The organism is Candidatus Eisenbacteria bacterium (assembly GCA_018831195.1).
Lineage (GTDB): Bacteria > Eisenbacteria > RBG-16-71-46 > CAIMUX01 > JAHJDP01 > JAHJDP01.
In genome coordinates this window covers 1-86,781 of record JAHJDP010000019.1, presented here as the reverse complement: position 1 = coordinate 86,781, position 86,781 = coordinate 1, and the positions used below count along the sequence as shown (strand labels likewise).

At 55.2% G+C, this 86,781-nt stretch carries 65 protein-coding genes and 1 tRNA gene; 35 read left to right on the top strand and 31 right to left on the bottom strand.

Annotated features, from left to right (window positions below; translation table 11 throughout):
• The 6 genes from KJ970_03250 to KJ970_03225 form a co-directional block, all read right to left on the bottom strand.
• On the bottom strand, window positions 1-1,854 hold a 1,854-nt coding region (locus tag KJ970_03250; GenBank protein MBU2689918.1), incomplete at its 3' end, for a M6 family metalloprotease domain-containing protein.
• Window positions 1,855-2,125: 271 nt separating this feature from the next.
• The gene (locus tag KJ970_03245) at window positions 2,126-2,818 is read right to left on the bottom strand and encodes a porin family protein (protein ID MBU2689917.1); all 693 of its coding nucleotides are present in this window, start codon (window positions 2,816-2,818) and stop codon (window positions 2,126-2,128) included.
• Window positions 2,805-4,259 carry a sigma-54 dependent transcriptional regulator gene (locus KJ970_03240; GenBank protein ID MBU2689916.1) on the bottom strand — a complete coding sequence of 485 codons (1,455 nt, stop codon included), beginning with the start codon at window positions 4,257-4,259 and terminating at the stop codon, window positions 2,805-2,807. The genes KJ970_03245 and KJ970_03240 overlap by 14 nt, the downstream gene beginning before the upstream one ends.
• Window positions 4,249-5,784, bottom strand: a complete 1,536-nt coding sequence (locus tag KJ970_03235) for a HAMP domain-containing protein (protein MBU2689915.1) — start codon at window positions 5,782-5,784, stop codon at window positions 4,249-4,251. Before KJ970_03235 ends, KJ970_03240 begins: the two co-directional genes overlap by 11 nt.
• A complete protein-coding gene (locus tag KJ970_03230) occupies window positions 5,781-6,410 on the bottom strand; it encodes a hypothetical protein (GenBank protein ID MBU2689914.1) in 630 nt (209 codons plus the stop codon). The genes KJ970_03235 and KJ970_03230 overlap by 4 nt, the downstream gene beginning before the upstream one ends.
• An 83-nt stretch (window positions 6,411-6,493) precedes the next feature.
• A complete protein-coding gene (locus KJ970_03225) occupies window positions 6,494-7,843 on the bottom strand; it encodes a BamA/TamA family outer membrane protein (protein MBU2689913.1) in 1,350 nt (449 codons plus the stop codon).
• Between the two features lie 349 nt (window positions 7,844-8,192).
• Here KJ970_03225 and KJ970_03220 point away from each other — a divergent pair, with 349 nt between their 5' ends.
• The 3 genes from KJ970_03220 to KJ970_03210 all read left to right on the top strand — a co-directional run bounded on the left by KJ970_03220 (window position 8,193) and on the right by KJ970_03210 (window position 11,848).
• The gene (locus KJ970_03220) at window positions 8,193-8,774 is read left to right on the top strand and encodes a hypothetical protein (GenBank protein MBU2689912.1); all 582 of its coding nucleotides are present in this window, start codon (window positions 8,193-8,195) and stop codon (window positions 8,772-8,774) included.
• 8 nt (window positions 8,775-8,782) lie between these two features.
• Window positions 8,783-9,244 (top strand): hypothetical protein, encoded by a 462-nt coding sequence (locus KJ970_03215; protein MBU2689911.1) that lies wholly within the window; start codon window positions 8,783-8,785, stop codon window positions 9,242-9,244.
• A 147-nt stretch (window positions 9,245-9,391) separates the two neighbouring features.
• Window positions 9,392-11,848 carry a PDZ domain-containing protein gene (locus tag KJ970_03210; protein ID MBU2689910.1) on the top strand — a complete coding sequence of 819 codons (2,457 nt, stop codon included), beginning with the start codon at window positions 9,392-9,394 and terminating at the stop codon, window positions 11,846-11,848.
• 19 nt (window positions 11,849-11,867) lie between these two features.
• Here KJ970_03210 and KJ970_03205 read toward each other — a convergent pair whose 3' ends face one another.
• Together KJ970_03205 and KJ970_03200 are read right to left on the bottom strand one after the other, a co-directional pair.
• Window positions 11,868-13,472 carry a lamin tail domain-containing protein gene (locus KJ970_03205; protein ID MBU2689909.1) on the bottom strand — a complete coding sequence of 535 codons (1,605 nt, stop codon included), beginning with the start codon at window positions 13,470-13,472 and terminating at the stop codon, window positions 11,868-11,870.
• Window positions 13,473-13,717: 245 nt separating this feature from the next.
• Window positions 13,718-14,779, bottom strand: a complete 1,062-nt coding sequence (locus KJ970_03200; protein ID MBU2689908.1) for a hypothetical protein — start codon at window positions 14,777-14,779, stop codon at window positions 13,718-13,720.
• A gap of 473 nt (window positions 14,780-15,252) precedes the next feature.
• On the opposite strand from KJ970_03200, the gene KJ970_03195 reads away from it, so the two are divergent.
• Together KJ970_03195 and KJ970_03190 are read left to right on the top strand one after the other, a co-directional pair.
• Window positions 15,253-15,816, top strand: coding sequence for a hypothetical protein (locus tag KJ970_03195; protein MBU2689907.1), 564 nt, complete (start codon window positions 15,253-15,255; stop codon window positions 15,814-15,816).
• Between the two features lie 17 nt (window positions 15,817-15,833).
• Complete coding sequence (locus tag KJ970_03190) at window positions 15,834-17,663, top strand: matrixin family metalloprotease (protein ID MBU2689906.1); 1,830 nt, start codon at window positions 15,834-15,836, stop codon at window positions 17,661-17,663.
• Window positions 17,664-17,990: 327 nt separating this feature from the next.
• On the opposite strand, the gene aroC is transcribed toward KJ970_03190, so the two are convergent.
• Window positions 17,991-19,073 carry a chorismate synthase gene (aroC, locus tag KJ970_03185; GenBank protein ID MBU2689905.1) on the bottom strand — a complete coding sequence of 361 codons (1,083 nt, stop codon included), beginning with the start codon at window positions 19,071-19,073 and terminating at the stop codon, window positions 17,991-17,993.
• Between the two features lie 272 nt (window positions 19,074-19,345).
• On the opposite strand from aroC, the gene KJ970_03180 reads away from it, so the two are divergent.
• Window positions 19,346-20,296 carry a hypothetical protein gene (locus KJ970_03180; protein MBU2689904.1) on the top strand — a complete coding sequence of 317 codons (951 nt, stop codon included), beginning with the start codon at window positions 19,346-19,348 and terminating at the stop codon, window positions 20,294-20,296.
• A 21-nt stretch (window positions 20,297-20,317) separates the two neighbouring features.
• Window positions 20,318-21,094, top strand: a complete 777-nt coding sequence (locus KJ970_03175) for a hypothetical protein (protein MBU2689903.1) — start codon at window positions 20,318-20,320, stop codon at window positions 21,092-21,094.
• An 11-nt stretch (window positions 21,095-21,105) separates the two neighbouring features.
• Here KJ970_03175 and KJ970_03170 read toward each other — a convergent pair whose 3' ends face one another.
• The 4 genes from KJ970_03170 to KJ970_03155 form a co-directional block, all read right to left on the bottom strand.
• A complete protein-coding gene (locus KJ970_03170; GenBank protein ID MBU2689902.1) occupies window positions 21,106-22,071 on the bottom strand; it encodes a flippase-like domain-containing protein in 966 nt (321 codons plus the stop codon).
• Window positions 22,049-23,770 carry a hypothetical protein gene (locus tag KJ970_03165; GenBank protein ID MBU2689901.1) on the bottom strand — a complete coding sequence of 574 codons (1,722 nt, stop codon included), beginning with the start codon at window positions 23,768-23,770 and terminating at the stop codon, window positions 22,049-22,051. The genes KJ970_03170 and KJ970_03165 overlap by 23 nt, the downstream gene beginning before the upstream one ends.
• 72 nt (window positions 23,771-23,842) lie before the next feature.
• Window positions 23,843-24,595 (bottom strand): prolipoprotein diacylglyceryl transferase, encoded by a 753-nt coding sequence (locus KJ970_03160; protein ID MBU2689900.1) that lies wholly within the window; start codon window positions 24,593-24,595, stop codon window positions 23,843-23,845.
• Between the two features lie 9 nt (window positions 24,596-24,604).
• Window positions 24,605-25,192 carry an HNH endonuclease gene (locus KJ970_03155; GenBank protein ID MBU2689899.1) on the bottom strand — a complete coding sequence of 196 codons (588 nt, stop codon included), beginning with the start codon at window positions 25,190-25,192 and terminating at the stop codon, window positions 24,605-24,607.
• A gap of 654 nt (window positions 25,193-25,846) precedes the next feature.
• On the opposite strand from KJ970_03155, the gene KJ970_03150 reads away from it, so the two are divergent.
• From KJ970_03150 to KJ970_03140, 3 genes are all read left to right on the top strand, one after another.
• Window positions 25,847-26,515 carry a PorT family protein gene (locus KJ970_03150; GenBank protein ID MBU2689898.1) on the top strand — a complete coding sequence of 223 codons (669 nt, stop codon included), beginning with the start codon at window positions 25,847-25,849 and terminating at the stop codon, window positions 26,513-26,515.
• Window positions 26,516-26,738: 223 nt separating this feature from the next.
• Window positions 26,739-29,063, top strand: coding sequence for a transketolase (locus tag KJ970_03145; protein ID MBU2689897.1), 2,325 nt, complete (start codon window positions 26,739-26,741; stop codon window positions 29,061-29,063).
• A 132-nt stretch (window positions 29,064-29,195) separates the two neighbouring features.
• Entirely contained in the window at window positions 29,196-30,023 is an 828-nt protein-coding gene (locus KJ970_03140) for a hypothetical protein (protein ID MBU2689896.1), read from the top strand.
• A gap of 8 nt (window positions 30,024-30,031) precedes the next feature.
• Here the strand turns inward: KJ970_03140 and KJ970_03135 are convergent, their stop codons facing one another.
• Window positions 30,032-31,876 (bottom strand): M20/M25/M40 family metallo-hydrolase, encoded by a 1,845-nt coding sequence (locus tag KJ970_03135; protein MBU2689895.1) that lies wholly within the window; start codon window positions 31,874-31,876, stop codon window positions 30,032-30,034.
• 168 nt (window positions 31,877-32,044) lie between these two features.
• On the opposite strand from KJ970_03135, the gene KJ970_03130 reads away from it, so the two are divergent.
• From KJ970_03130 to pepT, 4 genes are all read left to right on the top strand, one after another.
• Window positions 32,045-32,677, top strand: a complete 633-nt coding sequence (locus KJ970_03130) for an energy transducer TonB (protein MBU2689894.1) — start codon at window positions 32,045-32,047, stop codon at window positions 32,675-32,677.
• 155 nt (window positions 32,678-32,832) lie between these two features.
• Window positions 32,833-34,164: an NCS2 family permease gene (locus KJ970_03125; protein ID MBU2689893.1), complete on the top strand. Its 1,332-nt coding sequence runs from the start codon at window positions 32,833-32,835 to the stop codon at window positions 34,162-34,164.
• Window positions 34,165-34,351: 187 nt separating this feature from the next.
• Window positions 34,352-37,645, top strand: coding sequence for a PAS domain S-box protein (locus KJ970_03120; GenBank protein MBU2689892.1), 3,294 nt, complete (start codon window positions 34,352-34,354; stop codon window positions 37,643-37,645).
• A gap of 143 nt (window positions 37,646-37,788) precedes the next feature.
• On the top strand, window positions 37,789-39,051 hold the full coding sequence (gene pepT / locus KJ970_03115; GenBank protein ID MBU2689891.1) for a peptidase T: 1,263 nt from the start codon (window positions 37,789-37,791) through the stop codon (window positions 39,049-39,051).
• 19 nt (window positions 39,052-39,070) lie between these two features.
• Here pepT and KJ970_03110 read toward each other — a convergent pair whose 3' ends face one another.
• Complete coding sequence (locus KJ970_03110) at window positions 39,071-41,728, bottom strand: insulinase family protein (GenBank protein ID MBU2689890.1); 2,658 nt, start codon at window positions 41,726-41,728, stop codon at window positions 39,071-39,073.
• Window positions 41,725-41,991: a hypothetical protein gene (locus KJ970_03105; GenBank protein ID MBU2689889.1), complete on the bottom strand. Its 267-nt coding sequence runs from the start codon at window positions 41,989-41,991 to the stop codon at window positions 41,725-41,727. The genes KJ970_03110 and KJ970_03105 overlap by 4 nt, the downstream gene beginning before the upstream one ends.
• On the opposite strand from KJ970_03105, the gene KJ970_03100 reads away from it, so the two are divergent.
• From KJ970_03100 to KJ970_03075, 6 genes are all read left to right on the top strand, one after another.
• The gene (locus KJ970_03100) at window positions 41,990-44,122 is read left to right on the top strand and encodes a HEAT repeat domain-containing protein (GenBank protein ID MBU2689888.1); all 2,133 of its coding nucleotides are present in this window, start codon (window positions 41,990-41,992) and stop codon (window positions 44,120-44,122) included. The genes KJ970_03105 and KJ970_03100 overlap by 2 nt on opposite strands.
• A 150-nt stretch (window positions 44,123-44,272) precedes the next feature.
• Complete coding sequence (locus KJ970_03095) at window positions 44,273-44,866, top strand: hypothetical protein (GenBank protein ID MBU2689887.1); 594 nt, start codon at window positions 44,273-44,275, stop codon at window positions 44,864-44,866.
• 28 nt (window positions 44,867-44,894) lie between these two features.
• On the top strand, window positions 44,895-46,931 hold the full coding sequence (locus KJ970_03090) for a VCBS repeat-containing protein (protein ID MBU2689886.1): 2,037 nt from the start codon (window positions 44,895-44,897) through the stop codon (window positions 46,929-46,931).
• A gap of 119 nt (window positions 46,932-47,050) precedes the next feature.
• Window positions 47,051-48,490, top strand: coding sequence for a type I glutamate--ammonia ligase (gene glnA, locus KJ970_03085; protein ID MBU2689885.1), 1,440 nt, complete (start codon window positions 47,051-47,053; stop codon window positions 48,488-48,490).
• A gap of 20 nt (window positions 48,491-48,510) precedes the next feature.
• Complete coding sequence (locus tag KJ970_03080; protein MBU2689884.1) at window positions 48,511-49,320, top strand: acyltransferase; 810 nt, start codon at window positions 48,511-48,513, stop codon at window positions 49,318-49,320.
• Between the two features lie 275 nt (window positions 49,321-49,595).
• Complete coding sequence (locus tag KJ970_03075) at window positions 49,596-49,922, top strand: SWIB/MDM2 domain-containing protein (protein ID MBU2689883.1); 327 nt, start codon at window positions 49,596-49,598, stop codon at window positions 49,920-49,922.
• Between the two features lie 165 nt (window positions 49,923-50,087).
• On the opposite strand, the gene KJ970_03070 is transcribed toward KJ970_03075, so the two are convergent.
• Together KJ970_03070 and KJ970_03065 are read right to left on the bottom strand one after the other, a co-directional pair.
• Complete coding sequence (locus KJ970_03070; protein MBU2689882.1) at window positions 50,088-50,741, bottom strand: cyclase family protein; 654 nt, start codon at window positions 50,739-50,741, stop codon at window positions 50,088-50,090.
• Between the two features lie 120 nt (window positions 50,742-50,861).
• On the bottom strand, window positions 50,862-52,037 hold the full coding sequence (locus tag KJ970_03065; protein MBU2689881.1) for a magnesium transporter: 1,176 nt from the start codon (window positions 52,035-52,037) through the stop codon (window positions 50,862-50,864).
• A gap of 333 nt (window positions 52,038-52,370) precedes the next feature.
• On the opposite strand from KJ970_03065, the gene KJ970_03060 reads away from it, so the two are divergent.
• Window positions 52,371-55,535, top strand: coding sequence for a PKD domain-containing protein (locus KJ970_03060; protein MBU2689880.1), 3,165 nt, complete (start codon window positions 52,371-52,373; stop codon window positions 55,533-55,535).
• A 434-nt stretch (window positions 55,536-55,969) separates the two neighbouring features.
• On the top strand, window positions 55,970-57,826 hold the full coding sequence (locus KJ970_03055) for a sodium:solute symporter family protein (GenBank protein ID MBU2689879.1): 1,857 nt from the start codon (window positions 55,970-55,972) through the stop codon (window positions 57,824-57,826).
• A gap of 83 nt (window positions 57,827-57,909) precedes the next feature.
• Here the strand turns inward: KJ970_03055 and alr are convergent, their stop codons facing one another.
• The 7 genes from alr to KJ970_03020 form a co-directional block, all read right to left on the bottom strand.
• The gene (alr, locus tag KJ970_03050) at window positions 57,910-59,076 is read right to left on the bottom strand and encodes an alanine racemase (GenBank protein MBU2689878.1); all 1,167 of its coding nucleotides are present in this window, start codon (window positions 59,074-59,076) and stop codon (window positions 57,910-57,912) included.
• 34 nt (window positions 59,077-59,110) lie between these two features.
• Window positions 59,111-60,244 carry an amidohydrolase gene (locus KJ970_03045; protein MBU2689877.1) on the bottom strand — a complete coding sequence of 378 codons (1,134 nt, stop codon included), beginning with the start codon at window positions 60,242-60,244 and terminating at the stop codon, window positions 59,111-59,113.
• A 76-nt stretch (window positions 60,245-60,320) separates the two neighbouring features.
• Window positions 60,321-61,493 carry an alanine racemase gene (locus KJ970_03040; GenBank protein MBU2689876.1) on the bottom strand — a complete coding sequence of 391 codons (1,173 nt, stop codon included), beginning with the start codon at window positions 61,491-61,493 and terminating at the stop codon, window positions 60,321-60,323.
• Window positions 61,490-61,981, bottom strand: coding sequence for a GNAT family N-acetyltransferase (locus KJ970_03035; protein ID MBU2689875.1), 492 nt, complete (start codon window positions 61,979-61,981; stop codon window positions 61,490-61,492). Before KJ970_03035 ends, KJ970_03040 begins: the two co-directional genes overlap by 4 nt.
• 286 nt (window positions 61,982-62,267) lie before the next feature.
• Entirely contained in the window at window positions 62,268-62,519 is a 252-nt protein-coding gene (locus KJ970_03030; GenBank protein MBU2689874.1) for a hypothetical protein, read from the bottom strand.
• A 461-nt stretch (window positions 62,520-62,980) separates the two neighbouring features.
• A complete protein-coding gene (locus KJ970_03025; protein ID MBU2689873.1) occupies window positions 62,981-63,505 on the bottom strand; it encodes a hypothetical protein in 525 nt (174 codons plus the stop codon).
• Window positions 63,506-63,674: 169 nt separating this feature from the next.
• A complete protein-coding gene (locus KJ970_03020; protein MBU2689872.1) occupies window positions 63,675-64,202 on the bottom strand; it encodes a hypothetical protein in 528 nt (175 codons plus the stop codon).
• Between the two features lie 318 nt (window positions 64,203-64,520).
• Between KJ970_03020 and KJ970_03015 the strand changes: the two genes are divergently transcribed.
• Window positions 64,521-67,853 (top strand): C10 family peptidase, encoded by a 3,333-nt coding sequence (locus tag KJ970_03015; GenBank protein ID MBU2689871.1) that lies wholly within the window; start codon window positions 64,521-64,523, stop codon window positions 67,851-67,853.
• A gap of 160 nt (window positions 67,854-68,013) precedes the next feature.
• A complete protein-coding gene (locus KJ970_03010; protein MBU2689870.1) occupies window positions 68,014-68,601 on the top strand; it encodes a cysteine hydrolase in 588 nt (195 codons plus the stop codon).
• A 34-nt stretch (window positions 68,602-68,635) separates the two neighbouring features.
• Here KJ970_03010 and KJ970_03005 read toward each other — a convergent pair whose 3' ends face one another.
• The 3 genes from KJ970_03005 to KJ970_02995 all read right to left on the bottom strand — a co-directional run bounded on the left by KJ970_03005 (window position 68,636) and on the right by KJ970_02995 (window position 72,333).
• Window positions 68,636-69,727, bottom strand: a complete 1,092-nt coding sequence (locus tag KJ970_03005; protein ID MBU2689869.1) for an acyltransferase family protein — start codon at window positions 69,725-69,727, stop codon at window positions 68,636-68,638.
• Window positions 69,728-69,829: 102 nt separating this feature from the next.
• Window positions 69,830-71,089: a hypothetical protein gene (locus KJ970_03000; GenBank protein MBU2689868.1), complete on the bottom strand. Its 1,260-nt coding sequence runs from the start codon at window positions 71,087-71,089 to the stop codon at window positions 69,830-69,832.
• A complete protein-coding gene (locus tag KJ970_02995; GenBank protein ID MBU2689867.1) occupies window positions 71,086-72,333 on the bottom strand; it encodes a DNRLRE domain-containing protein in 1,248 nt (415 codons plus the stop codon). Before KJ970_02995 ends, KJ970_03000 begins: the two co-directional genes overlap by 4 nt.
• Window positions 72,334-72,533: 200 nt before the next feature.
• Here KJ970_02995 and KJ970_02990 point away from each other — a divergent pair.
• The 3 genes from KJ970_02990 (at window position 72,534) to KJ970_02980 (ending at window position 75,831) form a co-directional block, all read left to right on the top strand.
• Window positions 72,534-72,616, top strand: a tRNA-Ser gene (locus tag KJ970_02990).
• Between the two features lie 358 nt (window positions 72,617-72,974).
• Window positions 72,975-74,126 (top strand): FIST C-terminal domain-containing protein, encoded by a 1,152-nt coding sequence (locus KJ970_02985; protein MBU2689866.1) that lies wholly within the window; start codon window positions 72,975-72,977, stop codon window positions 74,124-74,126.
• A complete protein-coding gene (locus tag KJ970_02980; protein MBU2689865.1) occupies window positions 74,110-75,831 on the top strand; it encodes a response regulator in 1,722 nt (573 codons plus the stop codon). Before KJ970_02985 ends, KJ970_02980 begins: the two co-directional genes overlap by 17 nt.
• A gap of 95 nt (window positions 75,832-75,926) precedes the next feature.
• On the opposite strand, the gene KJ970_02975 is transcribed toward KJ970_02980, so the two are convergent.
• Window positions 75,927-76,559, bottom strand: a complete 633-nt coding sequence (locus KJ970_02975; protein MBU2689864.1) for a hypothetical protein — start codon at window positions 76,557-76,559, stop codon at window positions 75,927-75,929.
• A 12-nt stretch (window positions 76,560-76,571) separates the two neighbouring features.
• Window positions 76,572-77,459 carry a hypothetical protein gene (locus tag KJ970_02970; GenBank protein ID MBU2689863.1) on the bottom strand — a complete coding sequence of 296 codons (888 nt, stop codon included), beginning with the start codon at window positions 77,457-77,459 and terminating at the stop codon, window positions 76,572-76,574.
• A gap of 305 nt (window positions 77,460-77,764) precedes the next feature.
• On the opposite strand from KJ970_02970, the gene KJ970_02965 reads away from it, so the two are divergent.
• The 8 genes from KJ970_02965 (at window position 77,765) to KJ970_02930 (ending at window position 86,396) form a co-directional block, all read left to right on the top strand.
• Window positions 77,765-78,454, top strand: coding sequence for a response regulator transcription factor (locus KJ970_02965; GenBank protein MBU2689862.1), 690 nt, complete (start codon window positions 77,765-77,767; stop codon window positions 78,452-78,454).
• Window positions 78,451-79,935, top strand: coding sequence for a HAMP domain-containing protein (locus KJ970_02960; GenBank protein MBU2689861.1), 1,485 nt, complete (start codon window positions 78,451-78,453; stop codon window positions 79,933-79,935). The genes KJ970_02965 and KJ970_02960 overlap by 4 nt, the downstream gene beginning before the upstream one ends.
• A 205-nt stretch (window positions 79,936-80,140) precedes the next feature.
• Window positions 80,141-81,406, top strand: coding sequence for an efflux RND transporter periplasmic adaptor subunit (locus KJ970_02955; protein MBU2689860.1), 1,266 nt, complete (start codon window positions 80,141-80,143; stop codon window positions 81,404-81,406).
• Between the two features lie 18 nt (window positions 81,407-81,424).
• Complete coding sequence (locus KJ970_02950) at window positions 81,425-82,180, top strand: ABC transporter ATP-binding protein (GenBank protein MBU2689859.1); 756 nt, start codon at window positions 81,425-81,427, stop codon at window positions 82,178-82,180.
• Window positions 82,168-83,385 (top strand): ABC transporter permease, encoded by a 1,218-nt coding sequence (locus KJ970_02945; GenBank protein ID MBU2689858.1) that lies wholly within the window; start codon window positions 82,168-82,170, stop codon window positions 83,383-83,385. The genes KJ970_02950 and KJ970_02945 overlap by 13 nt, the downstream gene beginning before the upstream one ends.
• 241 nt (window positions 83,386-83,626) lie before the next feature.
• On the top strand, window positions 83,627-84,691 hold the full coding sequence (locus tag KJ970_02940; protein MBU2689857.1) for a hypothetical protein: 1,065 nt from the start codon (window positions 83,627-83,629) through the stop codon (window positions 84,689-84,691).
• Window positions 84,688-85,671 (top strand): hypothetical protein, encoded by a 984-nt coding sequence (locus tag KJ970_02935; GenBank protein ID MBU2689856.1) that lies wholly within the window; start codon window positions 84,688-84,690, stop codon window positions 85,669-85,671. The genes KJ970_02940 and KJ970_02935 overlap by 4 nt, the downstream gene beginning before the upstream one ends.
• A 98-nt stretch (window positions 85,672-85,769) precedes the next feature.
• On the top strand, window positions 85,770-86,396 hold the full coding sequence (locus tag KJ970_02930) for an outer membrane beta-barrel protein (protein ID MBU2689855.1): 627 nt from the start codon (window positions 85,770-85,772) through the stop codon (window positions 86,394-86,396).
• 85 nt (window positions 86,397-86,481) lie between these two features.
• Here the strand turns inward: KJ970_02930 and KJ970_02925 are convergent.
• Window positions 86,482-86,781: hypothetical protein (locus KJ970_02925; protein ID MBU2689854.1), on the bottom strand; the 300-nt coding region annotated here is incomplete at its 5' end.

Sequence of the window (86,781 nt, the reverse complement as noted above, 5' to 3'; positions counted from 1 at the left end):
GCTGGGGCCGTTGTTGTTGGTATCTCCTCCGTACTCGTCGTCTGCATACGAGGTAAAGATGATCTGATTGGGTTCCTCTGCACCTTCGGCGATCAACGTCCCATAAACGAGCAATTCGGTATTGACCCCAGAGAATTTCACGATCACCCCAGGCTCGATCTCCAACGTGTCCCCATCCGAAACCGTTAGATCGCCGTCCAGGACATAGGGGGACTGTTCGACAGTCCACAGTGTATACCCCGTCGTCGTCCCATTCACAAAAGTCGGCCCACTCCTGAAATTCACCTCCATCGCATCACCTTCGGCAGTGATCCCCCAGAACACGTGGCCGGTACCCACGTTGCCGTTGGCGTTCGTGTTCGGTATCGAGGTTGGGCTGAAGACATCCTCCCCGTCATCCGCAGAGTAGGCCGCGCCGTCTGGTGAAGCCAGGCCCAGGGGCCTCTCGATCCACGCCCCGTGGTACGAGTTTGATGGTGTGCCATCGTTAAAGCGCCCCGTTCCGTCGGGCATAGCCATATCGATGTGGGTGAAAAGGAGACCCGATTCAGGAACCGAGTTGTCGTAATAACCGGACCGGGAGCGATTCTCCACCAGGTAGTACTCATTACCAGAGAACGGCTGAGCTGAAATGTATACGCTGCCGGTCTGGTTCTGGTCAAGGCGGTCAACTGTGTAGGTGCTGTCGGCGCTCAGAGGGGTCGGGGCCAGCCAACCCGTCTGGCCGTTGCTGAAGTCGGCGTCAATGTCCACTTTCAACAGGCCGCAGAAGTGAGGCGGGCGCTCGCTTTCGAAATTGAATCCCATGTTGCACCAGCGGCCGACCGGGTCGCTATCGGTGTCGTAATCGTAGAGGTCGGGCGCCCCCAGTTCGTGGCCAAACTCGTGAGCAAGAACGCTCATGAGGTCCCACTCTGATATCATGATGTAATTTTCGACCACAACACCATCAACCGGCTCGCCGCCGTCCGGGATCAAACCCCAGTGGGACCAGATATCATCCGCGCTGCCGGAAAACGAGGCCTGGTTATCTCCGGCATGTACAATGATCACGTGGTCTACGACGCCGTCACTGTTTCCGTCGTAGGCCGAGAAGTCAAACCCGGTGGTGTCGGCCATCTGCACGGCATTGCGGGCCAGGTCGTAAATACAGGTATTGCAGTTGTCCGTGGCGGTGGGCACGTCGAAGTCGGCATCGCAGGGCTGGCCAGGATCGCAGTCCCCACCAAAGTAGAGCTCGGCTCTGTCACTACGGTGCCAGATCCCGTTGGCCACAACACCCTGCAAATCCAGCTGTCCATAGGAAACCTCGTCCAGATAATCGGCCAACTTGCCATTATTGGAACCCAGGATCAGGCCATTGGACGGGTCGCTAAAGTAACCAGCATTGTGAGAACCGGCGGATCCCTCCCCAGAACCAGTATCCGAGAATTCCACCAGGATGATAACCGCATCCTGAGTGCCTGTAATGGAGCCGCGGGTGGGAGATTTTGCCTTCGAGCGCAGGGCGCCTCTCATGGCGCTTATCGTCTGGAACCAGGCATCGTCCTGCCTTAGGTGCCGCTCAACCGGGGGACTGCCCTTTCCTACAAGTTGCTCGGAGGGTATCAAGCCACCGTCACCATCGCGTTGCGCATAGGTCCAGTATCCTTTATCATTACACTTAATTGTGTATCCATCCTCTGTCTCGTACCAATGGACCAACTCGTCACCGATTAGCCGCGCCGTGAAGGGAACGCCGTCCGGCTGTTTCAGTTCACGTAGTGTTTCCGGATTTGCTGGAATGGCGAAGACTGAACTGGCTTGGAAAGCACATAGGGCAAGCAGGATAAGCAATGAATTTCTTAGCGACATTCCCATGAATCTACCCCCCCGTTGTGGATGAATTCTCCTGAATGCATTCCGACCTTGAGATCATCACGGGCCAAGCTTGCGCATTCGATTGCCCGCGGCAATACCCTCCGGTCTTTCAAATATTGCAATGGAGTGATGTGGAACCAAAGGTGCGACAAGTTAAATTAACACCCTCATAGTTTCGCGAACCTCTGGACCGACGGGAGAGTAATGCAACCTGGTGTTTTTTGCAACCTATTTTGATATTCAGCCGACAGTTTCCGCAGCGCCGCTAAAATACCCAAGAAAGCCCCATGTGAAATTTCCCCGCCCTACCATCACCATTGACGGGGGCTTTCAGTTCCGTGGTGGTTCCATCGGTATGCTCATATCTGAATTTTTCATGGCTCCAGTTGATGAGATCCAAACGGACACTCATGTCCCAAAGGAGGTGTTTCGTGAAATTGTAAAGGAATCCGGCTCCGATTGTGGTCATCCCCCCGCTGGTTTCGGCTGTAGAGCCGGAAGAATCCATCCGCAGGGCGGTGCCGCCTAACCCACCGATCAGATAGGGCCTGACCCTATTCATGGGAAGAAATCGCCACTGAGCTTCAATAAGGCTGCAGGCATGGTAGGCTTCGACATCCATTTGGGTTGTTTCATGCAGCGCAGAGCCGACCGCCAACCGCAATGTGAAAGCCGGTGTAAAAGTATAATCAAGATTCAGGACAACGCCGCGGCCGATATCATCGATGAAGAGTTGATCTGGATCGGCGTTTACATCTTGATCTTCAACACCGATAAGATTGGTTTCCAACTGCAAGCCGGCCGAGAAACCCCGGACTTGGGCCCAGCCATCCGATGAGGCCGAATAGGCCGGCGCTCCGGCAAGGAAGCCGCCAAGGACCAGCAACACAGCCAAACCGGCGCCACGGCTGTCATGGGAATACGACATCAGCGCGTTTGCTCTTCTAGACCTTTTCATAATTTTCATCCTCGCCTGGAGTTGATTCTCCCGGCCGTTGTGTTTTCTTGTCCAAGCCATATGATTGAATCTTTTTATGCAGATTGCTGCGCTCGATCCCTAGCCATTGCGCCGCCTGAGAGACATTCCCGCCTGTTTTATCCAAGCAAACTTCTATGCAATGTTTTTCATACTCGCGGCGGGCTTGTACCAAGCCGCCCATTTCCCGGATCTCCTCCAGATCAGGTCCGGCCGAGCCGGTTGAGGGGCGCCTCCCCGATGCCCGTGCATGTGCTCCTCCCTCCGGAGCGAGGAGATGGACATCTTCCGCGGTGATCTTTTCTCCCGGGCTCAGAATCGCCAGGCGCTCTATCACATTGCGGAGTTCGCGGATGTTGCCGCGCCACCTCCGTTCCTCGAGCAGCTTCTGCGCCTCCTGTGAAAGTGATTTTGGTGGAAGATCGTTCTCCCCTGCATAGAGCTGCAGGAAATGATTGGATAGGAGGGAAATCTCGCACCGCCTCTCTCGCAACGGTGGAACACTAAGGGGAACGACATTCAATCTATAGTAGAGATCCTCACGAAACCGTTGCGCCGCCACCTCATCCATCAGATCTTTGTTGGTTGCGGCGAGGACGCGAACCTTGACCTTTAGAGTGGCCGAATCACCCACCCTCTCGATTTCCTTCTCTTGCAATGCCCGCAAGACTTTTGCCTGCACCCGCAGCGACATGTCCCCGATTTCATCGAGGAAGATCGTGCCGCCGTCGGCCAGGAGGAATTTGCCGTCGCGGCTGCGATCGGCGCCGGTATAAGCGCCCTTCACGCAGCCGAAAAGTTCCGTCTCGATCAGCTCTTCCGGTATCGCGGCGCAATTGACCTTAACAAAGGGACCGGAGGCCACGGAGCTGAACTCATGCAGCATCCGGGCCACCAATTCCTTGCCGCTGCCGCTCTCGCCGGTGATCAGAACCGTCGCGCCGGTCGGACCGATCCTCTTGACCTGCGCGCGCAGCTTTTCCATGGCGCGGCTTTCCCCGATCATGAGGTGGCGTTGCGATTCCGATTTCTGCAGACGGCCGACCGTCGCGCCAAGGGAGCTAATCTGCAGCGCATTCCGAACGGCGATGAGAACCCGGTCCTTGGAGAGCGGCTTCTCGAGAAAATCAATCGCCCCGAGGCGCGTCGCCTCGACGGCCGCCGCGACTGTCGCCTGCCCTGAAATCATGATGACGCCGGCGTTTCCATGATCGGATCGAAGGACCCTTAACAGCTCCATTCCGGACATGCCGGGAAGTCCGATATCAAGCAGAACAGCGTCGGATGGAGCCTCATCAATCATCGTGAGCGCTTCCTCGCCGGAAGAAGCCTCGCGAGTTGTATAACCCGCACTCTTTAGAATCATGGAGAGGGTCCGGCGGATATTCTTTTCATCATCGACAATGAGAATTCTAGGTTTCATCCATCCCTCCATCCGTCATTCCGTCTGACTCCACATCAGACTCAACAGCGCCCAGGGGAAGAGTTATCGCAAAGATCGATCCGCCGCCCTCCCTCTCCGACACCGCTATCGAGCCGGCATGGGCGTGGATGGTCGCTTCCACAATGGCCAGCCCCAGCCCCATCCCATCCGGCTTTGTTGTAAAATCGGGTTCAAAGATCCGTTGTCTGAGGTTTGCCGGTATGCCGGGTCCGCGATCACAGATACGAAGACCAACCCGGCAGGCCGGAGCCTCCGGTGGGATCACCTCAATCTCGATTGGCTCATCAACACCGAGCGATTCCTGTGCATGCAGGGCATTATTGATCAAATTAATGAGAACGCGGTGCATCTGATCCCGATCGCATTGAATGAAATATTCCGGCGCCTCTTTCTGACGCATTTCATCCTGTCCCGTCAAGGAGACCCGGTCCGGTCCGTAAAGACTCATTATGTCGCTTAGGATGTCTCCGATCGCCACAGGCGACATCAGAGGATCGGGGAGACGGGCGAATTGTGAAAAGGCGCTCACCAGATTTCGCAGACCCGCCACCTCTTCCTCAATGATCGCCACCCCCTCTTTAACAAGAGAGATGTATTCCGGATCATCGCCGGAATAGGCATCCCGCATCTGCTGCGCCGCCAGTTGTATCGGTGTCAATGGATTTTTAATTTCATGAGCCAGGCTGCGGGCCATCTGCCGCCAGGCGCTCAGCTTTTCAAGCCGCAGCAGCTCCGCCTGCTGACCTCTCAAGCGGCCCACCATATTGTTAAAGTTGCTGAGAAGCCCGCGGATCTCTCCTCCGCCGATTTCCGGCACCGTTGTCTCCAACGCGCCCCCGGCGACACTTTTGATACCGTCGCCGAGAACCGCCAAGGGACGCGTATTCCGCGAAGCGAGGACCAACCCCAACACCAGCACGAGGAGCAGGATGCCGCCGTAGACGAGGAGAAAAGTGGCCAGCAGGCTTCGAAGAACAGGGCTCCGCTCCCTTCGAAGCGCCTCCACCCAGCGGATATTGTTGGAAAGAAGCTCCGCCCGTTCAGAGAGGTCCGACGGAATCGGCTGGCTCAACCAAGCGGTTCGGCGATCCGGGAGAACAACCTGTGCCACCAGGAGATCGCGGTCGCCCAAGGTGATCCGCTGGGGAGGAATCCGGATCTGCAGCTCATCTGCGCCATCAGCGGCCCGGCCCGATCGATCAGGCTCCGCCGCCAGGGCTTTGAGAGAGGCTCTCTCCCGCTCGGTCAGCGCTGCAAGGGCGCCCTCGGTCAATGTATCGACTGCGGCGCATTGATGGATTTTTCTTCCAAATCCGCGCATTTCTTCTAATAGAAGATCCCGTGTGGAATCCAGACCGGCGCGGGCCCCTTCCAGGAGATCAGCCTCCAGAACCGGATCCAAGATCTGCGTGAAGAGCGAGTGGGCCGTCCAAACCGCCGGTATGGCCGGCAGGAGCGCCACCAAAACGAGAATGGCGATCAGTTGCAGCCGCAGGTCTTTCATTTTGGGTCTCCATCCATCAAGTCACGACAGGTAAACCACCCCGACGTCGCCGAAGCCACCCATTCCTCATCCCGGTGTCCGCCCAAAAAGAACCGCATCAACGATCCAATCCCAACCGAGACCTCGCGCCGGCTGGGTTCGGATTCTTCCTCATCCCCTCCGAACAGGGCTTTGACGCGGAGGATCTCGGCCGGCGCCAAAGGATAAATAGACAAGCGGGAACGAATCTGCAGCGGCAAGTTTTCGGGAAGATGATTCAAGGGATGCACCGGCAGAGGACCCAGTCGATGAAGCTGTTCAACGACCGCCTCTATCGATTCGGCCTTTTGATCAAGAAACGGCGTTCTAATAAAAATGACGTCCTCCCACAAGTCCGGTTCAATGCGCACTTCAACGCGGGAGCTTTCCAACTCCTGCCCCGATTCGTCCAACAGTGTGAACGAGATCACGAGGGATGAAGGGAGACCGCTCAGGATCGTTTCCCTGGACGGCGCATCCGGCAATCCGCGGGTCACTAAAGTGCAAGTGAGGATGCTGTCCCTCCGTGCCGGTTCCAATGATTCAATCACGACTTCGCCGGCGAGCGAGGCTCCCGGCAGAGTCCCTCCCAGAACTCCGAGGAGCATTATTATTAAGCGCCTTGCGATCCGGCTATTCATAAACCGGCCTCTCATCATCCGCCGCACCCTTTCCGGCTGCCTCCGCATAATTAGAATGTCCATCCGATGCTGGCATTAATGTGAAAGGATTCCTTGACCGGAGAGGGATTCAGAGGATATCCGATATCCAATCCCAGACGGCCGATCCATGGCATCCGCAGCCGGAAACCATATCCGATGCCGGCCGAAATATCCCCCGCATCCGGCCAACGGTCATTCCAACCGGTGCCGAGATCGCAGAAAACCAAGCCGGTCAACAGCGGGTCAACGGCGGCGCCGATCCATGCGGCCCGCAGCTCAAGCGACAAGGTGGCGAAATTCAAATGTCCTTCAGGCGTGGAAAGGGAATGGCTTGGATAACCGCGAACCGTATAGAGCCCGCCAAGATAGTATCGTTTGTAAAAGGGCGCTTTGGAGGAGACGCTTCCCGCCAGGCTCCGGGCCGATAGTTGAAGCCTGGAGCCGATCGGTGTATAAGCCCTCAAATCCCAATGCCAAGCAGGGAAGCCGTCTTTCTCGCTGAAAATGTACTCCCCTAATGTTCGCCCCCACAATCCCCTGGTCCGCAGACCGCCGCCCCGGCGGGTATCGATGCCGAGGGACATTCCAATACTCACCAGGGTCCGCCGCCCGACCTCTGATTGAATTCCGGTTGGCAGATCCTCAAAGGGAACAATGTCTCCCTCCCGGCGGTCCTGCATTTCATTCTTACGGTATACTTCCGCGGAGGAATCGGGCTCAAAAGACTCTACATCAAACCATCCGCCGAGATTCAGATGATCTGCAACGGGTACTTCTCCATGAAAACCTAATCCACTCTGCGAGACGACCTGGCTGATTTCCGTTCCTTCAAGAAAGTACAACCGGTCGACCGACTCACCCTTGAGCTGAAGCTCAAAGAAGCGGCGGGGGTCGGAGAGAGAAATGTTTTGGTAAGTCAGAACGAGGCCGGACAGGCGCCATCCGACGCGTGCGCTTAAATTTAAAATCTCCCCATGGCCCGTCAAATTATCGAGATTGAGCTGTAAGGGGATCAGGTACCATCCGGAGAGATCTTCATACCCCATCCCCAAGCGAAAATGAGGGCGGTTTTCCGAAACGCTGAAGACGACAACAACACGGCCCGGAGCCGTACCGGCGCGAGTATAAACTTCCACTTCACTGAAGTATGACGAGGAACGAAGGCGATGCGCGGCGGAATGAATCGTCTCGGGCGTCGCCGGATCACCGGTCGCTAAACCCGATACCGCGATGATCCGCCCCGCACTTGTCCGGAGATTCCCTTGGACCTCGATCTTTTCAATGATGAGAGCATCGGCGGAAACAGATGCCGTCAATGATGCGAAGAGGAGAATCATCGCTACCAGGATGACTGGAAAGTGCCTGCAGGAGTCCTTCATCTCTACCTCCCGTAAATGTTCTGGGAGCTCTATAGGCAAGGACCGTACCGGCAATGCCCGAAATGCAAAATAAAAAAGAAAGCGTAACTCGTTATATAACTGTCAGTTAATTTGCCGCCGTCACACCGCTGGTGGGCGATCGGCATCCCATGCATCGATAATACTCACTTGTGTGAATTTTTACCACAGTCCCACCTTCATTCTCAAGGGAACCTTCGCTCCCGGGCCTGCGTAAGTCTAAATGAACCCGGGCCGGATGGCGGTTGAACGCTTCCCGGGAAGGAGATCTTTCACAGACGGCGAATCGACCCATCGATCAGGCCGGAGTATGAAAACGGGAGGTGGCATCATGTTGAAGAAGATTTTGCTCCTGGGATTGGCGGTAGCCCTTTGCTTGCCTCTTGGCGCCGGCGCATCTGGAGATTTTTGGATTCATGTTTATGTCAATGAAGCCGGCAGCGACGGAGACCGCGTCAAAATCAATCTGCCGCTCAATCTGGTGGAATCGATTCTACCGATGATCGAGACGGATGAACTTCACGACGGCATTCTGGAACTGGATGAGCTCGACCTTGCCGGCATCGAGTTTGACAAGCTCGGTGAGATTCTCAGAAAATCCGAGGATGGCGAATATGTGACGATTGAGGAAGATGATGAAATCGTGAGAATCAGCAAGGAAGGCGACCGCATATTGATTCATGTCGAATCGAGAAAACACAAGAAGAGCGGGGATGGCCCTCGTGAAAAGGTGGAGATCAATCTCCCCATCCACGTGATTGACGCGTTGACGACCGATGATCCCCACGAACTCAATATCCTTGCGGCTATAGAGGCCTTGACGAAAGAAGGCGAGACGGGTCTCATCACCGTGCATGACGATGATGATATTGTTCGTGTATGGATCGACAAGAAATCCACTCAAGACGATTGAGGTGAACCATGGCGTCCAGAAACCGTTTTCTGTTGAGTTTTGGCGGGACCGTCATCGCTCTTTTCTTCTGCCTTCTCTTTCTCACCGCATCGGTCCACAGGGCCGGGGTGTTGAAAATCCAGTACACGGAATACGGGCCGCACGGCGACCATATCTCGCTATACATTCCGGGTTTCGTGGTTCAAACAGCTCTAGGCTTTGTTCCCAAATCGGCATTGGATTTTGATCTCGATCCGGGGACGGAACCGTGGATTTATTTGGCGATGGAATCCATTTCCGAGCTGGAAAAGATACCGGACGCTGTCTTTGTCGAGGTGGAATCCGGCAATGAGACCGTTCTCATTCGGAAAGAGGGCATCAATCTGACGATCGATGTCGAGAACTCCGATGAAAAAGTCCACCTTTCTATACCAATGAATTCCGTGAAAGCGGTATTGAACAGGATCAACCCTCCGGGGGCTGGAATTTAGTTGCGACGGACCTGACAGATCCTCCCAGATTTTCGCTGCTGACGCCGGATCGGTTTTATTACCGATCCGGCTTTGTATTCCCTCGCCGATCTGCTAAACCAGAAGAGGTGAACTAAAACGACCGCGGGCAAATCAGGAGGAAAGATCATGGGCCGGATGGGTTGGAGCGCCATCATAACCTTCATCGGAATCCTTGCACTTCTTGGATTCCTTTCCGCCTCTGCAGCGGAGGCCGCGGCAAAAGATGATCGCGGCTGGCTTGGGATTTACACCGAACCGGTCTCTCCCCTTCCCGACATTGAAGGCCGTCTCGGCGGGACGCCGTCACTGCACGGAGCGGAATGCGGGCTCAGGGTCACGGCCGTCTTCCCCGATTCGCCGGCCGATCAGGGCGGTCTTCAACTCCATGACATTATCATCGGTCTCTATGGGAAGCCCTTCACATGCCCCGCCGAATCCGTCCGCGCCATCTTCACCGGCGCGCTTGAAGGCAAGCAGGCCGGCGCGCCCTGTCCCCTGCGCGTTATCCGCAATGCCGTGTATAAGACGATGGAGATCAATGGAGAGCCGGTTGCACGCCCCCGGCAAATTGAATTCTGGCGTGATCCGTCCCACACCCTTGAACAGCTCAAGTCCGGCGACAGGCTGGCCGGAACGGCGGAGGTCTCGCAGGAGATCCTCGATTTACCCGTGGTCCTGGGTCTCCGCCCTGAAGCCCGATGGCCCGAACCGCGGGTGAATGCCACCATCTATCCGCCGACCCGCTATCGCAACAGCGCCCTGACACCTCTCTTCTGGTCCCTCACTGAAAAATATGGTTTCCGCGCCGAGACAGAGGATTTGTTAAAGCGATTGAATCGCTGCCACAGCGGCTGCGATCCGTTCAGATTGGAGAGCATGATCTATGTTCACAGGAATCCCTTCCGGCTTGAGGCCGTTTCGCGGCATATCACCGATCTATTCCTGAATGCCCAATGCTCCTTGCAAGTTCTTGAGAATGCCTCACCTCTTCTGGCCGCGGATTTTAACATTAACCGGAGTGCGGTGAAACGACTGATCCCTCTTGCGATTCCTGTCTCAACGCCATCACGCCGAGCCCACAGGCGCCGGCTCATTCAACCCCTCTTGCATCAGATTGAGCGGGTTCTACAGCAGGCGGAACAGGCGCACCGGCGGGCTTTCGCCGCTCTCACCGATGACGAAAAGCGCTTTCTTGAAACAGAAAGATGGAATCTCTCGGATGCTTTCGCCGAGGATATCTATATCCACTTTGATGAAGACACCGGCCGGTTCGAAAAGAACAAGCGCTTGATTGAACTTGCACAAAAGATAGATTATCCGGCCCTTCTGGAGGCGGCCGCGTCACTTGCCACGTTGACCGATCCCCTTTGGGCGGAAGAGGCGGGGCGATTTTTGCGCTCAATCTACAGCGATACGCTGGCGGTTGAAATACTCCTCGATCAGGTGACCCCTGCAGGCCGGATGCTTATCGGCGGCACAGGCGATCACTGGTATCGGGAAACCGACACCGCCTTTATCATTGATCTCGGCGGAAATGATTTTTACTCGGGAAACAGCGGCGGCAATAACGGGTGGGATCTTCCGGTCGCCGTCTGCATCGATCTTTGCGGTGATGACGCCTATGAATCAACGACAAAGGGATCCCAAGGGGCGGGATGCCTGGGAATCGGCGGCCTCCTCGATCTGTCGGGAGATGACAGCTATATCGGAATGCAATGGTGCCAAGGCGTCGGCTACTACGGCATCGGCTGGATCCATGATGCCGGAGGTGATGATATCTACCGGGGCCGCTCCTACTGCCAAGCCGTCGGTCTCTTCGGCCTGGGCTTTATCCTGGATCATTCCGGAAATGATCAATATGAGGGTGATCTTCATGTTCAGGGAATAGGGCTGGCCAAAGGTATTGGAAGCCTCGTGGATCAAGCCGGCGACGACCGCTACTATGCCAAGGGGGTTTATCCGACAGGTTATGGAGATGCAGGGATCTTCGATGCCTGGTCCCAGGGCTGCGGCATGGGTTTCCGCACCATGGCATCAGGCGGATTGGGAATCCTGGTGGATGGCGGTGGTGAAGACCGGCTCGAAGCGGGCAATTTCTCCCAGGGCGGCGGATATTATTACGGTTTCGGTTTGCTGGCCGCCCGCGGAGCTGAAGACGATACCTATATCGGTTCCCGTTATAATCAGGGCTTTGCGGCGCATCAGGCCGTCGGTGTCTTTATTGAAGAGGGCGGTAATGATCAATACTCGACCCGTCAAGGCGTCGCCCAGGGCCTTGCTTGGGATGAATGCGTCACGCTCTTTATCGATGAATCAGGAAACGATTTTTACAACGGCGGGCAATTCTTTTCATTGGGGGCGTCCGCCCACAATAGCATCTGTTTCTTTCACGATCTCGAAGGATCCGATCGTTATATCTACAGCCCGGGACCGGCCCGGGCCGGCGGAAACGACTATCATGGAGGAACGAGCTATTCCCTCTTCATCGATGACGGCGGGGGAGAAGATGCGTACAATGCGGAGACGTATAAAAACAGCGTGCTCCGGCACACTCCGGAGCACGGTATCTTCATCGATCGCTAGCTAGAATGATTCAATGGTATCAGCGGATCAGCAGAATCTTCCCCGAGGCCTGATCCTGGCCGGCATTCAGCTTGTAGAAGTAAACGCCCGCGGGAACACGCCGGCCCGCATCATCCCGCGCATCCCATGTTACGATATGGCCGCCTGTATTTAACATTCCATCGTATAGTCTGGTAACCTCACGGCCGTCGGGTGTGATAACCCGAAGGACCACACGGCGCGCATCGGGAATCTGAAAAGTGATCCGGGTGCCGTCCCGCGCCGGATTGGGGGCATTTCCAAGAAGCCTGAAACGGAGTCCGGACGCCCCTTCATCAGCGACACCGCTGGCCGCATTTGTCGCTCCGGGTGTGGGAACATCAAAGAAAATCCATTCCGGGCCGCCATCTTGAGAACGGCCGAAAGAGATATCGGTCGTCTGAGCCCCGAAGGTGAGGGAATCAATCACGACATTTCCATGGATATCGGAATCGTAAATGCCGACCTGTTCCCCGCCGGCGCTGAGCTTGAATGCCGTGTGCAGCGGGCCTTCATGCGCCTCGCCGTCGCACCAGACCAATAAGAATTCTCCTGAAAGCAGGAGTGTATCGGGAAAGACGAACTTGTTGTGATCATCAAGATTGTCGGTCAGGTACATTCCCTCCAGATTGATGTTCTGGCCGCTTCCATTGAAAATCTCAACCCAATCATCAGGGTCGCCCCATTCATCAGTATTTGTGGTCGCGTTGCTCGCCAGGAATTCATTCACATATAAAACGGGGGAAAGATATCCCACTTCATAGATATAGGCCGCGGCGGGAGCCGTCGGGGGATCGGTCGCGGAGAGGCCCAAATCATCCAGGGCCGAGACATAGTAAGAGACAAAGGTGCCATTCGATTGGGCTGGTATCGAAGCCCCATAGATTTCATCCCCGGCGGCGCCATCGTCGTGATTGCCGTCATCAAACATCGTGACCGTCGCATATCCGGCGCCCGCGTTGTAATGCAAGACGGCCTCCGTGAGAACAAGATCTTCGACGATCGTCGCCGTGACGGCGACCGGGTCCGAGTCGGTCGGATTGAAGGGGAAATGCTTTGTTTCGGTAATGTAGGGCGGCAGATTGTACGGCGCCGAGTTTTCCGACCCCGGCGTGTAATCCCCCATAAATGTGAAATTACCGGTTCCATTGGGATACCGGCCGAGTGATACATTGGGGATCTGCTGCGTAAAACTCAGAGTATCGACCGGTCCGTTTCCATTAAACAGAGTATTAAAGATCCCGATCTGCTCCCCATCCCCATCCAATTTGAAATTCGTATGAAGCGGGCCCTCGTTCATCTCATTATCGCACCAGATAATGATATAACCTCCGGTCGGAATGAGCGTGTCGGGAAGCTCGAATTTTGTGGGAAAGAAAAAGTCGTCGGTGAGAAACATCCCCTCGATATTGACGGATCCGGCGCCGGTGTTATGAATCTCGATCCAATCGTCAAAATCGGCGAACTCGTCTTGCAGAGCGGTCTCATTGGTGGTCATGACTTCATTGACGACCAAACCCGCCATGGCACTCTGGGGCAGCAAGAAAGAGAAAATGATACAGATTGCAGCGACCCCAGAGAATCTCAACCCTTTGATTATCCGCATGGAAGCCTCCCGATGCACACGCACAGCTGTTGAGCAGCGCTCTGTTGCGAGATCCGTTCTGGAGCGCCCATATTCTTCTCTATTATATCATAAATCGTCCCGATGGGGGCGGTCGAAGCACGACTCCCGGACAGGCTGTAAACAAACATTTATCGAGAGGATCAAAAAAAGGGCCCCCGCCGTGAAGCGGGGGATCTGTCTTCATGAGATACGGGGGCCCGTTAAAGATTTCGAAAGGATCGATCCTATCCGTCATTGTCTTCGCATTTGATCCCCCAGCGCCCGTTGAAGAAGCCTCGCCGGGCCGCGGGGACGCTGACCCAATGTCCCGACATACCGCCGAGCTCAACATCATCCGGATCGATCCACAGAGCCCGGAAGCGGCCGGAATTGGGTTCGCGATGCGAATAGCTGCCCCTGATGAATCCCAGAAAATCCCCATCACCGTCAAAATACTTTCCGAAGAGAACGGGTTGGGTCCGGTTCCGCTGGCCGTAATGACCCTTGAGGAAGCCATAGGCCGTTCCGTTATAGCCCAGCCAGACGCCACGGAAGACACCGCGATCCTCCCGGTCGCCTTTCCACTGCCCCATCACAAAGCCTCTCTCGCAAGAGCCGGCCTCGCGGCTGAAGGAAACAATAGAGACCTGGTGATCCACAATCGAGGTGCCGTAGACCTCATTGAGACTATCCAAATCGGCGAGGGTCCAGGTATGTGTAAAGGGTTCCGTCGTTAGGGTCAGGGTTTCCGTGCCATCGCTCTCATCAGATTTGATCGCCAGAAGAATGAGGACGGCATCGAAATGACCAAAGGTCGATGAAACAAACTCCAGGGTATCGGGGGCCGTCCGCGGCCGGACGAAGCGATCATCACGCTCAAACCTTATTTTGCGAAGGGCGAGGAGCGCTCCTTCAGAGCAGGTGAAGGATCCCGACCAGTCGACCTCAGGAGCATCTCCAAGAGAAGCCTCATCGGCGACGGGCAGGACCCCCCACGCCGCCCGGATCACATAGAGATCGTACAGTGAAGAATCGGCCAGGGCCTCGAGGATATCCGGGTCATCCTGCAGGGGGTCGTCTGCATATCCTTCGGAACCAACGAGATCCATCAAGAAGGGATCAGAGACAATCTCCGGCTCGTCGGTCTCAATATATCCGCCATTGGGATCATTCAGCTCCAGATCGGAATAATCATCGCCTGCGGCCCCCGGCTCCGGCTGATTGACATCATCTCCACACCCAGCCACCAGCAAACCGACAAAAAGGATGAATCCCAAATAGAGTAGCGTTCGTTTGCGCGACTTCATGATCAACTCCTATCGTTTGGGCCAGCGGCTCGCTGGATCCCGCTGCTCAATATCGTGTCCGACTCCTCCAGCATTGCACCCGTCTGCTGAAGTTCTTGTGCAGGAGATATGCCAACCCAGAACTCGATGGACGCAGGATGCCAAAATTTGGAAGCCGTCACAAAACTCGTTGTTGGACAATATGATAGTGACCAGATGCGATCATCTCTAAACTGAATCAAAATCAATCTTCGCAACCCGGGTGTCCGGGACGGTGCAATAGAGAAAAGCTCTTATACCATCAGGTCCACCATCCAGCGATTCCACCATCCCCTCGGATTGACATTCACCATTTAACCACGTATAATTCAAAGCACTAAGTGTGTAAGCACTTTCTTGAAAGACTGAGCGCGTCTTGGGATGGAAATCCCCGGTTGTGGCTCGGCCTGTGTTTGCGACGCCTGCATCAAATGGAGATGCGAAAGGAGGCACCCATGCATGGGAAGCATCGCCGAATGGCCTTCATGATGGTCTTAGGCCTTGCCCTTATACCGGCCACCCTCCTCGGCACAAGCGTTGTCCGTTTGGGAACCCAGGATCTGTTGGAGATGAGCCCGACGATCATCATGGGTGAAGTCCTGGAACAGGAGACTCGTTTGGCCGAGGATGGCGGTTATCCAATCACATTAACCACTATCGCTATTGAGGAAAGCTTCAAGGGCGCCCCGCGGCCTATCATCGAGGTTTTCACATTAGGCGGACAAGTGGATGACTTGATCGGTGAGGTTCCGGGTGAAAACAGTTTCACACCCGGCGAAAGGGTTTTCTTGTTTCTCTCCCCCAAGGAAGGCTGGGAGAACACCTATACGGTCTATGGGATGTTCCAAGGAAAGTGGTCGATCCAGTTGGATGAACGGGGTGAAGAGATTCTGCAGAACGATCATATCGACAACCTGCTCATTGAACCGGCCAAAGAGGTGGTTCCTCTAAATCAAGAGGGGCATCTAAACCTTGAGGATTTTGTAAACGCTGTCCGGCATAAGCTGGATCTGAACTAGTGGAAGGAGGACCCGCCATGCGACGTATTCTATGTCTTGGATTCCTCGGCATCCTCCTGGCTTCATTGACCGGGACAGCTTGGGGATATGCCTTATTCGATCCACCGATGAGGGTCGGTGATCCTGATCTTCCTTTCGTCTATACAATTCACTATGATATAGATGAACCCTCCATTCGGGATGATCACGAGTTCGAGCTGATAAAGCAGTGCTTCAGAAATTGGGGATGTACGCCGGGCGCCGATCTTCCTTTCGTTGAGGGCCCACATTCTCCCATCTGCGGTATCGCCAGCAATGGGGTCAAGACCGTTTCGGTTCAAGATTGCAATAACCTCTGCGGCAGCGGCGTTTTGGGGGTCACCTATAGGCTCCGGACGGCGCCGAGTGAGGGATTTTGGACAACGGGCACAGACACGCTCTTTTCAGCCCTCGTTGAGAGTGATTTTGTCTATTGCCGAAATTTCAATTGGGACGATCCGGCAGAGGATTGGCATCCCTGTCCAGGCAATAGGTACGATTTTGAGGGCGTCGGCACTCATGAGATCGGACATATGCTGGGTTTGGATCATTCAGCCTACGCAGCGGCCACAATGTTTTACGCCATCGCCCCTTGCGACAGCACCAAGAGTAGTCTGCACTTCGATGACCAAAGGGCGACCCGCGTTCTCTATAGAGAGGGTCGCATCTATTTGGGAACCGGGGATCATGACAACTTCAACGGGAGCTTGACGGTCACGAACTGTGGAAATTTTGGATTTACCGGATCAGGTGGCTGGAACGGCCAGTCCGGGCAATGGGGAAGCGGTTTTGTCTACCCTTCCGGTGGGGCCAACACGATTTTTGAGGCTTCGATGGCCTTTGGTTCAACAAACGGTCCTGTCTCCGATAATTTCCGTTCCGATGTCAACCCGGAAGATGATGATTTCATCCAGACATTTCCGATTCAGCTTCGTGATCTATCCGGTGGTGAGCAGACCGGTTTCGGTATATGGGATGATTCCAAGAACGATGAAACGCCTTATGGAGTCTCAACGGTTTTCAGGAGTTACTCCTATCCTACGAATCCGGATGATGACTATGTCATTCTCATGTACTGGTTGGTGAACGAGAGCGGCTCGACCATCTCCAATTTCCGGGCCGGGATCTTTGTAGATTTCGATTTGGCCAACTATGCGACCAACAATGTCGACTACGATGCTGATCTGGGATTGGGTTATGTCCATGACCCCTCAACAACCACCGAGGTCGGCTTGGCGGTACTGAATCCGGAAGGCGTTTCAACATTCCGCGCTATCCACGCGACCACCGAAACCTATTCGGATGCGGATAAGACGGCATGGCTGCAATCTGGTCTTACGCAAACCAGCATGGCGTCATCGGATATTGCGGTCTTGATCGCCACCGGCACGTTCACGATTGCCCCGGGAGATTCCGCCCTGGCGGCCTTTGCGCTCGTGGGTGGCGACGGCCATACCGATATCAGAGCCAATGTGGCCGCTGCTCAGGTGAAATACGCGACACTGACGAAGGATCCCCTCATCTCCGATGTTGGGAACACCTCCCCCACGTCCCGTATCGATCTGGCGCAGAACCGGCCGAATCCCTTCGGTCCCAGCACCCAGATCTCCTTCGCCTTGCAGAATCGCGCCGGTGTGTCCCTCATCGTGACCGATCCTTCCGGTCGTTTGGTTCGGACACTCCACTCTGGTGATTTGGATAAGGGGCGTCACACCTTCATGTGGGACGGCCGGGATAATCGCGGCAATCCGGTATCTACAGGAATGTACTTCTACAGCCTGAAGACCCCGGAGGGAGTGCAGAGCCGCAAGATGATGCTGCTGAAATAAGAAATGGGGTGTGAGGTCCAAAGACCTCCGCATCATTCGATCGAAAATCAAAGGTCCACTCGCCGCAAGACGAGTGGACCTTTTCTTTTAATAAATGATTAGCTGGAGACGGCCTTATCTTTCTTTCCTTTGTCCTTTATAATTTCGAGAATTCTCCTCTTGATTCTCTTCTTCCGGCGCTGCCGTCTGCGTTTTATTTCTTTCTCTCTCTCCGAACCCATGAAAACCCTCCGTTAAAAAATCGGTCTTTGCTCACCATACTCTCTCAATGAGATGCCTCAATAACCCTCCCTCAATAATACGCCCTCAAGGACAAGATAAACTAGTTTAGATCCGACTTCCACCCCTATGGATCAGCCATAGATCCGCCAGAACGAGGGCGGCCATCGCTTCAACAAGGGGAACGGCCCTGGGAAGGACACAGGGATCGTGGCGCCCTCCCGGGCTTATTTGCCGGGTACGCCCCTGTCGATCAACAGTCTTCTGCCTTTTCTGTATCGTCGCCGTCGGCTTAAAAGCCACCCGAAGCACGATTTCCTCGCCGTTTGAAATCCCTCCCTGGACCCCACCTGAGTCATTCTTTTCCGTTCGAATCAATCCATCTTTCGCCGTGAAGGGATCATTATGCTCGGATCCCTTTAAAAGGGTCCCAGCGAAACCGGCGCCGATTTCAAATCCCTTCACCGCGGGCAGACTCAGCATCGCCTTGGCCAGCTCCGCCTCCAGTTTCCCGAAAACAGGTTCTCCCAGCCCGGCCGGCGGGTTCGATACTCGGAGTTCGATGATTCCGCCCACTGAATCGCCTTCCATTTTCGCATCATCAATCAGCTTGATCATTTGGCGTGCGGCTGCCCGATCGGGACAACGCACCGGCGTCCGGTCGATCACAGCCCGGGTCAGCCTCGCCGGGATCCTCTCCGCACGTATATTCTGCACGGCCTGAACGTAGGCAAGTATCCGGCATTGCGTCACTTGCCGCAGCAATCTCTCAGCGACGGCTCCGGCGGCGACCCGCCCGGCGGTCTCACGCGCCGAAGCACGCCCCCCGCCCCGCCAATCCCGGATCCCATATTTCAATTCATAGGTGTAATCGGCATGGGATGGGCGGTAGATGTCTTTCAGCTCCTTGTAATCACTTGACCGGTGATCTTCATTTTGTATAAGAAGGCTGATCGGCGAACCGAGTGTTTTTTTGTTAAAGACACCTGATAGTATCTGAACGCGATCCTTTTCCCGCCGTTGTGTCGTGAGACGGCTTTGCCCGGGACGCCTGCGATCCAACGCTGTTTGAATATCCCGCTCGGACAAGGGCAACCCGGCCGGACATCCATCGATGACACACCCCAACGCCGGTCCGTGCGACTCACCCCATGTCATGACCCGGAACATTCGGCCGATTTGGCTTCCCATCCCAAAACCTCCGTGCCGCATTGTGGCGGAGCGCTCCGCGCTGGGGCGTCCAGCGTATCCCCGGCTCTTCTCAACCAGGCTGGATAATCCAATAAAAATAGGACCCTTACAAGGCGGCGGCTTCATGCAAAGAGGGTGAATTTCCCCTCTTTCATCCAGGGTACCCTTCGGCTTTGATCTCTCAATTTCTTGAATAATAAGGAGATACGAGAGAGCCCCTTGCTGGCACAACTCTCGCTTTACAGTCAGTGTCAATCCATAAGGAGGATGTCATGCAGCGTCGAACCCCCTCAGGCCATATTGGAATCTTCACTGCAGTCGTCGGATTGCTGATAGTCCTTTTCTTTGTCGGGTGCGGCAAGGACAACGACTCCACGCCGACCGCCTCGGCCGCTGAGGTTTCGGGCGAATCCGGCCCCCAGTTCATCTTCTCCCCTACCGCGATTCAGACATCCCCACTAGGTGATGAGAGCACTAAAACAAAGTCCATCAAGTCCGATGGCGGCCACCTCGATGTCCGTGGATTCAAGGTCATTTTCCCGAAAGACTGCCTTGATGAAGAGACGGATGTGACCGTCAGCCTGCTCGATGAAGAGCGCTTGATGATCAGGATTGAACCCTCTGATTTGGTTTTAAATTCACCTGTTAGCATCGAGTGGGACAAGCTGGATCGCACTGATAAAAAGGAAAGCGAAGAGAATTCGCTTGTGGTGCTCCGCGCCGACGGGAACGACTGGATTCCTATCCCCACGCAATTGGATAACAAGAAACTCCTGGCGGAATCGGACCGACTCGGCGACTTCGCCCTCGGCAGATCATCCGCAGACACCGGTGACATTGAATTCGTCCGCTATCTCAGCGGACCCGGCTATGTCACAAAACTCATCGACGCCGACAAGGGGGGCGAGGTCAAGTATGACCGCTATAAGGTTAAGTTCCCTAAGTACGCGCTTGATGAGGATACCTATATCACCGTCCGCGACCCCGGCAGCGATTACCTGATCTGTGAGCTGGAGCCCCACGGAATCGTCTTTAACGTTCCCGTTGAGTTGGAGATGGATTTCAAGGACCTCGATTATATCCCATTTACTGATTGGACGATCTGGTGGTTCAACGACGGCGCCGGATGCTGGGAAAACCAGGGCGGCACCTTCGCCGGAGAGAAGCTCAATGTCGATCTCAATCACTTCTCAAAATACGCCGCTGGAAGAGCCGGCTGGTAAGCGAGAGACGAAAGAGATCCGATGATAACCCGTGAAGAAGACAACAAGAGAGACCTGGTCATGAAGCCCCTCGGATATGATATAAGATTGGTGATCTTTGTCACGACGGTGATCTTCATGGCCATTGCCATCCTCCTTTGGAATGGAGCCGGGGTGGAAACGCCCACCCCGTCCGTTCCGTTCAGCACGCTGGCTTTCTGGTTTTTCCTTTCCCTCGCGGCGGAAACCTTCTGGCTCCCCGCCTTCGGCAAAAGGGGCATGGTCAGCATGTCCTTGGCCGCCAACATCGCTGTTCTTTTTGTTCTACCGAGAGTCCAGGCTCTGAGCATCACCTTCAGCAGCGTGTTATTGGCTGATCTCATCCTTCACAGAAGAGGAGCCATCCGGGCGGTCTTTAACGGCGCCCAAAGCTCCTTTTCCCTGGCGCTTGCCGGGATCATTTTTGATTTCTTTATAAAATCCTCCGGCGCCACGGGAAGCCAGCTCCTCCTGCTCTGCCCCCTCGCTGTCCTGATCACTTTCCCGGTCTTCGTCCTGTCGAATTCACTTCTCGTTTCAATCGCCATTGCATTGGAAGCAGGGAAACCTTTGGGGACGACCTGGCGGGAGAACTACGGCAATGCCAATCACCTTGTTTCCTGCGCCGTTCTCTTCCTTTTGGGATTGGGACTAATTCTGGCGGTGGAAACGGTCGGATTTATCAGCGGATTTGCTTCTCTATTGTTTATCTTTGTTATACGCAACGCTTACAAATATCAGATCCGCCGGCGCCAGGCTCTTCCCTCTTCCGCGGCCTGATATTCTGTAGCCTAATCTTCCGCAATCAAATCCTTCTGCTTCATCTCCATTGCGGTTTTCGTGAGGACGGATCGTCCTTCCGGCAGCGCTCTTCTCAAAAACGGCAGCCCGGCGAGGGAGGGAACCCAGTAGGCAAATAATGTATAGAGAAGCCCCACACCCAGGATGACCTCGGCCGGCGCATAGGCGCTCAGCAGAAAAACCAGCGCGCCGTCCCGTGTCCCCATACCGGAAAGCGTAATCGGAAAGAGCCCGACAAAGATGGCCAGAGGCAGAGCGCCCGCTGTCTGCGCCAAGGTCACCGGATGGCGAAGCGCGATGAAACAGAGGTAGGTTTGGAAGATGGAAACAAACCATTTCACAACCGTATAGACAACGACGAGGATGAGCGCGGCGGGATGCGAGGCCAGGACTTTAAAGGCCTGAAGGAGATCGCTGATCTTCGGCCGGAGTTTCGCCGGCAGGGGCCAGCGATCCCCCGTCGTCACGAGAAGGATCAGGCCAAGCGTGCCCGCGCAAAAGAGCCCGCCTGAAATCCAGAGAATTTGACGCCAGCCGAAAAGGGCCGCCCCGGCCACCGAGAAGAGCAGCAGCACCAGGACGTCCACCGCCCGCTCAACCAGCACAGTCCCGATCGTCAGCCCTACCGGCACGCGGTCCTTCAAGTAATAGGCCTTGATCAAATCTCCGGACTTGCTGGGCGTAATCGAACTGACAGGCCAGGCGGCCATGATGAGGTCGAAAGCGGTCCGCAATGAGATACTGTATCCGAGAAGCTGCAGGATAAGGCGCCAGCGAATAGCGGCAAAAAGCGGGAGCAAGACAGTTAGGAGAAGGGCTAAGGTGAGTTGTCCGAGGTCGGCTCCGCGGAGAACCGCCATGACCTTTCCGAACGGAATTTGCCGGAAAAGCACGGCGAAGAGAACCGCCGTCATTAGGATCATCAGGGCCGCTTTAATTCGCGGATGAAGTGTCATCCCGACTCCTGCAATCCATGAGCCCTTCGGAATAGGAAATTGTGCGGGTGATCAATAGACTCCGCCGGTGGTTGAGTCTCTCAAGATCTTCCGCCGTCAGATCATAGCCTTCCACATCGAGTTCCTGAGACTGAAAATACCGGCTCTGGGGAACGTACCGCGGTGAGAATTCATCGCCCAGCGTGCCTTTTAGAACCTCAACACCCGGCTCCAACCGGATGGTGTCAGTCATTAGACAGGAGTCCTTTTCAAAGATGATTTTTCGAGTGAATTGAACCGGTGCGATCCCTGAGCGCAACATCAGCAGTTTTCGAATCCACCCCTTGATATTGTAAGCCATCCCCGTATGCCAACCGAAGGTGAGCATAAAGAGGCGGAACAGGATCATCTTAAGAGGAGTGAAAACTTTATGTACAACCTTGTGAAGATGGCCGGAAATTTCCAGTACATTGTCATTCACTTCGGTTTTATAATCCGGATCCATCCAGCCGGTCGTCACTTCGCCGCCTTTTTTCAACAGCAAGCGGAGACCGCAATCGTTAAAGATGAGCCGGCCGGTATCCGAGCGAAAAAGCTTTAGAACGCCGCCCTTTCCGAGACTTGTCACTGCGTAATAATTGTCGCCCCGCCGCGCCGCCATTATCGCCCCGGGCCAATATTTCTGAAAGGGCGGCCGCTCATAGGGCAGCGGCTCCAAAGATTTTTCAACCGGAGCATAATCCAGATAGGCCTCAAGGAATTCCGGTATACGGTATTTGAAATAACGGTCCTCCTGGATCTCCGGAGGTACCAACTTGCCCTCGCCCAAGGAAGCCAGCATCGCTTCGGCGACGGCGGCGGCCAGCGGATCGCTGCCGGCTCGCATTTCAAAACCATGGGGATAAAAATGAACCGTCTGCCGGCTGCTGACGGTCCCGGCGAAGAATCCATTGGGATAAACGAAGTAGGAGCAGAATTCAACCGCGCGGAGGATAACATCCTCCAGCCGATCATCTTTGTATAAGCGTCCCAATTTTTCCAAGAAGGAAACGGTGGCGGAAAGATAGCCCAGATCCGGCCCATCATACTCCAGGCACCACCCTTCCTCGTTGGTATAACCGAGAAAATCATTGAGACGGTCATGGAACCCTTCAAGCAGCTGCCGCTCACCAAGAATATCGTAGGCTTCATAAATCGGCAGAATCGCCATGGCATGGTGGTTTGCGAGCACTCCCGGTTCATCATAACGGGCCAAAAATCGTCCGGCCTTAGAAAGGCTTTTCAAAAAACGATCCCGCAGGTCGCCCGGCATCAACGGCGCAACCTCGCGATAAGCTCTAGCCATGGCATAGACAAGGAACCCGGTCGGACCGGCCCAACCCCTTTCATTGGGATAAAATTCATCGAATGACCCGTCGTTCTTCTGAATTTTTATCCAGTAATCCATGGCGGCAAGCACGATTTTCAGAATTTTGGGATGGCGGTGGTATGGGTTGTTTGAAAAGGGATGCGCATAAACAAGGGCCAGGGACTGAATTCCGAATTGAGCAATACTCGATGGAAAATCAGTCGAGCGGCATAACCAATATTCGCGGTCCATGCACCCATAGGTAGGCGAAAACTCTTCTCTGTCGGTCACCGACAACAAACGCGGTATTTGACGGATCGCCAAATCGGAATATATGCCGCGTCGTGACGGATCCCGGTATTTCCCCTTCATCGATTAAATATTCCTTATGAGCCGGCAAAGAGGCGGTTTGTTTCTATGAGCCGGAACCGCACAACCGCTCCCTCAGCGGATTTCGGCGCGCCGGCGAACGAGATATGCCAGCACCAGCGAAAGAATCATTCCGGCAATGGAAATCAATTGAACGGTGGACAACCCGAACGCCACGTGCGGATTCTGCCGGGTAAATCCGGCGATCAGTCTCTCTAAGGAGGCCAATCCCAAATAGGCGCAAAAGACAAGACCGGACGGCAGCTCCCGTTTCTCCATCCGTTTTAAAATGATGAAGATCCAGATAGCCATGAGGGATTCATAGATCGGCGTGGGGTGCACCAATTCCGTTGTCGGTACAACCCCCTTGGGAAAGGCCATCGCCCAGGGAACGTTGCTTGGTCGCCCATAGCAGCCATCCCCCGCGAGGAAACACCCGATCCTGCCAAAAGCGTAGGCAAGAATCAAAGCCGGACCGAAAGCGTCGGCGACGGGACCAAGGGGATGCTTTTTTATTTTAAGTACAAGCAGGCCCGCCAAAACACCCCCGGCCAGGCCCCCATACCAGACCAGGCCCGCACCCGATACAATGGTCCTGAACGGGTCTTGAAGGACCTCATCCCAGTGCTCGATGAGATAGTAGACATGCCCGCCAACCAAACCGCCGATAAGCGCCGCCCATGTATAAATTTCACCTTCTTGCGCGGGAATACCTCGGCGATCCAGACCACGCAGGAGCACCCAGCGCCCGGCCAGAAAAGCCAAAGCGGCCATGAGCCCGAATGAATAGAGCGTTAAGGGTCCGATCCGAAAGAGGATGGGTATCAAGGCCGGCCTCTATGCATCCAGTTCAACATTCCAATAATGATCGGAGATAAACGATTGCCAGGAGACCTTGCGCCTGGCCATGGGAACGGTCAAGGTCGGAGACCATGTCGGCTCTTTCGGCGGCCTCATCAAATGCATCCCGGCTTCCTCCAGTGTCCGATTGCCCTTGCGGCGGTTGCAAGGAAGACAGGCCAGCACGCAGTTCAGCCATGTGGAAGTGCCACCATGTGACCGGGAGATGATGTGATCCACCGATAGCTCGGTTGGATCTTTCCTCCGGCCGCAATATTGGCACCGGAACTGATCCCGGCGATAGATATTGCGCCTTGAGAAAGGAATCTTGCGAACAGGGAATTCATCGTACCGCGTCAGGAGAAGGACTTCGGGAATCTTTATGCGGAGACAGACGGTCCGGATGCAGGGCTCTTCCTCATTGACTCTCAGATTCGACCAAGAATCAAAGTCGTGCACCGTGAAGTCATCAGGAAGAATAATACTCGCGGTTTCCCGAAAGACCATAGAGATGGCTTCCCGCACGGTGGTTGTTCCGATGGGAACCCAGCTTCGATTGAGGACCAACGCTCTATCGTCGAGCATTTTCGTCGCTCCTCTGACCTTCCGCCCGAATTTCTGCGATGTCGATCAACCTCACCATGAATATATCATAGGCCATAGTGCCGATCCATTGATTCCATATAATCTTCATAATAATACCGCGTCAAAAACAACGCGTCCCAAAACACCGTCCCCCAAAATGCCATCCCCTAAATAGTATCGACGGAGTTGCAACGGTGTGTAACAGTTGTTCGCCACGGGACACATTGATTGCCCCAGAACGATCACGCATCCCACCTGGATCATCCCGAACCCCGCCTTGAAAAGTCCGCAACTCTCAACAAAACAAAGAGTTGTGAACCTGAGCCCATTCTGGCATGGATGTGGCAATTATCATGATCCGGGACATAGCGTCCGGGTGGACCAGCGTCCACTCTTTTGGGTGCCGTGGGGAAATAACAGTCCGGCCCCGTAAGCCCTGCGGCACCCCTCACTCCCCTTTATGACTTCTGGCAAAACTCCCGGATTTTCACTCATTTCGGTTCCAAGCAGGGCCGAAAACTAAGAAAAGCCCCGCGCTTGGGGCTGATCCGCTCCAAATACGGCATCACAGCTCGAAGCATGTCCGAGAAGTTTAACATTTGCCCGGCGTTCTTTGATGTCCGGGCGAGAAGGACAAATTCAGGAGGTTTGTTCATGACCAAGATCCTTGCCACTGTCATATTGATTGTAGTTTTTTGCGCCGCCCCGGTTCTGGCCGAGCAGACAAAGCCGGTTTCCTTTGCCGTCAAGGGCGGAATCAATCCCGCGTTTCAAGAATTTGAACCGGATCCCGAGAATCGTGACGGGAATCTCATGGGATTCGGGGGCGGCGCGACATTGGGTATCAATCTCGGTCCGTACTTTTCGATCGATACCGACCTGCTCTATGTCCGCAAGGGGGGTAAGTACGAGGACAGGTACAGGAATGGGAATGAGATGGATGGTGAAGACCGCATCTTCAAGAGCGAGATCGCCCTGGATTATGTCGTCGTCAATCCAATGATCCGTATCGCGCCGAAGACCGATGGCGCCAGGCCCTTTCTCATGGCCGGTCCGGAGTTTGGTTTCTTAATGACGGCTGAGTGGTCCTTTGACAACGACATGGGCAAGTCGACACAGGATGCGAAAGATGATTTCAAGGAGACCGATTTCGGTATCAATTTCGGCGCCGGGCTGGAAATTCCCACAAATAGCTCCACGGCATTCTTCGTGGAGGGGCGCTATTCCCTCGGCATGACCGATATCGTTGTTGAAACCGACGTTGAGAACAGCACGACTATCAAGAATCGCAGCATTTTTATCTTCGGTGGGATCCGTTTCTAACCCCATATCCTCCATTCCGGGAAGAGGCCGGTCGTAAAACCTCTTCCCGGATTCGGCGCCCTTCTCTCCTTGACCCTCGCGGGCCCTCTCTGGCACGATCGCAGGGTGTCTCCAAAACGTGGAATCCACTTCAACCAGGACACCGGGACCCGATCTATTGGGTGAGGAATTAAGGGAGGATGGTGCTGTGGCCATGCAATCTCAGAAATCGGTCGGTTCACTTATCGAGAAGCAATCACTTCATTTCGAGCACTGGGAAAAGATCAAGGATCTCATCGATACTTGCATCGACATGATGCTGAACCACAGACAAAGCGGGCATCCCGGTGGAAGCCGCTCCAAGGTTCAGATGATGGTCACGCTCCTGATGGGCGATCTCATGCGCTGGGACATCCGCCGGCCGGAAGCCCGTTTCGGCGACCGCTTCATTCTCGCCGCAGGACACACCGCGCCCCTGCTCTACGCCACATTGGCCGTTTTGGCCGAGTCCTTGAGGGCGAAATTCGAAGAAACGGGTGATTCCCGCTACCGCCTGAACCCGGAGCATATCGTCTTTTGGGAAGATCTTCTGGGATTCCGGAGACACGGCGGGCTCGCCGGACATGCCGAGATGGAAGGGAAAACACTTTTTGTTAAAGCCAACACCGGCCCCTCGGGGCACGGAAGCCCTTTCGCAATGGGTGAGGCCATGGCCCTGAAGAGGGCGGGCGCCGAGGGCGTCAAGGTTTTTGCAATGGAGGGTGAGGGCGGATTGACCCCCGGCGGCGTTCATGAAACGAAAAACAGCGCCTGGGGACTTGGATTGGACAACCTCTATTTCCTCGTCGATTGGAATGACTTCGGCATCGATGATCATCGCGTCAGCGATGTCGTTCCGGGTTCGCCGCAGGAATGGTTTGAATCCCATGGATGGCGGACTTTCGGCGCACAAGACGGCACTGATTGGACCCAGGTGGCCAAAGCCTTGACGAATTTGGTTCATGGGCCCAATCCCGCAAAGGTACCGGGCGCTGCCTGGGCCAGAACCAGGAAAGGCCGGGGTTATCTAAAATACGACAACGCATCGCACGGCGCGCCCCACTCGCCATCCAACTGCCAGCTATATTGGGAAACAAAAAAGCCGTTTATGGAAAAGTACGGCGTCGAGTTCGAGGGATTCGGTGAACCCCGGCCCGGCGACACTGCCGCCTTTAACAAACAGGTCAGGAATAATTACGCAAAAGTTTTTGAGATGATGCGCAAGGATCGGGACCTGATCGATTATATGGCCGACACCCTCCTCCAGATCGGCGATTCGATCCCGGAGACCATCGACGGATATCGTTTCGGCGGCCCCACATCCCCCTGCAACGACGCGGTTATAACGGATTTCGAAAATTACCCTGAATCCATGTGGGCAAAACCCGGTGAGAAGAAACCTAACCGGGCGGCGCTCGCCCGATGGGGATCGTGGGTCAATGCCTATTCAAAGAAAACCCATGGGCGCCCGCTCTTTGTGATTTGCTCGGCCGATCTTGCCGATTCAACGAATATCAGCGGATTCGCCTATGATTTTGACGAACTTCCCGGATTCGGAAAATATGAACGGAATTCAAATCCCGAGGGCGTTCTGCTGCCCCAGGAAATCACCGAGTTCGCGAATGCGGGACTGGTGTGCGGGATGGCCAGCGTCAATCTTTCAAAAAAGCCCTTTGAGGAATTCGATGGGCTTTATGGCGCCTGCTCAACCTATGGATCTTTTGTCTATCTCAAATACGGCCTGATGAGGCTTTACAGCCAAATGTGCCAGGATACGCAATTCAAAACGGGCAAGGTCCTTTGGGTGGCGGGGCACTCGGGCCCTGAAACGGCGGATGATTCCCGGACTCACTTCGGAATTTTCGCGCCCGGTATCACCCAGCTCTTTCCCGAGGGACAGGTGATTGATGTCCATCCTTGGGAATACAATGAGGTGCCTGTCGTCATCGCGAGATCACTCCTTGCGAAAGCGCCGATTATCGCCCTGCACCTGACACGCCCCCCCATTGAGATCCCCGATCGCGCCGCCCTCGGCATCCCCTCTCATTTCGAAGCGGCCAAGGGCGCCTACATTCTGCGCGACTTCAAGCAAGGTCAGCCCAAGATGGGCACCGTATTTGTACAAGGGACCGCGACGACGAGTAATTTGATCAAATGCCTGCCTGATTTGGAGAAGAACGGGTTAAACGTGAAGGTCGTCGCAGCCATCAGCCCTCAGCTCTTCAACCTCCAACCGAAATCGGTCCGTGAAACAATCCTATCTGATGCAGACCGGTTCGATTGCATGGCGGTTACAAACCGGTCCCGCCGGCTCATGAAGGACTGGCTCTCGAATCCTGTCGCCGATGAATATACAATCTCTTCCGACTGGGATGATCGGTGGCGGACAGGCGGCACGCTGGATGAGGTGATCGAGGAAGCTCATTTATCCTGCGATTGGATATTGAAGGGAATCGAGCGGTTCGTTAAAGACCGGGATGAGCGCCTGGCGACTCTTCGCCGCTATTTGGACGCGGCGGAAAAGCGCTAAGAGATGCGCGCCCCAGCGTGGCGGTTTCCGGCCGGAGTCCTTCTGCTTTATGGAATGGCTCTGGCCGTTTCCGGTTGCGCGCACCGCCTTGATTTTGAAAGGCCGGAGTTCCTTGGCCTTCAATCCGGAGGAATGACAATCTCGGCTCAGGCGGTTGCGGCGAAACAATCCAGCTTGAAGTCGCCGCCGCAACCGGCATGGGAGGATGTCCTCTGTCTCTGCCGATCGGCAAAGACCGGCGACGGAACGAATGATCCCGTATCGTTTCTCGCTTCTGGGCGCCCCAAAAAACCCGGCTTGGTTGAGCCGGGTCCCTTCGAAGCCTTACTCCAAACAAGGGCCGGTCTGTGGTTCGGAGGGCTTTCTTTGAATCCCCTGGATCTGGGGTTTGTCCGCCGGGCGCTGGAGTTTCTCGATGTGCGAACCGAAGATTTCTACCTTGCCTGCGGTACGGCGCATGAGTTTCCGGAGATAACCGATGAGAAGAGGAACACGCAGGTTTCTCTCACCCTCGTCGACACAAACAGGTTATACAAAGAGATTAGACCCCTCTACAACCGCCCGCTTGAGATCGATGTCGTCGAGGCGGAGACGGCGCAGCCGGTGGAATTTGCAAAGATAACCATCAAGCGCATCAGCGAGGTGGGTTTTTCCGAACACTTCCGTTGCTGTGAAGCGCTCGATTGGGCGAAAGTCAAATTTCTAGGCCCCAAAATCCGTGAATTGACGACCGACGCCGCCGGTCTCTTTGTAGAAGCACTATCCGATACGGCCTCCTACCTTACGACACCGGCAAAGCATAGTATCCACGTGGAAGCTATTGGATATCATCCGATCAATAAAATCCTCTGGTTTTACAAAAAAAACGATCCTATCCGCCTTCATGTTGAATTGTACCGCGCCGCGTCATTTCAAGATCCGCCTCCTATCGGAACCATTACAAAAATCGAGACGGAGTGAGAACCACTTTATTTCCGCTCCTCGAAAACGGTTTTAACCCTCTGCTCCGTTCCGGAACGCCTGAAGACAAGCTCAACCTCATCCCCCGGCTTGTGGGCTTTCAAAATCGAAACATAATCCCGGAGATTTTTCAGAGGCAGGCCGCCGACCTCGATGAGGAGATCCCCTTCCAGAAGACCGGCCGATGCCGCCGGCGAATCGGGTTTCACTCCTGAGAGGCGGACACCGTCATCCCCTTCATAGGCGAAATCCGGGATCGTCCCCAGGTACACCGTATAGGAACCGCCGGATCGCGGCGCGGCCATGCCGGACGCCGAAGTGCGAAAGGCCGGCCGTGCTGAGGAACGCAGGGAATCAACGAGGGCAAATGTAAAATCCGTCACGCGGCAGAGGCCCTCCGTGTCGATTTTATCCCAGGTATCGGTCGGCTGGTGGTAATCGACATGCGGCGGCGTCATGATATGAAGCACAGGAACCCCCTTCGCATAGAAGGGCGCCTGATCCGACGGGCTGCCGGGATCCTGAACCGATCTAAGAGCAAGACCGGGCGTCGCAACGGTACGAACACTATCAACGATCTCGGCGAGAAGCGTTCCGCTGCCGGTACCCATTACTAGAAGATCCCCATCCCTCAAACGCCCGACCATGTCCACATTAACAACAGTGGCGACATCCCCCAGTGGAACGATGGGGTGATCCGCCAGATACCGTGATCCAGCCAAACCGATCTCCTCGGCGGCAAAGGCCGCGAAGACCAGGCCGCGCTTGGATTTATTGTGTTGTTGTGAAAATCGGCTGGCCAGCTCCAGCAGCAGCGCGATGCCGGAAGCATTATCATCGGCGCCGGGATAATAGACGAATTCACCCGAGGGCGCGTTGTCCCCGCGGCCCAGATGATCGTAGTGCGCCGTCACAAAGACCCACTCACCATTCCCGGGAATGGACCCGATGACATTCCTGGGGGATTTCAGAGTGCGGTCCATCGCAATATTCAGATCGACGCGGATTTGACCCTGTTCAGATCCCGCCAGCGTGGATCCCGCCAGTCTCGATGCCGTCGCCGCATCGGCGCCCATCATTTCCAGCAACTCGCGGACGCGTGAAGGGCTGAAACGTACAACCGGAATCGGAGCGGTGACATATCCGTCGGATGGATTAGGCAGGGAAACTTCTTCGGTCCTGATTGAATTCCAGGGATCGGATGATACAAACAATGCCTTCGCGCCGGCGGCCTCGGCATGAATCGCCTGTTCCACAAGATATCCCCAAGGGTTGAGCTGCCAAGGTGGGATCATCATCATAGATTGGGCGGCGGGAGTTTCCCGCTCCAAGATCAAGATGGCAAAGGGTTCCGGGAGCTTGGATCCAGGATGGCCCGTACCACCGGGGTGGCCGCTCCCATCGGAGGAGCCCAGGCCATCGGGATGGATCCGGACCGCCAGATCCTCGAGCTGAGCGTCCGCGGAGATCCCTTCCGGCGCCCAGATGTGGCCCGGTTCATACCAGATCCCGTCGCCGTTTTCAAGGATCCGGAGCCGGGTTCCTTCCAGGGGTTTAACATTAATTGAGATTTCAAAAGCCTGATAAAAACCATCGTCCCCAGCCGGTTGAAGCTGCAACCGCTCCATCTCTCCGCGGATGAAGCCGGCGGCCTTGTCCAGGCCGGGGGAATTAACACCCCGCCCTTCATACGCCGGTGAGGAGAGTTCCTGCACGCACTTCAGCATCCGATCCCCCGGGTCCCGGGTTGATGAATCCTGCTGGTTTTGAGAACAGGCATTCAGCGCCGCGCCGCAGAGCAGCAGAACACCCCATATCCGCAGATCACAGAGTGATTTGTAACATCGTTTCATGATCCCTCCGGGTTCAAACCCACCCGCCAGGATAACAAGAACGAGCGACACCATCCATTGATTCTGGTATGATCGGGGTGAGGGAAGATGGCACCTCCTCTGCCGGGGCTCGATTCGACGGGTTCCACTCCCATTCCCGCGGAGTGGCCCGCCTGAGGAGGATCATCCATGAATGCCGCCTCTTTCTGTCATGGCCTGCCTTTTCGATATGATCATATCTATCCCCGGCGCATCCTGGTCGGCTTTCTCACCGGCTTGGGTCTTCACGCCATTGCCTGCTTCGTTGCGCCTCCCTATGTCCACCCTGTGATTCCGATCCAAGAACCACCCGCAGGCTTCATCATCCCATCTGAAGTGATCATCCCCCCACCACCGAAACCGATCAGCCGTCCCGTCCCTCCCGGCGCCGGCAACCAGGGGGAACTTGTTCCTGTCCTGGATGACGATCCCATGCCCCCGCTTGAATCGCTTCCCGTGCCCCCCGCGCCCCCCGCGGAAGGAGGGTATTCCCCGGATGGCGTTTTTATCGTCATTTCGAATAGACCGGAACTGCTCCACATCATTCCCCCCGCATATCCCGAGATCGCGCTGGAGATGGGATGGGCGGGAAGAGTGCATGTGGAAATCCTTGTCGGCGAAGAGGGAAAAGTTAAAGCCGTGCGCTTTCCCTACAGAGAAGCGCCCGAAATGATAGAGGAGGCGATTCGATCGGCTGTTTTAAAGTGGATCTTCCGCCCGGCCCTATCGGGAAACCGGCCCGTATCGGTTTGGGTGCCGCAGGTGATTGAATTCGGGTTCTGAGGGCCGCAAGACGGCTGGGGATCGCAGATCTTTGAATTAGAACTTTGATGCGGAAGATACCGCGTGCAGCCCCTGTAAAGTTCGGGTAGGCTTTTTGCGGCCGGGGATTCCTGATTCCGGCGGACAAGAATCGATATCAAATGGGGGGATGCGGCATGTTCCTGGAGAGATTCTTTCATTTGCGGGAAGCCGGAACAACGGTTCGATTGGAAGTTTTGGGCGGAATAACGACTTTTATGACGATGTCCTATATCGTCTTTCTGAATCCCGCCATCCTCGCTCAAACGGGGATGAACTTCGGCGCCGTCATGACCGCCACCTGCCTCAGCGCGGCGGCGGCGACACTCCTTATGGGCTTTCTCGCCAATTATCCCATCGCCCTGGCGCCGGGGATGGGCGAAAACATCTTCTTCTTAACCGCTGTTTTGGGGATGGGCATTACCTGGCAACAGGGATTGGGCGCTGTTTTTGTCGCCGGAATCGTTTTTCTCATTCTTAATCTCTTCAATGTCCGCCAGGTGATCATCGACGCCGTTCCCGAATCCCTAAAACACGCCATCGCCGCCGGGATCGGGCTCTTTATCGTCTTCATGGGATTGGTGAACGCCGGAATCGTTGTCCGGCATCCGATGGAGCAAGCCGTGCCTGTACATTTGGGTGAGTTAAACAATCCGGCCGTTTGGGTTTCATTGCTCGGGCTTGTTCTCACCGGCGCCCTTCTCGTGCGCAAGGTACGGGGCGCCATCCTATGGGGTATTTTGTCAACAGCGGTGTTGGGACTTATCTTTCGCGTGGCGCACTACCAAGGGCTTGTCGCGCCCCCGCCCTCTCTCGCCCCGACATTCCTCAAGATGGACATTGCGGGCCTTTTGACCTGGGGAATGATCCCCATCATTCTCATATTCCTCTATATGGATGTTCTGGATTCGATCGGTACTTTCATTGGTGTCGGAGAACGCATGGGTCTCCTTAAAAACGGCCGTCTTGAACGGGGGACACGGGCATTGACGACAGACGCCGCCGGTACGGTCATCGGCGCCTGTCTTGGCACCTCAACGGTCACAGCCTTTATCGAGAGTTCGGCCGGCGCGGCGGCCGGCGCCAGAACCGGCTTGGCAAATCTTGTCACGGCCTTGCTCTTCCTCGCGGCTCTTTTCTTCAGTCCGGTGGCCCAAATGATCGGGGGGGGATACGCCTGGAAAGAAGGGGTCCTTCTCTACCCGGTCACGGCGCCCGCCCTCATCGTGGTCGGAACCTTCATGGCGGCCAGCCTCCGCAGGATTCCCTGGGATGATTTTGGCGAAGCGATTCCAGCCCTCCTCATCGTGGTCGGGATTCCGTTGACCTACAGCATTGCGGAGGGTCTGGCCCTTGGATTCATCAGCTACCCGGTCATCAAGCTGCTCGGCGGTAAAGGCCGTGAAGTCAATCGGTTATGCTATCTGCTCGGCGCGATCTTCCTGGCCCGTTATCTCTTTCTCGACTGAGAGATCGGGTTTCTCGACCGGTCAAAACGCTCCATCTCCACTTGGATATGGGATTTAGGAAAGCGTCTTCCTCATCCGATAGATTTTGGAGGTGTGGGAACCGGATCCTCAGAGAGGAACGGCACGGGGCGACCCTCATCCGTCTTCAATTCCGGCGATTTGCGGCTGCGGCCGAAGAGGTCCGTTTATGGTGGATCATTCCAAACATTCCGCGCATCCATCCGAGGATCAGCCGCGCCCTGGAATGCCCTCTTCACACCAAGATTCCCTTCCTGATGAAAATCTTGAGAGAGAAACTTCGTCTACCGCCGATTTCAGATTCGAAAGTTTCAAAAACCTATACAAAGCGACTTTTGAGCAAACCGGCACCGGGATGGTCCTGATCGAAGAAGACACGACCATCTCTTTGTCAAACGCCAAGTTCCAGGAAATGGTCGGGCGCAGCCGCAGTGAAATCGACGGGAAAATGAGCTGGACCGAATTTGTCCATCCTGAAAAATTGCCGGAATTGATAAAAATGCATCGGGAACGAAGGCGGCCCGACAGCCAGACACCCGGAATGTACGAGTCCATTTTTCAAACCCGGGAAGGGGATCGCCGGGATGTTCTTGTTAATGTCACTGTCATCCCCGGGACAAAAAAGAGCGCTGCCTCTGTTATTGATATCACAGAACACAAACAGACCTCGGCGCTCATCCGGGCTCAACTGGAACTGGCTCAGAAGATCAGCGGTGAAAACGACTTGCAACGTGCTTTGGAATCTTGCCTTGAAACAATTGTCCATGTTTCCCGCATGGATTTCGGAGCCGTCTACATGAGGAGTGATTCACCGGGCTGGTACACTCTTGCCGCCACACGAGGTCTTCCCTACAAAGCAGCGGAAACCCTCTCTGATGCGGCACCGTGCCCGCTGCTGAAGGAAGCCCTGCAAACAGGAACGGGAGCCTACGCGACTTCTTCCGAGGAAGCGACCGAACGCCGATTCCTCTTCAATGACGGGAAAATCCGTTGTCTCGGTATCATTCCGATTGTTCACGAAGGGCGGATCATCGCCTGTCTGGCGGTGAGCTCGAGAAGCGAGCACCGGATGCACCATTATGCCCAAGTGGGCCTTGAATCATTTGCCGCCCAGATTGGTGAGGTGATCACCCGTATCAATAACGGGCGGCGATTGCGGGAATCGCTGCAAACGGCCGCCGATATCATTCATGGTATTCATACCGGAATCATGATCGGCCGATTCGAGCCCCCCCATTGTCTCACCCTCCTCGACTGCAATCCGAAAGCCGAAGAGATACTCGGCATCCGCGCGGAATCATGCCGGGGACAGGATGTTAAAAAAATCTGGCCCCGGCTCTTCGGCGAAGAAAAGGATCCGCTTCCCGATTGGGTGTTGAAAACCTCAGAGCCCGGCAAAATCAACGAAATTGAATACAACGATGAAAGAGTCTCCGGAATTTTCCGGTTTTCCGTATCCCGACTCGCCGGAAAAAGGATTGTCGTCGCCATTGAAGATATCACCGAGCAAAGGCGATCCGAAATGGAGCTTCGGGCGACAGAGGCCCGATATAATTATATTACCGAGGCTGTCACCGATTATCTTTATACGGTCCGTCTTCAAGATGGCAGGCCGGTTGAAACAAATCACGGCCCTGCCTGTGTTGCGGTCACCGGCTACTCTCCGGAAGAGCTTTCACAAAGACGATTCCTCTGGATAGAAATGGTTCCCGAGGAAGACCGCGAGAGGGTCTTGAATCATGCCCGCCGCATTCTTCAAGACGGCGAGATCCCGCCCCTGGAGCATCGCATTATCCGGAAGGACGGGCAGGTCCGGTGGGTTCGCAATACCGTCATCCGGCATTATGATCATGAGGGCAGGATCAAATCATATGACGGATTGGTTCAAGAGATAACAGAGAAGAAACTCGCCGAAAGAGCCTTAAGGCAATCGGAAGAGAAGCATCGCCTGGTCGTCCAAAATGTAAATGACGGAATCTGCATCGCACAGGACGGAATGTTAAAATTCGCCAATGCCGTTCTGGAGGATCTCACCGGATACACTTCCGAAGAATTAACGACAAAACCATTTATTGAACTAATTCATCCAGAGGACCGGATGCTCGTTGGAAGCCGTCATCAAAAACGGATGCGCGGCGAAGATGTCGAAAGCGTTTATCCCTTCCGGATTTTAACAAAGGACGGCCGCTATCACTGGATCGAGATCAATGCCGTCAGAATCGAGTGGGAAGGCCGGCTCGCCACCCTGAATTTTCTGAGAGATATCCATGAAGAACGGCTGGCGCAGAAAGAAGCCTTTGAAAGCCGGCGGACTCTTTCAACACTCATCAGCAACCTCCCCGGCATGGCTTATCGGTGCAAGTTTGATGAGCATTGGACCATGGAATTTGTGAGTGACGGCTGCTATACCCTTACCGGATTCCAAGCAAAAGACCTTATCGGCAACAAGACAATTGCTTTTGCCGAACTGATTCACGACGAAGACAAAGATGAGGTTCGGGTTAAGGTCGAGCAGGCTGTGGCCAACCGGGAACATTTCCAAGTCATCTACAGGATTACCGACGCCTGGAGAAAGGAACGCTGGGTTCTGGAGAAGGGCAGCGGTGTTTACTCCGATGAGGGCGAGCTCCTGGCATTGGAAGGTTTTATTTCGGATATATCCGACCGCCTGCAGGCGGAGCAGGAAATGCTCAAAGCCAAGGAGGCGGCGGAAGCGGCCAATATTGCCAAGTCTGAATTTCTGGCGGTGATGAGCCATGAGATACGAACCCCCCTCAACGGCATCCTCGGCATGCTGGATCTGCTCATGGAATGTTCGCTCAATGATGAGCAAAAAAACTTCGCGGGGGTGGCTCGGACCTCAGCCAAAGCACTGCTGACCATCGTCAATGACGTTCTCGATTTCTCAAAGATTGAGGCGAAAAAACTGGATCTTGAATTAATTGATTTTGATATTCGCGAGTGTGTCAATGAGATCAAGCAGATCCAGGAAACCCATGCCGCCGAGAAAGGCTTGGAATTTCACATTCTTATGGCGGATGACCTCCCCTCGGAAATCTCCGGGGACCCTCTGCGGCTCAGACAGGTTTTATTGAATCTGACCGGCAACGCCATCAAATTCACCGAATCGGGAACCGTCGCGATCAAGATATCGAGGTCAACATGGACAAAACTCCAGGACGAAGAGATTCTGTTCGAGGTCATCGACACAGGGATCGGTATCCCTGCCGACCGGATCGACAGGCTCTTCAGATCCTTCTCGCAAATCGACCCATCGACATCGAGGCACTACGGCGGGACAGGGCTGGGCCTCGCCATCTCGAAACGCCTGATTGAGCTGATGGGGGGCACAATCGGCATCAACAGCAAACTCGATTTCGGTTCGACCTTTTGGTTCACCCTGCCTATAAGACGATCAGCGCCGGCCATACTGGAAGAGGGTGAGGACCGTCTCGCCTCCTGACCGGCTTTCGACATCTCCATCATACACCTCATCGTCCATAACCTGGCTCCATTAACGGCCGGCTCGCAATCCTCTTTACCTCTTGCTTCCCTCTTCATATCCTCAGGGGAGGCTCAGGAATTCATTCAACAGGAGGAGTGGCAATGATTACCGACGAGATGCGCCGTTTCTATGCGGATGATGTACGCGAGCGTTTTTTGCGTTATGTCCGCGTTCACACAACTTCCGACGAGGCATCCGAAACAACACCCTCGACCCCATGTCAATTCGATCTCGCCCGCATGCTGGAGGGTGAATTAAAAGAGATCGGGCTCCAGGATGTTCTCTGTGACGCGCACAGTTATACATATGGCACTCTTCCCGCGATGAAGGGATGCGCCTCCGCGCCGCCTTTCGGTCTGCTGGCTCATCTCGACACCTCCCCGGATCAACCGGGTGAAAACGTCATCCCCGTCCGGCATGAAGCTTGGGATGGATCCCCGATACGCTTCCCCGACGATCCCGGTCTGCGACTCACGGAAACGGATGCGCCGGAGTTGAGCCGGCATGCGGGTGAGACAATTATCACAGCTTCGGGAAAAACGCTTCTCGGCGCGGATGACAAGGCCGGTATTGCGGAAATAATGGCGGCTCTCGCAACCTTGCAGAAATTCCCCGAGCTGCCGCATGGAGCGATCCGTGTCTGTTTCACACCCGATGAGGAAATAGGCCGGGGAACAGTGAAGCTGAATCTGGAAAAACTCCCCCGGTATTGCTACACAATGGATGGCGGTGCACCCGGCGAATTGGAAGCGGAGTGCTTCGACGCCTGGCGGGCCGACCTTAACTTCAAGGGCGCCGGCGTCCATCCCGGATATGCGAAGAATAAAATGATCAACGCCTCAACCGTGGCAGCGCGTTTTCTAGCGGCTTTGCCGGAGTGGCAAACCCCTGAACATACCGAGGGAGATGAAGGATTCTATCATGTAACATCCATTTCCGGTGATTTTGAAAACGCTGAAGCCGGCATCATCATTCGGGATTTTGAAGAGAGCATTAATCTTGAGAGAATCGATTATCTCAAAAAAACAATTGAACAATTCGAAAAGCGGTATCCGGGTCTGAAAATCGACCTGAAGGTCCGTCATCAATATAGAAATATGCGTGATATTATAAAAGAGCACCCCGGTGTTGTTGAAACGGCCGTTCTTGCAATGGAGAACGCGGGGCTGAAGGTCCATATCAAATCAATCCGCGGCGGCACCGATGGAAGCGCATTGACACAAAAAGGCCATCCGACGCCGAATATTTTTACAGGCGGATTCCTCTTTCATTCCAGAAAGGAATGGATCGCCGAATCAAATCTGAATCGGGCGGTGGAAACAATCCTCCATCTCGCCGCCTGCTGGAGCCGGAAAGGGGATTGACCGGTCCTAAAGAACCGATTCAAGCCGTGGCGCCCGGGACCTTTAACGTTCCCGCTGACGCCAGAACCATTGACTCGGGCTCAAAAAGCCGGACAGCTTGGGTCTCAACATCGGCCTTTTTGATTCTTCTGAGACGGTCTACATACTTTTCAATCACATCGGGTCCATGGCCGTATCGCTCCCCATCGAGCAACATGTCGGCAACCGCCCTATTTGTTTCAAGCCGGACCGGGAAGGAGCCTGTCAGATGCTGAATGGCATCCTCGAACTCATCATCCTTCACACCGGTTTCACAAAGGATCTTCATCTCCCGCAGCACACCCTCACGGGCCTTCTCCATATTAGAGGGATGGACACCGATAGAAATGTACCAGGGGACGATCCCCAACCCGGGTCTCAACCTGGAATAGACTCCATAGGTCAGCCCTTCATTATCGCGCAGCTGCTTGCTGAGCCGAGAGGAGAAATAACCTCCCAGTATAAAATTCGCCACATAGGCTGGGTCATACCCCGCGTCGTCCCGCGCCAGGCCGGGCTTGGCGAATACCATGTCGACCTGGAATTTTTCCGGCAACTCGACATGATCTCTCGGAGAACCGGCGGGGGGTGCAAAACCGGTCCAGCGCCGGGCTTCCTCCCGCGTGGGGAAGGGCCGCCCCGGCACCAAGTCCCCGAGCGTCCGCCGCAGCAGATCGATAGCATCGCCGGCTTCCACATCGCCCACGGCGGCGACCGTGAGACTCGATGCTGCGAGCGCTTTCGAATGCAGGCGCGACAGATCAGCAACGCTGATCCCGGCGAGATCCTCTTCCGATCCCATGGGAAACCGGGCATAGAGATTCTCTGCGCCGCATAACATTTCCATACAGCGATAGTAGGCCCGGTCAAAAGTATCCTGGCGGGATTCGCGGATCGTGTTTAACATTTGAGCGCGGACGATTTCCCATTCCTCATCGGGAAAAGCCGGTTCTTTCAGCATTTCGGCCAGAAGCCCGGTCACGGTCTCCAAGTCCTCACTCAGGCACTTCATATTAAAACCAAAGACCTCAATCGAACCCTGAAAGGAGATCCCCGCGCCCAACCCTTCAAGAATCTCAGCAATTTCAGCCCGTTTGCGCCGCTGCGTCCCACGATCCCACATCTGCGCGAGGGCGTGGGTCATCCCCCGGCCAGCGCCTTCCAACAACATCCCGCCCTCGAACCGGCCGGCGATCTCAATCGTTTGGTTCGATCGGTTGGACCGCACCAGCAGCGTCGCTCCATTATCGAGAACCTCCCGGTGGGTTTTGGGCAGGGCGCCGCTCCCTGTCTTTACCGAGGGGGATTTTACGGGGCGCCCGGCGGTGCCAAGCGCTTGATCCCACTCAATGGTCTCCTCACCCGGCCCCTCGACTTTCTGCGACGGCAACTCGGGGACGGAGGTTATTGTTTCCTCCCCTTCGCGAACTGCGAGATACCGTCCGACCGTGCGGTGATTGGGAATGAGATACTGCCGGGCCACGCGTTGAATATCGCCGATGGTGACCTGCTCCATCTCATCGAGATAAGTGAGCCCGAAACGCCATCCACAGGAGGCTTCCAGCTCACCCAGGAAAAAGGCCTGGCCGCTGACGCGGTCTTTGCGATAGATATAGGCGACGCGATTGCGCTTTTGGGCCCTTTCCAACTCCGCCGCGAGCGCGGGGCTCTCCTGGAGTTCGCGAATCGTTCCATCAATGGCCGCCTCCACGTCATCGGGCTTCACGCCGGGAGAAACTTCGGCATCAAGGAAAAAAAGATAGGGATCCTCCAGCGTGGAAAAATTCATAGCCGACGCCGCCACGGCGAGTTTTTGTTCTACAAGAGATTTGTATAATCTGGATGTCCGCCCCTGGCCGAGGATCTGGCCCAGCAGATCGAGGGCGTAATTATCGGGATGCAGCCGCTGCGGAATGCGGTACGCCAAGCCGAGCAGGTCGTTCTCTCCCGGTTTGCGGATGATCACTCTCCGTTCGCCCTTCTGCGGCGGCTCCACCGTAACCACCGGCGGACGGGCGGGGCCCGGCGGAATCGCTCCCATATACTTTTCAACCATTCGCAGGGCTGCGCGGGTTTCAACCGCCCCGACAATCACGACAAAGGCGTTGTTCGGCTGATAGAATTTATTGTAAAAGTCATGTATCTGATCGGCCCGGATGGCCTCCACATCGCTTCTCCAGCCGATGGTCGGCCAGTGGTATGGGTGCTCCAGAAACGCCGTCGATTGAATCCGTTCAAATAAATTCGTGAAAGGGTCATCCTCATTGCGTTCCAACTCGTTCCTCACAACCGTCATCTCATCATCCAGATCCGATTGGGTGAAGAGAGCGCCGCGCATGCGATCCGCCTCAAGATCGAGAATCAATTCAAGCCGGTCGGTGCTGATCAGTTCGTAGTAATTTGTCCGGTCGAGCCAGGTCGATGCATTGCTGATAGCGCCGTTCCGATGGAAAGTCGCATCAAGCTCTCCCTTGGGAAATCGCCGGGTCCCTTTGAACATCATATGTTCGAGGAGGTGGGCCAGCCCGGTCGCCCCCGATGTTTCATGCTTGCTCCCCGCTCGATACCAAATGGAGCAACAGGCCGTGGCCGTGGCGTGCGATTCAGAGATGATGACTTTCAATCCATTGTCTAATATATGTTCAGAGGTGGGATTCATCGTTCCTCCATAAACCGGGGCCCGGCGCGGATATCGTATCCCGCCGCGGGCAGCGTGACCCGCTGCAAGATAGCCTGAGAATCGGTGACGCAAGGGAAGGATGGTAGCAAAATGAGACATTTTGATGTGAGAAAGACCGCGCGAGCGGCCGACAGGCGTTCCCAGGCGCCGATCCCGGCGCTTCCCCTCTTCCTGATCCCGGGCTTTCTGATGCTGAGTTTCCTGATGCCGATCTTACCCGGCACACCCTCAGGCCCCGCCATGGCTCAAGTCCCCCATCCCGACCCCGGGGCCGCTTTCGTCCCTTCCCCCGGCGAATCGATGACCGGCTGGACTTTGCGGTTTCCCGTTCTGGAGCCATCGCTGGAAGCGGACATCGTTGCGATCGAGGACGGCCGGGAGGACCCCTCCGCCCTGAAACCATTCATCGGGCACACCCATCCCGAGGTCCGGATCCGGGCGGCCTATGCTTTGGGAAGGATCGGTGGTGATGGTGCGCGGGAACTTCTCAAACTTCTGCTGGAAGACCCGATCGCCCGCGTCCGAAGGGCGGCCGCCTTCGGTCTCGGTGAGGCCAACGGAAGCGAGGAGATCGCCCTTCATCTCCGCCGTCATCTTTCCGTCAGCGACGAATTCGATCCCGCGACGCGGGCGCTCTGCGTTGAAGCCCTCGCCAAGCTTGGTCTCGGCGATGAGCCGGATCAGCTGCTGCAAACCCTTCAGGATCCGGATCGCCTTGTCGTGCAGGCCGCCCTGCTGTCACTCTGGCGGCTGGCGCCTCAAGGAATGGCCGAGCGGGCTTTGGAGCTCTGCCATGATCACGATCCCGCCATGCGCTGGAAGGCCGGCTATGCGCTGATGCGTCTCGCGGGAACTCCGGCGTCGGGACGAACGCCGATCCCCGAAGGTGGCGAGCTTTCGAAGGCGATGCATGATGAGATTCTTCTCCGCTTTTTGGAGATGGTCGATGATCCGGCCGCCATCGTCCGGATGCAGGCGATCCGGGGCCTGGGCGGGATGCCGGAAGAAGGTGTCTTGGAAACCGTCATCACCCAGGCGGCCCATCCCGACTCAAGGGTGCGCATTGAGGTTGTCCGGGCGCTGGGCCGGCTGGAAGCCCCCGCGGCGCAGATGGCCCCCTTCCTTCGCGATCCTGTGCCCCCGGTCCGCTTGGAGGCCTTGAGATCGCTCGCCACGGCCGCCGATCCTGAAGAAGCCCTCAGGTTTTCAGAGCCTTTTTTGAAGGCGGATGAATCCTGGGCCCGGGAAGCCGCGGTGGCGGCGCGGGCCGATCTCTTCTGGTCGGTGGAGCAAGCGGATCGTCTCGAAGAGATGTGCCGCGCGATGCTGAAGGATCCCGCATGGAATGTCAGAGCCGAGGTTATACGTTTGGCCGAGCGGGAAGATGAACGGGGAGCCTTCATGCGTCGCCTTCTGGGACCGGAGGCGGAGCGCTGGTTCGCCACCGAAGATCCCCGCGTCCTCAAATTCGCGGCCGGAGTCTGGTTGCGGCAATCTTGGGAGAGAGATCATGCCTTGGCGCCGGGCCGTCCCTTCCGTATCGAGTTGGAGCGCTGGTTGAACCACGAGGATGAGATGGTGCGCGCCATGGGGTACGACGCGCTGATCAACATCGCCGGGGAGATGCGAAGCGAACATCGAATAAATCATGTGGACGTGCCCGATCCAGCCCCTTGGGAACAACATTTCCAGTCGATACTAAACGCCGGATTGGAAGATCCCTCCGCTGACGTGCGGGGCATCGTCGTCGACGGCATCTCATCGCTGGTGCCGATAGGGCCGGCGGAATGGAACCTCCTCTCCAAGGCCTTGAGGGATGAGGAGTATACTGTCCGTGTCCAAGCGGCGGCCATCCTGTCGGAACACGGCGTTCGTGTGCCCTACGGCGTTCCCGGCCGCGCGGCGGGGATGTCCCGAAAACAGCTCGAGGCTGTTTTGTACAAGACACGCCGATGGCACATCGCCGAGATCACCACATCCAAGGGCCTATTAAAGCTGGACCTCTTCTCAGATCAGGCCCCGCTCACCGTGGCCAATTTCGCACGGTTGGCCGAAGAGGGGTACTATAACAATACCGTCTGGCATCGCATCGAGCCCGACTTTGTCGCGCAGGACGGCTGTCCGCGGGGAGACGGATGGGGCGGCCCAGGTTATACCATCCGATGTGAAATCAACACCTGTCGCTACGGGGCCGGCGCGCTCGGGATGGCCTTATCCGGCAAGGATACCGGTGGAAGCCAGTACTTCATCACCCATTCTCCCCAGCCCCACCTCGACGGCGGTTATACCGTCTTCGGCCAGATGCGCGAAGGCTGGGATGTCCTCATGCGCCTGGCGCCCGGGGACCGGATTTTGAAGGTCGTTGTAAAGTAGAATTGATGGACGTTGATCAACATTGATGCACGCCCCAGTTGTGTTAGATTCTCCCAGAACCGGGGCGAAGACAGGCGCGGCCCAGGATCCGGTTCGCGGGACGGTTTAAAGACTCATTCATGCAAGTGAAAATGCGAGGAGGGAACCTCAATGGCTGGCAACGGCCGGGGCATTTGGATCATTACGACAGTCATCTTTTTAATCACCACGATTCTATTCGCATACTTGGCAATGCGTTACAAGGGCCAGGCGGTATCGCCCGCCACCACGGAAGCCGGCATGGCCGAGTCCGAAGCAAAGGAGATGGACGCCGCGAAGCCCGACGATATCCCCATCGCTCAGATGGTGCGAACCCAGTCGGCTTGGGAAACAGAGAACACGGCCGCTCCGATGGCGAACGTTCCTATTTTTGAGCTCGCTCCATCCGGATTGACCGACCCCCTCATCATCGAATTAAAAACCACGGTGCAGTGGTTCGTGTTGATTTACCAAATTCCGGCCGATGAGGATTTGAACAACCCGGAGATTCTCATCATCGGTCCAGGGGATCGCGTTCTCTGGGGTGCGGGCCCCCTTCCATCTATGAGTCCGCAATCGCGCCAATCGATCGCCATTCCTGGAAACTTTCTGCCCCGCGGGGAGCACAAGCTTATTGTTAAAGGTTCCAACGGGGAAAATTTGATATATCCATTCCAATTAACGCGGAAGCGGCATCCCGGCGAAGTCACCATAGGAAATCAATAAGGCCGGCTCCGGGCTGAGGAGAATCGAGATGAAACGGTCTATCCCGCAGATTCCGGGATCCGTTCTCCCGCATCTCCTCAGCCGGTTTCTCAAGATTCAGGTTGTACATTTAATCCGCCGAACGCCGCATCTCCTGATCCCGGCGTTCCTGATCTTTTGCGCGCCGCACCCCGCCGGCGCGCAGGCGCCCCTCGAGATGCCCACTGAAATACCCCCTCTCGTCACCCTGCAATTGGAATCCGGCGTCCGCTACGCGCCGGAAGGGGAATGGGACGGATTGATTATCATTCCGGTCGGAGATGAGGTTTGGGACCGCCTCTACCTCATCCACCAATCCCGCTATCAGGTCGTCGCCATCCTCTCAGGTGGTCTCCCCCAACCGGGGCAGTCTATCCAAGAGATCGACCCCTTTCTCAGTGATCCGGCGGGCCCCCCGCTCATTCGGGATTTCCCCTCGCCGATCGCACCCAAGGAGGGATGGCCGATTCAGCTGGATGAAGGCTGCCGCGGTCCGGTCGCCCCCGTTGATCTGGGCTCCTACGGCGGCCTGGCGGCCTCCACACCAGGCGGATGGGTCCATCTTTTCGACGCCGCCGGACGATCCCAGCCGGGGTGGCCGGTTTATCTGGAGGGAGGTGCGCCCACCGGACCAGCCGTCGGTGATCTGGATGGCGACGGGGACAACGAAATTGTCGTGGGTTGCCGCGATGGCTCGATCCACGCCCTAACCCTTTCCGGACGGGAATTAACCGGCTGGCCGGTGCGCCTTCCGAATGAAGCGCCCGATCCTGCCCTGGCCGCCATCCTCACCGTTGCAGATCTGGACGGCGACGGGCTGCCCGAGGTCATTTCAGCAACCCGGGGTGGAACCCTCGCTGTCTGGACCTGTCATGGGCAGCTCTACTCCCCGCTTTGGCCTCAACAGATTCCTCCAAAGGCCTCGCCGCCGAATGCGCCCTATCTCTTCGCTTCCGCGGCCACGGGGGATCTCGATGGCGATGGCCGCCTCGAGATCATCATCCCCTCAAATACTTGCCAGGTATGGGCTTGGCACGATGATGGCCGTCTCCTGAATGGGTGGCCCGTCTCCATCCCGGGTCCCTCCCGGGCCGGCTACAGCTCCCCTGTCATCGGACTGAGATCGGATACGGGGCGGCCGACGATCTACCTGGGGACGGATCTCGGCTATGACAGCCGTCCCCGAATCCTCGCCCTCTCAGGCACGGGGCGCTTCCTGGATGGCTGGCCGGTGGATAGCCCCGAGAGAATCTATGCCGCTCCCGCCCTCGCCGACCTGACGGGTGATGGACATCCGGAGGTGATTGTCGCCACCATCGGGGGCAACGGGTATCTCCTGGCGCTTGACGGCCTGACCGGAATGGCCCTCCCCGGTTGGCCCGCCATGATCGACGGGGTCTCCTTCAACTCCAGTCCCATCGTTGTCGATGTGACGGGTGACGGGGAGCCGGAAATCCTGGCCGCGGGCCTGGAAGCGGGATTCGACACCCGGGTCCTGATCCCGGCCGTCGACAGAGAAGGGCGGATGGTTTCCGGCTGGCCGATCATCCTCGATTCCGAGGAAATCGTCGACTCCAGTCCCCTGGTTGTGGACCTGGATCGGGATGGGATCCTCGAACTCGCCTTCGGGACATCGGAAAAGGGGCGGATCTATCTTTGGGAGCTTCCAACGGCGGATAATCCGGGAAACGCGCCGTGGCCGATGATGCAGGGAGACGCCGGGCGGACCGGGATGCCCCTTGAACCTACATCCCGCAAACCAAAGGAGCTTCAACCGAGAAAACCGTTCGATGCCAAGGCGACTCCTAATCCCCTCACCACGATTGCCTTCACCCTGACCGCCGACGGCCGGGTGGTCTTGGCCATTCTGAACCTCAAGGGCGAGATGGTCCGGCATCTTCTGGATCACACCCTGCCGCCGGGAATTTATCAGATCATTTGGGACGGGCGGGATGATCGAGGGCGCCTCCAGCAGGCCGGCGCCTATTTCTACAGCCTGCAGACGGGCCCCTCGGCCGCGACCCGCCAGCTCCTCCTGCTCGAATAGGAGACTCAACTCCCGGTATTTCAAAACATTGATCCCGCGCATCGAGCGTCAGCACCTTGCGACCGAGGCCTGTAAACCGCTACCATTAGAGAAGTGCGGAAAATTTGGGGGAGGGATTTATGTCAGCTTCTGTGGACCAAGTGGCCCGCGACCGGGTCTTCGGTTTGATCAGGGCTTCCGGCGCGCAGATGGTCGATATCAAGTTCTGCGGCGTCTTGGGCCGCTGGCGTCATATCACGGTGCCGTCGGATCAATTTACCGATGGGATCTTTCAAAACGGCATCCCCTTTGACGGATCGAGCATCCCGGGGCTGACGCGGGTGGAATCGAGCGATCTTCTGCTGATACCCGACGCCCACACATCCTTTATGGATCCCTTCGCGCAGGTTCCGACGCTGAGTCTCATTGCGGATATCTGCAGCGCCGAAACGCACGAACCCTTCGCGCGCGATCCCCGCACCGTGGCGCACCGCGCCGCCGATTATTTGAGCTCCCTCAGCCTGGCGGATGCGATCCTCATGAGCCCCGAGTTCGAGTTTTACGTTTTTGAATATGTCCGCTATCGCAATCTGCCCTACGCCGCCAGTTATGTTGTCGAATCGGCCGAAGCGGAATGGAACACCTACCGCGAGCCGGCGGAAGGATACCAGCCGACCAATATCAATCCCCGCAAGGGTGGGTATCACGCCCTTCCCCCGAAGGACACGATGGACGGCCTGCGCACCGAGGTCTGCGTTCGTCTCAAGGAAGCCGGATTAGGCATCCGCTATCATCATCATGAGGGCGGCGGCCCCGGCCAATGTGAAATCGAGATCCTTGCGACTCCTTTGTTAAAGGCGGCCGACGCGGTGATGCTGACCAAATATTTTGTTCACATGACGGCGCACGGGCACGGCCGTGTCGCCACCTTCATGCCGAAACCGATTCATGAGGAATCCGGCAACGGGATGCATGTGCACCAGCACCTCGTGAAGGATGGGAAATCCCTCTTCTACGATCCCGAGGGATGGGCCAAGCTTTCCAAGACGGCCCTGCATTATATCGGCGGCCTGCTCGAGCACGGACCCGCCCTCTCCGCTTTCGTCAATCCCAGCACCAATTCGTATAAGCGCCTTGTCCCGGGCTATGAATCCCCGGTGCATCTGACCTTCGGCCCCGGCGACCGCACCGCCGCGGTCCGCATTCCCGCCACATCCAATCCCGAGAAGAGCATGCGCATTGAGTACCGCCCGCCCGACGCCACCTGCAATATCTACTTCGCCCTCTCGGCGATGCTGATGGCGGGGCTGGACGGGATCCGCCGTGAAATCGATCCTCTCAAGGCCGGCTTGGCCCCCGCCGCCAACGGCGGCAACGGCACCTCGTCGGCCAACGGCCTGCCCCCCACGCTGAAAGATGCGCTGCAGGCCCTGCATGACGATCATGATTTCCTGCTGCAGGGGGATGTCTTCAGCCGTGAGTTTATTGAGGATTGGATCGAGCTCAAGACGACGCGCGAGATCAACGAGGTCGCGCGCCGGCCGCATCCGTATGAGTTTTTCCTCTATCTTGATCTGTAGTTTGTAGTGAGGGATGGATCATGAAAGCGGCCTGCCTGCAGTTGCATCCGGTATTCGGCGACCCTTCAGGCAATATGGATCGGGCGGAACCCTATCTCCGCGACGCGGCGCAACAGGGTGTGCAACTCATCGTGCTGCCGGAGCTCTATCCCACCGGTTATACAATGACCTCGCGCGCGGAGGCATATGATCTCGCCGAAACGATCCCCGGCGGCCCCTCGGTTCGACGCCTCGAACAATGGGCACGGGAGACCGGATCGTTCTATGTGATGGGGATGGCCGAACGGGCCGGCGATAAGGTTTACAATGCGTCCGTTCTTGTAGGACCCGCGGGTCACATCTCCACCTATCGCAAGATCCATCTCTTTTACAAAGAAAATGAATGGTTCGATCCCGGCGAGGAGCCGCCGCATGTTGTTGAGATCGCGTGTGGCGCAGAGCGAATCTCCATCGGCATGATGATCTGTTTTGACTGGATCTTCCCCGAGATGGCGCGTTCGCTGGCGCTCCTCGGCGCGCAGGTTGTCTGCCATCCGTCAAACCTGGTGTTGCATTTCTGCCAGGACGCGATGGTGACCCGCAGCATCGAGAATCAGGTCTTCACCATGACCTGCAACCGGATCGGCACCGAGAGCCGCGCCGGCCTCGATCTCACCTTCACCGGCGGCAGCCAAATCACCAGCCCCGACGGCAAGGTGTTGGGCCGCTGCCTGCCCGATGTGGAAGGGCTGATCTCCGCCGAATTCGATCCCGCCCGCGCCTTGAACAAAAACGTCACCGATTATAACCATATCCTGAATCAGCGAAGGTCGGATTTGTACCGGTTATAGGGTTTCTCCTCCTATTTTCAAGCTCTGGCGTGGATTATAGATTTCTGAAATAGTCGCTAACTGTTTCTCACACTTGGGTGTATATCTCCATAGCTTCAATATTCTGGGCGTCACGGAATTCAATGATCTGGCATTCACTCATCTCTGGTATTTGTTCCCCCGGTTCATTATGCTGTAATCAATTGCATTCCGCTGGGGATGTAGAACTCGGCGTCGCCCGGGGTATGTATCCGGTCATCGGATATAAGTTAAACCTAAACATGAAGGAGCTGTAAATGGCAGAAGCAAAAGGATTGAGCAAACCAGTCAGGCTGAAGAGTGATCTGGCCGGGTTACTGAAAGCGAAAGAGCTTCCCAGGACAGAAATCACCAAGAAATTGTGGGACTATATTAAAGCCAATAAACTGCAGACAAAGACTGAAAATGGGAAACCCGCAAACGCAGGAAAGTATATTGTGGCTGATGCTAAATTGCTTCCGATTTTTAGAAACACAATATCCAAAAGCAAATCAGGCAAGGTAACTGACCTTACAAAGCTGAAGGAAGGCCAGACGATCGACATGATGCAGATGGCGGCTGTTATCGGCGCAAACATTGAATAATCTTAAGTATCGGGCCTGCCTATGAAGAAGGCAGGCCCGATGCATTTAAGGAACCCGGTTGTTCCCATGGGATGACGACCTTGAAGCCCGCGTTGGAACTCGAATGAAACATTGCCTCTCAGTAAAGCCCCCCCGGCATCTTCCACCATGCGGCTATGCTTTTTGTTAAATAGGACGAAGGACGACACGCGCCGGCGCTCCGTCCCCGCCAAGAATCTTGAGGGGAAGACAGATGAGTTCGCAAGGCCCCGGCGGCACTCGGGTGAGATCAAGACCCTCGATGATCCAAACGCCCGCGCCCAGCAGGGCGCGATGAACGGCCTCGCCGTTGCGCACCAGGTAAGCGCCCACCGACAGATAGTCAATCCCGACGGTGCGAACACCGCGATCCGCAAGCCACTTTGCGGCGGCGGTCGAAATGTAGACGAAATCTTCAAAGAAGTTTTTGGATTGCCATGCCTGCGGCGAGTTTCGTGTTTTGAGGAGGATCCGCTCACCGGACTGAATTTCATTCATCTCCAACTCATCGACGTGGACGGCTTGGCGGTCGGAGATCGGGATCACGCGCGCACGGCCGATCGTCGCATCGAGCGGCATCCGGTCGATGCCGGCCGCACCCCTGAAGAAGTTGCGGGGCGCGTCCACATGCGTACCCGTATGGACGCCCAAAGAGAGCCTGGAAACATCAGCGTCATCGCCGCGCCGCCGATCGAGCACGTGCTCAACGTACACCGGCGGCCTGTCCGGCCAGTGCGCCATCCCGGTGGTGATTGGGATGGATACGTCGATCCAGCCATCGGATTTAAGATTCTCTTTCATCTGACCTCCACAAGACGCGTCGCCCGCTTGATCCCAGCCGGGTGTCGGCATCGGATTCGAGACGGGGCTCGGGATGGTCAAAGACTCGGTCATCATTATCCATCAAGGTGTGGCGATATTCTACAATGCCAGCCCGCGGAAGATCAAGTTCGCCACGGTGAAATAGATGATGAGCCCGGTCACGTCGACGAGGGTCGCGACGAACGGCGCCGAGCTTGTGGCCGGATCGAGGCGCAACCGCTTGAGCGCGAAGGGCAACATGCTGCCGGCCAGGCTGCCGAAGGTGACCACGCCGATGAGGCTCGCCCACACCGCCATGGCGAGACGCAGGTGATGCGGCCCGTAATCGAAAAAGTGCAACTTCTGCCACAGCAGAATGCGCGCAAAGCCGATCATCCCCAGCCAAACGCCGAGAAAGAGCCCCCCGAGCAGCTCGCGGCTGAAGACCCGCAGCCAGTCGCGGAGCTGCACTTCATGCAGGGCGAGGGACCGCACCATCAGGGTTGCGGCCTGGGAGCCTGAGTTGCCGCCGCTGCTGATAATCAGCGGGACGAAGAGGGCCAGCACGACGACGTGGGCGATCTCCGCCTGAAAATGCCCCATGGCGGTCGCCGTGAGCATCTCACCGAGGAAAAGGGCGGACAGCCATCCGGCGCGCTTTTTAATGAGATGGGATAACGAGGCGGATAGGTAAGGCGCATCGAGACTCTCCATGCCGCCGCTGCGATGGGCGTCGCGGGTCGTCTCGGCGTCGGCGATCTTGAGCGTATCGTCGAGGGTGACGATCCCCAGCAACACCCCGTCATCGTCGACAACCGGCAAGACAATGCGGCGATATTTGCGAAAACTCGCGACGAGCTCGCTGCGCGACGCCGTCGCCGCAATCGTCACAAGAGGCCTGTCGACAACACGGCCCACCGGTGTGCCCGGCGGCAGATTCGCCAGCAATCGCCGCGTGACCTCCGTCGGCAGAACGTCGAGCAGGCGGGTCCGCTCGTCGGGTTTGAGGCCGGTGACCAGCACCGAGGATTCCGCTTCACCGAGTTCGTGCAGCAACCGCTCCTGAATGCGAGGCGTCACGTAAGCGAAGACGCAGGCCGCTTCCGGGCGCGCCAAGAGCCGAAAAACCACCGCCGCATCACCCGGTGAAATATCCCGCAGGATCTCGGCGGTATCGGCCGGATGCAGTCCGGCGAAGACGTCCTTCAACTCATCGAAGTGCCGGTTCTGGATCGCCTCGTCCAGGAGCTTCTGGATGATGGCCTTGCGGGCGTGCGATGAAGGATGTTTGGTCATCGTCAACCTCACTCTCAGCGGGATTTTTGCCGCAGCACGATATCGTGGCCGCCCGGAAGATGCGCTCGGCAACCATCCGTCCCATATGGCGCGCCAGCGTGGCGAGGGTCAGATCCGGCAGGTGCGCATCCTTGCTCCCTGTTGCCTCATTGCGTTCCATCTGCTAAACCCCATCAGGGTAATCCCGCCACCCCGGCGATGCCACTTGTCTGTGGGCATGGATGAGAAAGGACTCCTTGTTTTTTGTCCCCCAATGTGTTAGCTTCCCTGCGAAAGTCCCGGCGGATTTCAACGATACATGCCGTTTCACATCGACTTGGGGAGGGTTCTTCCATGCGGCGCATCATCCTCTTTGCGATCACACTGTCCTGCATCTTATCCGCTTCTATCTGTCTCGCTGAAGACCGGATGGTCACGGTGGATGGTTATTGCTTTCTTGAAGATGAAGCATCGGATCACAGCGGCACGAGAGTGCTCTTCGAGGCCGTGTCGCCTTCGGCGGTGACCGACAGCGCCTTCACGGCGGACACCGGATACATCAGCTTGGGATTATCGGAGGGGTTGTACGTTATTCACTATACCCATGATGGGTACCTGCCGCACGACACCAGCGAGCCGGTTTACATTGCCGCCAACACGACCCTTGCGGATGTCACGCTGCAGCCGGGAACGATTATCGAGGTATCCGGCGACGTTTTCGGCGAGTGGACGCCGGATCATTGGTTCAAGGTCATCGGTGATATCAGGGTTCCACCGGATTCCTCTCTTGTTATTCACCCGGGCACATTGATCTCCTTTATGGATAATTACCAGATGACCGTGAACGGCGCCCTCATCGCGGCGGGAACGGAGACGGACAGTATTCGGTTTGTTTCAGGCCAACTCGGGCCTGCCCCGGGTGATTGGAAAGGGATTGTCTTCACCGATTCGACGACCTGTTCGGGATCTCTGGAGTACTGTGTGATTGAAAATGCGGGGTCCGGCGGAGGAGCCGGCGACGGCTGGGCGCTGAAATTGGAATCTACGGGGAGCACGCCTATACTCATTGAAAATTGTACAATACGTTATTCCGAAAATAATGGCATATTCTGCGGAAGGGCAACCGCTCAGATTATTGGGAACCATATCTACGAATGTGAGGTAGGTATATATTGTTTTTATTCCTCATCTGTAATCTCGAATAATACCCTTGGTCGAGTCCACACAGCAATTGAACTCAGCGATTCCCCTTCACTTATCACCGGCAATACGATTGAAAACGTCGTCTACGGGATATCCTGCCATGGCAGCTCCGCGGTTATCACCGGAAATTATATCGGCAGTTTTATCCAAATGGGAATTTATTGCACTGGAGCCCTTTCGGCGCCGCTCATCATGAATAACATTATTGAATCACTCATGTATTCAAGTGCTACTGGAATTATATGCTCAGCATCCTCACCCAGGATCGTCGGCAATATAGTAAGGTCGAATTCCACAGGGATACTAATAGAATCAGCCACACCCCTTATCGCCGACAATGTCATATCAGAAAACAACCATGGGATCAACGCATATTCCTGTTCTCCAGATTCCATCATGTACAATAATGTCTGGAACAACGGCACCAACTACACTGGTGACGGGCTGCCTTCAAACATCGGGGATATCTGCTGCACGAATTATAACAACGACCCCTGCGACACCTATTACAACATCTCCATGGATCCGCTTTTCGATCCCGAGAATGAATACCATCTTCTCGAGGGATCGCCCTGTATCGACGCCGGTCTTCCCGATCCGGCCACTTACGACGCCGACGGCACGATCGCCGATATCGGCGCCTTCCCTTTCCTTCAATCAAACCCCGATCCGCCCGTAATAGATTTCACCGGTGACCCGACAACGGGCGCTTCACCTCTGGCGGTGGCCTTCACCACCAGCAACACCGGCGGGCCGATCATAAGCTGGCTCTGGGATTTCGGGGACGGCACATCGAGCAGCCGGGCCAATCCGGCCCATAATTACATCGTGACCGAGCCGACCCAGTTTACCGTTTCTCTTCTCGTTATGGGACCGGGTGGCGGCACCGATTCAGCGGTCAAGATCGATTACATCGCCGTGTTGCCTGGGAATGCGCCGCCCGTCGCCCACTTCAACGCCGATCCCCTCATCGGCCACGGCGATGTGCAGTTCAATAATCAATCGCTGGGTGCTATCTCGACTCTCCTTTGGACCTTCGGCGATGAAGAATCTTCGGACGAGTGGAGCCCGCTGCATCATTACGCGATGCCCGACACCTACACCGTCTGTCTGGAGGTCGGCGGCGCCGGCGGCACCGATGAGGAGTGCAAGATCGACTATATAATTATCGTCGATCCGGAGACGGTCGTCGCGGGCTTCACGCCTTCCGACACGTTCGGTGTTGTTCCCGCTCCGATCGCCTTCACCAACACCTCGAGCGGAACGATCGACACCTATCACTGGGACTTCGGCGACGGCGATTCCTCGAGTGTCGCGAATCCTGTCCACACCTATACTGCCGTGGGCGATTTCACCGTGACATTGATCGCCGCGGGGCCGGCCAATAGCGACACTGCAAGCGTTGGGATCAGGATGTTGCCGGCCGAAGCGATCATCACCGCTGTCGACGATGTCCCGGATGACCAGGGGGGTCAGGTTCTCGTTTCCTTCAATCGCAGCGGCCACGATACCAACTCACCACGATCCGAGATCTATGCGGTGGAGGCCTTTTACAATAGCCAATGGGTAACTCTTCTCTCCGGCGGGGCATACGGGCAGGAAGGCTACATCTATCTTGTCCCCACCTTCTGCGATTCAACCGCGGCCGACCCTTGCCTGACCCAGTTCCGGGTGATCGCCCATATGGACGAGGGTATTTTTATCAGCGATCCCATGACGGGATACTCCGTCGACAATATCGCCCCTTCCGTCCCCGAGGGATTTCAGATAACTTTCTCCCCCGGTGCCAGCATCCTCTCCTGGAATCCCTGTCCCGATGACGATTTCCAGTACTTCAACATTTACAGAGGCCCCGATGCCGATTTCGAGCCCTCGCCGGAAAATCTGGCGCATCAAACGATCGCCACGCACTGGGCCGACGAGAGTCCCGGCCACACCCTCTTTTACAAATTGACGGCCGTCGATAACGCCGGCAATGAGAGCGGTCCGGCCCTGGCGAGTGACGCCAGCGGCGCGGCCGGTGAACTCTCCATCAATCGATTCGCCCTGCACCCCTGCCGGCCGAACCCGCTCAATTCACGCACGATGATCATCTACGATGTCCCGCGATCCAATATTGTTGTCACCCTCCGAATCTATGATGAGCAGGGGCGGATCGTGCGGCATCTTGTGGATGGGCCGATCGCCGCGGGACGTCATACGGTCATCTGGGACGGGCGGGATAACCAGAACCGGAAGGTTGCCTCGGGTATCTACTTTTACAAGCTCGAGAGTGACGGCTTCAGCCAGGCGCGGAAATTGAGCTTGCTGCGTTGATCCGGCGTCGGAGATTGGCGGAGCGTCCACCGGCAACCGAGTGGCTGTCAGCGCGTTCGGTCTACTGAATCCCATTACGGTAAACGCGCCAACAAGGCAATACCACGTGTATATGCGCATGAGCGAGAAAGGACTTCTTGTTTTTTGTCCCCCAATGTGTTAGCTTCCCTGCGAAAATCTCGGTGGATTTTAGCGAATTAATAGAATACATCCATTGAAAACCTCGAGCTCACTGCTATTAGATATCATCGCGACAATATGTAAGGCATTGAGAACCGGACCTGCGCCCTCCTTGCGTCTTGAGCCATCCACCGATATCCCTCAGTATGGAAAAGTCGAGATCTGTTGACCGCACTCCGGCTTTTCTGGCCTTTGTCCTGCAATTTATCGGTCAGATTCCGCACCATCCGCATCCGGCTTGAGAGGAGGGCTGCATGACAGACCGTCTGATCCTTTGGGGCATCGTCATTTCTTACATGCTGTTCGTCTTCATCAAAGGCGTCCTCAAAGTCCGCAAGGTCGGCACGACCGACGATTTCCTGGTCGCCGGGCGCAACGTGCCGTGGTTCCTGCTGTTCGCCACGATGGGCGCCACCGTCATCGGCGGAGGCTACTCGATCGGCGCCATCGGCAAGACCTACGAATGGGGCATCCTGATGCTTCTCGTCTCCATGGGCGGGTACCTGCACTTCATCTTCTCCGGACTCGTCGTCGCGCCGCAATTCAGACGGGCGGAGCTCTACACCGTCGCCGGTTATTTCGGACATCGATACGGCGAGGGGCCGCGCTTCCTCGTTCTAATCCTGTCGCTGCTCTTCTCGGTCTTCATCGTCGCCGCCCAAATGGCCGCTTTCGGTTCGGTGCTTGCAGCGATCATGCCGGGCGTCGCCGACATGGCCTATGCCCTGCGCTGGGCGATCTTCATTTCCGGGATCATGGTCGTAACCTACAGCACGGCGGGCGGGCTGCTGGCCGTCATTCACACCGATGTTTATCAATTCATCGTGCTCTTTTTGGGATTTGTAATTACGCTCGGGTTCTGCATTCCCGACATCGCCGACTCGTATAATGCGGAGACCGGCAAATTCGTTCCGTCGCGCTTCAGCGCCGTCGACATCGTGAACCCCGTATCGTTGTCCGCGAAACTTCAGGATGACGGCGATTCCCTGGCTGTTTATTTGCAGGATAAGCTGGCAGCATCCAGTTCAACAGCGGATGAAGTCCGCGCAGCAGAGACAGCGGACAGTGCCGCAACCGGCGAGGCGGCCCCGGCCGGGGAACTTGTCGCCGGCCTCAACGGCCTGCTCGATGACCCGTTGCTCTATTCACCCGAGGCCTTCGCCGGTGTCCGACTGACACCGCAGACCCGCGAGTTGCTCAGCGAGGGAGCGTCCGGGCGCACCTTGCGCCGGCGCAACCTCTCCCTGCTACAGGATGCTTTTCCCACCGAGATCACGCGCAACCGGATGATTCCCGGCGTTTTTTTCAAAGTTGAAGGGGGCAAGGGCTGGCTTTTTCTACTCACGACCTTCCTTGCATTCCTTCTCGGTGAAACCTTCGCGCCGGGATATGCGACCCGCTATTGCGTGGGGCGGAATATCAAGGAAACGCGTTTGGGCATCGCTGGGGTAGGGTTTTTTCTGGCCATAACTTTTCCTGTGATCCTGTTTTTCATCGCCCTGTATGCGCGGATTCATTTCCCCGATATCGACCCGCAGCAGGCGCTCCCCATGGTTGTCGAACAACTGCACAACCCGGTCATTGGCGGATTGATGATCGGCGCCCTTCTGATGGCTGTCATGTCCTCGGCCGATTCGGCGCTTAATTCAGCCACGGCGATTTTTGTAAAAGATCTCTTCGAACATCAACTCGGCTGGAAGGACCAGGGTGATGGGCGGATGCTGCGGCTGGCGAGGATCTGCACGGCGGTTTTAGGTCTGACCGCGATTCTGGTCGCGATTCTCTGGTCGGATATCATTGGACTGCTGCTGTTCACCTACCATGTCTGGGCGCCGGCGATCATTCTGCCGGTCGTCGTCGGAGTGGTTTATAAGAAGCGCTCCCGCCATCTGACGCGCAATATCATGATCACCATGCTTGCGGCGACCGGCTTGACCCTGCTATATCGCGCGGTGCTTTTTCTTCAAAATAAATTCGGATGGTTTCCTATTTCAGACAATGCCATGAATTTCATGGAGAATTTCGATCCCGCCGTTTTCGGCGTCGCCGTTTCCTGTATCGCCTACTTGATTCTATTGGCCGTTTCGCGGATTCGCCGGGAAGATATCTGACTCCGCCCCATGGCCGCATAGCGTGAAGGAGGCGTGTCCAGGACCGTTCCGCCACAGCGCCCATCCGCCAATCGAATCGGCGCTTAATCCACTACAACGCGTGGAATCGTGGCTGGAATTCTCACAAGGATTTCATAGTTAACGTAATTAGAGAGATCGCTGAAGGAGCGCACGGTGATATGATGCCGGTTTTGCCGGCCGATAAGGACCACCTCGTCGTCCTTCTCGACGCCGGGACAATCGGTAACATCGATCATCATCATGTTCATGTTGACATAGCCGATGACCGGCGCAATGCGGCCGCGGACCAGCACATTCCCCAGATTGCTGAGATTGCGGGCAAATCCATGGTAATAGCCGACCGGAATCGCCGCGATCCGGAGATCGCGCATGGCCTGGTAGGCATTTCCGTAACCAACGAAGTCGCCGCGCTTGACATCTTTGAGGCTCATGATGCGGGTACACCAGCGAAGGATACCCCATAAAGGACCGCGCTTCGAAATCCGCCCCTCCCCTTCGGCTAGTATCCTATACTTCATGTGGGTTTCCTGATTGGGCCAGTAGCCGTACTGCGCGATACCGATGCGCGCCAAATCGAGCCGGGTTTCCGGGTAATTCAGAGCGGCGGCCGAGCAGGCGACATGCCGTATGACCCCCTTCAGGCCGCGCGCCGCAAGATCCCGGCAGAGTTCATTAAAGACTTCGAATTGCGTCTGGATTCGCAGATAATTGGCAACACTCTCGGCGCCTGCCAAATGTGTGCAGATTCCCTCAACAAGAAGACATCCAGGATTCGACAAGCAGAAGCCGGCGGCGCGCTCGAGTTCTTCGCCCTCCATCCCGGTGCGGTTCATCCCGGTTTCCAGCTCCAGGTGAATACGCGCGGGTTTGTTGACTTTGCGCGCCGCTGCTTCGGCAGCCTTCAAGCGGTTGAAATCCGGCACATAGAAAGCTATCCGACGGTCAATCGCCCATTCCAGCTCGGCATTGTCAATGTATCCAAGGATGAGCAGTTCGGTCTTCTCCCCACGGCATTGATCGGCCACCAGTGCTTCCTCCGCGCTGAAAACCGAGAAGTGATCGACGCCGCATGTCTCCGCCAAAGGCAGGAAGGTGGCAATATCATGGCCATACGCATTTCCCTTGATGACGGAGCTGAAGCGCACGCCGGGGCCCAAAAGTTTCCGCAGAAATTTTACATTGCGGTTGTAACTTGATCGGCTGATTTCCACATATGAGGAGTAATGCATCGTACCTCATCTTCCTGTCTTAAATCCAAAGCCTTTAGCCGCAAATTCGATCGACAATCCCACCCAGCACTGCGACGGCAGGGCCTAAAATCTTATCCGGAAAGTCATAGTCCGGGTGATGCAGGGACGGATGATCCGGCCCCGCACCCAAACCAAACAGAGCACCGCGGTGTAATTTCGTGAAATGCCCAAAGTCCTCGGACCACCTGAAGGGATGCGGCAACTCAATGACCTCCAGCCCGGCGGCCAAGGCGGCATTCCGCACAATCTGAACCGCTTCCGAATCATTGACCGTAGCCGGGAAGGGCTCGCGCTTCTCAATATCGATATCCAATCCTTCCGCCTTCGCGATTCTTAGTGCAAGGTCTCGGCATGTCCTTTCAAGCCGGTCAATATCCTCTTCTAAAGCTCCGCGTAGAGTCACCATCACGACCCCTTCACCAGGAGTGGTGCCGAAAGCCTCTACACCGAGCCGGGCATGTATAACCGTTGCAAGTGCCGGCTCGCCGGGACCTGTCTGTGCGCCGGAAAGGGCGCTGAGCCCCTCGATAATCTGTGCCATAGCCAGAGCCGGACTCCGCCCGGCCTCCGGCTCGGCGGCATGCGCTGTGGCTCCGGTCAATGTTATGGCAAGACCCCGCGAACCATAGGCAAAAGTCCCCGGGCGGATAATCACTTTTCCCAGATCATATCCAGGCAGATTGTGAAAGGCGAAAACCCAATCCGGCTGCAGTTTTTTTAAAACTGGATCATCCAATACTAAATGCGCTCCTTCGCCTGTCTCTTCCGCCGGTTGGAAAAGAAGGATGACCCGGCCGCAGGCCGGGGACGCCGCTCCGAGCCGATTGGCCAGCCCCACCATAGCGGCCATATGGCCGTCGTGCCCGCATTTATGTGAGACTCCCGGGTTTTGCGATGAATAGGGAATACTTGCCTGTTCAGGAATGGGAAGTGCATCCAGTTCACAGCGCAGAAGCACTGTGGGACCGCGAGAGGCACTGTGGTACTCGGCCGCAATGCCGCGGCCGCCCACTTTCCCGTGCAAGATTGCAGGCTTTGTCCGCAAAAGAGTTTCTGTTATGAATGACGCCGTCCTGTGTTCTTCGTGTGCGGTTTCGGCGCGCCGGTGGAGCTCTTGGCGCAGCTTAATCAGGTCGTTATCACTCATGATGGCATTCACTCATCATCAGCTTCGCTTAATGAGGATTTTACTCATTGACGGATTCACTCGATGAAGTCTCCTCTCATTTGGGGCCCGGTTCATTGATAGTTTCAGAGCAATCGAGAACCGGGAGTATCGGTATCTCCGGCTCATCGTCCTGCAGAGCGATGTACTCCTTGAGCGACGGCTCGACATCAACATCAACATATTTATTGGCCATAATGCGCACCAGGGCCGAGTAGGTCATTCGGAAGCACATAACATCACCCACCGAAAGCCCTCCGGGGCTGTCACCGACGTTGACAACCGAAACATCACTGCTGGCGCCGGCAATGTGAAAATTCGGATTCTCAGGTATGAGCCCGCTGACTTCTGTGTCCAGCTCGCCCACGTTAACCAAGGCGCGATATCCGCGCTGCCCCGGCCTGAACTCCTCGGCATATTCTTTCTTAAAGGGTCCGATTTCGGCTGTTTCGACATCCGAAAATAGACTTTTCCTCTTGATTTCGGTTATTTCCGCTTCCAGCGTAAAGACATCGTTACGCAGCTCGGGCAGCAATCCTCCATTAACCAGGTCTGTACCGAGGAAAACCGCCTCGCCAATCCGGAAATGATTGACGGCCTCCGGCAGCTGGCCGTCGAGCACAAGCGGCAATGTCGCGCTTGTCCCCGCTGAAATGAAGGGCAGTTTCTGTCCGAACTTCAACTCTAATAATTCGCGGTACATGATAAGCTGCATATACTGGTCGACATTCGGTACGGCGCCGGCCAGGCACCCCAGATTGGCTCCTATGCCAAGAACATCTATATGGTCCAGTTGAAAAATATGGTTGTAGAAATTTATAAGCGACCCCGGTAGAATTCCCTCTCTTAGGTCACCAAGCTCGATCATGATAATGATTCGATGAATCCTGCCTCGCCGCTTCGCCTCCTCATTGAGGGCATGAATCGTTTCATCTTCCGTGTTCAGTGTCACCGTCGCCAAATCGATCACATCGGAAATCGACGCCAGGGCCGGTACGCGTAGATACCATGTCTCCACCTCGGGCGCAATAGAGCGAATAGCGCGCAGGTTTTCGAGGCGTGACTCGCCCATTGATTGTACACCAGTATTATGCAGGGCTCGCAACGTGGCCTCATGTCCGCAGAGGACTTTGGTCACCAGGGTCCACTGAGCGCCGCTGCCCTGCATCCACTTGTCTACCGTGTTGAGGTTATGTCGCAGGGCCCTAAGATTGATTACCACACGGGTCATATTCGCTCCTCTCTGGAGCAGCGCATCTCCGCATATTTGGTTGTGAAGCCGATTCGTTCATAAAGCCGTTTCGCCGGATTGTCATACTCGACATGAAGCTTCATACTTCCCTCGCAACGATCAAGCGCTTCGTTTACGAGCCTTCCACCGATTCCATGACCCCGCTCTGAAGGTTGGACACCAACAAAAACAAGCAGATTTTCCGGGATATAGCCCGACATGCCCGTCTTCAAAATCACAATAGCGCCCACCATCTCTGAATCCCTCGCAGCAACGAGAATGAAGCCGCCTTTCCCCTCCGCCGCCGAAAGGGCGTATTCCAGGGCCTTTGCGATATCGCGGGGTTTATCTTCGTATGGTCTCATGTTCTCGTGAAGAAACTGCACAAGTGACTCGAAAGTCAGCCAGGGAGGAAAGTCATCAGTGGTTTTGATATCATAAAGGCGGAGAGCGCTTTCGACAGCTGTACGCCTGTTTTCGGAAGGCATAATTCCTCCATTCCGGTGAGATTGCGTTCGCCAACATGCCATTTAATAAATCTTGATGAATCGAGGGCATACCAGGCTGGGGATGGCATGCAAGCTGTTGGTGAGTGGACTTCTTCCGCTACCAACCTTCTGCTCCTGGATGTGCATACCCTCGCAATAGGCGCACATTTAATTGTGCACAACTTTTCTATAATAGAGGCTTAAAATAGAGTAGTCAAGGCTGAGTACCGCAATCAGGAATTCGATTATCTCCGCATTTTAGCGGGATATAAACCGCTCATCTCATTTAAATGCAGAAAGAAACCGGATGAATCTCAAGAAATGAAGTTAACGGCCCGATTTCTGCCAAGAGGTAACACGAGCGCTGAAACGATGCTGCGCCGATCTTCCCGGCATAGCACGTTTGATTCGCAATATCCTCGTCGGTCACGAGATGCACATCCAGCAATCGTTCAGTTTTGTACTCCGTGCGCGATTGAATGGCATCGCCGAACCGTTCGGGTTCCGGATTGCTCGCAATCAATTGCGCCTTCCGCATCCGTCAACGCCAATCAAGGGCGAGGGTTTGTGCAATTCGTGGGCGTTGTTTTGAGTTGCCGCTTTTCTGTTCCTTCCCTTCAGACATCGCCGCCGGTAATTCTGTTCCTGGGTGAGAGTATTCGGCCTTCCATTTTTATGGGTGAATTAGGAACCCTTAAGCCGGTTCACCCGGTAAACAAGCAGCGCTCCATCGTGGGCCAATAGGCATAGTGGGGGTGTAGCGTCCACAGAGAAGGATGGAACTCGGCAAGTTCGCGCTGGCCGAGTGAAGAAATGGCGTTCTCCGCCGGATGGGAGCGGGATTCCGATGAAGAGAGTCGCTGCTGTCCGTATGCCTCGCCGCCACCCGGTCGCTAAGAGGGATCTCTCCTCTTCGAGGATGCGCAGCGTCCCTATTTTTGTTCTCTCAGTCACCGGCCTTGATCAGGATTTCCCCCCAATCGGCGGGATCCAGTTCGATCACCTCCGGACAATATCCCGGCCCCGGCGTTCTGCAGGAGGGATATTTTGTATTGAAGAAATGAGGATTCTGGGTGTCTTCATCTTTTTTACTGATTCTATCCGGCTGGAGAGACCCAGCCACTCAAACGAGATCGCGTATTCGGTCTGAGCCGGGTTTCCCATCGGGATCAAGCTGGCAACCCATCCCTTATTCGTGAGATATCGGTTCATCCCTCCGCTGATCTCAGCCTCTGTCTTCTCCTGAAGTTTATACAACTCCCAGTTGTACTCCCTTTGACAATCCCATGAAGTGCCATTCCGTTTCGAGTATTCGGCCCAACCCAGGGAAAATGAAGCATGGAGGATTGTAATAAGATCATCCTTCAGGACATAGATGTTGCCGCCATCCCCATCGAGAGCGATGTAGAGATTTTCTTTGTCATGCTTCAGATGGATTGTTTTTGTGCTATCCAGGACGATGGTGTTGGCGTCGGCCCACTCGCCATCCTGAAATATCCCATCAATCGTCGGAGTGGCTCCCATTGGGGCCACTCCGACGATTGAATCACTTTGTTCGACTTCTCTTGAACAAGAAAAAAGGACAAGAAGCGCGAATGCAAGGAATCCCAATCTCTATCTCATGGGCGCGGTCTCCATTCCATAAAACCTGCTGCGGGCGCCCTCCGGCAAGCTATACTCTGCGCCGTGCCGATCAGCGGCTGAAACTCGTGGCGCCCTCCGGCTCACGGCATTCAAAGATCACAAGATGCGGTTCCGGGCTCTGGATGAGCCGGACGCCCATCTGCAGGCCTCGCTTGGTGGCGAAGAAAGGCTCCTCACCGCCGGGGCCATCAATATCAAATTCGAGTCTGACGGTCAGATTCTCAATCCAATAGTCGCCGCTTTTCGACCCCTCCACAATGTCGAAACCATCCTGAATGGTCATCGTGATCGAGCCCTTGCTGTACGCTTCAAAAGTCCCTTCAACCGCGGCCAATTCCCTCGCATAGTCCCAATCCGCGCCTCCGGTGGCGTGCAGATAATGGAAATCCTCCGCCAGCAGCTGCTTATAAAATTCAATATCCAGCTCCCCATGGGCCCGGCTCAGGCAATCCAGAATGATCTGGGGTTCATCCCCCAGGCACAGCGCGCCCGCCGGCCGGATCGGTCCTCCCGATAGGAGCAGGACCCAACAGCCAAGAGTGAGGAGCTTTAAAAAACCCCTATTATCAACGCTCATCTTATCCCCTCCTCGGTGCGGGAGTTCTTCTCAGCCGAAACACATTGAATCTCCGGCTGCCGCACTCGCTCTTTGTACCAGATAGACGGGGGTCTGTTCCCAATGGATATGAAATGAGGCCGAAGTGGTCTCACATCCGGCCCATGCCCGGCAACTGATTGTTTAAGATCGTTCTAAGGCGCTGCATCAGACGAAGATCGCTTGGAATTTGGGGTGATTTTGAGGTGGTTTTCACGTATAATTAGGATAGGCGAGGTTTGAAGGCCGCGTTTTCTCTTTAAACCTTCTCTTCAACCGCAACAGGAGGGAGCCCATAGCATGTTGTGTCGCAATCAGAACAAGCATTGGTATCTTCAAAATTCCATCCCCGGTCTTCTTATCCTCATCCTCCTCGGGGTGTTGAGTCTGCTTCCCTTGGAAGCCCGGGCTGAGACAGCGACGGCGGATGAGATGGAAACGGTCGCCACGAACTGGCTGGCCACCATGGTCCATCAGCACGGCGATTGGGCCGGAGAGATCCATCCGCGGATCGAGAGTGTCCAGGAGATCCGTGTGGGTGAAACCCTTCTGGCACGCTGCTATTCAATCTTCCCGCAGGGTCATATTGTCGTTCCCGTCCTGATGGAGATGTCCCCGGTTAAGGTCTCCTCCGAGACCTGCGGACTCGATGTCCAACAAGCTCAGGGATTCCCCCAACTTCTGCGGGAAATCCTTAAGCATCGCGCTCAACTCTTCATGGAAAGATACGGCAGCCTCGCGGCCGCCCAGCCCGCGACCGGCGAGGTTCTTTTTGATCGCGCCCACCGCGAGACATGGGACCGCTACCTGGCCCATCCGGCTGATTTTGCCCGCTCTCTCGGCGAGGATCCGCTCTTCTCGCGAGGCGAGGTCGGGCCGCTGCTCACGACGGCTTGGCACCAGGGAGATCCCTATAACAATTACGCCCCAATGGGTGACGGGGGTCGCTGTGTGGTCGGATGTGTCGCCACGGCCACCGCCCAGATCATGAGATATTGGAATTGGCCGCCGCGCGGTGTCAGTGGCTGGTCCTACTACTGGGGCGGCGACACCTCATGCGGAGGCAGCTCGCCCGGCGATTGGCTCTATGCCGAATTCTCCGATCCATACGATTGGGACAATATGCCCAATAGCTGCACCGGCGGGTGCACGCCGGAGCAAGAGGACGCCCTGGCCGAACTCAATTATGAGGTCGGCATCGCCTTTGAGATGGTGTACGGCGCCTGTGGTTCCGGGGCCTATACCAGCGATATTATCGATGTGCTCCCGAATTATTTCCGCTATGACAATACGATCAATGAAGTGAGCCGGAGTTCGCATGATCCTGACAGCTGGTTTCATATCATTCAGGATGAAATCGATGCGGGACGGCCGATGGCCTATTCATTCCGCTACAGCGCCACTGAAGGACACGCCATCGTATGTGACGGATGGCGTGACACGCAGGGCTTCAATCAGTATCACATGAACTATGGATGGGGCGGTTCGTATAATGCATGGTTCAGCATCGATGCCATTTACCACACCTATGACATAGGCCAGGAAAAACTCTACCGGCGGATCATGCCGAAAATCGGCTATGTCTTTACGGTTTTGCCGGATGGATCGGGTGACTACCCCACCATCCAAGCGGCGATTGATGATGTTTTGGATGCCGATATCATTGAACTCGGCGACGGGGTCTTTACCGGTGAGGGCAACCGTGATCTCAATTTCAATGGGCATCCCATCACGGTTCGATCGGCCGGCGGAGATCCGGAATACTGCATCATCGACTGCGAAGGGAATCCCGAGGAACATCGGGGATTCAATTTTGTCTCCGGGGAAGGAGCCTCCTCGGTGCTGGAAGGGATCACCATCCGCAATGGTTACATGGGCGCCGATAGCAGTGGCGCGGCGATCGTGTGCGCGAACAACTCGTCCCCCACTATTAGGAATTGCCTGATCCGCGACAGCGAATCGTTGAACAACGGCGGAGGGATCTTATGCTCCGGCTCCTCGCCTCTCATCACTGAATCGATCTTCTCGTCGAATCTAGCCGCCGGCAACGGCGGAGCCATCATCGTTCAAGATGGTGCGCAGCCGAGTATTACACATTGTACTTTCTTTGCGAACGGGGCTCTCGCCGGCGGCGCCTTATGGATCTCGGATGACTCAGCCGCCGAGTTTGAAAACGGCATTATTGTCTCGGGGACCGGCGGCGGCGCGGTTCAATGTGAAGGCGGCGTGATTTCCGATCCGCTCGTCTGCTGCGATATCTTCAACAACACCGGTGGCGACTGGGTCGGGTGCATCGCCGATCAATATGGAGTCGACGGTAATATATCGGAAGACCCGCTCTTCTGCGATCAAGAGAACGAGAACTTCCATCTGCAATCGGAGTCCCCTTGCCGGGCCGACTATAATCCCACCTGCGGGCAGATCGGGGCGCTCCCCTTGGGTTGCGATGTGGTCATCGTCTCAGCCGACGGCTCTGGAGATTTCCCCACAATTCAGGAGGCGATCGATGCCTCCCTGGACGGCTACATTATCGAATTGACCAATGGAATCTACGTTGGTGACGGCAACCGGAACCTGGATTTTGGCGGCCGGGCGATTACGCTCCGCTCGCAAAGCGGGAATCCCTATGCCTGTGTCATTGACTGCCAAGGCTCCGAATCCTCGACACAACGGGGTTTCTATTTCCGTTCGGCCGAGGGGCCCGACGCGGTTGTCGAGGGCATCAAGGTTAGAAACGGATACCGCCGGTATGACAGCGGCGGCGCGGCATGGTGCCGGGACGCCTCGAATCCAACCTTCATCAATTGCGTTTTCAGCAACAACCATACCGGGATCAGCGGAGGAGCGATTTATTGCTCGGGGCAATCCGACGCATCGTTCATCAATTGTACATTCTATGATAACAGTGCGGATAACGGCGGCGCCATCTATGTCAGCAACTCCCTGCCGGTGATTTCGAACTGCACTTTCGCGGACAATGCGGCCGAGGTTCACGGATCCGCGCTTTGCACCAATTCAAACACCTTCAATGTGCAAAACTCCTTGTTCGCTTATAACGACCAAATGGAAGCTGTTCATTGCCTCTCGCAGAGCGTCATCTTGAGCTGCTGCGACATCTACGGGAATAGCGGCGGTGATTGGGTCGGAAGCATCGCGGGGCAAGAGGGCGTTGACGGAAATATCTGCGAGGATCCGTTGTTCTGCAATCCTCAGATCGGGGATTACGCCATTGCAATCGATTCACCCTGCGCCCCCTTCTCCCCTCCCAATGTGGAGTGCGATCTTATCGGGGCATGGGGCACCGATACCTGCGATCCCAGCGCAGTCGATAGCGAACCGCTTCCCTGGTCCGTCCATCTCGGACAGGCGGCTCCAAACCCATTCCGCCAGTCGACAACGATCACCTATACGATCCCCGGCGGATCCGGAGGGGTGCCGGTGCATCTGAACGTTTTCGATCCTGCGGGGCGTTTGGTCCGAACCCTTGTTAACGAGGATCGTTCCGCCGGTATCCATCATGTGAAATGGGACGGCCGCAACGACAATGGCGCCCCTGTCGCATCAGGGATTTATTTCTACCAGCTTCCTTTCATGGGGGAGAAACAGACCAAACGGATCGTCTTAATTCGCTGATCTTTTTCCTATAAAGGCCGGCGAAATGGTGTACTCTATATGCGGAACCGCAGGGGTTTATGACCCGGTTTGGTTCATTCCCTGTGGTTCCGTTTGTTTTTGGTTTGTTTATCGGATATTTTCTTCTGCTTTTCACTGCTCACAAACTGCAGGAGTGATTATGAAAAGACTAATCGTTATCGCCATGCTCGTCATCTTGGCTACACCGGTGATCACACCGGCCCAGGATGAAGAACCTCGGCCGATAAGGCCGGCGCTTCTTGTGATTGATGTACAGAATAAGTTTATCCCGATGATGGACGAGGATGAGCAAGAAAGCTCCCTGCGAATGATCAACGGTGCCATCTGGCTCTTTCGCCGGCATGAATTGCCGGTCATTCGCGTCTATCATACTGATCCCGAATGGGGTCCGGATCCCGAGAGTGAGGAGTTTCAATTCCCGGAATCTGTATTCATTCAGGATGACGACCCAAAAATCGTCAAGAATTATCCCAGCGCCTTTGTCAAAACAGAATTGGACGAGCTTTTAAAACAGCGAGGCATCAACACGCTCTTTCTCTGCGGACTCAGCGCCACCGGGTGTGTGCTGGCAACATACCACGGCGCCATGGAGCGTGAGTACAAAGTCTTCATGATCGAAGGGGCGTTGTTGAGCCGCGATGCGGAGCAAACCGAAACGATCAAGGATATCTGCAGCTCCGTCGGCTGGCAAGCACTCGAACTGTTGCTGGATGGATTCGTAAAGTGAAGCTCAAGCACACACTGATTGAGATGGCCCGGATCTATTGCCCCCACTTCATCTTTGGGAGAAGCGACGACCCCGACCAGGGCAGGCCGACCAACTCAGGCACGAAGCGCCTCAACATCCAGGCCATTGGAATGAAGAACATCATCATTACAATTGAATAGACCATTGTATAGCCGAATGTCATCCAAGGGCTCCCAGGCGTGTACCCGACCCATTCATAGATCCAAGTATCAAAAAAGTGGAAGCAGAGCCCATTCAAACCGAGATAGATAATCGTGTTCCGCCCGATAAAATCAGCCAGGGGGGCTTTTAAAGGAATCATTTTCAGCAACCAGATAACAAAGATTATCCCTGCCAGCGCGGTCAGAACAAAGAGCACCGGCTGGCCGTGTCTTGATGCCGCCATGATGGCGACCGGATAAAGATGCTCAAATGGCCCCTGGTTCAGATTGAATGTCGCGAAAAAGATAATTCCGGCACCCAGAAGAATAACAAAATCCCTCACCGGTCGAACAGCTTCAAAAAGCAGATCCCTGAAGAGAAAGCCGGTTAGGTAGATTCCCGCCGCGGTCAGCGATTCATTCAAGAACCAGAAATTCTTGCGAATGCCCGTCCAAAAACTCAACTTATCCCCGTAATCGGCGAACCCCCAGCCGATGACATAACAAAAAAGAGCGAGACCGATGATCCTGCCGCGGCCGAATCCCCTAAAAAACCTCGAGTAAACCAAAAGTAGGATTTCCAGCGTGAAGAGGCAAACCAGAAACCAGCAAAGCCAATTCAGTTTTGGTGATCCCGATATGTATAAGGCGGCTCTGCGCGACATATCGATAACGGGCGTCGAAATCAAGAACCAGAAGGGCAGAGCGATCAATGAAAAGAGAATGACGGGAATCAGGCGCGTTTTTATTTTGTTCAGCGCCGTTCCCAGAAACCATCTTCTTCCCGGCTTCCAAAAAACCCCCGCCAGGAAAAAGAAGAGAGGCATATGCATCGCATAGACGGCCTTCCATTGAAGCAAAGCGCCGGGGGCCTGTGCAAAATAGAGTTTCTCAATAAAATGACCAAAAAAAACCAGGAGCATCCCAAGGGCTTTAACTCGATCCAAGTAGACAATACGATTCATTGCAATTGCGCGCTCGCTTCGCCGCTCATTTCCCGGTACACTTTACGGCTCGTTTTCCGGTACGTTTCGCCGGATCGCGGTGATGGAAAGAAAAGAACTGGCTTAGTATTCTCGCGGCATGCTGCCATAAGTGGCGCCAAGACCGAGACGGAGGAAAATTTCGTCGGGGCGTTTCATTTCTTCGACGGATCGCTTGCCAAGTTCCAGGAGAAAATCAATACGGCCCCGGTCCTTGGAGAGCGGGAGACCGAGCCCCATCGAAACAGCCGATTCCGTCACGCGGCGCCCTTCGGCGTTTTCAAAATACCAAGGCGTGTAACTCAATCCCGCGCGGAGAGAAACACCCTCCCCAAATCGCGCCCGCGTGCTGACCTCACCGATCTTTTCCACACCCAACCCGATCCGCCAGGTATCAGTGTAGTCTGGTTCCGATCCATCCAGCGCGGGGAATTTCGCCTTCGACCAGCCCCGCCATACAATATCGTAGCCGGCGCGCCAACGATCCCCAAGATCAAGCGCCATGCCATATCCGGCGGAGGGAGGCAGGTCGATATCAAAGGACAGCCTCGTCTGCACGCCATCCTGATTGCGCCAATTCCAGGTGCCGTCAGCCGCTACCGCGGTGGCATAGAAACCGCCCATGGCAAGGCGGCCGGGAGCCCAAAGGAATCCAAGACGGCCCTGCCACCCTTTCTTCATCCGGGTGGTCAGTTCATCCCGTGTATCCATGTAATTGCCGTTGGTGAAATTGTATTCAACAATGTCGGTGATGGCGCCGCTGATACGGGATCCTTCGAATCCAATGGAAAAATCCGGCGATACTCTATAGGCAAGACCTAATGTATAAGATAAAAAGCCACCGGTTCCTTCTTCCTGGCGCTCAGCCTCGCCAATCCCCCCACTATCAATCATATTAACGATTTGATAGGCGGGATCATTGATCTGCCGGACGCCAAGACCCAGGCTCCAGCGCGGCCCCAATTTGATAACACTGTGAATATTCGCCAAACCACCTGAAACCTGTGATTTCGTGCCGCCGGAAGAAGGACATTCCAAGCCATTAGGGCAGGCGGAGCCGTCAGCGGGGACCCTGAGCCAACGTTTCTCCGGATAGATTGAGACATAGGCGATACTGAGCCGGCTGAATATGATACCGGCGGGATTCTGCTGCGCATGCGGGAAGGAATCACGGATCGCGATGGAGACGCCACCCATCCCCTGCGCTCGGAGGTCGTAAGGTTCCCGCCATTCACCCAAAGCTTCCCGTGAAAATATCGATTCACCCCAAGCACCAGTGGTCAGCAAGGGTGCCGGCAAAGTGCTCAATAGCAGGGTCAGCAGCATCCATCGACGCATCATCATTTGCCCCCCGGTCTGGGAGTTGTCGAATAGGTCACGATGATGCGCAACCGGGGACCACGTTCCGGATCCAAGCGGCTGGCAAGGCGGATGCCGTTCAGGGTGCGGGTTTCTATATCGGCGATAACGGCGAGTCCGCCATTTATAGGTGTGTGGGTGATCCAGTCGGAGACAAGACGGGTCACATTGAATTCAGCCACCTCTTCGCTGAGCTCGATATTCCCTCTCGTCACAGCCCCCGATTCGACCTGGAGCGAGTCGGGAATCGAATCGTTCTCGGACCAGGCGGGATCGGTCTCGATCGGAATGATGGAGACACGGAGCGAATCGGTGATGGGCAAGTCATCTACGGCGCCTTCCAGCGGATTCAGGATGAGCGCCGCCTGTGCGACTGAGAAAACCGTTCCGCTGCTGAGCGAATCATGGAGCGCGGAGAGATTAAACCCGATGAAGGTTCGGCGGGGCCGGCCTCCTCCCACGCCGAGCCACGTCGGATCGGAGCCCCAGGGGTCGCCTTCGATCCGCGTTTGGACATAGGCGTCTTGGGCGGGCCCGCGGACGCTTCGGCTGGAATCGGCCATGGTGATCGTGAGGGGTGGATTGACGATGGTGACCCCGCCGGTATCAAGCACCGCCTCCGAAGAGAGGATCTTGATGATACCCAGAGAGGCGTCCGCCCGCGATTTCGAGATCCGAATGCCGCCGTTCCCCTCGCTGTTCTCGATCCAATCATTAATGATGCGGCCTGGGATCTTCAGAACGGCTGCGTAGAGAGTGGTATCCTCTCCCCAGGAGATCGGTTCGGCCGAAGCCCAAAGAGGCGCCGGATCTACCTCAGGCCGGTTCTCCCAACGGATTTCCGACTCCTCCCAATCGAAATTCGAGGTTACCGCCTGGATCTGGATCTGGAACGGCTCGCCGGTCCCACCATCAATGTTGAGATCAAGCAGGGCATAGGCCACGGAGGCGGTATCGGGAAGGCTGGTGAATTTAAGGTAGGCGACCATCTCGAGACCGCCATGCTCACCAACAAACAAATAGGGTGAGGAACCGGTGTTGATCTCGATTTCTACCGTTGTATCCCGATCCGCCATTACCCAGACCGTATCCGGGATGACATTGCCGGGGGCACGATTCCCATCCAAATACCAATAGGGATTATCTTCCTCTGAGCAGGCGAGGAAGGTGACGGCAAGCAGGACGGCCAGCGTCAGCAGCCGGATGATGTTCGCATTTCTTTGATTCACAGATTTTCAGTCTAGGGAGGGGTTTAGGGCCTGTCAACGAGATGTGGGGGACTCCCCTCCCATGATCGGCGCCGCGGGGGTGTTCTCCCCTCCCATGATCGGCGCCGCGGGGAAATCTCCCCTCCCAAGGATATTACTGTAAAGCTCTTGTCGGAGTTCCTCTTTTCCTCAGACCGGGAAAATCGTAAGATCCGGAGGTCGGAGGGCTAGTCTAATTGGTAAGGCAGCGGATTTGAAATCCGCCGCGGGCGACCGCTTGGGGGTTCGAGTCCCTCGCCCTCCGCTGACAAAATGATCATCACATGAATGGGTCTATCTGGAGCATCCAGAGCTGGACGATACTTAAGTTTAGCTTAATTTTTGCAACAGAATATCTAATAATATAAACCCCGCCTATTGGATTCTGATCCTTAACGAGCTAACTCTTTTAATATCAATAGATATCGCCTCATGACTTGTACGATTTTTGTTCATTCCCATGGCAAGAGTCAGCGGGAAAAATAATCATGAGAGAAAGATCTGGCGCCAAGAAACCATGAATAATGAACCCTGCCATCTAAGCCGACAATCTCAGTAGGAATATGCGATTCAAACATTCTTGTGATCACGCGAATTTTGGGGAATCAGACGGAGGCATCGTCATGAAAGTCGAACAGAGACACTGGTCCGAATCGGAAGGTTGGAGTGAGATGCGAGGGGATGGTCTTGGAGAGAAAGCCCAGCTTGTCTTTGTTTTTGCCGGCACCTCGATCATTGAGCGGGAAGACCTTTTATCGGACCTGTACCGAGCTTATCCCAACGCACATATCTTTGGGTGTTCGACCGCGGGTGAGATTTGCAGCACTGAGGTGAGTGACGATACGCTCGTGGCGACGGCGATTGAGTTCAAGAGCACCCGGTTTCAGATTGTCACCGAAGAAATCCCCAACAGTGATCAAAGCCGCAGCGTAGGAAGGCGGCTGGCCCGTGCGTTCGATCCCAAGGGATTGGTCCATATCTTTCTCCTTTCCGATGGGCTCAATATCAATGGCAGTGAGCTGGTCAAGGGTTTGTTAAAAAATCTTCCTAAAGAGGTCACGGCAACAGGAGGACTCTCTGGTGATGGAACCCGTTTCGGCCGGACTTTTGTCATCAAAGAGGGCAAGGCAAAGCGGAATCTCGTGGCGGCGATCGGATTCTATGGGGGCGACTTGCACATAGGTTATGCATCGCTTGGGGGCTGGGATACATTCGGCCCGGAACGGCTTGTGACAAAATCCGAGGGCAACATTCTTTATCAACTGGATGGCAAATCGGCCCTGGTCCTCTACAAGGAATATCTCGGTGAACATGCCGGGGGGCTCCCATCAACGGCTCTTCTCTTTCCACTAAATGTTAAAGTTCCAGGAAACGAGCGCGCGGTGGTACGGACCATATTAGCTATTGATGAAGAAAAGCAGAGTATGACATTTGCAGGCGATATTCCGGAAGGCAGTTACGCGCAGCTTATGAGAGCGAATTTTGATCGCCTGATCGATGGTGCGGCGGGCGCTGCGACGGCAAGTTATGAAGCCGGCGGCTCGAGAACCCCGGATCTCGCAATCCTCATCAGTTGTGTCGGCCGGAAACTGGTTCTGAATCAACGTGTCGAAGAGGAAATCGAATGCGTCAGGGATGTCTTGGGACAGCATACTGTTTTGACGGGCTTTTATTCCTATGGCGAGATCTCCCCTTTTTCGCCGAACGCCAAATGTGAGCTGCATAATCAGACGATGACCATTACGACCATGTGGGAAGATGAAAAAGCAGCCTAGTTTGCACAGCCTTCTCCAGCGGCAACTTAGGCGCCACCTGGGAAATGTTGATACCTGCACGGCCGAGCTGAAGAACTTCATTGAGGCCGTGAATGCCGCTTATATTCAGTCGGATGAAGACCGGAAAATGATCGAGCGATCGCTTGATCTGAGCTCAAAAGAATTACTGGAAGCTAACTCTGAGATCCGCGCTGTGGTTCAAGCCCTTCCGGACCTCTTTTATCGCGTGGATAGCAACGGCGTGATTATTGACTGCAAGGCGTCGCATTCTCCCGATCTTCTCATTCCAGCGGGTCAGCAGATTGGCAAGAGGATTCAGGATATTCCGGAACCCGAAATCGGTGGGCGCTTTCACCAGATGATCCAGGAAACACACCGGGATGGAAAGCTTAGAAGTTTTGAGTATGAGCTCACCATCAAGGGAAACTTGTATCATTACGAGGCCCGGATCGTTCCGCTGACCGAAGATCAAATGATTCTCTTCGTGAGGAACATCACCGAGCGCAAGAGAGCGGAGGAAGAGATCCATCTGGCCAAATCGGCGGCCGAGAAGACGGCACTGGCAAAGAGCGAGTTTCTCGCAACAATGAGCCATGAGATCCGAACCCCTATGAATGGCGTCATCGGGATGATCAGCCTCCTCCTTGACACCGATCTGGATGAAGAACAACGGGAGTTTGCAAAGACGCTGAAAAAATCGGCGGATGCTCTTCTGACCCTTATAAATGATATCCTCGATTTTTCGAAGATTGAGGCCGGAAAACTCGACATTGAATCGATTGAATTTCCGATCCGTACAATTGTTGAGGAAGCATCGAACATTGTGGCGGAACGCGCCTGTCGCAAAAAACTTGAATTGATTTATCTCATACCTCCTCATGTTCCCAAGGTTGTCATTGGAGATCCCAACCGGATCCGGCAGATCCTTCTCAACCTTCTAGGAAACGCCATCAAATTCACCCAACAGGGAGAGGTCTTGGTGCAGGTCAACGTTGAAGAGGAGAATTCCGATTCGATGCTGATTCGCTTTGAAGTCAATGATACCGGCATCGGGATTCCCAAGGAAATGCACTCGACCCTGTTTCAGCCTTTCACCCAGATTGACAGCTCGACCACGCGGAGATATGGCGGCACCGGTCTCGGACTCGTCATTTCACGAACGCTGGTGGAACTGATGGGTGGGTCCATTGGTTTTGATAGCATTCTCGGCGAAGGAAGCTGCTTCCATTTTACAAGCAAAGTGGGGAAGTGCGCCGCAGTACCGCGGAATGACTTCGCTGCCGCCGAGGATTGGCGAAATCTCAATGTTCTTCTGGTCGATGACCATCCATCGACCCGGTTCTCCATTGCACAGGATTTGGAAGCATGGGGAATGAATGTTTGCTCCCAGTGGAGCGGTGAAGGAGCAATGAACCGGCTCGAAAAGGCAAAAGAAGAAGGCTGCAAAATCGATCTCGCTATCATCGACGCAAATATGCCGGAAATGGATGGATTTGAGCTGGCCCGCAGAATCAAGGAAACACCCTCTTGGCGCCGCCTGCCTATTATTTTTCTGACGCCCGCGATGCCATGGAGACAAAGAGCCGAAGCTTTGGGTATTGATACCCCAATATCCGTGCAGAAGCCGGCCAATCTGTCTCATCTTTATGCCGCTATTACAAAATCGCTGGTTCATGAAATGCCGGATATTAAAGAGGCCGCCTGATCGAGCGGATTTCATTTCATAAACAATCTGAAGTTGTGATAGCGCCGGCGGGAGAAACCCCGCCGGCGTCGTATTGCCAAATTTACCCGAAGAAATTATATGTCAACAACATCCACAGGGAATCCGCCCGGAATCTGGAAATAGATCCGCATCCGCCAATCAAAGTTCGACTCCCGTCCGGAGGGCTCTGAGCTTCCAGTGACAATGCCCTCAACACCGAGTGTCGGATTCGTACCGTTCTGAAGCGCCGTCAACAGGTCGGCCAGAAGATCATTGATGAAGTCAATACCGCCCGCCACAATCGGCGCCGGCGCTAATTGACCTAAAAGCGGGTACACAGACATGTTGAAATTGGAAACGAGAAGAGCCTGGGCCTGTGTGTCGGTTCGGATAACCGTGACATTTCCGTTGGTGATAGCCCGATCCTGAGCCGGTTCATAATAAGCCACCGTCCCGTATTCCACCGCCGATACGCGCAACGTATCGACTTTATCGATTTCAATACCAAGGTCATCAATATCCTGCCGGAGTTGATCAACATCGATATATTGAATATCGCTGTGTACGTTGATGTCCCCCCGGGCCAGGAACTTGAGCTCCACAAACTGCTCTGTCACCACGGTGATTTCGATCTTCTCTGTTTCCGGAATCCCTGGGCATTTAGCTCCCTGAAGCATAAAGGACAGGAAGATAAGGAGACCGAGATTTAAGAGTATCGTTTTTCGCATGATCCCACCCTCCTATATTCCAAATTCCAAGCCCAAGGCGAATCCACTGGCCGCCGCCGCATTAAACTCCATAAAAACGGCGATACCGGGGATCTTTGCCATGGCCCCAAGAGTTAGATGTGCATTGCTTTCGGTGTCCAGATCGACATCAAAAGAAGAATCCAGATCCTCGTTTTTATATTTAACATTTGTGCTGATGGCGTCGTAACCGAGTCCCACATAAGGTTGAACGACACCAAAAGTTTTGCTTGCGGTAACATTAAACTGAGTCGCTTTGACTTTCATGATGTCGCCTATTTCAAAGCTCTGGAAAAACAATCCAGCTGCGAGATCGACCGGCAATGTTTCAAACCATTGAGAAATCGAATGCTGCCCGCCAAAGCCGAAGTAGGTGAAACTGCCGATATCGGCATCACCTAAATCAAGGGCGATATATCTGATAATGGCCCGGGTTCCGTATGCCGATCCGATCGAGAGCTGGGGAACGGCGATCTCGAATCCACTCATGTCGAATCCGCCGGGATAAATCTGAGCAAGGCCGTTCTGCCCCTCCACAACCTGTCCCTCAGGATCCCCAACAACCGTCGGCACCTGGGTTTCTTCGAGACTGGTGAAGCCGGGAGGGTCGCTCGGCATGTAAGTCACGTCATCATCACCAAAACCGACGGCCATAGCAGCCAATCCGATACTGAATGTCAGACCGCTTTGCGGAACAAACCCCGTCCTAAAGATGGCGGAGTTCATTGTTCCGGAAAGTGCCGTATTCAGCGGCCCAAGATAACCATCCAGGTTCTCTTTCGTCAGCCCACCAAGGTTCTCTTCAAGTTGTGCATAACCCGGGAGGATCGCGACGGAGAGAACCAACAGTAGAACAAGAAACAAGGCAAACCGCTGCTTCATTTCATTCCCCCCTATTTTATGACCATGAATTCCGCCCGCCGGCACCGCGTGAGCCGACCTGAATCCTCTTGGAATTCAACTTGTCATAGGCTAAACGGTAATATCCAGGCGTGTCAATCGCCTTCCCGGCCATCAGCCCCCCCCTTTTTGGCGGAAGAATCGACGCATCTTGAGCCCCTCTCAGGGCAGGTCCTTCTCTTGCAGAGAGCTCTTGAAGAGAACCCTTTCAACTCATCCGGCTGATCGCGTAGATTTGGGTATGGGGTTTACCGTATACTATCTTTTGGATCAGAGGTCTTTCTGATATGTCCCAGAAAATCCTTATCATAGAGGATGATCGCCGGATCGCGACGCTTGTGAGAAAAAACCTCGAAGCGGCGGGATTTACATGTCACACCATTCATGAAGGGACATCCGTGTTTCAGGAGTTCCAGCGATTCCAACCCGCTTTGGTCGTCATGGACATCATGCTCCCCGGTATTGACGGATTGGAGTTGACCCGACGCATTCGAAGTTCCAGCAACGTATCAATCCTAATGTTGACGGCGAGGAGTAGCGAAGCCGACAAGGTTCTTGGCCTTGAAATCGGGGCCGATGACTATCTCACAAAACCCTTCAGCACACTGGAGCTGGTCGCGCGCGTAAGGGCCCTTCTGCGCCGGGCAACAAAAAATACCGACGGCGAGATCCTCATTCGCGGTGAGCTAATGATCGACCCCGGCCGTCGGATTGTTGAACATAGATCGAACCCTGTCGAGCTGACTTCCCTCGAATTCGATCTCCTATACTTTCTCGCCTCACGCGCCGGCCGTGTTTACACACGCGAAGCCCTGATGGAACAGGTTTGGGGTGAGGATCGGGTTGTCGATCCCCGTTCTATCGACAGCCTCGTCAGCCGGCTTCGCCGGAAACTCGAAACCGATCCCGCGAAGCCCGAATATTTACAGACCGTATGGGGAGCCGGATACCGCTTCCCCGAGTACCACACACAATGAAACTTCTTCGATCCCCTAGTCTGTTCGTTACATTTGCCGGCTCATTCTTGGCCGTTCTCATCATCGCCACCATCATCCAGGCAGTCATTATTTTCGCGGTTGTCGAGCCGATCGCCTTGGGATGGATGGAAGAGCGCACCGTAACACTGACACGTGAAACGGCTCTAGAGGTCGGCCGGGTGCTTGAGGCGAGGCCCGACGCGGATATAAAAGAAATTCTGAGAAAACGAAGCGCGGCGTCTCCCTTCGTCATTCTTCTGTTTCAAGGCATCGATGGACGCATCATCACTTCCCACGACGACCCTCCTCAATTGAGGGATCGGTTCCCCGGGATTCTTGAAGGAAGGATCCGGGATGACGGCGATTCCTCCTCAATGAGACCGTTTCCACCACCCGATTTCGCCAAGGATCACCGCAGATCCAGGATCCTGGCCCGGTATCCCGTGGACACGGCGTCCGGAAGGTTGGGTGACATCGTCGCCTTGCCTTCCCTCAGACCGCCCGGCCCCATGGGCCTAGCCACCCCGAGCCGCTTGATCCTCTATCTTCCTCTTGCCATTCTTATTGCAGGTTTGGCCGGATTATTAATGTTCAGGATCTTCGTCCGCCGTCTACACGAATTGGAGACCCTCGCCGCAAAAATCACCGAGGGCGACTTGGAAGCCCGAATACCCGATCCGGGCGCAGATGAGATCGGCAGGCTGGGTTCGCGCTTCAACAAAATGACGGAAAGTCTAGCCGAGGCCCGAAGAAATGTTGAAGAAAGTGACCGGCAGCGGCGCCGGTTGTTGGCCGATATTTCCCACGAGCTGGCGACGCCGTTAACGTCGATCCGCGGTTATGCGGAGACCCTTCTCAACACATCCGTCTCACTATCACCTGCAGAGAGGGTGGACTATTTGGAAGATGTGCTGGAGGAAGCCCGGCGGATGGATTTCTTGATTCAGGATCTCCTGGAACTAACCCGACTCGAAGCGGGCGCCATCCCCCTAACGATGGAACGACTTGACTGGATCTCCCTCTGCAGGAATACCATCGAGCGTTTTCTTCCAAGGTTTAAAGCCGAGGGGCTGAACCTCCATTGGACGGGATCATTGGATGAGGCATGGATTACGGCGGATGGACGAAGGCTGGAACAGCTGCTTGAAAACCTGCTCATCAACACGCTCCGTTATGTCCCCTCCGGCGGTTTGGTGAATATTTCAATCCAACAACCACCCGAGAATCATTCATCCCATTACCGGCTGGTGGTCGAGGATAACGGCCCGGGCTTTCCGCCGGAAGATCTCAACCACGTCTTCGACCGATTTTACCAGGGCGATCCTGCTCGTGCCTCCGGCGGGAGCGGTCTCGGCCTGGCTATTGTTAAAGAAATCACACTGCGGCACGGCGGCTCAATCAGGGCCGAAAACAGTAAAAACTCCGGGGCCGTGATCATTGTCGACCTCCCCGTGACGGCATCGATAAATAAACTCGTTTGACCGTGGGATTTCCCCAATCAACGGCCGAATGACGCCGCCCACAGACCCTCACAACCCGGCACTCTGATTCCAGCTATCGCCAATTGCCACAATCTGCCTCCTCGTAGCCACATCTCTGCAATGTTTCAAACGTTTTAGAGGGTAGTGATTGAGCAATGAAAAACTGAGCGTCGCCGGAAAGCTTGGATTACGAGGAGTGTTGATCATGAAACGGATATGGTTCGCTGTCGGCATTGTCTGCCTTCTCGCCATGGGAGTCTGGCGGTTCGCCTTTGGCTCGGGGAATTCCCCCGAGAATAGATTCTCACTGGATACCATCTCAAAAGGGAATATCCGCACACTCATCTCCGGCACAGGGACTCTGAATCCCACGGAAACAGTGGATATCGGGACTCAAATCTCCGGAACCATTGCGGAAATTTATGTCGATTTTAATGACCAAGTGCAATCGGGTCAGATTTTAGCGAAGCTGGATACGTCATTATTGGAGATCTCCGTCCGGGATGCCGAGGCTGAGTTGGCGAAGATTCATGCTCAATGCGATCAGGCGGCGCAAAACATGAATCGTTACACTCCGCTGCATGAGCAGGGTTTGATTTCCGACGAAGGGTATATCGCTTATCAGACAAACTCCGCCATTCTGCAGGCCTCCCTAAAATCGGCACAGGCAGCCCTGGATCGGGCACGGATCAACCTGGATGATGCCTGCATCCGTTCACCCATTGCCGGAGTTGTCATTCAGCGGAATATTGAAGAGGGACAAACAGTCGCGGCAAGTCTGTCGACACCGACATTGTTTACAATTGCAAAAGACCTTCGTTGCATGCAGATCCTCGCCCAGGTCGATGAAAATGATATCGGTTCAATTCGTGATGGCCAATCGGTGGAATTCTCAGTCGCAGCCTATCCCAGTGAACTCTTTACAGGCCGTGTGACGCAGATCCGTCTGCAGCCGGAAATAGTTCAGAATGTCGTAAACTATATCGTCGTCATTGAAACGGAAAACCCAGTCCATCTCCTCCTCCCCGGTATGACAGCAACAGTGGATTTTATTGTAGAAGAAGTCCAGGACATACTTACGATTGCGAATTCCGCTTTAAAATTCCAGCCATCAAGGGAAATTCAATCCCGGTATCTTTCCGAATTTTCTAATGGAGACCGCGGACCCCAAGTGAATTCATCAAATCGGCAACCCTACGCGACGGGGCAATCAGCAAACCCGATCGATGGGTCCCATCCTGGGGAGCCCGCGGTCTCCAGATCTTCTGAATCAGCAGGATTCTGGTATCTCGACGAAACTAACAGGCTTAAACGAGCGTTTGTGGAGACAGGCATCACGGACGGGGTTCGAACGGAAATAGCGGCCATCGATAATACCCTGATCGGCCGAGCGGTCATCACCGGGCAGCTACAGGAACAAAAGAACTCATCCGGAAAATCGTTTATGGCGCCCAAAGGTCGTTTGCCCTAGGAGCATATGATGGAACCGATCATCGAAGCATCAGCAATAATAAAAATCTATAGAGCCGGTTCGACATCGGTGGCGGCGCTGCAGGGCGTGGATCTCTGTGTTGGCGACGGCGAGTTCATTGCCATCATGGGAACATCAGGTTCCGGGAAATCAACGTTGATGAATATTTTGGGCTGTCTGGACCGCCCTACCAAGGGAGAGTACAGGTTGGATGGTATTCCTGTGCACAAAATGAAACCGGATGAGATGGCGGCTGTCCGAAACGAGAAAATTGGCTTTGTTTTTCAGGGATTTAACCTGCTTTCGCGAACATCGGCCCAGGAAAATGTTGAACTTCCACTCCTCTATGACCGGACACATCGGATGAAGAATCCAAGAGAAGCGGCGGCGGACGCTCTGGCCCAGGTAGGTCTTGGTGATCGAAAACACCATGACCCCAACCAGCTCTCAGGAGGAGAGCAGCAACGCGTTGCCGTCGCCCGCGCCATTGTCAGCAGACCCGCCATCCTTATGGCCGATGAGCCGACCGGGAATCTCGACAGCAAAACAACCGTAGAAATCTTGGATCTATTCAAAGAACTCAACAATCAAGGCATGACAATCCTTATGGTCACGCATGAATGGGATGTCGCTCAGCGGGCGCGGCGGATCATAGAAATGTGCGATGGGAGAATTGTCAGCGATAAGAGCCGCAGCCATGAGAAGGCCCTTCCATCGCATCTTTGTTTGTCAATCAAAGAACCGGATAGAGGGGGATGGATATGCGAATCCTAGGCCTTCTCAAAGTGGGGGTGAAAAGCATTCTAAAGAATAGAATGCGGAGCCTCTTGACGATGCTGGGGATCATCATCGGTGTGGCGGCGGTCATTGTCATGGTGGCGATCGGTCGCGGTGTTCAAATGGATATTGAAAAACAGATTTCCGCGCTGGGCACAAACCTCATCATTATCTTTCCGGGAGCAAGCATGCAGGGCGGCATCAGTCAGGGAGCCGGAAGCTTGAACCGTCTGACACTTGATGATGCCGACATTTTGATCCAAGAAGCCAAGTTTCTTGGAGGCGTCTCCCCTCTCGTCATGGTCGGGGATCAGGTCATCGGAGGCGGAAAGAATTGGAATACATCTATTCAAGGCGTTTCCGTGGAATATCTTGATATCCGGGATTGGTCATTATCCCACGGTACCTTCTTTACCGAGAGGGATGTGACGATCAAAAATAAAGTCGCGGTTCTCGGCCATACGGTCGCAGAAGAGCTGTTCCCCGGTCAAAATCCGGTGGGTGAGCGAATTCAGATCCGCAACATTCCATTCACAATAATCGGCATTCTCGAGGAAAAGGGGCAAAACGCCATGGGTATGGATCAGGATGATATCGTCCTCGCCCCTTCGACGACCGTCGCCTACCGGTTGAGCGGCGAGCAGCGGATTCGGATGATTCTTGCCAGTGCCGTCTCCCCCGATTTCATGGATGAAGCACAAATGGAGATTACGACACTTCTGCGCCGCGAACACAGGCTCAATCCCGACCAAGGAAATGATTTCACATTGCGAAACCAGACCGAGATCACCGAAACGGCGTCGGAAACAAGCCGGATACTGACGATCCTTCTCGGTTCCATTGCCTGTGTCTCTTTGATCGTGGGAGGCATCGGTATCATGAACATCATGCTTGTCACGGTAACAGAGCGGACACGTGAAATCGGCATTCGACTTGCGATCGGCGCACGGGGAAGGGATGTCCTTATACAATTTCTGATTGAAGCCGTCGTGCTCAGTCTTACCGGTGGATTTCTCGGCGTTCTCTCGGGACTCGCCGCTTCTTTGTTTATGAATCAATTCACCAATATCACAACATGGGTGGATCCCGCCGTTGTCTTCATGGCCTTCTCGTTTTCCGGCGCCGTCGGGATCTTCTTCGGATTTTACCCCGCCCGCAAGGCGGCGGCGCTCGACCCCATCGAGGCCCTTCGCTATGCCTAAGCGAGACTACATATTACGGGGTGATAGCCGAAACAGAGATTCCAAATCTTATCACACGAGGATCACATTTCTGCCATATCTCAGGGGTATGAATAGATACGGAGTCGGGGTTGGATATCTGGGTGCGGGTCAGGTCCCCCGCCTGACCCGACCCACGGGTTCAACGGGCGATCCTTGGGTGCGATGGAAATAGCGGCTCAGAAACATATCCACCAAGCTTGTGAGAAGAGGAGGATCCGATGTGAGGTCGACAAAGATACGACTCATGGTCCTGATAACCGGAATGTTCATTCTTCTTTCTGTCTTCACCAGCGGATGCGGCGATTCCAACTCTGCTGCCTCAAGCGAGACCATTTCTGCTCCAGCTTCTCAGGGAAGTACGGCATCCCAGGAATTGACATTGGGCGATCTCCCGGGAGAGCTGAATCTGAGCTACGAACAAATCGCAAAGATGGAATCGGCTCTGGCACATCTCTCCAATAGCAGGGATGAAAGACACGGCCATTATATCCGTTTCCCGGGTACGGATCGATTCGACGGATCACCGCCGGATGGACCCATTGCCGAAGACCTACCTCCGATCGCTCACTTCCTTGAAGAATGCTCCACATTTCTTGAGCCGGGCCAATTGCTATGCTTGGCGGAAAATCTCTCGAAAAGGATGGAATCGAATGGACTCGAACAGCCGAGGGACCTTTCCAGATTCCAGGATCATATGATGGATCGTCTCACCAGCGTCTTGAGGCTGTCAGAAGAGCAGGAAACGCATTTCAAGGAAATGCTGTACCGAACAGGGGAAGAGGTTAAGCGCCTTCATGAAACTATACGGGATGGATGCATGACTCCGGGGCAGGCCATCATAGAATCTGAATCCCTCGTCAACGAAATCGAATCCGAAATGCAATCGATCCTCACGACAGATCAATATTCCCAGATGAAATCACTAGATATGGAGAGAACGGCGTCCATGATAGGAAGGCATCTCGAGAATATCAACGCCCATACCTCGCGGCATGTCGAATTTCTCGGCATTACTTTGAATCTCAGTGATCAGCAAAGAGAAGAAATTGCGGGGATTTTTGAAACATGCAATCAGGAGAGATCTGAAATTCTTCAGGGGGTACTCAATGATGAAATCGCCCGACTGACGGCGGGATTTATGATGTTTCAGATTTCCGAACAGGTGGAAACGGAAATCATCCCGGTATTAGCGCCCGGGCAAATAGACATTTTTGAGCAGCTGTGGCCAATGTTAATCCCGGGGCGACACCTTCAAATGGGAAGAGGTCCCAGCATGATTTTTTGACAACAAGAAGTTGCCGGATCGGCGCGGCTGTTCCCAATCCCTCACCGTTGCAAGTGGAGAACAAATCAAAGTCGTTGCCGATCCGGCGCAAAGCTATGTACATTTCGAGGCCTGAAAAGGCAGGGAAGGTTAAGATGAACTCCTTGCAGATATTCAGCGGATTGACGTCAAAAGGATTTTGGCCCCTGCGGGCCTTCGGGATTCTCCTGGCCGCTGCCGTCCTCTGCGGGTGTCATGACAACGTGATTGAAAGCCGATGGCGCAATGAAGATCTGGTTATTGACGGCGATCTCTCCGAATGGCAGGGAAAAACAACATATATTGAATCCGAGAAAGTCTATCTCGGCATTCTCAATGATCAAGATTTCCTCTATATCGGCCTCTCCTCAACAAATCCGATGAGAAACTTGCAGGTTCTGATGCAGGGGATGACCCTTCGGATCGATCCTAAAGCAAAGGACAGTGAACCGCTCGGTATCCGTTTTCCCCTCGGCGCGATGGATATGGGTTTCATACCCGATGAGAACCGTCAAAGGCCTGACATCACAGCTCTGCAAAGGTTCTATTCCAAATCAGAGGCGGAACTGGAAATCCTCGCCGGGGATAATCCGCCCCTTCGAATGGCTCTTCTTGAGGCGGCTGGGATCGATGCCGTTCTGGGCGGCGATGGTAGACAACTGACCTATGAAATGAAAATCCCCTTGCACCCAAATGAGATTTTCCCCTTTGCGCTTCAGACCCATGCCGGAGCTTTGATCGGTCTGAAAATTGAGACGCCCGAAATTGATCAAGACACCATGCGCCGGCAGATGCAGGAACGAGGCGGCCCTGAAGGCGGCGGCAGGCCCGGTGACGGCATGGGCGGTGGCGGCCGGGGAGGAAATGGCGGTGGGCGCGGCGGGATGCGCGGCACATCTGAACACCTCAAAATCTCGGCGGCGGTTCGACTCGCCAACCCCTTCTCCACTGAGGTGTTCTAACAGGAATCTTGACCCCCGGTCTATTTCTCATATGATTCCCCAAGCCTATCGAATCTCCGATTTGTAGAGATTCATCGGACCCAAACTTGGAGGCATCAATGAGATCGTATCGTCCAACCCTCATCGCTTTGTTGATCATAGGATTGATGGTGACTCTACCCCTGACGGCGGAAGCCGGCCGTCATCCACACGAGCGAACTGGATTTTCTATAGGATTCAATCTCGGCGCCGGGAACTCGGAAATGGAATTGAGCCTGGGAGGCCTGGATCTCACCGGTGATCGTGAGACGGGTGGGGCTGGAAATTTCCGTTTGGGATACGCAATTGAGCAAAACTTCCTTATCGGCCTCGAAGTGAGTGTCTGGACAAAAACTTACGATGTTGAAGGAAGCCTGGCCGATCTCACAGTATCGTATGGCATCGCCGGCCCTTCAGTGACTTGGTTCCCCGGCAATAGCGGCTTCTTTCTCCGCGCCGCCGTTGGGAGCGGGCAGGTGGACCTTGAGCTCAGCGAGTCCAATCTGACAACAACCGCGCAGGAATCCGGTTTCGGAGGACTAGCCGCCTTGGGGTATGAGTGGCGCCTCACTCAAAAATTTGCGCTCGGAGCACAATTGGACCTCGGCTACATTAAAATATCAGATGTCGTCTTTGGTAGGGATGATGTGGGGGATGTCACTGTTAACTTTGCCAATATCACGGCCGCACTCAACTGGTATTGGTAGGTTGTGCTTCTGAAATTGCATCTGTGGGGATCAAGCGCCCGGCGGTCCATGCGGCCGCCGGGCGCTTTTCAGGCTTGCCGTGGGTCTAATAGGCGTATTTCAGCTCATGACGGCGGTTTTTCGGGATGCAGCGCGTCTCAATCGTGCGGTTGTAATATTGTTTGAGCCTGCGCGGTAAGCGCGTCCGTGTGGCAAAGAGCCTCTTGGCCAGGATCTCATCAACCCGCAGCTTTCGATCGAATAGTCCCAGCCTTTGCGCCGGTGTTTCGCTATTATAACGCTCCGAAAAGGGCTTGATGAAATTCCTCCAGACCTGAAGGATCGCCAGCCGCTCGGCGGCGCTCTGCCGGCGCTTGCTGAAAGCGATCGTCTCCCGCTTGTGATT

What these genes read in the sequence shown, in the direction of transcription:
- KJ970_03245 (MBU2689917.1), bottom strand. Translation starts at nt 2,818, where the DNA reads ATGAAAAGGTCTAGAAGAGCAAACGCGCTGATGTCGTATTCCCATGAC.
- KJ970_03240 (MBU2689916.1), bottom strand. Translation starts at nt 4,259, where the DNA reads ATGAAACCTAGAATTCTCATTGTCGATGATGAAAAGAATATCCGCCGG.
- KJ970_03235 (MBU2689915.1), bottom strand. Translation starts at nt 5,784, where the DNA reads ATGAAAGACCTGCGGCTGCAACTGATCGCCATTCTCGTTTTGGTGGCG.
- KJ970_03230 (MBU2689914.1), bottom strand. Translation starts at nt 6,410, where the DNA reads ATGCTCCTCGGAGTTCTGGGAGGGACTCTGCCGGGAGCCTCGCTCGCC.
- KJ970_03225 (MBU2689913.1), bottom strand. Translation starts at nt 7,843, where the DNA reads ATGAAGGACTCCTGCAGGCACTTTCCAGTCATCCTGGTAGCGATGATT.
- KJ970_03220 (MBU2689912.1), top strand. Translation starts at nt 8,193, where the DNA reads ATGTTGAAGAAGATTTTGCTCCTGGGATTGGCGGTAGCCCTTTGCTTG.
- KJ970_03215 (MBU2689911.1), top strand. Translation starts at nt 8,783, where the DNA reads ATGGCGTCCAGAAACCGTTTTCTGTTGAGTTTTGGCGGGACCGTCATC.
- KJ970_03210 (MBU2689910.1), top strand. Translation starts at nt 9,392, where the DNA reads ATGGGCCGGATGGGTTGGAGCGCCATCATAACCTTCATCGGAATCCTT.
- KJ970_03205 (MBU2689909.1), bottom strand. Translation starts at nt 13,472, where the DNA reads ATGCGGATAATCAAAGGGTTGAGATTCTCTGGGGTCGCTGCAATCTGT.
- KJ970_03200 (MBU2689908.1), bottom strand. Translation starts at nt 14,779, where the DNA reads ATGAAGTCGCGCAAACGAACGCTACTCTATTTGGGATTCATCCTTTTT.
- KJ970_03195 (MBU2689907.1), top strand. Translation starts at nt 15,253, where the DNA reads ATGCATGGGAAGCATCGCCGAATGGCCTTCATGATGGTCTTAGGCCTT.
- KJ970_03190 (MBU2689906.1), top strand. Translation starts at nt 15,834, where the DNA reads ATGCGACGTATTCTATGTCTTGGATTCCTCGGCATCCTCCTGGCTTCA.
- aroC (MBU2689905.1), bottom strand. Translation starts at nt 19,073, where the DNA reads ATGGGAAGCCAAATCGGCCGAATGTTCCGGGTCATGACATGGGGTGAG.
- KJ970_03180 (MBU2689904.1), top strand. Translation starts at nt 19,346, where the DNA reads ATGCAGCGTCGAACCCCCTCAGGCCATATTGGAATCTTCACTGCAGTC.
- KJ970_03175 (MBU2689903.1), top strand. Translation starts at nt 20,318, where the DNA reads ATGATAACCCGTGAAGAAGACAACAAGAGAGACCTGGTCATGAAGCCC.
- KJ970_03170 (MBU2689902.1), bottom strand. Translation starts at nt 22,071, where the DNA reads ATGACACTTCATCCGCGAATTAAAGCGGCCCTGATGATCCTAATGACG.
- KJ970_03165 (MBU2689901.1), bottom strand. Translation starts at nt 23,770, where the DNA reads ATGAAGGGGAAATACCGGGATCCGTCACGACGCGGCATATATTCCGAT.
- KJ970_03155 (MBU2689899.1), bottom strand. Translation starts at nt 25,192, where the DNA reads ATGCTCGACGATAGAGCGTTGGTCCTCAATCGAAGCTGGGTTCCCATC.
- KJ970_03150 (MBU2689898.1), top strand. Translation starts at nt 25,847, where the DNA reads ATGACCAAGATCCTTGCCACTGTCATATTGATTGTAGTTTTTTGCGCC.
- KJ970_03140 (MBU2689896.1), top strand. Translation starts at nt 29,196, where the DNA reads ATGACAATCTCGGCTCAGGCGGTTGCGGCGAAACAATCCAGCTTGAAG.
- KJ970_03135 (MBU2689895.1), bottom strand. Translation starts at nt 31,876, where the DNA reads ATGAAACGATGTTACAAATCACTCTGTGATCTGCGGATATGGGGTGTT.
- KJ970_03130 (MBU2689894.1), top strand. Translation starts at nt 32,045, where the DNA reads ATGAATGCCGCCTCTTTCTGTCATGGCCTGCCTTTTCGATATGATCAT.
- KJ970_03125 (MBU2689893.1), top strand. Translation starts at nt 32,833, where the DNA reads ATGTTCCTGGAGAGATTCTTTCATTTGCGGGAAGCCGGAACAACGGTT.
- KJ970_03120 (MBU2689892.1), top strand. Translation starts at nt 34,352, where the DNA reads ATGGTGGATCATTCCAAACATTCCGCGCATCCATCCGAGGATCAGCCG.
- pepT (MBU2689891.1), top strand. Translation starts at nt 37,789, where the DNA reads ATGATTACCGACGAGATGCGCCGTTTCTATGCGGATGATGTACGCGAG.
- KJ970_03110 (MBU2689890.1), bottom strand. Translation starts at nt 41,728, where the DNA reads ATGAATCCCACCTCTGAACATATATTAGACAATGGATTGAAAGTCATC.
- KJ970_03100 (MBU2689888.1), top strand. Translation starts at nt 41,990, where the DNA reads ATGGCTCAAGTCCCCCATCCCGACCCCGGGGCCGCTTTCGTCCCTTCC.
- KJ970_03105 (MBU2689889.1), bottom strand. Translation starts at nt 41,991, where the DNA reads ATGGCGGGGCCTGAGGGTGTGCCGGGTAAGATCGGCATCAGGAAACTC.
- KJ970_03095 (MBU2689887.1), top strand. Translation starts at nt 44,273, where the DNA reads ATGGCTGGCAACGGCCGGGGCATTTGGATCATTACGACAGTCATCTTT.
- KJ970_03090 (MBU2689886.1), top strand. Translation starts at nt 44,895, where the DNA reads ATGAAACGGTCTATCCCGCAGATTCCGGGATCCGTTCTCCCGCATCTC.
- glnA (MBU2689885.1), top strand. Translation starts at nt 47,051, where the DNA reads ATGTCAGCTTCTGTGGACCAAGTGGCCCGCGACCGGGTCTTCGGTTTG.
- KJ970_03080 (MBU2689884.1), top strand. Translation starts at nt 48,511, where the DNA reads ATGAAAGCGGCCTGCCTGCAGTTGCATCCGGTATTCGGCGACCCTTCA.
- KJ970_03075 (MBU2689883.1), top strand. Translation starts at nt 49,596, where the DNA reads ATGGCAGAAGCAAAAGGATTGAGCAAACCAGTCAGGCTGAAGAGTGAT.
- KJ970_03070 (MBU2689882.1), bottom strand. Translation starts at nt 50,741, where the DNA reads ATGAAAGAGAATCTTAAATCCGATGGCTGGATCGACGTATCCATCCCA.
- KJ970_03065 (MBU2689881.1), bottom strand. Translation starts at nt 52,037, where the DNA reads ATGACCAAACATCCTTCATCGCACGCCCGCAAGGCCATCATCCAGAAG.
- KJ970_03060 (MBU2689880.1), top strand. Translation starts at nt 52,371, where the DNA reads ATGCGGCGCATCATCCTCTTTGCGATCACACTGTCCTGCATCTTATCC.
- KJ970_03055 (MBU2689879.1), top strand. Translation starts at nt 55,970, where the DNA reads ATGACAGACCGTCTGATCCTTTGGGGCATCGTCATTTCTTACATGCTG.
- alr (MBU2689878.1), bottom strand. Translation starts at nt 59,076, where the DNA reads ATGCATTACTCCTCATATGTGGAAATCAGCCGATCAAGTTACAACCGC.
- KJ970_03045 (MBU2689877.1), bottom strand. Translation starts at nt 60,244, where the DNA reads ATGAGTGATAACGACCTGATTAAGCTGCGCCAAGAGCTCCACCGGCGC.
- KJ970_03040 (MBU2689876.1), bottom strand. Translation starts at nt 61,493, where the DNA reads ATGACCCGTGTGGTAATCAATCTTAGGGCCCTGCGACATAACCTCAAC.
- KJ970_03035 (MBU2689875.1), bottom strand. Translation starts at nt 61,981, where the DNA reads ATGCCTTCCGAAAACAGGCGTACAGCTGTCGAAAGCGCTCTCCGCCTT.
- KJ970_03030 (MBU2689874.1), bottom strand. Translation starts at nt 62,519, where the DNA reads ATGCGGAAGGCGCAATTGATTGCGAGCAATCCGGAACCCGAACGGTTC.
- KJ970_03025 (MBU2689873.1), bottom strand. Translation starts at nt 63,505, where the DNA reads ATGGGAGCCACTCCGACGATTGATGGGATATTTCAGGATGGCGAGTGG.
- KJ970_03020 (MBU2689872.1), bottom strand. Translation starts at nt 64,202, where the DNA reads ATGAGCGTTGATAATAGGGGTTTTTTAAAGCTCCTCACTCTTGGCTGT.
- KJ970_03015 (MBU2689871.1), top strand. Translation starts at nt 64,521, where the DNA reads ATGTTGTGTCGCAATCAGAACAAGCATTGGTATCTTCAAAATTCCATC.
- KJ970_03010 (MBU2689870.1), top strand. Translation starts at nt 68,014, where the DNA reads ATGAAAAGACTAATCGTTATCGCCATGCTCGTCATCTTGGCTACACCG.
- KJ970_03005 (MBU2689869.1), bottom strand. Translation starts at nt 69,727, where the DNA reads ATGAATCGTATTGTCTACTTGGATCGAGTTAAAGCCCTTGGGATGCTC.
- KJ970_03000 (MBU2689868.1), bottom strand. Translation starts at nt 71,089, where the DNA reads ATGATGATGCGTCGATGGATGCTGCTGACCCTGCTATTGAGCACTTTG.
- KJ970_02985 (MBU2689866.1), top strand. Translation starts at nt 72,975, where the DNA reads ATGAAAGTCGAACAGAGACACTGGTCCGAATCGGAAGGTTGGAGTGAG.
- KJ970_02980 (MBU2689865.1), top strand. Translation starts at nt 74,110, where the DNA reads ATGAAAAAGCAGCCTAGTTTGCACAGCCTTCTCCAGCGGCAACTTAGG.
- KJ970_02975 (MBU2689864.1), bottom strand. Translation starts at nt 76,559, where the DNA reads ATGCGAAAAACGATACTCTTAAATCTCGGTCTCCTTATCTTCCTGTCC.
- KJ970_02970 (MBU2689863.1), bottom strand. Translation starts at nt 77,459, where the DNA reads ATGAAGCAGCGGTTTGCCTTGTTTCTTGTTCTACTGTTGGTTCTCTCC.
- KJ970_02965 (MBU2689862.1), top strand. Translation starts at nt 77,765, where the DNA reads ATGTCCCAGAAAATCCTTATCATAGAGGATGATCGCCGGATCGCGACG.
- KJ970_02960 (MBU2689861.1), top strand. Translation starts at nt 78,451, where the DNA reads ATGAAACTTCTTCGATCCCCTAGTCTGTTCGTTACATTTGCCGGCTCA.
- KJ970_02955 (MBU2689860.1), top strand. Translation starts at nt 80,141, where the DNA reads ATGAAACGGATATGGTTCGCTGTCGGCATTGTCTGCCTTCTCGCCATG.
- KJ970_02945 (MBU2689858.1), top strand. Translation starts at nt 82,168, where the DNA reads ATGCGAATCCTAGGCCTTCTCAAAGTGGGGGTGAAAAGCATTCTAAAG.
- KJ970_02930 (MBU2689855.1), top strand. Translation starts at nt 85,770, where the DNA reads ATGAGATCGTATCGTCCAACCCTCATCGCTTTGTTGATCATAGGATTG.